Below are 115,343 nucleotides of genomic sequence, written 5' to 3'. Positions count from 1 at the left end.
GTATTAACCCCACTTTGGTGATGCCTGCTTTCTGGATACGCTCTACAGCGCCAATCCACAGTTCCAGATCAGGGTTGATGGGATTTTTGATCAATACGGTGGTATCCACGCCTTTCAGGGCGTCTGCTACTTCCTGTACGGAGAAGGGGTTTACCGTAGTACGGGCGCCTACCCACAGGATGTCTACGCCAAAATGCAGCGCATCTTCTACCTGTTTGCCGGTGGCTACTTCTATGGCTATGGGCATACCGGTCAGCTCTCTGGCTTTCTGTAACCAGGGCAGGCCCTTGGTGCCAATACCTTCAAAGGATCCGGGGCGGGTACGGGGTTTCCATATACCAGCGCGCAGTACATCTACCTTACCGGTCTTTGACAGCGCCAGTGCGGTAGCCAACACCTGTTCTTCCGTTTCTGCGCTGCAGGGCCCTGAGATGATCAGCGGCTTCTTGTCAGATGACGGATCAGCGAATTTCGTTTTTGCTAAGATCTGTTCCATGAGTACTCGTTATTTTAAGATTTTCCTGATTTTATTTGATTTCTGTATAAGCTTGTAAAAAGTATCGTAGTCTTCTTCTACCAGTAATTTCTTCATCTGCTCCAGCTGGTGTATATGCTCTTCCAGTACATCCAGCACATTATTGCGGTTATGCTTAAAGATGGGCACCCACATATCCGGGGAGCTTTTAGCCAGGCGCACAGTAGACTCAAAACCACCGCTGGCCAGCTCAAAGATACGCCCCTGCTCCTTCTCCTTCTTTAACACCGTTAAGGCCAGGGCAAAAGAGGTAATGTGGGAGATATGGGAAACATAAGCGGTGTGCAGGTCATGCTCCTCCGCGTTCATATACACCAGGCGCATCTGCAGTGCTTCCACCACAGTTTCCACCAGCTCCAGCGCGTCTTCGTCGCTGTTCTTCACATCGCATAACACCATGGTGCGGTTAGTGAAAAGGTTCGGTATGGCGGCTTCCGGCCCGGAATACTCCGTGCCGGCCATGGGATGGGCCGCTACAAAGCGTCCTCTGTTGGCATGACCGGCAACGAGTTGTAAGATTTGTTGTTTGGTAGAGCCCACATCCATGATCACATGGTGCGGTTTTGCATTATCCAGTATGGTGGGCAGCAGTTGCAACAACGCATCTACCGGTATGGCCGGCACAATGAGCGTGGCATGCTGCATGGCCTTTTCCAGGGAGGCTGCTTCATCAATGATGCCCAGCTCCAGCGCTTTCTGCAGGTTAGCCTCCCGCAGGTCTACGCCTATCACGCGGCTGGCCAGCCCTTTTTCTTTAAGGGTGATAGCCATGGATCCGCCGATGAGCCCTACGCCTATGATTGCTATGACCATTTTTATTAATTACGGATTATCAGATAATGTATGAATGCCATGTTTATGCGGTGGCTATCACTTTTGTTTTAATACGCTGGATGGCTTCTGCAAAAACGCTTTCGTCCTTACAAAGGCTTACCCGTATATAGTTATTGCCATTGCTGCCAAAGATAGCGCCGGGTGTAATGAACACATGCGCCTTTTGCAGGATCTCATCGGTAACGCTATAACCGTCTTTAGCGCCGGCCGGTATCCGGGCCCATACGAACAGGCCTACCTGCTTTTTATCAAAGGTGCAACCCAGCAGTTCCAGCAGCTCAAACACCTTTTCGCGGCGGGCACGGTAAATAACGTTCAGGTCATCATACCACTCCTGTCCCAATTCCAGGGCCTTTACGGCCGCCATCTGCACCGGCTGGAACATGCCGGAGTCCATATTGCTCTTAAAGCGCAGCACCTCATTGATCCAGGCGGCCTTGCCTACCAACATACCTACGCGCCAGCCCGCCATATTGGATGCCTTGCTCAGGGAATTGAGCTCCAGCACCACCTCCCTTGCGCCCTCTACCTGCAGCAGGCTTTCCGGCTTATCGCTCAGTATAAAGCTATAGGGGTTATCATGGCAAATAAGGATATTATGTTCTTTCGCGAATGCGATGAGTTTTTTGGCAAATGCTGTATTGGTAACCGCTCCGGTAGGCATATGCGGGTAGTTTACCCACATCAGCTTTACGCGGCTCAGGTCTGTTTTTGCCAGGGCCTCCAGGTCAGGCAGCCAGCCATTTTTTTCTTCCAGGTTATAATCCACCACGGTAGCCCCGCTCAGCTGTACGGCAGAGCGGTAAGTAGGGTATCCCGGGTTAGGCACCAGGGCTTCGTCGCCCTCCTGCAGGTAGGTCATACAGATGTGCATGATACCTTCTTTGGAACCGATCAGCGGCAGCACTTCCGTATCCGCATCCAGGCTTACCCCGTAAAAGCGGCCATACCAGTTGGCCATAGCGGCCCGCAGCGCGGGTATGCCCTTATAACCCTGGTAAGCATGGGTATTGGGTTTTTGCGCGTTCTCATTCAACGCGGCTATCACGGACGGGTGCGGGGGCAGATCCGGGCTGCCTATGCCCAGGTTAATGACATTGGCGCCGGCCTTGTTCATGTCATCAATTTCCCGCAACTTCTTTGAGAAGTAGTATTCTTCCGTATGCTGTAATCTTTTGGCTACCTGTATGTTCATAAGTTCCGGTTTGGCTAGTGCGTGTTTCCTTTTTTATAGATGCCCAGTACTTTCAGATGTTCGGTTAAAGACCCGATTGTTTCCAATCCTTTATTGAAAAGCTCCATGTCGTCAAATTCCATATCCGCATGGAAGTAGTAGGTCCACTCTTTGGCTGGTATCGGAAAAGACTGCAGTTTGGACAGGTTAATGCCTGCATCTGCGATCCTGGTGAGTACCTGGGCCAGGGCGCCCCTTTCATGGGAGGTTTGGAAATATACGGAGGCTTTATTGGCATCCGGCGCCGGCGCTATACCATTGCGGGAGATGGCCAGGAAACGGGTATAATTATTCTTGGCGGTTTGGATGCTGGGGGCAATAATATCTAACCCATACAATTCAGCAGCCAGCTTACCGGCAATAGCAGCCGTAGTTTTCAGCTTCTTCTGGGCTACGTGCTTGGCGCTAAGGGCGGTATCTTCTGTTTCCACGAGTTTAATATGCGGGTGCTTTTCCAGGAAATCCATACACTGCAGCAGGGCCATGGGGTGGGAATGTACTTCCCGGATATCTTCCAGGGTTTGGCCCGGCATCACCATCAGGTGCTGTTTGATCTCCAGGTATATTTCGCCATTTACATGCAGGCCGGAATTTTTGAGCAAGCTGTAGTTAGGCAATATGCTGCCTGCAATCGAGTTTTCTATAGCCATTATGCCGGCATCCACATCGGGTTGTTGTTTCACCTTCCGTACCAGCTCCGCAAAAGAGGCGCAGCATTCCACTTCCGTTTGTTTGCCATAGTACCCCTGAGCAGCTATCTGGTGAAAAGATCCTTCAAAACCCTGGATTGCAATCCGCATAAAATTTTTTTATTTGTTATGTATTTATATTTGGTTAGATGGTAAATAAAAAGGGCCCCGGAGGCCGGGACCCTTTTTATTTGTAACAGCTATATGTTTTTAGTTATCACAAAAAAGTCCCGGCCTTCTCCGCATAAAAGAAGAAGAAAAAGAAAAAGTAATAAAAGTAATAACCGGAACGAGGCTGTGACATATATGCTTTACTATGATATTATAATTAAAAAGGGCCCCTTTTGCAGGAGGCCCTTTTGTTAGTTTTTTTATCTTTAGTGATACTTACAAACGACCTCCTACTTCTGGAACCAGAAATAATAAAAACCATAAAAGTATCCAAAGGTCGCGGTGCGTATCATCTTGAATTATTCTTTGCGCAACAAAAATACACCGCGCTTTTTATTATGCAAGGGCTCCCTTAGAAAATTATATATTTTTTAATAAAACGGCTAAAAAGCTGTCATTCATTTAAAAAAACGGTAGGGCCTGATCGTTTTAGGAAGATACTGCAGCGGCTGGAGCGTGTAAAATTAAAAGCAAGGATGGTGGCAAAGGCCTTAGGCAGCCGGCTGCCTAAAGCCTCCTGCCGACGCCAAATGCTCGCAGATCGGGCAACGAATAAGTGGAAGCCAGGGCATCCTGATTATTTTTATTGATAATCATGTAATTAACTAAAGTTCGAACTAACAAAGCCCATCTCCCCAAAAACAAAAAAACCGTCCCGGATCAACGGAACGGTCTTTTTATAAAAACCTTTTTTGCTTGCCTTAATTAGTGCTTGGTAGTATCAGCAGCGATAGAGTCAACAGCTTGTTTAGCTGAGTCAGCTACAGCGCCTACAGTAGAATCAGCTACGTTAGCAGCAGAATCGATAGCTTCAGTTGCAGTAGTTGCAGCAGAATCAGTAGTTTCGCCGGTACCAGCGCCGGAACCGCAAGCTGCTACAAATAAACCGAAAGCCAGTGCTAAAAAGCCAATTTTCAGAGTGTTCTTCATCGTATAATGTTTTTGAAGGTTTTGGAAATATTTACTCTTTATACCGGGTTTGAAAAAAGGTAACCCATCTTTGTAAAGATTTTTTTTTTGGTACTTTGGGTTACCAAATGCACATAACTGTATTAATAAGTGAATGATCATCTAAACATAGCAAGGGATAGGGAATTACTGCAAGGACTGGCTCGTAATGAGGATAATGCACTGGAAATCATTTACCTGGAGAATTACCCGGTAATAATGAGGATGGTGACACAGAATAACGGTACGGAAGATGACGCCAAAGATCTTTTCCAGGAAGCTATTATTATATTATATGAAAAGGTACAGGCAGGCAATTTTGACCTCCACAGCAAACTAAAGACCTTTTTATATGCCGTTTGCCGCCGTTTATGGCTAAAAAAGCTACAAAACAGCAATGGCCAGGTAGCCCTCACAGAAACAATGGAAGAGATCCTGCCCCTTGAAGGCGTAGCCCTGGAGGAGCACGAGCAGAAGGATGAACAGTTCAGGACCATGGAAAAAGCCATGGGTACCCTGGGAGAGCCCTGTAAAACACTGCTGGAAGATTACTATATCCATAAACAATCAATGCAGGACATAGCCGAGAAATTTGGCTATACCAACGCAGAAAACGCCAAAAACCAGAAGTACAAATGCCTGATGCGCCTGAAGAAGCTGTTTTTTGAGCAATACAATACAAAGTGACCATTTTAAATAATTAATACACACCACAAACTATAAGGGAATAGTGATGAAAGATCAGATACAAATATTACAGGAAATAGAAAGCTACCTGGAAGGGCAGATGAACGAGGCTGAACGGGCCGCGTTTGAGGCCCGCCGCCAGGCCGATCCCGCGCTGGACCGGCAGGTACAGGAGCAGCAGCTATTCCTGACCACCTTACAGCAATACGGCCGGCGTAGCGAACTGCAGCGCAAAATGGACCGGATCCATACCAATATGGATACCGCATCTGCCACAGCGCCTGCCCGCGCGGTTGTACCTATACGCAAAACCTCTTACCCAAGCCGGCGCGCGCTTACCAACCTGGCTGCCGCTGCCTGTATAGCCCTGGTAACCTCCCTGAGCACCATTGCCATTATGCAAAGGGCTGCCAAACAGAAGACCACCGCCCAGTATGAGGATGTAAGAAGGGTGCTGAATAATATACAACGCTCCCAGAATGCGCTGATCAATGATATGAACAGCAGCAAAAAAGCGCCGCCCGCCAACCCGGGCACCTATGGCGGTACCGGTTTTGCTATCTCCGCCAATGGCTACATCATCACCAACTATCATGTAGTAGCCGGCGCAGACTCTTTATATGTACAGAATAATAAAGGCGAGGCCTATAAAGCCAGCAGCATATTTGAAGATGTATCCAGTGACCTGGCCATCCTGAAGATCGCAGACAGCACCTTTAAGAGCCAGCCCCTGCCCTACGCGCTCAAACCGCAGACCATGAACCTGGGCGAAGAGGTATTTACCCTGGGCTACCCGCGGGATGAAGTAGTATACGGCAAAGGATACATCAGCGCACAAACCGGTTTTCAGGGCGATACCGTGGCCTACCAGGTATCCATCCCGGTAAACCCCGGCAACAGTGGCGCCCCGTTGATAGATAATGAAGGGAATATAGTAGGCATCATCACCGGCAAACAAACCACCTCAGACGGTATCGCTTTTGCCGTAAAAGCAGCCCACCTGAAACGCCTGCTGGAAGAAATGCCCAAGGATAAGCTGCCCCGCCGGGAATGGACCCGTAAAAACCACCTGGAAAGCGTGCCACGCATAGACCAGATCAAGCGGATGGAAGACTTTGTGTATATGGTGAAAGTGTATAACTGATCTGCTAATGTGCTGATATGTTAATGTGCTAATGTATTAAAGCGACCTACGAACAAATTGGCCTTATAATAAACAAAAAGACTATTCTTAATAAGAATAGTCTTTTTTTATTGCATTCCATCAGCACATTAACATATCAGCACATTAGCACATTATTTCTTCCATGATTTATACTTGTCCGTGATCCAGTAGATCAGGTCTTCCGTATGCATCATGCGCATGGTATTATAATCCGGGTAGTTTTCATGCATAAAAAGCTGAAGGGAATCGCCCTTTAGGCCGGTTACACGGGCTACCAGCAACGGCGTATAACGGGAGTCTATGTACCTTTCCTGCTCTGCTTTTTCAAAGTTCTTCTTAAACTGACGCTTCTGTTTTTCTTTGCGGGAGAACCGGGTAATGGGGCTGAATGTTAACCCAAAACCCTGGGGCGTATTATCCCCGGCCAGGTGCAGATCTTTCCTGTCCAGCATAAATCCATATTGCTGCCGGCGGGTAATAGAGTCTAACTGATAAGGGGTATACTGGGCAGTTACCTCCACACCGGGCAACATTTTATTCTGCACTTCCAGCTGCACATTGCGGGTTTCCGTACCGGTGGACTGTTCTACAATGATGGTATCTGACTGGTAACCTATAAAAGTAAAGATCAGCTGATCACGCTGGCTGGCTGTAACCCTGTAAAAGCCGCCCTGGTCAGAATACGCCCTTTTACCAGTGGTCTTATTGATAATGGATGCATAGGGCAGCACCAGGTTATTATCCTTATCTGAGATCTGGCCGGTAACCGTAACCTGTGCCTGTACTTGTTGCCCCAGCAACAACATTCCTCCTAGCAATAGTGCGCTAATGTATTTCATATGATTGGGTTGCTTTATACATATACTACCGGTATATGAATCTCAAACAAAGTAATTTATAAGTTGTTAAAGAAACGAAAAAATCCTCCTGAATCAGGAGGATTTTTTTTATACGGGGACGTTAATTTTTCCATTTATCCTGCAGAGCGCAGCATGTCAATCACTTCTTCCCGGCTCTTGCCCAGTTTCTGCTGCAATTTACCTATCAGGCGGTCTTCCTGCCCTTCTTCATACAGTAGATCATCATCTGTAAGATCTGCATACTGTTGTTTCAGCTTGCCTTTAAGCTCATTCCATGTCCCTTTGATCTGTAACTTATCCATAACTTTCTTTTTTATGGTGAACAATAGGTTATACAGGAATGAAAATCCAAAGACTATGCCAGCCGGACATGTATCCTGGTATTGAAAGTTTTGGCATGGCCCGGCGCCAGCTGCTGCAAACCCATGCCATTTACAAATGCACCGGGGGCGGCAGTAAGATTCTCAATAGCAATACTGCGGCGGTGTGGCGGTATATATACCTGTAATACAGGATGGTTTTGATCCGGATAAAAGTCAATAGAGATACCCTTCTTAGGATCGTGCAGCATACAGGAAGGGCCGGACTGGCTGAAATCCAGCCAGAAAGAGTTATCCAGCTCTACACCCTTTAACAGCCGGGGCTGCACAAAATCCTTCATGGGCAGCAGGTCGCCGGTTCCCACCAGTATCTCATTAAACTCCACCTGTTGTACGGCGTCGAACTGCAGTATTAGCTCATCCACCGGCGTACCGGTAGTAAAATAAGGGTGCCAGCCATCCATAATGGGTATAGCTGTGCCTGCATGGTTTACCAGCGTAGTGCTGATCTCCAGTACATGCGCGGCCAACAGCCGGTAACTTACCCGGCAATCGTAGGCAAAGGGGTACCCCGCATCGTGTCCGGTATAAGCGTATTGCAGCTCCAGTACGGCTTCGTGCGCATTAGCCCGCTGGTCCGCTACGGTGAAAACAGCATCATATAATAACCCATGGATAGCATGGCCGGAGGCAGCCAGCCGTTGCAGCTGATAGTCCCGCTGCTGCCATTGGTATTGGCCATGGGGAATGCGGCAGGCAAAAGGGCTCAGTTTTACCCCTTTAAAAGAGGTATTGAGCTGCTGCTGATATTCCTCCAGGCTCTGATAGTTATCTATAAGGTTCAGCGGCTGCCCATCCTGGCGGATGATAAAGGCGTGCAAAGCGGCGCCGCAGGCTGGTAATACCTGCACTTCCGTTTGTGTGACCGTATCCTGTAAAGAAATGATATCGAACCCGTTACGTTGAAAAGATTGTATATTGAATGACATAGCCCGGTTTCAAAATGTAGCCTAATTTACCCAACTTGCTGCATATCTTTATACTATGTCTGAATTAAAACAGGAAGTTTGGTTACGCGGACCGGTGAATGGCATCCCCGCATTGTTGCAACCTGTGGCCCACGCATTGTTGCAGGCGCAGGAAGAGATCCATGCCCTGTTAGCGGATTTCCCCGCATCGCGCCTGTGGGAACGGCCGGCCGGACTCGCCTCCGTAGGTTTTCACCTGCAGCATCTCAGCGGTGTGCTGGACCGCCTGTTCACTTACGCCAATGGGCAAACGCTTAGCGCGCAGCAATTGCAGTACCTGGCGGCGGAAGGCGTTGCGGATGAAAACATTCAAATTACAACGCTCTTAGCTGCATTTGACGTGCAGATAGCCCAGGCCCTTACCCAGCTGAAAGATACAGATCCAGCTGCCTTAACGGATATACGTACCGTAGGCCGCAAACAGGTACCTTCTACTATGCTGGGATTATTATTCCACGCGGCAGAGCACACCATGCGGCATACCGGCCAGCTGCTGGCCACTGTAAGATTTGTGCGTTTATAAGTATACGGCCTCTCCTGGTAATGGCGTAAGGAGCGCCTGGGAAAGATGGTCATCGGCCGCTGTCTGCTTCAGCGCCTGCAGAGGTAAAGCCAAGGGCTCATCTGCAAGGTCAAAGGTGCTGTAATGCATGGGGATAAGATGCTGCGCCTGCAGGTCCCGGAAAGCGCGTATAGCGTCTGCAGGGGATTGATGATGGGGATGCATGAACCATTGCGGCTCAAATGCGCCTATACCCAGTAAAGCATAATCAAATGGGCCAAAGATCCGGGCGGTTAGCTGATAATGACCGTCATAGCCACTATCCCCGCCAAAATAAAAAAGCTGTTGCCCTCTTTTGATCACAAACCCACCCCATAATCTTTCGTTATTGTCAAATGGCCCTCTTTTAGACCAGTGCCGTGTTGGCACAAAATATACGGACAGCGGTTGTGATACATCATTATACTGCTGGTACCAACCGGCCGTACTGACCTGCACATGGCTGTTGAACTTTTTTAACAGCTCATCCATCCGCAAACCTGTAAGGACCTTTACCTGTGGATTATTGGCTATTACCTGCTGAAGACTGCTTTTATCACAATGATCCCGGTGATCGTGGGAGAGCAGGATATAATGGATACCCTTTAACAGGTTTGGATCAATTGGGAAAGCAGTAATGCGTTTAGTCAAAAGGATATTGCCAAACACGGGGTCTGTAAGGAAACAGATCTTATCCAACCGGATAAAAAAAGTACAATGCCCCAACCATACAATACAATTCTTTTCATTTTGCAGCCAGGAGGCATCTGGGCTGATGGGAAGCCTATAGGGGGCGCGTTTGGCTTCCTTAAAAGGGTTGGTCTTGAGCTTCCATTTGAGCACATCCAGCCAGCCGGGCACATAAGGATGCTCCAGGTTCATGAAATGCCCTTTACTATCCACCGGCGTACCCTGCCAGTCCGGTGAGGGTGGCAGCGTTATTAGATCCGGATTACTAGTAAAGGGCATACCTGTTATTATTTAAGTTGAAAGCCATTCAGCCAGCTGGCGTAGATCTCCTGGTACTGGGCCTGCCCGGCATCCGGTTCTACGGTGGCAATACATTCCATGCCTTTAAACGCATCGGCCTGGGAATACAGACCAGCGCCTATGCCTGCTGCACGGGCGGCGCCCTGTGCGCCATCTGTATTGTACAGCTCTATCACTACATTCAGCGTATTGGCAAATACCTGGCGGAATAGTGGGCTAAGGAACATGTTGGCATGACCAGCCCTTACGCGGTGGATATCCATATCCATCTGCGTCATAATATCCACGCCGTAACGGAGGGCAAACACAATGCCTTCCTGCGCGGCACGCAGCAGGTGCTCTTTGCCATGTATGTTAAACTGCAGGTTCCGGATAGAAGCGCCGCTGTCTTCATTGGCCAGTATACGCTCTGCGCCGTTACCAAATGGATAGATGCGGATGCCGCCGGCGCCCGCGGGCGCTTTGGCTGCCAGCTCATTCATCTCATTATAGGGCAGCGAGCCGGTAACGCTCCGTAACCAGCTGTTCAGGATGCCGGTACCGTTCAGGCACATGAGCACCCCGTTACGTATGTCTGTTTCCGTATTGTTTACGTGTACAAAAGTATTTACACGGCTTTGCTCGTCAAAAGCGATCTGGTTGTGCACGGCATATACCACGCCGGAGGTGCCTGCGGTAGTAGCGGCCTCGCCCGGGTTCAGCACATTCAGGGAAAATGCGTTGTTGGGTTGATCACCGGCGCGGTAGGTAACCGGTATACCCGGCGCCAGGCCCAGTAGCCTGGCAGCAGCTTCCGTTACTTTGCCCTGCAGGCCAAAAGTGGGCGCCACATTGGATAAGAGGGCGGCGTCTACCTTATAATAATCAAGCAGGGGCTGAGCGACACCGTTGGCATTGAAGTCCCAGAAAATACCTTCTGAAAGGCCGGAGATAGTAGTGCAAGCCTCGCCGGTGAGCCGCATGGCAATAAAATCACCGGGCAACATTACTTTGTGTATACGGGCATAGATCTCCGGCTCGTTCTCCTGCACCCAGCGCAGTTTAGAGGCGGTAAAATTACCGGGGGAGTTTAACAAATGCTCCAGGCAATACTCCTGGCCCAGCTGTGCAAAGGCCTTGTTGCCTATGTGAACAGCGCGGCTATCACACCAGATGATGGAAGGGCGTAACACGTTCTGGTCTTTATCCACACATACCAACCCGTGCATCTGGTAGGCAATGCCAATACCGGCAACTGCTTTACCATCAAAAGGATGCTGTTGCTGCAGCAGGTGGGTGGCATGCTGCACCTCCTGCCACCAACGTTCAGGGTCCTGCTCTGCCCAGCCGGCCTGCGGCGCCTGCATGGGCATTTCCTGTGCAGGGCTGGTGGCGGTGGCCAGGCATTTACCGCTGTCTACATCCAGCAAAGCGGCTTTTACAGAAGAAGAACCTATATCATATCCTATCAGGAACATTGTAATTGCGTTTGAGGGTAAAAAATATGAGGTATGAATTAAGAATGGTTGTATTCATCTTATTTCATACCTCATCATATGTTATCAGTGTTTATGTTAAACGATTACCAGAACACGGTGTAAAGAGCTGCCAGTATGCCGCACACCAGTACGGCGCCTATAGCAAAACCGCCAGAGGTCTTGAACATGGAACTGTCCACGTCCAGGCCTTTGGGATTGTTCTTGCTCTTGGGATCCAGCAGGGTCATGATCACCATAATGGCAATGATCACTACAAAGATCCAGCCCATACGATCCAGGAAAGGCATTTCCGGCATGGTGAACTTTATCAGGGTAGACAGCGGGATGGACAGCAATGCACCGGCCAGCGCTGCGTTGGAAGTAGTACGCTTCCAGAAAAAGCCCAGGATAAAGATAGCAAACACACCGGGAGAAATAAAGCCGGTATATTCCTGTATGTACTGGAAGCCCTGATCCAGATTGCTCAGCTGCGGCGCTACCAGCACGCCAATGATAACAGCTACGATAATGGCAATACGGCCCACTTTTACCAGCTGCTCTTCTGTAGCGTCTTTCTTGAAATAATGACGATAGATATCCAGTGTAAAGATGGTGCTGATACTATTGGCTTTACCAGCCAGGGAGGCCACAATTGCTGCTGTTAACGCGGCAAAGGAAAGGCCTTTCAGACCTACGGGCAAAAGGTTCAGCAGTACGGGATAAGCATGGTCCGGTTTCACGGTGCCGGCAGCGTCTACCATCTCAGACTGGAAAACGCCATTCTTATACAGCACGTAAGCAGCAATACCCGGTAACACTACGATGATAGGCATCATCAGCTTCAGGAAAGCCGCAAACAGGATACCGCCGCGGGCTGTCTTCAGATCTGCGCCCAGCGCACGTTGTGTAATGTATTGGTTACATCCCCAGTAGTTCAGGTTCACGATCCACATACCACCTATCAATACAGTTAAACCTGGCAGATCATTATAGTGAGGATTGGATTTATCAAAGATCATATGGAAATGCTCCGGCGCCATTTTACGCAACAGGCCAACGCCTTCCCACAAACCATCGCTACCAAAGTTTTTGGCCACCAGGTTCAGGGCCAGGTAGGTAGTGGCCAAACCGCCCAGGATCAGGAAGAACACCTGGATCACATCCGTATAACCGATCACCTTCATACCACCCAGGGTAATGAACACCGCAAAAATGGCCAGCCCCAGTACGCAGGTAGTAAAGCTGAAACCCGAAATGGTTTGCACCGCCAGCGCGCCCAGGTAAAGTATAGAAGTAAGATTCACAAAAATGTAGAGCAAGAGCCAGAACACCGCCATTACCGTACTTACCCGGTTATCATACCGCTGGGAAAGGAATTGCGGCATGGTAAAGATCTTATTCTTCAGGTACACCGGTATAAAGAAGATGGCTACGATCACCAGGGTAGCAGCCGCCATCCACTCATAGGTGGAAATAGCCAAACCCATAGCAAAACCGGAACCGGACATACCAATGAACTGTTCTGCAGAAATGTTAGAGGCGATCAGTGATGCACCAATGGCCCACCAGGTAAGAGAGCCCTCTGCCAGGAAAAAGTCTTTTGTATCAGTTGTGGCCTTTCTCTTCTTTCTATAGATATAATATCCATATCCGGCTACGATTAAAAAATACACCATGAACACGGCGTAATCCAGGAACTGTAAACTCTTTTGCATAACTAGTTTAACGTGGTAATAGAATAATCAAACTTATCCGTTACCGGGTTGGTGATTTGTAAAAAGCGGATGAATATAGGAAAGTATTTTGGAAAGGAAAAATTGGAAAAAACAAGCTGTTAGCTATTAGCCGTTAGCTGTTAACCGTTTACATTGGTTAACTATCCCCCGGAAAAGCGCTAAAAGCTAACAGCTGGCTACTAACAGCTCCGCTAGCTCCTGCCCTACTGCGCTGCCTATAGCTACGCCCATACCGCCCATGCGCACGCCCAGGAATATATGTTTCGTATAAGGCTGCAGCAGCGGCTGTTTGCTGTTCCCAAACGCCATGATACCGGCCCACCGGTCCGCTATGGTAAAGGCGTGGCCCGGCAGGATCACCGTCCGCAGCTTTTCTTCCAGCTCCTGTTGTATACGGGTGGTGAGGGCAAAGGTGGTGGTGGCCTCGCCGGCAAAGTCCAGGTTACGGCCGCCTCCGAATAATACGCGGCCATCCAGTTCCCGGAAATAAAAATAGCCTTCATCCATATGGAAGATGCCTTTAAAAGGCAGGCCGGGAATGGGATCCGTGATCAGCACCTGTCCGCGGCCGGGTTGCAGGTCCAGCTCCGGCAGCAGCGCCCGGGTAAAGGCATTGGTGCAGATGGCCAGCCGGCTGCACTGGAATACGATCTCTTCCTGCGGCGAGAACTGTTGGGTAATTACCTGTACGCCTGCGCCGTTTTCTTCCATACGTACGGCGGTACAACCGGTCTTTATCTCTACCTGCTTTTCCAGCGCCAGGTCTATCAGGGCGCGCATCATCCGGCCGGTATGCAGTTCGCCTTCATAATTATTGCGCACTAACGCGCGGGAATATTGTGTATTGAAACCAAAAGGGGGTATCTGTTCATTGGCCAGGGTAAAGGCCTCGCCGCCCAGCACGGGCTGCAATAACTGGTTAACGGCATGTAGCTGCTCCAGGGCCGGCAGCTCCCGTTCGCTAAGCAATTCATAGCTGCCTTGTTCTTTATAACCGATATGCGTATCGCCCAGGCGCTGCCGCAACAGCTGCAGGCCCTGCCGGCGTTTAGCCACCAGGGCGGTTACGGCGGCCGGCGGCAGTGATTGCAGATCTGCCAGGATCTCTGTAAGGCTGCCAATACAGGCAAAGCCTGCATTCTTTGTACTGGCGCCTGTGGGCAATAAAGCTCTTTCCAACACCAGTACCCGGGCCTGCGGTTGCAACGCTTTAATGCTGATAGCGGTAGACAGGCCTACGATACCGCTACCCAGCACAATATGATCATATTGAAGCAGGCTTTGTTTTTCCCAGTAGCTTAGCATAATGGTGGCAATTTACGGTATCAACACCACTTTGCCCTGTACATGATGCCCTTCCACCAACTGGTGGGCCTTGCTTACTTCGCGCAGCGGAAAACTGGCGTCTACCTTTATCTTCAGCTTACCGGCCTCCATCAGGGAGGCGATCTGCTCCATACGGTCGCCGGCAGGGCGAACACTCATCCATATCACCCGGATGCCTTTTTCCCTTGCCTTGCCGACAATCGCCGGGTCGTCTTTATACATAGAAGGTAGTGATACCAGCACGCCGCCGGGTTTGATCACATCCAGGGAGCGCAGGGTAGTTTCGCCACCCATACCGTCCAGCACAACATCCACCGGCTCCAGGATCTCCGATTCAAAACGCTGTTCCCGGTAATCAATACACTGGCTGGCGCCCAGCTCCTGCAGATAGGGATGATTTTTGGCAGAGGCGGTGCCTATCACAACAGCGCCCGCATTCCGGGCCAGCTGTACCGCAATATGACCTACGCCGCCAGTAGCGGCATGGATGAGGATCCGTTGTTTGGCTCTTAGCTGCGCATGGTCAAACAGCGCCTCCCAGGCGGTAAGCGCTGCCAGCGGCGTAGCGCCGGCCACCTCGTCTGTTATATTATCGGGCACCAGGGTAAACTCCTGCTCCTGTACTACGGCAAACTGGGCATAAGCATTGGCCGGGTTGGGGAAATTGCTCATGCCAAAGATCCGGTCTCCCGGTTTAAACTTATGTGCGCCTTGTCCCGCATCCACTATCTGGCCGGCTATATCCCAGCCCAGTATAGCAGGCAGGGTAAACAGCGAGGCCTGCCCTTTACCGCTGCGGGTCTTATAGTCCACGGGGTTCAACCCGGCGGCCTTTACCCTTACGAGTAACTGTCCGGCGGCAGGTTTGGGCATTGGAATTTCTGTTATCTGAAATGCGGTAGCATCTCCAAACTGTGGTAATGTAGCTGCTTGCATGGTAAGATCCTTTTAATGGTTTGCGCAATTATGCTGCCATTTAAAAACAGCGTGTTATACAAATCTATGGGAGCAGGGTATAAAAACCAATATGATATACGTGATTTACCCTAAAAAAGATGCCCTGTTGCCAAAAGACAACAGGGCAGTATGTAAGAATTTATATGCGGCGCCTGTCTATACCAGGTAACCAAACAGGTTATCATCCGTATTCAGCGGGGTATAATGCAGGCGGTTTTGTTCAAAATTGGCTACCAGCGTATCATAATCCTCCCGGTTCTTGAGCTCTATGCCTACCAGCGCCGGGCCGGTTTCCTTATTGTGTTTCTGGATATATTCAAAGCGGGTAATATCATCGTTGGGGCCCAGCATGGCCAGGAAATCCTTTAGCGCGCCGGGGCGTTGTGCAAACCGTACAATAAAATAGTGTTTAAGGCCCTCGTATAACAGGGAACGTTCCTTGATCTCCTGCATACGGTCTATATCGTTATTGCTGCCGCTTACGATACATACCACGCGCTTGCCCCTGATCTGCTCCCTGAAATCGTCCAGGGCGGCCATAGACAATGCGCCGGCGGGTTCTACTACGATAGCGTCTTCATTGTACAGCTGCAATATGGTGGAGCATACCTTGCCTTCCGGCACCAGGTGCATTTTGTTTAATACCTCCTTACAAATATCGAAGGTAAGCTGCCCTACCCTTTTTACGGCAGCGCCGTCCACAAAACGGTCTATCTCTGCCAGCGTAACAGGGGCGCCGTTTTCCAGCGCGCGCAGCATAGAAGGCGCGCCTTCCGGCTCTACGCCAATAATGGTGGTTTGGGGACTATATGTTTTAAAATAAGTGCCGGTACCGGCCAGCAAACCGCCGCCGCCTACGGGCACAAACAGGAAATCAACCTGTGGCTGATCTTCCAGTATCTCTACGGCTACGGTACCCTGTCCTTCAATGATCTTCACATCATCAAAAGGCGGGATAAACATCATGCCGTGTTGTTTGGTAAAAGCCTGCGCTTCCTGGGCACAGTCGTCGAATGTATCGCCTATCAGCTGTATACTGATGTTTTCGCCGCCAAACATCCTTACCTGGGTTACTTTCTGCTTGGGGGTGATAATAGGCATGAACACCACGCCCCGGATACCCAGCTTGCGGCAGGCATAGGCAAAACCCTGTGCATGGTTGCCGGCGCTGGCGCAGGTAACGCCGTTCTTTAACTGATCCTGGTGCAGGCTGCTGATGAGGTTATAAGCGCCCCGCAGTTTATAGGAGCGCACGATCTGCATATCTTCCCGTTTCAGGTATACCTGGCAATCGTAGCGCCGGGAGAGGGTGGCGCTGTAGGTGAGCGGAGTTCTGTTCACCACTGTTTTCAACTTCACGGCGGCCTCTTGTATGTGTTGTGTTGTAACCCTGGCCGCTAATATTGCTGTCATAATGATTGGCTTAAAAAATTACGGATCATCCATTACGAATCTTACTTCATAACAGATGATCCGTAACTATAAATTATGCGTTATTGGGGCGCAGCTTACGCACAGCGGCGCCTGCCTGCCACATTTCGCTTTCGCGCAGTTCTTTCAGCTCTTCGTTCAGCTTCTCGCGGTAATCCGCCTGGCTGTTGGAGGCAATGGAACGCTCTGCTTCTTTACCGGCTGCTACGCTGGCATACAGCTCTTCAAATACGGGCTGTGTAGCGGCTTTGAACTTCTTCCACCAATCCAGCGCACCGCGTTGGGCAGTAGTAGAGCAATTAGCATACATCCAGTCCATACCATTCTCTGCTACCAGCGGCATCAGGGATTGGGTCAGCTCTTCTACGGTTTCGTTGAAGGCTTCTGAAGGAGAGTGGCCATTTTTACGCAGCACTTCGTACTGGGCAGCAAAGATACCCTGGATACAACCCATTAAGGTACCACGCTCGCCGGTCAGATCGCTGAATACTTCTTTCTTGAAATCTGTCTGGAACAGGTAGCCGGAACCTACGCCAATACCCAGTGCAACTACACGATCACGGGCTTTGCCGGTAGCGTCCTGGAAGATGGCGAAGCTGGAGTTCAGACCCTGACCTGCCAGGAACAACCTGCGCAGGGAAGTACCGGAACCTTTAGGCGCCACCAGGATCACGTCTACATCAGCCGGCGGTATAATACCTGTCTGCTCTTTGTAGGTGATGCCAAAACCATGGGAAAAATACAATGCCTTACCAGGGGTAAGATGTTGCTTTAAAGTAGGCCACAGCGTGATCTGACCAGCATCAGACAGCAGGAACTGGATGATGGTGCCTTTCTGTGCGGCTTCTTCGATCTCGAACAGGGTCTGGCCCGGTACCCAGCCATCAGCAATGGCTTTGTCCCATGTTTTAGAGCCTTTACGCTGACCGATAATTACATTAAAGCCATTGTCTTTCAGGTTCAATGCCTGGCCGGGGCCTTGTACGCCGTAACCAATAATTGCAATTGTTTCGTTCTTCAGCACTTCTCTCGCCTTTTCCATGGGGAATTCTTCTCTGGTTACTACGTCTTCCAGTACCCCGCCAAAATTGATGGTTGCCATGTTTTGTAAGTGGTTTAATTAGTTTTAGTTGTCATTAAGGAAAATACCAGCCTTTAGTATCTAGCTAATGGCTAACAGCTTTAAAGTTATCTGCTTCTTTACTGGCCAGCGCTTTCAGGTGATCATGGAAACGGCGGCTCCATTTTACAATGGCTACGCGGCCGCTCTTGGAATACTCGATAAGCCCATATGGTTCCAGCTTTTTCAGCATATCTATGAGCTCCTGCTGGTGCCCTGTTTTTTCTATTACAAAATAATCTGCCGTGATGGTCAGGATGCGCGCATTATTATCCCTGATCAGCTGCTCAATGTTGCCATTCTGCAGCGAGGTAGTGGAGATCTTATACAATGCCAGCTCCTGGTATACCACTTCATCGTCTTCGTGTACAAAAGCGCGGTGGATCTCTATCAGCTTCTCTATCTGCCCTACTACCTTATCCAGCTTCTCCCGGTCGGATAATACGGTGATGATGAATTTGTATACGCCGGGTATTTCCGTTTCAGCCGTTGTAAGGCTGGTGATGTTGATGCCGCGGCGGGTAAAGATAACGGTGATACGGTTGGTGATACCGATCCGGTCTTCCGTGTATACCGTTACTGTATATTCTTTTTGCATAATTGTTACGGTTGATTGATTGACCAATTGCCTTGCTGTTCCAACTCCTACTCCAGCCGGATATTAGCGATGGGCGCGCCGGCCGGTACCATGGGAAATACGTTGTCTTCTCTTTCTACCACTACTTCCAGCAGGTAAGCGCCTTTGTGCGCCAGCATTTCATCAACAGCGGCGTCAATCTCCGCACGGTCTGTTACCTTCCTGCCCGGTACATAAAAGCCTTTGGCGATCTGTACAAAATCAGGGTTGATCATCTCCGTAGAAGAATAGCGTTTATCAAAGAACAGCTGCTGCCACTGGCGTACCATCCCCAGGAAGTTATTGTTCAGGATCACGATCTTTACGCCTATCTCTGACTGGTAGATGGTGCCCAGCTCCTGTAAGGTCATCTGGAAACAACCGTCGCCAATGATGGCCACCACTTCTTTTTCCGGAACGCCTACTTTGGCGCCCATAGCGGCGGGCAGGGCAAAGCCCATGGTGCCCATACCACCGGAGGTGATGTTGGTGTTAGGATCCTGGAAACGGTAGTAGCGGGAAGCCACCATCTGGTGCTGGCCCACATCTGTTACCAGTACGGCATGACCGCCTGTTTTTTCAGATATGCGGCGTATCACTTCGGCCATCTTTAATCCGCCTTCCTGCGGATAAAGTTCTGCCTGTGTTACTTTCTCCTTTTCCAGCTGATCAGCTACGCGGAATGATTGTAACCATTCATCATGCCGCTGCGGCTGGATCTGGGGGATCAATGCCTGCAGGGCCGCTTTCGCATCTGCATGCACTGCCACATCAGCCTTTATGATCTTGTTGATCTCTGCTGCGTCAATTTCTATATGGATCACTTTCGCCTGGCGTGCATAGGTATTTACATCACCGGTGATACGGTCATCAAAGCGCATACCTACTGCGATCAATACATCGCACTCATTGGTATTGATATTGGTGCCGTAGTTACCGTGCATACCCAGGTAACCCACATACAACGGATGATCTACCGATACGGCGGAAAGCCCCAGTAAAGTAGATGCGATGGGGATCTGCGCTTTTTCAGCAAAAGCGATCAGTTCCTTTTCTGCATTGGCAATTAACACGCCATGACCGCACAGGATATATGGGCGTTTGGCGCTGTTAATCAACGCTGCAGCAGCTTCCACGGCATCCGCCTGTACTTCCGGTACGGGTTGATAGCTGCGGATGTAATCGCATTTTTTATAGTTGAAATCTGCTTTTGCTACCTGTGCATTTTTGGTGATATCTACCAGTACCGGGCCGGGACGGCCGTTACGGGCAATATAGAAAGCTTTGGCAATAGCGCCGGGAATATCTTCCGGGCGTGTTACCTGTATATTCCATTTGGTGATAGGCATGGTAATGCCTATTACATCTGTTTCCTGGAAAGCATCTGTACCCAGTAATGCAGCAGCTACCTGGCCGGTAATGCAGACCATAGGCGTAGAGTCCATATGCGCATCTGCCAGACCGGTGACCAGGTTAGTGGCGCCGGGGCCGGAAGTGGCAAAGACCACACCCACCTTGCCGGACGTACGGGCGTATCCCTGCGCAGCATGGGTAGCGCCCTGTTCGTGCCGGACCAGTATATGATGTACCTGGTCCTGGAAATCATACAGCGCATCATAAATAGGCATGATGGCTCCTCCAGGATAACCGAAAATTGTCTCCACCCCTTCTGCAATAAGGGAGCGGATCACCGCTTCAGCACCAGTAACATTCAGTGCAGGCGCAGCAGCGGCTACCCGTTTATCGGCGGGCTCAGTCTTCATCGGTAACACATCCTTCTGTTGCATTTTTTACAAGTTTTGCGTATTTAAACAATATACCGTTAGACACCTTCAGAGCGGGCTGTTTCCACTGGGCCCGGCGGGCAGCCAGCTCCTCATCACTTACCTCTACATGGATCTTATTGTTCACGGCATCTATTTCTATTATGTCATTATCTTTTACCAGGGCGATGGTACCGCCTTCAAAGGCTTCGGGCGTAATATGCCCTACTACGAAGCCGTGGGTGCCGCCAGAGAAGCGGCCATCCGTAATAAGCGCTACGTTCTTACCCAAACCGGTGCCCATAATGGCGGAGGTGGGTTTCAGCATTTCCGGCATACCGGGCGCGCCCTTGGGGCCTACGTGGCGTATCACCACTACATCGCCGGATTGTACGCGGCCGCTCTGGATCCCGGCTATCAGCTCAAACTCGCCATCAAACACACGGGCCGGGCCACGGAAACGCTCGCCTTCCTTACCAGTGATCTTGGCTACAGAGCCTTGTTCTGCCAGGTTACCGTATAACATCTGGATATGACCGTTCTTTTTAAGCGGGTTTTCCAGCGGGAAGATGATATGCTGTTTTTCGAAGTCTATATCCGGTACAGATTCCAGGTTCTCTGCCAGGGTCTTACCGGTAACGGTCATACAATGGCCGTGCAGGCGTCCCTGTTTTAACAGGTATTTCATTACCATGGGAACACCGCCTACATTGTGCAGGTCTTCCATCATGTATTTACCACTGGGTTTCAGATCGGCTATCAGCGGCGTTTTATCGCTGATGCGCTGAAAATCCTGCAGGGTCACTTTAAGACCTACGGAACGGGCTATGGCGATGAGGTGCAGTACAGCATTGGTGCTGCCGCCCAGCGCAATGATCACCGTAATGGCATTTTCAAATGCCTCTAAGGTCATAATATCGCGGGGTTTGATATCTTTTTCCAGCAGCAGGCGTATATACTTACCCGCAGCCAGGCACTCTTCATGTTTTTCCTTGCTCAGGGCCGGGTTAGAGGAGCTGTAGGGCAGGCTCATACCCAGGGCTTCTGCCGCGCTGGACATGGTATTGGCGGTATACATACCGCCACAGGCGCCGGCGCCGGGGCAGGAATGCTGTACGATGCCTTTAAAATCTGCTTCATCCAGCTGGCCGGCTATTTTCTGGCCCAGGGCCTCAAATGCGGAGATGATGTTCAGGTCCTGGCCTTTGTATTTACCTGGGGCAATAGTGCCGCCGTACACCATAATGGCCGGACGGTTCAAACGGCCCATGGCCATCAGGGAACCGGGCATATTCTTATCACAGCCGGGCACGGTGATGAGGGCATCATAATACTGGGCCCCGCATACGGTTTCAATGGAATCTGCGATCAGATCGCGGCTTACCAGGGAGTAGCGCATGCCTTCCGTACCGTTGCTGATGCCATCGCTAACGCCAATGGTATGAAAGGTAAGCCCTACCAGGTCCTGCGCCCATACGCCCTGCTTTACTTCTTTAGCCAGATCGTTCAGGTGCATATTACAGGTATTACCGTCATAGCCCATGCTCACAATACCTACCTGCGCTTTTTTCAGGTCTTCTTCTGTTAAGCCTATCCCGTACAGCATGGCTTGTGCGGCCGGTTGGGTAGGGTCTTGTGTGATCGTTTTACTGTATTTGTTCAGTTCCATTGCCGATTGAATTATGCCGGTGAATTACCAGGTTCCTGTTTTTTGAGAAAAAAAGTTCCCTCTATCCCGCCACCAGGCAGGACTTTATGAGGCTACAAAATAGTCAGTAATAGTGGGAAGCGCCAAACCAACAATTAACGGATACACGGTTTTCAAATCCGTGCTTTTATGGCTCAAACCCTTTACTGCACTGCAAATCGTAAGGTCGAAATTCCGGATTCCAAAGAAATCCCGGAGTGCGGAATCCGTGAATTCCGCACTCCGTTATGATGGGTTTAAGCCACTTTTGCTTCGCGCTTGAATTCTTTTTCCAGCACTTTGGCTTTGTAGGCCTGTTGTAATAATTTGCCCAGGGATTCGGTCCAGGGTTTGGGGAAGGTTTGACCGTCCAGGGAGTCCCAGCCAATCACTTCAGCAGCAGTACCGCAATAGAATACGCTTTCTGCCTGTTTCAGCTCTTCAATAGTGAATAACTTCTCTTCCAGGGGAATACCCAGCTCGCGGGCCAGTTCGATCACGGTAGCGCGGGTAATACCTGGCAGGATGTTGCCGGGAGGAGGGGTGAACAATTTGCCGTTCTTTTCAAAGAAGATGTTGGCGCCGGGGCCTTCTGCTACATTACCGTTAATGTCCAGCAGCAGCGCTTCGTCATAACCATTCTGTTTTGCTTCCTGCGAAGCCAGGATGGAGTTTACGTACAATCCGGACGATTTGGATTCGATCTGGAACGCCTTCGGATTAGGACGCTGGTAAGAAGAGGTCATTACGCGCAGCAGCTTTTCGCCCAGGTACGCGCCCCACTCCCATGCACAGATCAGCAGATGTGACTCGCTGGCGGCTTTCAGGGTCATGTTGGGCGGACATATCATCAGCGGACGGATGTACGCCTCTTCCATGTTATTCAGCTCCAGCACCTTGTAACAAGCGGCTACCAGCTCTTCATTGTTGTAGTTGTAAGGGATGTGTATCAGCTCGCAGGAACGCTTGAACCGGTCGAAGTGCTCCATAGCCTTGAAAATTTTCACTTCGCCCTTTTCTGTTTTGTAGGCGCGGATGCCTTCAAAAACAGCATAACCATAATGCAGGGATTGACCATACAAATCTATTTTAGCCTCTGTGGCTTTCAGGTACTCACCGTCAAAGTAAAGAATGGTGTTCTCGTTGTAGTAGCTGTACATATGATTTAGAAATTATAAGCTTATTTAATGTTGTTTGACCGTTTACGATTTAGATGGATTACTGCTCAAAAAAAAAGCCTTCCTCTTTGCGGAGGAAGGCGATTATATCTTAGTTGTGATTTTACACGTCGACCTATCCTCCATATTGGTGGCTTATAATGACAACGACGATCACGACCAGCGTTATGGCCCAGTTGAGCTGCGGTACGATGTGATTGAGTTTATTGTTGTCTTTATTTACCCACATTGGAGGTGTGTATTTTTTAACTGTGACTACAAATGTATTAGAGTATGCACGAAAAAGCAATAAACTTTTAAAATTTTGATATTTCGCAAACAGGTTGTCATTTTTTGAAGATATTTAAAAATTTAACTCCCAACTTAGAAATTATCAACCAAAATAAAAAGATTATTATATATCATTCCTTGCTTTTCCAAGACATTTGCTGATAATGCCCCGTAAAACAGGTTCTTTTTCCTGCAAACGCTCTAATAACGTGAGCTGATTCTTAGCCCGGTTGTAGTTATGATCCGGGTATTTAATGGGATAGTAAATATCCCCGTTCAGGAAGTCTGTAAGAAAACGGATACCCTGCATATAGATCATGAACTGGCCGGCAAAGAACAGCTGCTCCCGCTCTATCTTCGTAAGCGAAGGCCCTATCTCAGACAGGTAACCATCCATCAATGCCTCATAATAGTCCTCACGGATAACGATGCGGTCACAATCCTGCTCCTCTTCAGATACAGGGCACACGTAAGTGCGCACCATATCGCCCAGGTCAGAGATGATCTTGCCCGGCATCAGCGTATCCAGATCGCATACGCAAAGCCCTTTATAGGTACCTTGCTGCAGCAGTACATTATTGATCTTGGTATCATGGTGCATGAGACGGTCGCGGAAATGCGGATCCGTTTTCAGGCGCTCATAAGTGACCGCAATGTTTGAATAGCGCAGGAATGCCTCTGTAAGCGCTTCTGCCTGGCGGCGGCGTTCTTCCCCGGCATGCCGGATGGCTTCCTGGAAGGCGGCATACCGCAGCGTAAGGTTATGGAAATTGGGAATACTGGCCCCAAAATGCTGCAGGTCTATCCCATCCAGCAGGCGCGCCAGGCGCCCAAACTGTTGGGCCGCTTCGTAGGCCTGCGCCGGTACATCTGCCTGGTCTACGGTCACAGAACCGGCTATAAAGGGGATCATACGCCAGTACTCATCTTCCAGCACAAACAGGTCCTCCCCTTCTACGGTGGGCACGGGCGTGATGAACAGGTAACCCGGGTGGTGTTTAGCCAGGTAATCCGCCGCCATACGCTGGTTGCGGGCTATAATTTCCGGCTCCCGGAACACGGCGGCATTAATACGCTGTAACACAAAACGGCTACCATCTTCCTTTTCTACCAGGAAGGTATTGTTGATATGACCACTGCCAAACTTTTTGATACCGGTGCCAGGGGCATCGATATCAAAAGCTTGCAGTATAAACGCATGTGGTCTTATTTCCATAAATTATCAGGATATTCTCCGGCGGCTACCAGGGCAGAAAGGCTGGCCTGTACGCCCGGCGCATCTTCCTTATAGGTAACGCCAAACCATTGGGAACTGGTAGGTATTACATTCACCACGCCCTTTGTCTTGATAAAATGATCTACCACGATAGGGATGAAGAATTCCGCCTTAGGATTGCTCAGGTTCTTTTCCAGGAACTCGCTGAACTGCTCTTCGCTAAAGTCGAATACGGAAGGATGGAAGCCCCAGAAGTTCATGGATACCGGGGTATCAGGCGTGAGCGGGTGTTTGGAGCCATCAGCGTCTTCATACACGATCTCGCCGCCATCTTTATAGATCTTGGTCCTTTCGTTGATGGCAGCCAGGTTACCATTAGCATCTGCAGCGCATACGCCACGGGAAACGGAACCATGCTCGCTGATAGTTTTGCCCAGCTCATAGCCTATTACGGCATACACGTCTGGTTTGCAACGGTTATTGAGGAAATCGGCCGCTTTCTCGAAAGCATCCCGGCCGTAGAAGTCATCTGCATTAATTACGGCAAAAGGCTCGTTAATAGCGTTCTTGGCGCATAATACCGCGTGGGCGGTGCCCCAGGGCTTGGAACGTTCAGCAGGTACCGGGTACTTGCCGGTAAAGGCGTCCATCTCCTGGTAAACATAATCTGTAGCTGCCCGGCCTTTCAGCTTGGGCTCAAAGATCTCTTTAAACTCCTTTTCAAAATCCTTACGGATAATGAACACGATCTTACCGAAACCAGCGCGTATGGCATCGAAAATAGAGTAATCCACGATCGTTTCGCCACTGGGACCAAACTGCTGTATCTGCTTTAAGCTACCATAACGGCTTGCCATTCCTGCGGCCAGGATCAATAACGTTGGTTTCATTTTCTACTGATTAGTTTTTAATTTTCAAATATTTAACCATAAATATCAGCGTTAAATTTAATCATTAAAAGTATTTTCACACGCACTTTTTCAAGGGATGTGGGGAAAAAGCCAGGGGCAGCACGAGGTAGAGAGGCCCGCAAAGGCAGTGGGTATAAATGCGTTGCGCCGCGTAATATGTATAACATCCACGTTACTTATTAAAGCAGCTTAAAGGCTGCCGGAACCAGAAAAACATAACCACGACTATAAACATGAGAAAATTTTTAGTGTCATCCTGGGCGTTGCTGTTATGCATTACCGCCTGGGCCCAGCAACCGTCAACGGCTATCCGTATCATCCCGCAGCCTAAGTCTGTACAGGTACTGCCCGGCAGTTTCACCGCCGGCAACAATACGCTGGTTATCTATGGAGACGATGAATCCAAAAAGGTGGCAGACTTGCTGGTTAGCTTCCTGAAGGATAAACAGGGGGTTAGCTTATCCGCCCACAAGGCCAGCACCGTGGTTTCCAACGGGCAAATTATCATTGTAAATGATAAAAAACAGCCGGCAGAAGGCTATAGCCTCTGGATCACTGATAAGATGGTCCAGATCCGCGGTAACGGCGCCGGCATGTTCTATGGCCTGCAAACCCTGGAACAGCTCATCAGTGCCCAGGGCAGCAGCGGGCTTACCGTACCCGCCGTACGTATTACAGACGCGCCCCGTTTTGCCTACCGTGGCCTGATGCTGGATTGCGGCCGCCATTTCTTCCCCGTGTCTTATGTAAAACAGTACATAGACGTAATGGCGCAGTACAAGTTCAATACCTTCCACTGGCACTTAACAGATGACCAGGGCTGGCATATAGAGATCAAGAAATACCCGCGCCTGCAGGAGCTTTCCTCCACCCGTAAAGAAACGGTGGTAGGCCATGCAGCCCGCAGCAATACTTATGACGGCATACCGCATGGCGGCACCTATACGCAGGATGAGATCCGCGAGGTGGTGAAATACGCAGCAGACCGCCATATCACCATTATCCCGGAAATCGAAATGCCCGGCCACTCAGAGGCCGTACTGGCAGCCTATCCCAACCTGGGATGCACCGGCGGCCCCTATCATGTGGCTACCAAATGGGGCGTGGATAAAGAAGTGTACTGCGCGGGCAATGACTCCGTATATACTTTTCTCCAGGATGTGCTCACAGAGGTAATAGACCTGTTTCCCGGCCAGTACATCCACATTGGCGGCGACGAATGCCCCAAGGACCGCTGGAAAGAATGCCCCAAATGCCAACGCCGCATTAAGGAACTGGGCCTCAAGGATGAACATGCCCTGCAAAGCTATTTTATACAGCGCATGGAAAAGTTCCTGAACAGCAAAGGACGCCGTATCATAGGCTGGGACGAGATCCTGGAAGGCGGTCTGGCGCCCAATGCCACCGTTATGAGCTGGCGTGGCGAAGCAGGCGGTATTGCCGCGGCCAAAGAGCACCACGATGTGATCATGACGCCCAACACCTATCTGTACCTGGATTATTACCAGGGCAACCCGGTAAGCGAACCACTGACCATTGGCGGTTACCTGCCCCTGCAGGCCGTATATAACTATGAGCCACTGCCCCCCACCCTGGACGCCAAAGAGCAATCCTATATCAAAGGCGTGCAGGCGAACATCTGGACAGAGTACATGCCTACTGCCCAGGTGGTGGACTATATGACCTGGCCCCGCGCCCTGGCCGTATCAGAGATCACCTGGTCACCGGCTAGCGCCAAGGATTACCCCGGTTTCCTGGAACGCCTGCCCGCCCAGCTGGCCCGTATGGACAAAGCCCATATTCCCTTCCGCATACCGGAGCCCGCCGGCCTGGAAAATAATGTGACCACCGCCAACCATACCACCGTTACCCTGCGCCCCATGGTAGATGGCGCAGCGATCTACTATACAACGGATGGCAGCGAGCCTACCGCCAGCAGCAGCCGTTATACGGAGCCTATTAACCTGGCCCTGCACAAAGAGCCTACCGTGCTTAAGTGCATAGTGGTAACGCCCTCCGGCCGTAAAAGCGCCGTATACAGCGCTACCTACCTGCGCCGGGATTATGTGGCGGCTGCCAACGTAAATCCTGCCAACAAAGGGGCCCGCTTTAACGCTTATTTCCATGCCTTTAAAAATGCCAGGCAGATAAAAGGTCAGGCAGACAGCAGCGGCGTACAACCAGCATTCGATATCCGCCCTTTCCTGTCTAAGAACGCTTTTAGCGTAGCCTACGAAGGATACCTGAAGGCAGATACAGAAGGTATTTACGAATTCAACCTCAAATGCGACGATGGCGCCGTACTGTACATAGACGATGAAGTGGTAATAGACAATGACGGCGAACATGCGCCCATGGAGAAAACGGGCATCCTGCCCCTCCGCCCGGGCTTCCATAAGGTGAAGCTGCAGTATTTTAACGCCGGAGGCGCTGGTGAACTGGGTGTAACCGTACGCACAAAAGGCGCTAACATTAACCTGCGCAATGCGCTGTTTAACTAGCTGTTAGCTTTTAGCAGTTAGCTATTAGCCATTGTATAGTATCTTGCAGGCCTTTACAGCTTTTGATACAGATACAATCCATACAACCAGCATGGCTGCCTCCAGGTCAGGAGGCAGCCATGCTGCGTTTAGACCTGCTGCATCCGGAAGTATCCGGCAACAAATGGTTTAAGTTGCAATACAACCTGGAAGCGGCCCGGTCAGCGGGTAAAACCCGCATCGTTACTTTTGGCGGCGCCTTCTCCAACCATATAGCCGCCACCGCCGCTGCCTGCCACATGGCCGGCCTGCAAAGCACTGGCATTATCCGCGGCGAGGCCGCCCCTCAGCTAAGCCATACCCTGCTACAGGCGCAGCAATACGGCATGGAGCTACAATTCATTAGCCGGGAAGCCTACCGCCAAAAGGATACCTACCCCTGGGGCCAACAATTCCCGGAAGGCTACCTGATCCCCGAAGGCGGCCATAATGCCGCCGGCGTACGGGGTTGCGAGGAGATCTTGTCTCAGGCGCCCACCCATCCATACACACATATTATGTGCCCGGTAGGCACAGGCACGACCTTGGCGGGCCTGATTAACAGCGCACTACCCCACCAGCAGGTAATCGGTATTGTAGTACTAAAAGGGGCTGCGTACCTGCAACAGGAAATACCCCAACTGCTGCGCCCGCATATCAGCGTCAACTGGCAATTATACCATGATTTCCATATAGGCGGTTACGCTAAAGCCACGCCCGCTTTGATTACTTTTATGAATGATTTTTATAACCAAACCCGGGTGCCGCTGGATATGATCTATACCGCCAAAATGGTATGGGCCTTCCGCGAACTGGCGGTGCAGCAACACTTTCCGGCCGGCAGCCGCATCCTGCTCCTGCATACCGGCGGCTTACAGGGCAATCTTTCCCTTCCTCCCGGCGTTTTATGCTTTTAAAAAGCTGTTCGCTATATTGGGGGCTAATTGTATTTTTGCCAACTTGATAGAAAATCCCGTTACACCATCATCAGCATCCATCCCGGTAAGGTAGCACCCATCCGGCATATGGATATACAGGTACCGGTAAGGCGGGAGGAACCACTAAAGAGGAACTTGTTTTTGACGTATGAAGCAGATCGCGCGTTTATCTTTTATTGCATTACTATTTTCCATATTCACCCTGTCGGTGAACGCACAGTCGCAGCAGTATACCCCACCGGTACTGCCCGACTTTATGGCCTTAATCAAAACCGGCAAGATCCAGCTGGAATGGTTATCGGGTTTTACCAATGTAAAACAGATCGGCATCCAGCGCTCCCTTGATAGTGTGCTCAACTTCAATACAATAGCGTACGCCTCCTACCCTACCCAAACCCGTAACGTATTCCTGGATAATAAGCCTTTACCCGGCACCAACTACTACCGCCTGTTCATCCTGTTCAACACAGGCCGTTATATGTACAGTAAGGTAGTGCTGGCCGTACCGGACAGCACCATCAGCGCCAGCACCAAATTGCAGGCAGAAGATATCACCAACGGGCCGCCTACCGCAACTGGCAAGTCACCCGAAAAAGCGCCCGAAAAGGTCATATGGCATCCTTCCAACACTATCTATACCACTGTGGACGGCAACGTGAACATCAACCTGCCGGAAGCGCCTAAAAAGAATTATTCCGTTAAGTTCTATGAAGCCACCGGCGCATTCCTCTTTGAGATCGACAAAGTAAAGGAGCCCTTCCTGATACTCGAAAAGGCTATTTTCCTGCATTCCGGATGGTTCAATTTTGAGCTGTTTGAAGATGGAAAGCTAAAGGAGAAGTGGAGCTTTTTTATTCCGCTGAATTATAGGTCGTAGATAAGTCTTAATTTGGGTCTTAGGGTCTTAGCGCCTTATAGTCTTTATAGTCTTACGATGGTAAATACGGTATCCCACATCTGATCCCGCAGCCTCCTGCCTTGCCGGCAGGATTCAAAAACGGGCCTCGGCTGGCGCGGCTCCTACAGCCAGCTTCCTAACCGAAATACCCGCGGCAGGCGCAGCCCGCTTTTTGAAACCTGTCCGGCAGGGGTAACTCCCTGAAATATGAACGATAGGAATACCAGATTAACAAGGATAAAAGAAAGTTGAACGCTTTTACCCCCAGTGTTCAACGCTTTTACCCTAGGGTGTGAACGCTTTTAATACGAGTTGCACACGAGTTTCATATGGGTTGCGCCTTAATAGTTCTGCAACATGCGTCCTTGAATAGCTATACGTTATCGGCCATCTCTCCGCCGATAGTTTTTCCGTCATAACAACTCCGCTTCAAAAACTTCTGCAAAATGTTTCCGGAGGGTGGCCTTTACTTCTTCCAGGGGTACCTGGCGGCCCAATTCCTGCTCAAGGGAAGTTACTTTCTTATCAGTAATACCGCAGGGGATGATATCATTAAAATAATTGAGGTCCGTATTTACATTCAGCGCAAACCCGTGCATGGTGATCCAGCGGCTGCAGCGCACGCCCATGGCACAGATCTTACGGGCTTCTGTGGGCTGCTCCGGCGCTATCCAAACGCCTGTTTCGCCTTTGGAGCGGCCGGCGGTAACGCCATAATCCGCTACAGTGCGGATCACCACTTCTTCCAGGGAGCGCAGGTAGCGGCCCAGGTCTGTGAAGAAATTTTCCAGGTCCAGGATGGGGTATCCTACGATCTGGCCGGGGCCATGGAAGGTGATATCCCCTCCCCGGTTGCTGGGCACGAAGGAAACGGCCTTTTCCTTCAACTGCTCTTCGTTGATGAGCAGGTTTTCCATATGACCGCTTTTACCAAGGGTATATACCGGCGGATGCTCGCAAAACAGCAGATAATGGCTGGTAGTCAGCACGTTATCCGCTGCGCGGGCGGCCGCCAGCTTGATCTGAACATTCTTTTGTAACAGGCTTTCCTGGTAATCCCAGGCTTTTTGATATTCAATCAGTCCAAGGTCGTCTACGTTGATCTGTTGTTTCATGCCACAAAGATAGGGAATCACCCGGAGCCGTCAGAAGGGGCGGCATGCGTTGAAATAAACTACCTTTGCAAAAATTATACGATCAAACATGTCGCAAGCATTACTGGAACTGGAAGATGAGCTGGACAACGGAGAAGGCAGCGAGGAGCTGTACGAACGGATAAATATGGTGGTGGATAAAGGCCAGGAACCGTTGCGTATAGACAAGTTCCTGATGAACCGGATAGTAAATGCTACCCGTAATAAAATACAGCAGGCCTGCGACGCCAGCATGGTGCTGGTGAACGATAAGCCAGTAAAATCCAATTATAAGGTAAAGCCGGCAGACCGGATCATCGTGTTCTCCAGCAAAAGCCCGGAGAGCACAGAGGTGGTACCGGAAGAGCTGGCATTGAATATAGCGTACGAGGATGAGGACCTCCTGATCATCAATAAAGAGCCCGGCATGGTGGTACACCCCGGCTGCGGTAACTATACCGGTACCCTGGTGAACGGCCTGGCCTGGTACCTGGGCGATGACCATACCCGCGCCATTACCCCGGAGATCCCCCGCTTTGGTCTGGTACACCGTATAGATAAAAATACCAGCGGACTGCTGGTAGTGGCCAAATCTGATAAGGCCATGAACGACCTGGCCAAACAGTTCTTTGACCATACCGTACAACGCCAGTACATGGCCCTGGTATGGGGCGATTTTGAGGAGGATGAAGGCACTATTGTAGCCCATGTAGGCCGGCACCAACGTTTCCGTAAGATCATGGATGCTTACCCGGATGGCGATTACGGCAAAGAAGCCATCACCCATTATAAAGTGCTGGAACGCTTCAATTATGTGACCCTTATCGCCTGCCGCCTGGAGACGGGCCGTACCCACCAGATCAGGGTACATATGCAGCATATGGGCCATCCTTTGTTCAATGATGATACCTATGGCGGCGACCGTATTGTAAAAGGTACCGTCTTCAATAAATACAAACAGTTCATAGAAAATTGCTTTGAGATCATGCCCCGCCACGCATTGCATGCCAGGACCCTGGGCTTCATACATCCACGTACCCGCCAGCCTATACAATTTGAAAGCCCCTTACCGGAAGATTTCAAAGGGGTAATTGAGAAATGGCGGCGGTATGTAGCAGCAAGACCGTTAGAAGAATAATAGCCGGTATAGCCATCGTTATCGGTAGGCCTTAGATAGAGTTAAGGAAGGAAGTAAAAGCGCATAACCTCATTGCAGGTAAACATCTTGAAACACCAGCATAGCGGTGGGCGCCGCAAACCTTTTTTAGAGCAAACTCATTAAGCTGAACCAGTTATAAAAAACCGCCTCAGACATCTATAAGGTTTTTGTGAAATATATTGCAAGTTGCTACCGGTTTAATTACCTTTCGAAAAAATACGGGCTCTACCATAAGATTTAGTGAAATGTATCGTTATAGGTCCGGACAAATTGAGCAGTGAGCACCAAAGGGAACTGGCCAAAATCAACAATACTCTTAGCATCATAAAAATAGTTCATCAACATACTGGAACAAGTATAAAAAAAGGAGCTGACCATGGTATGTTGGTCAGCCCCGATAAAGACAAAGGACATAACGCCTGTCTTTGTTGCTCTGTTCTCATAGCAAAGGTAACATACCAATAAGTTTTTTTTGCTAATCAGATGTTAATGGCAGTGAATTAGTTAGTGCATTTCGTAAAACCATTCTATGAAAAAAATTAACTATATATCCATAATTTTCTATTAATTTAGTGCCAACACCCATGTCCCATACATGAGAAGCCTCTTCCATTTCCGAATACCAGCTATCCTATTGCTTTTAGTAGCTGTTTTCTGCGTCGGCGTAGCCGGGCCGCATAATGCGTATGCCGCTCCTTCAAAGAGCCTGGTACTTACGCCTTTTACCTTTTCCCAGACTTGTGTGAACAGCCTGATCATCTTTACCATCACAGACGAGATGGGGATTGACTCCGTGAAATGGGACTTTGGCGATACGCCTTCCGGCGCCCTCAATACCACCACAGATATGGAGGGAGGCCACGTATATGCCACTATTGGTACGTATACCGTTACCCTTATTGCCTACCGGGCAGGCGTGGCGGATACCACCACGCAAACCATTACCATTGTGCAGCCTATCGTCTTTGCCTTTCCGGGTAATACGGATACCACGCTGTGCGAGGGTACCAGCCTCGTGCTGCAGGGGCCTGTAGAGCCAGGGGCTACCTATGAATGGTCGCCAAGGGCAGACTCTACCGGTTCCAGCATTGTAGCAGACACCATTGGCACTTATAAAGTGAAAGTGAACGGCTGCTGGGCCACAGACTCCGTAAACGTGTTCTATACGCCTATTCCGGAAATAGACCTGGGAACGGATCACCTGCTCTGTATCAATGAGGCCATCCGCCTGGATGCTACTTCGCAGAACGGCCGCTATCAGTGGTACCGCGACTTTACTCCCATTCCCGGAGAAAAAGCCTCTACCTATGTAGTGACCACTGACGGCACCTATATGGTAGAAGTAGACGCCGGCGGTTGCGGCATATACAAGGATACAGTTTCCCTCACTTTTGGCGGCCAGGAATATCCCTTCTCTATGGGACCGGATACCCTGCTTTGTCCCGGCGAGTCCATCGTGCTGGATCCCAAAGTAAGCGGCGCTACCCGTTTTCAATGGTATAACGGATCCCGCACGCCTACCATCACCGTAAGCCGCCCGGCAGAAGCCTGGGTGTTTGTGCAGGTGAACGGCCAGTGCGAAGTACTGGATACCGTGGTGGTGGACTATAACCGCCTCCGCGGGGTAGACCTGGGTAACGATACCACCATCTGTAAAGGCGAGTTCCTCGTGCTGACCGCCGATTTTGGCACCGGTACCTATAAATGGCAGGATAGCTCTGACCAGGCCACCTTCTATGTAAGGGAACCGGGTTGGTACTATGTACGGGCGCAGATCGGCCGCTGTATCTCCTCAGATACCATCCGCGTACTGTATGACGATACCCTGCGGGTAAACCTGGGACCAGATACCCTGCTTTGCCGGGGAGAACAGCTTAAGCTGCATCCTGCAGGCGCAGGCGGTAGCTATAAATGGCAAGACAGCACCACGGTGCCCATCTATACGGTAACAGAACAAGGCTATTATGCCGTGGTGGCCACCAATACCTGCGGGCAGGCCGTAGATTCCATTAACGTGCTATTTAAGGATTGCGACTGCCAGGTATACCTGCCTACGGCATTCAGTCCCAATAATGACGGCAGAAACGACTATTTCCGGCCTATATACCGGTGTGCGCTGGCAGACTTTAAGCTAAGCGTGTATGATCGATGGGGCGCCCGTATCTACTACACCACAGATCCACAGGTGGGCTGGACCGGCCGGCAGAATAATACGCCGCTGAATGTGGGCACCTATGTGTGGATAATGGAATATACAAATGCCAGTACCAACGAGGTAGTGAAAAAGAATGGTACGGTAACTGTAGTGTACTAACAAATACTGACTACCAGATACAAAAAGAGCAAGTGATATCACTTGCTCTTTTTTTTGCTAATTCAACTGAAACTTAGCAATAAATGCCGCTGTCTCCCGCTTTTTGAAAGGCACATCCCAGGTGCCATCATAAGTAACCAGGGAGGGTATCAGCAGGTCGTCCTTTTTGGCCATCTGTACATTCATCCGCACATTAAAATCAAACAGCATGGTCTTATAGGAGAGCGAATATTTACGGCCCACGATCTCAAAATTGTCTTTATTGAACCAGGTAACCAGCTCGTTGATCACCACATCCGCCCGGTCTATCCTGCCCAGGTCTTTTTTGGCGCCCGCGGTAAATACATAACAGGAAACGCCCAGGTATTCTTCTGCTGTGATGGAAAAATCGTAAAAGCGCATCACCTCCGGGTTAAAGATAGCCACTTTAGGCCCTACTATCGGCACGCCTCTTACCGGTTTGCCGGGGTTAAAGATCAGCTGTTTCAGCTGGGCCTTGTGCCGTTCCATGCTGCCGCCCGCCTTTTCCAGCGGCTCTCCGCTTTCATCCACACAGGCCGTGCCTTTTGTAAAGAAAAGATTGGCATACAGTTCTGCCGTATAGTAATTATAATCGCCTTTGGAAGTATAAAAATCGCCGGTACTTTTTTCATCCAGCACCTGCATAGTGCGGCAGCGGCCATTCATATGCTGTACGGTCTCGCTTTTCAGAGAGGCTTTTACCTTGCCTTCCTTATCATATACCCGGATATCGTTATAGCCGGTATAACCCAGCAGGCGCAGGTTCTTAAACGCACGGTAAAAAGTGGTATCATCCTCCACCCTTTTAATAAAACTATTCACGTCAAAACCTATACGTTTTGCATTCACCACCACTTCGTCAAGGTTAACGGTCATTCCCTTGTATTGAGCAGTATCCTGGGCATAGGCATTGTTCAGGTGCAACAGCACGGCGATAACAGCGCCGGCCACAGCTATCAGACGATTTCGCATTCGTGCAAATTAATGAATAATGCGCAGATATGGGTATGGGTATAGGCATCCATGGCCGCCCCTGCCCGGTAATAAAGGGAAGAATTGATGAGGGATGGAAAAGAGCTGTTGCTGGTTGGTCGCGCTACACAATAAACAAAACAGGAATAAACACCAGGCTGCGGCGCATTATTCAATCAGTTTTGTTTCGTCAGATACCATGCGGAGCAAATGCTCCTTAATGGCCGGCGGCGGCGCTACGGCCTGCAGGCGTATGTACTGCTCCATATCCCGCCGGCAGGCCTCTACTTCAGCCGCCAGTTCGGGAAATTGCGCCGTGGCTGCCTCCAGCTCCCGGGCTTCCTGCTCGGTAGCCATGCCAGCTACATATAATTCGATAATACCGGAAGTTATGAAACGCTGTTCACTCACGTTGTATAACGGTTTTATATCGTTTTTAAAAGGTTCCTCAATCTGATCATTGCCAGGCGTGTCCTGGTCTTTACAGTACCTAAAGGAATATTCAGTATAGTTGCTATCTCTTCCTGTGTACAGCCTTTATAGTACGATAAATCAATAATGATACGTTGTTCCTTATTCAGTTTTTCTAAAACTTTTGAAAGTCCTAGGTGATCAGTAGATTGGTAAACGGTTAGATGACCTGTATATAAATGTACGTCGTCGCCAACATCTTGGATTTTTTTATCCAATCTATGTGCTTTGGAACGAAGCATATCAATAGATGTGTTACGCGTAATATTCAACATCCAGGTGAATAGGCGGCCTTTTTCCTCGTTGTAACGGTCAATATTACGCCATATCTTCAAAAAAACCTCCTGCAGGGTGTCCCCCGCCGCAGTTTCATCATTCAGTATTTTTAATGCCACCCCGTACAGCGCCGGGGAATAATGGTCATATAAATAGCTGAATATCCGTTGGTTCCTGGCCTTCAGGCCTTGCACCAGCTCTGCTTCCGTATATGTATAATCGGATTCCACAATACCTCCTGGGTTAGTTTATTTAGTTCAGGCAAAAGAGCGCTTGCCAAAAAAGATGGCATAGGCGTTTATCGTATCTAAGGGAGGCAGTGGTTATGAATGGGGGTAATGAGAGCGAAAATTAGCAATTAAAACTGAATTATGGATATATCCATATGGTTAATTGTTCGTTATGTGCACGTATAACGAAAGTCCTTAATTATTAGTTATCTGTAATTAGTTGAGATTGACCTTAGCGGCAACGAAGATCTGGTCCAGCGATGCGGTGGGGCTACCGCCTTTTTTCTCCAGGGTGATGGCAAATACCTGGGCGGCAGTTACCTGTTTCATTTTTTGCAGTTTTGAATCGCCTGTTGTAAATACACCGGCGTCCACAGGTTTGCCGTTTACAATGGCCCACAATTGATATTGCTGATCAGCGGCGGGCGCAGGTAAGGATTGCGCCAGCAGGAATACGTCTTTGGATTGTGGATTCCAGCCAATGGTAACCAGCTGGCCGGTGTGTTTGCCCATACCGGCAAGACGGGTCCATTTAACAGCGGGGTCTTTCAGCAGCTTTAATTCTGTTATAGCATCGTCAAGCGCCCCATTAGCTGCCTGGTATTCCTGGTTCAGCTGTTCATGGGCTGCTTTCTCTTCGTCGTATTTTTGTTGATATTCCTTAGCGCTGCTGGCATTATTGGAACTCATGACCACGAAAATGATCAATGCGACCAACGTCAGTAAAAATGCAAATTGCCATATGCGCTGCGGCGGCATGGGTTTTCTTTCCCTGGCGCCGTTGGCCGAGGGCGATGGCATTTCAGGTGCGCGCAGCTCTTCCGGTAACAGCGTTTCGCCTTCCGGCAGCTCCTCCTGGTCAATTGCTTCCAGCAGGCGTTTGCGGATGGCTTTGGGCGGTGTAACAGCGTAGAGCTGTACATAACGTTCCATATCCAGGCGGCAGGCGTCTACCGCAGCCTGTATTTCGGGGTGCTGGGCAATAGCTTGCTCCACTTCCCTGGCCTCTTGTTCAGTAATGATCCCTACTACGTAGCTTTCTATGATACCGGACGATATGTAGCGTTGTACATCCACCTTTATTCAACCTGTTTTAAGATATTCCGCAATTGTATTATGGCATTCCGCATCCTGGTCTTTACTGTACCCAATGGCATATCCAGTATTTTGGCTATTTCTTCCTGGGTGCATCCCCGGTAATACGCCAGATCAATGATCACCCGCTGATCCTTATTCAGCTGGTCCAGCACTTTAGATAACCCGAGATGATCAATTGATTGCTGCACCGTGAATTGCTCCAGTGGGAAATTGCCGTTCCCGATCTCCTGCATCTTCTGTCCCAGCTTATGCGCGCGGGACCGCAGGGCGTCAATAGCCGTGTTGCGCGCTATGTTCAGCATCCAGGTGAACAGGCGGCCTTTGTCGGCGTCATACCGCTCCACGCCGCGCCAGATCTTCAGGAAGATCTCCTGCAGCACATCCACTGCGGCATTCTCATCGTTCAGCACTTTGAGCGCTACGCCATATAATGCGGGGGAATAGTGATCATATATATAGCTGAATACTTTTTCGTCCCGGGCCTTTAATCCCTGAACCAATTCAGCTTCTGTATATGTTAGAGTGGGTCTCAAATCAGACACTAGGATAGTTATGTATTGTCGGGGGCTAAAATAGAATGCTTTTTTTACATTACAAAATTTTATTCTATTTTATTTATGGAAAATCATTTTATAATCAGTGTTTATCTTCCCTTTTGAGATGTCTTCTAACTTGCCTTTCAGCATGCGGCGTTTGAGAGGTTTGAGGTAATCAATGAATAATTTACCCTCGGTATGATCATATTCATGGAAGATCACCCGGGCGGTGATGCCATGGAAAGTACGTTCGTGCGGCTGGAAGTTCTCATCTACATACCGCAGGCGGATCACCTCCGGACGGTAAACATCTTCCCGGATCTTTGGAATGCTCAGGCATCCTTCGCTGTAAGGCCATTCGTCCCCTTCTGTTTCTACTATATGAGCATTGATAAATACCTGTTTAACGCCGTTATCACCCGGATAGTCTGCTTTTTCATCCTCTTCCAGGTTGTTGATGATCTGCTCACTGTCCACCACAAATAAACGGATGGGCTTATTTACCTGGGGAGCAGCCAGGCCTACCCCACTGGAACCATACATAGTTTCCCACATATTTGCGATCAACTGCTGCAACTGCGGATAGTCAGGCGTAATATCTTCAGCTACTTTTCTCAATACAGGATGACCGTAGGCTACGATGGGTAATATCATGATAAATTAAAGTTTAAAGGATGCAAAGGTAAGAAAATAGCGGTTAGATTTTAGCAGTTAGCTGTTAGTCAGCGCCTACAGCTAATAGCTTACCGTTAAATACTAATAGCTTACCGGTACTGGAGGTACTCCTGTAGTAATACTGTGGCGCTGATCTCGTCTACCAGGCCTTTATTCTGACGGTCCTTTTTTTTGAGGCCGCTATCGATCATAGAGCGGAAGGCTATTTTGGAGGTGAAGCGTTCGTCTATCTTTTTAACGGGGATATCCGGGAAATGTTTGTGCAGGATGCGCACGCATTCCTCTACCAGCGCAGTGGCGTCTGTAGCGCCGCCATCCAGGCCTTTGGGCTCGCCTATGATGATCTGGGTGACCGGCTCCTGCGCCATATATTTTTTCAGGTACGGGATCAGCTCGTGGGTGAGCACCGTGGTCAAACCGCTGGCAATAAGCTGTAACGGGTCCGTGACGGCCAGCCCCGTCCTTTTCTTTCCGTAATCAATGGCTAAGATCCTCCCCATGTAGCGTTTATCGTGTTACCAGCATGTCTGCGATTACAAATACGGCATATACCACGCTGGCAATACCGTTGGTGGTCATAAAAGCCAGATTTACCCGGCTAAGGTCATTGGGTTTTACCAGCAGGTGCTGGGATATGAGCATGATGATGAACACGCCGGCCCCTATCCAGTACAGCCAGCTAAAATGGCCCACAAGGCCTATACTGATCACCATGGCGGCGGCAATGGCATGCAGCAGCTCGGATACCCTTAAGCCGTTGGCCTGTCCCAGCCAGGCGGGTATGGAGTTCAGCGCCTGCGAGCGGTCAAAATCCACATCCTGCAGGGCGTATATAATATCGAAACCGGATACCCAGCACAGCACCAGTACGGATACCAGCACCGGCAGCACGGCAAAATAACCAGTTACGGATAAAAAGGCCCCTATAGGCGCCAGGGAGAGGCCCAGGCCCAGCACCAGGTGACACAGGGCGGTAAAACGTTTGGTATAGCTATAGCCCAGCACTACGGCCAGCGCTACGGGCGACAGGAAAAAGCAAATACGGTTGATGAACCAGGTGCAGAGCATAAACAGCGCCGCGTTGGCAATTACAAAGAACAGGGCATTGCCGGGCGCAATAATGCCGGCGGGTATTTCCCGTTGTGCGGTACGGGGGTTACGTTTGTCAATATCCGCATCCAGCCAGCGGTTAAATGCCATGGCGGCACTCCGGGCAAACACCATACAAAGCACTACCAGTACAAACGGCTGCCAGGAAAAGGGATGCCCCGCTTTTACCGTAGCCAGGAAAAAGCCTGTCATGGCAAAGGGCATGGCAAAAATGGTATGGGCAAATTTTACAAGCGAAAGATACTTATTGACGGTGCTGATCATATTTAAAGCTTTTGGCTTTTTGCTGTTAGCTTTTAGCTCCAGGCCATCATCGGTGTAATGGCCAACGGCTGCTAAGGCTATTTTTTCATTTTTACAAAGATATCCCAAACCACAATACCGGCGCTCACAGAAATATTAAGGGAATGTTTCATACCGCTTTGGGGGATCTCGATACAGCCGTTCACGTGCTGCATCACAGCGGCGTCTACCCCGGTTACTTCGTTGCCAAACACCAGGGCCAGCGGCTGGTTGGCCGGGGGAATAAAAGCATCCAGCATCACGCTCTGTGCGGCCTGTTCCACCGCCATCACCGCATACCCTTCGGCTTGCAGCTGTTGTACTGCTTCGAGGGTCGTGGGCAGGTATTGCCAATCCACCGTTTCTGTAGCGCCGAGGGCCGTTTTATTGATATCCCGGTGCGGAGGCGTGGGGGTATACCCGCATAAAACCAGGCCCTGTACCAGGAAAGCGTCGGCCGTGCGGAAAACGGAGCCCACGTTATGCATGCTCCTGATATTATCCAGCACCAGCACTAAGGGGGTTTTATCGGCCTCCTTAAACTGGTGGATGGTTTTACGGCCCAACTCGGCCATACTTAGTTTACGCATAAGGACAAAGATAATTTAATGTGCTGATGTGCAAATATGCTAATGTGCTAATGGGAGAATAGAGGCATATAAATAACATGTATTATATCAGTTTTATATTATAAAATCACCGCTTTACATCAGCACATTAGCATATTTGCACATCAGCACATTTACTATATTTGCGCCTATGGCTAAAAGCAAATCGGAAGAAACCCCACTAATGCAGCAGCACAACGCCATCAAGACAAAGTATCCGGATGCTGTGCTGCTGTTCCGGGTAGGCGATTTTTATGAAACATTCAATGAGGATGCAGTGATTGCTTCCCGGGTATTGGGTATTGTGTTAACCAAAAGGGCCAACGGCTCGGCCTCTTATGTAGACCTGGCGGGTTTTCCCCACCATGCGCTGGATACTTATCTGCATAAACTGGTAAAAGCCGGGCACCGCGTGGCCGTATGCGACCAGCTGGAGGATCCCAAGACGGTAAAAGGCATCGTAAAACGCGGCGTTACAGAGATGGTCACCCCCGGCGTGGCCGTGAATGATAAACTGCTGGAGAACTCCAGCAACAACTTCCTGGCCGCCGTACACTTTGGCGCTACCGCCACGGGCGTGGCATTCCTGGATATCTCCACCGGCGAGTTCGTAGTGGCCCAGGGCAACGAGGAATATATTGAAAAACTACTGCAAAGCTTTAAACCGGCAGAAGTAGTTTTTGCCCGGCCGCAGCAAAAACATTTCAAACAGGTATTTGGCAGCCGCTTTTATACCTATACGCTGGAGGAGTGGATCTTTACCACCCAGTATGCACAGGAAACGCTGCTTAAACATTTTGGCACCCACTCCCTCAAAGGGTTTGGGGTAGATGATATGCAGGAGGCACATATTGCCGCGGGCGCTACCCTGCACTACCTGCGGGATACAGAGCATCCGCACCTGCAGCATATTACCGGCATGCAGCGTCTGGAACAGGATGATTTCCTGTGGATGGACCGCTTTACCGTACGTAACCTGGAACTGCTGAACAGCAGCGTGGAGAACGGACATACCCTGTTACAGGTGCTGGACAATACTGTAAGCCCCATGGGCGCCCGCCTGCTAAAACGCTGGCTGGTATTCCCATTGCGCGATATACAGCAGATCAACGAGCGCCTGGATGTGGTCGAATACTTTATCCGCGAAACAGACCTGGCCAAAGGCCTGCAACAACATCTTAAACAAGCCGGCGACCTGGAAAGACTGGTATCCAAAATACCGCTCAAAAAGATTAATCCCCGCGAAGTGATGCAGCTGGCCAAATCCCTGCAACAGGTAGCCGCCATCCAGGAGCTGCTGGCCACTACAGACAATGCCTATCTGCAACGCCTGCACGCCCAGCTGGACCCCTGCCCTGCTATTCTGGAACGCATCCTGGAACAGGTAACGGAAACGCCGCCGGTACAAGCCATTAAAGGCGGCGTAATACGGGAAGGCATACACCCTGAGCTGGATAAACTGCGGCTGATAGCCAGCTCAGGTAAAGAATACCTGCTGCGTATACAACAACAGGAATCTGAGGCCACCGGCATCCCCTCCCTGAAAGTAGCCTTTAACAACGTGTTTGGCTATTACCTGGAGGTGACCAACGCCCACCGTAATAAAGTACCCACCAACTGGATCCGCAAACAAACGCTGGCCAATGCAGAGCGTTACATTACCCCGGAGCTCAAGGAATATGAAGAGAAGATCACCGGTGCGGAGGAAAAGATCCTGACCCTGGAGATACAGTTATTTGACGACCTGTTACTGGCCCTGCAGGAGTACATTGTGCCCGTGCAGCAGAACGCACAGGCCATGGCCCGTATGGACTGCCTGCTGTGTTTTGCGGCCAATGCATTACAATACAAATACCGCCGTCCGCTGCTTACGGAAGATCATACCCTGGATATCCGTGATGGACGGCACCCGGTGATAGAACGCGGACTGCCTGCCGGTGAAGCCTATGTAGCCAATGATATACTGCTGGACCAGGAGACACAGCAGATCATCATCCTTACCGGTCCTAACATGAGCGGTAAATCTGCCCTGCTGCGGCAAACAGCTCTTATCACCCTGATGGCGCATATGGGCAGTTTTGTGCCGGCCAGCGCAGCCACTATTGGTCTTACGGATAAGATCTTTACCCGTGTGGGCGCTTCGGATAACCTGAGCGGCGGCGAGTCTACCTTTATGGTGGAGATGAATGAAACCGCCAGCATCATCAACAACATCACACCCCGCAGCCTGGTAATACTGGATGAGATAGGGCGCGGCACCAGCACTTACGACGGCATCTCCATTGCCTGGAGCATTGTGGAATACCTGCACGATATGACGGAGCACCGGCCCAAAACACTGTTTGCCACGCACTATCATGAGCTGAATGAACTGGAGAATAAACATGGCCGCGTTAAGAACTTCCATATCACCAATATGGAATCCGGCAATAAAGTGATCTTCCTCCGTAAGCTGGCGCCCGGTGGCAGCCGCCACAGCTTTGGTATACATGTGGCCCGTATGGCCGGTATGCCACCTGCGCTGGTAGAGCGCGCCAACGAAGTACTAGGCACGCTGGAAGAAAAACATATTGAAGCGCCGCTGCAGAAGAATGTTAAACAGATCGCGCCTTCTGCCGCTAAAGTACAACTGAGTATTTTTGATGCGCATAGTGATACGTTTAAAGAGATCAGGGACATGCTCGAGCATGTGGACATAAACCGGCTAACGCCTGTAGAAGCGCTGCTAAAGCTGAGCGAGATAAAACAGCTGCTGAAATAATCAAATCGATATTTAAATTATAATCATAAAAGTCAGTGTGAAAAACGCACTGACTTTTTTATTATTCATTCTTAACAACATAAGTATTCAACGATCTGCGTTAACAAAAAATAATGTTTTTCGTGTCAAAAAAACACCTACATTCGATACGATAATTTTTTAGTGAACCCTCAGTTAACCATTAGCTATGAAAAAAGTTTTCTCTCTGTTATGCGCTTGCTGTGCGCGATGTTTCCCGTATCTGGTTTTGCCATCAGCGACTTTTTAAATAAACGTTCAGACATCATATTTACGAGCATTTTTTAACCCACAACAATAATTACCATTTATGAAAAAGTTGTTAGCTATTGCACTGCTATTGTGCACTGTATTCTCATTGTCCAGTTTTGAAAATGTACCTAAGCCAAATCACAAGTCCGTGATTAAGAAAAGCGCCTTTACGCTGCCATTCCCTATAACCGGTACTACATGGGGCACCCCCACTGCAGGAGGCCCTGCCGGCAACTACATTGATTATGAAATTCACGGGAGCGGCGATGTGCCTACTTCCGTTACCTTGTACGATAATCGTGTAAGCCCGCACACGCAGATTGCCAGCTACATGTTTACGACATCATCTCCGAACGTGTATACAGCCACCGGCATGAAATCTGTTACTACCATCACCGCAATACAATTACATGTTAACTCTGCCTACTCAAATGGGTACCTGGTAGAGGTTATTGGTCTTTAAAAGCATCTGCTAATGCAGCATTATTAAACGAAAGCACCCGGCATATTAATTATATGTCTGGGTGCTTTCGTTCTATTTGTGATCTTGCTGCTATTCTACCACTCATCCGTCCTGAAAGACGAAGCCGGCAATCCTTCCGTATTAAACAAACTCCCCACCAGCCAATCTTTAAATCCATACCGCACTGCCACTGGTGTTTTCACTTCTTCGCTCTTCACTGCTATCCCATAAAGTGTGATCCAGGCCTTAGCCGGATGGAATACTTTATCCTCGCCTGCCACTTCAAAATCAGACAAGGGTTTGCCAAAAGAAGTTAAACCATTCACCGCATTGTTAAATAGCAGCTTTACCGTATCTGTAGCCACCTGCATGGATTTAAGCTCCGGCCCTGCATAAGGCACGCCTTTGTACCCATACGTTTTAGCCAGGGCATTATACAACAGCCGCTTGCTGATGATGGTCTTATCTGTGGGATGTATATTCTTCTCGTCACCTACATCCATACTTACCGCCATACCTGCATTGGGAATCTGCGGTAATGCCTTTAACTGCGCCTCGCGCAGCAAAAACGTTTCCCCTTTATCGCCGCCATAAACAAACGGGGCTATCTGCACATAATAGAAAGCCCATTCCCCGCTATTCCAGATAGTGCGCCATTCCTTTATCATAGCGGGCATCAGCTTTTGATACTGTGCTGCACGCAGACGGTTGCTTTCACCCTGGTACCAGAGCGCGCCCTTAATAGTGTAGCCTACCAGCGGGGCTACCATTCCGTTATACAGGTTGGTGGGATCATTCGGGTTTAACTTTACGGTATCTGTTACAGCGGGCACTTTTATCTCGCCGGCAAATGGCTGCAGGCTCTGTTCATCCATCCAGGCCTCTATTACAGTGCCGCCCCAGGTGGCCTCCATAATACCTACCGGCACCCTTAATTTTTCCTGCAGCATCTTTGCAAACTGATACCCTACAGCGCTAAAATTGCCAGCTGTTTCCGCATTGGATACTTCCCAGGCAGCATTACAGGTACCAAGCGGCGTGCGGGATATCTTTTTGGGTACTTTAAACAGGCGGATCAGCGGGTTATCAGCCTCCATCATGATATCCGCGGCATGTAATACCGGCTGGTTCTTAAAACCCTTCACCGGCATTTCCATATTGGACTGGCCGGAGCAGAACCATACCTCGCCAATAAGTACATTTTTCAGCGTTACCGCAGTACCATCAGAGATAGTGATCTCATAAGGGCCTCCGGCAGCGGGCGTTTGCACCTTTATCTTCCAGGCCCCGTTAGCGCTAGCTTTGATGGCATACTGTTTTTTGTTCCAGGAGGTGGTAACGGTGACCCTGGCATTATTGGCCGCATTACCCCATAAAGCCGCTTCAGATTGCTGTTGCAGCACCATATTGCTGCCTATTACAGCCGGTAAGGTAATATTAGCGGAAGCCGCCAGGGAAAACAAGAGGAAGCAGGCGATGATGAGTTTCTGCATGAGTGGAATTTTATGGTTACAAATAATGATAACGCACAAAATACATCATCGAAGGGGTAAAAAAAAGCGCTCCGGACTTTTACCGGAGCGCCTTATATCTGTTGCTATATGACAGCAATATCGTTTATCTCATCCAGAATACCTTAGAGAAAGGTTTGTCCTTATCAGCCACGGCAGCATAATTTTTTGCGTTCATAGCTACCTCTTTGGTAGGATACAGCAAGCGGTATGCCGGTGATGGCACTTGCGTAGTACCCGGATCTGTCGCAAACGTCAGCTTGGGGAAGCCGGTCCTTCTCATTTCTGCCCAGGCTTGTGTGTTCTGGAACAAGCCAAAATCTGCCCATTTCTGGGTGGCGATCTTGTTCAAATTATCAGTGCCATATGCCACTTTAGCATTGGTGAGCAGCAGGGCAATTTCCGCACCGGTGATCGGTGTTTCCCGGGTGCCCGGATCTGAACTGTTAGTATGTATCGAATAATAGAGTTCGATGGATTGTTTGATCCCGTTTTCGTAGAACGATTTGGCGGTTCCACCGGTGAAGCCCCATCTTTCAGCAGCTTCCGCTTTCAGGAAGTTTACTTCTGCGGCCGCCATAATGATTCCCGGCACTCTCTGATTTTTAACAAAAGTAACCGTATCAAGCGTAGATACCAGCTGGTTGCTGATCATCGCCTGCTGCTGCGCGAAAGGTAAAGACACAGGAAGACCCTGGTACTGGCCATTTTTGTTCAGGGCATATACAATCCTTAAGCGGGGATCTCCGGAAGGCTTCCACAGTGAATCCACCAGGTAACCAGGCGCCACATTATGGCCGTTTACAAAAGCGCCTTGTGAACCATCCAGTATGGTAAGCAGGTCTGTAGAGCCTGTAGTAACCAACGCATTGTCCGCATTACCGTCTATCACCGGGTAACGGGTAGGATCACCCATTATTTCCTGTATATAAGATTTAGCCTTCGGTTCATCCACGTAAGAGATGCGCATAGCCAGGCGTAAGATCAGGGAATTGGTATACCTGCGCCATTTCTGCAGATCGCCCTTGTACACGATATCCTGTTTGGCCAGTTTACTAAGATAGAATTGCTGCGGCTGTACGGTAGCCAGCCAGTTGCTGATGCGTTTTAAATTTACCAGGGCGGTGTCATAAACATCTGCGCCATTGTCATAGCTAGGCAAATCCACGGTTCCGTTGGTGTTCAGAGAACCTGCCTTGCTGAAAGGTATATCTCCGTAAAAGTCTACCATCTGTGTAGCCTGGTCAAGCAAAAATACTTTTCCGGTCTCCATCAGTAACAGGTAGCCGTCTTTTTCAACATCGGAAAGGTCTTTATACAGCTTTTCCATTTCGCGGTAGCTGGAGATAGGCGCTGTCCAGTTACCGTCCGGAGAAGCGTAGAAATCATCCCAGCGTTGTTCAGCGAAAGCAACCGCCTGTTCGTACATCTTGTTGGTAGTGGGAACGCCTACTGTTTGCGTGTATATACCCATCTGTCCGGTCATGAACGTAAATACATTCCAGTAATCCGGCACAATACGCCTATTGCGGAACAGACCGGTGTACAGCCCGTCAATAGTACCGTTGGTAGTCTTTTCGGGGTTCAGGTACCTGTCTTCGAACGACGACTTTTTGCATGAGGCAATGAAGCCTAATACCGGTACCAGCATTAATATGATCAATATATTCTTCTTCATTTTTTTCAGTTTTAAGCTGGTTCAATTAAAAGCTCAGTCTCAGATTTGCTCCTAAAGTGCGGGTAGGCGCCATGGTGCCGCTTTCTACACCCTGTGTCACGAAACTGCTACCAATACCAGCTTCAGGATCCAGGTTAGGCAGTGTCTTGTAGAAGTAGAAAAGGTTGCGGCCAAAAATGCCCACTGTCAACTTTTGTATTTTCAGTTTGCTAAGCATCCCTACCGGCAGTGTGTAGTTCAAGGAGAACTCACGGAATTTAATGAAGTTGTTGTCGTATACAGCATTGGAATACGAGTTCATGGTTGCGTTACTGGCGTAGTTACCCCATTGGAAGGTATACACGTAATATTGCGCCGCAGTCAGGATCTTCTCATTCTTTTTGCCATTTTCGTCTACACCATCCAGCACCACACCGTCATGGAATACAGTGGCACCTGCGGGTGCGGAAGCGCCTTTGTCCATACGGGTTCTGTTACCGGTTGCATCTTCATAGTAGGTGATACCGCCATTGGCTTCATCACGGTACTTCATAGTGCTCTTGAACATACCGGCGCCTGTGTTGTAGAAGTTACTGAGAGAAAGCATCTGACCACCCCAACGGAAATCTACCAGGAAGTCCAGGCTCCAGTTCTTGTAACGGATAGTATTAGCAATACCGCCAGTCATTTTGGGCTGAATGTTGCCAGCTTTCTCATACCTGGTAAAGTCTGTTATATAAAAACCTTGCGCATCAGTGATGAACTGACCTTGTGCATCTTTTTTGAATGGACGAACCATGATGTCGCCAGCTGCCTGTCCCACATTCGCAACAATATCAAATGAACCACCATCAGGAAGATCACCGGTAGTGAGGCGCATTTGGTCAACACCGGAACGGAGGCTCTTCAGCTTGTTTTGGTTAAAGCCCAGATTGCCGCGCACGCTCCAATCAAAATTCTTCTTGGCAATGGGCGTACCATAAATAGCCAGCTCAAGGCCTTGGTTACCCAGATCACCTACGTTCTGCCAGATAGAGCGAGCGCCTACGGTGGTAGGTACAGTCAAGTTAACGATCTGTCCTTTGATTACGCTGTTATAGAAAGAGAAGTCAAACCCGAAACGGTTTTCAAACATTTTGGTTTCCCAACCCACTTCAAACTCGTGCTTAAACTCAGGCTCCAGATCATTGTTGCCATATTGAGAAGGCGGATACAGCATAGCTACACCATTAACCGGGGTACCGCTATACACGATATTTGCCTTATACAGATCAGGAGGCGTTGCAGCCACACCATAAGACAGGCGTAATTTGCTGTAGTCAACCATCCGCGGCATGTGTAAAGCCTTACTTAATTCAAAGGAAAGGCTTACGCTGGGATAGAAATAAGCATTATGCCCGGGCGCCAGGGTAGAGATCCTTTCGTAGCGCTCTGTGGCTTCCAGGAACAGGAAGTTGCGATAGCTTAAACCCAGGATACCAAAGATACCGTCCTGCAGGTAAGAAGTCCTGGAAGTCCCAAAGAAGTCGTTATTAGGATTAATGGGACTCTTAGAAGCGTTAATAGTGAACCAGTTCTCTTCAATCAGACCATCCCTTGTACTGGCATAGTTATATCTTTTGTCTTCACGGCGTGCCTGATAACCCGCACTGAAGCTTAAGCCAAACTTAGGAGAAAACTCCTTATTATAAGTGGCTAACAGGTCCGCATAAGAAATATTATACTGGTTGTTGGCCACCGCATATGCGCCGGAAGCGCCGAAGGCCAGCGGGTATTCCGCGTAGTTCTTCTGCTCAGATCCGTAACCGGTAAAGTCGTTACCAAAACGGCCACGCACCTTTATATTCTTGTTTATTTCATAGCTAACGGTAGCGCTGGACACTACACGGTTTGTTCTTTCATCATAGCTGTTCTGCAGTTGGTTCCACATCCAGCTCAGCAGATCTGTCCTTGATCTGTATTTAAGCGCTTCTTCGGGATCGAGCGCTGTATTATCATATGGCGCAAATTTATATCCCTTGCTGGTTTTATACTTATTGAAGAACACATCCATATCATCAGCCGGGCTCACAAAACCGCCGTAGCTACCAGTCATTGAGTGTATCTGGTCTGGCCGGTTATGTACAAACTCGTTCACGTAGTTAACAACGAAATCTGTAGTTAATTTAGGTGTTATTTTATAAGAGGTGTTCAGGTTGAATGTATTTTTTTCCTGCTTGCTATTCAGCTGTATACCCTTATAATCGTTACGGGTATAGGAGAAACGGATACTTCCTCTCTCATTTGCGCTGTTAATAGCCACATTGGCGATAGAGCTGCCGCCTGTACGATAGAATTTTTTCCAGTTGTCAGGATGCGCCTGGTATTTACGCGTTGTTCCGTCCCAATAGTAAAAATCGCGACCGTCAAACTTAGGACCAAACTGAGAATATGCACCAAAGAATGGCGTAAGATCGGGCTTACCGTCTCCGTTTACATCCGCATTGGACCAACCGTCTTTGTCATAACCGGCGGGGTTATCATTACGGCCGTAGCCAGGACCATAGCTAGTCTGGTATTCCGGCAGGAAGGCTACTTTTTCCATGCCATATGAATAGTTAAAGTCAACGCCAATGCCCTGCCTTCTTGTACCTTGTTTGGTAGTGATCAGTACCACGCCGTTGGAACCGTTGGAACCATACAGGGCGGTTGCAGCAGCGCCTTTCAGGATGCTCACGTCCTGGATATTTTCAGGGTTGATATCCAGCAAGCTGTTGCCACGAATACGGTCGTACTGGCTGTTTAGAGTAGTGCTGTTAAAGTTGGCATCGTTCCTGATGGGCACACCGTCCACTACGATCAGCGGCTGGTTATCACCGTTCAGGGTGTTCACGCCCCTGATCTTCAGGATCACCGCACTGGTAGCACCACCGGGAGCGCTTTGTACGCTAACACCGGCGGCCCGGCCATACAGTGCGGAACCAAAGTTGGTAGGGGACGCCTTGATCATATCCTCACCGGATACGTTGGCAATCGCATACCCCAGTTTACGGCGTTCGCGTTTGATACCCAAAGCCGTTACCACGATCTCATTCAGACCTTTGCTATCCGGCATCATTTTCATAGCCAGGGAAACACGGCCATTCAGCGGAACTTCCTGGCGCATGTAACCTACATAAGTAAAAAGGAGCGTAGCATCTGTGCTCACACTTAATTTAAAGGTACCATTGGCGTCCGTGAGGGTACCGTTGGTATTGCTACCCTTTTCCTGGATACTCACGCCCACCAGCGGGAGGCCTTTTTCATCCTGCACGATACCGGCTACCGTTTTCTTTTCCTGTGCTAAAACAAAGTTCGCACACAACAGAAAAAGTACCGCGCATACGAGGAGCGATCTTTTCATTTTACTGTTTTTTAGTTAGATTAATTACTATAGTGTTAAAGCGATTAATTGAATGAGAAACTGGCATAGTTATAACTATCCCACGGCGGGGGATAACGGTTTTCATACAATATTTATTCAATAACGATATAGGCGCCGTAACCGGATGGTTCGCGATACAAGGTATAAGGAATAATTACTGCTCACTGATCACTCAGTGATGTCTTTAAGGCGTTGTGTCAAATTGTTCCATAGGTTTCAAAATAGGTTTTCAAAAGGTTTCATAAAGGGATATCCCGCTGTCACGCTGCTTTTTACAGTCCCTCAACGGCTATCCACGGTATAGAATTTTTTATAAAAAAAGCTTTGTAATCTTAGATGTAATATAGTAATTTATTGAATAATAGTAAAAAACATCGTAATATTTCTACCATTGTCCCTTTGGGTTTAATCTTGTGTCCCATCCAAAACATCTACATTTCCAGAACCTGCCCAAGTGGCAGTTTTTTCCCGCCTCCACGGCAGGTACTAATATAAGGACAATACAAGTAGTTACATAAACTTATATTGAAATAGTTTTATCTATTGATCACTGGTTATTACACAGTCACTTATTAATCTCAAACATAGATAAAATTTTTATATTTCACAACACTAAGCTGTCATTTTCAATAAAATAGTCAAAACGGGGGATTTTTTTGCTAAAATAAAAGACCGGTTTTAGCTCATAAAAAATCCATAGCCTGCAAATACGCGCACACCAATATAACATAAGTATATGCGTTTTGGTTACATGTGCAAGCTATGGATGTGTTGTTAATTATTATATAAAATTTAAGATCGCGCTATTTATCCCACCATACCCGCGAAGTCAGCAGGTCAGCAGCAGGCGTTAACGTACTTACTCCCGCACGGTAATGATCTCCATTATTCAATTGCTCAGACGCCAGGTAGATCATACGCCGTGGAATAACGCCACCCGTTATATTACCCGGGTAGTTTACCGGCGTAAGCCGGGGGTACCCGGAACGCCGCCAGTTGCTCCATGTTTCAACAAAATTGAAAATGGTTGCGGCCCAATACTGGGTGTTGATCATTTCCAGCGATGCCTCCAAAGAAGACATATCTAACGTATGCGTACCTACGTATCTTTGTATCGCATCAGCAGATATGGCGGCGGCAGCATCAAACTGCGCCATTTGTTGCATAGCGCCCCCTACTCCATTGGCATAATGTTGTGCGGCAGCGCCGGGCACATCCCAATTTCTTGCTTTGGCTTCTGCCAGCAGCAACTCAGACTCTGCATAAGTAAGCACAAAATCCGTCCCGTTCCGTTTCATGAACACATTTACCCGTGGGCGGGAATATTTACCTAAGGGTGCTACATCCGTGCCGGTACCTGTACCACCGGGATAATCTGCCCGGTCGCGTATATCTGTGTCGCCGCCCAGCAGATCGTACCCATTTGGCAAACCTAACTGCGCGGCTGCGGAGGTATCGCCGGTAAGTCCCTGATTGCCATTATTAGCCAGGCCGGGTAAAGACACTTCCCCTACAACGCCCAGCCGCGGGTCATTGGTACTGCGTAAGAAATCTATAAAGGTCTTGCTCCAGCGCAGCTCCCGGAAATCATTGCCGGTAAGCATTGCATTTGAGGTATTATCCTGAGCCTTGCTTACATCACAGATCACAAAAGCATTGTCACCCACGCCGGAAAGGGTGCCGCCTGCAGCGGCTTTTTCTGCCCAGGTGCGCGCAGTAACCGCATCTATTTTAGTAAGCCGCATAGCTATCCGCAACATCAGGGAATAGCCAAAGCGTTTCCATTTGGTAAGATCCCCTTTATAGAAAAGATCATTGGTAGGCCTGGGTTGTGCAGGGTCCAGCGCCTGAATGGCGGTATCCAGCTGTTGCAGCATCAGGTGGTAGATATCCTCCTGCCTGTCATACTTAGGTTTGGTAATGCCTTCTTTAGCGCGGTTGGCCTCTGTGTAAGGCACATCGCCATAAGCATCTGTGCAGCGCTGCAGGATCAGCACATACATGATCTTGCCAATGTTATAGAGGTTTATGTTTTTATCCTTTGTAAGGCGCATCATCTCATAGATCCTGCTGGAGTTGGCGTAACATTCTGTAAAGATCAGGCCCTGGTAACCAATGGTGCCACCTGTATTCACATACTTATCGCCATTGCCATAATAGTTAAAGGTAGAGGCCAATACCTGCATGCTGGTACTTGGATACAGCAGCTGCGAATACCCCGGGCTGGCAAAGCTGTATTGGGCAAAACTCAGCAGCGAGTTGGGATCAAAATTCTCTTCCGTGCCCTGGGTAGGGTCTGTATTGATCTCATCAAATTTCTTTGTGCAGGCTGTTTGCAGCATGAGCAACAACAAGCCGGTATATAAGAGTAGTTGTTTCATATTCATTTCTACTTTTTAAATTTAAAGTTCACGTTCACGCCATATGTACGCAATGCGGGCAGATTACCGCCTTCCAGGCCAGCGGCCTTAATGTCTGAGGAGAAACCTGCTTCCGGGTCAATATTGGGTGTACGCTTCATCAGCGTCCATAGGTTCCTGCCCACCAGCGAAATACTGATAGACTGGAACGGCGTATGGCTAAACCATGCTTCCGGGAAGCTATACCCCAGCGTTACCTGCCGCAGCTTAATAAAGCTGCCGTCGAATACAGACAGGGCCGAAATGTTCTGCGCCAGCAGCGGATAGTAATTATAGGCGGCAACATTCTTGTTATTCTTAGCGCCGTTCTCCGTTACACCGGCTGCTACTATGCCCTCTTCACGGCCTTCCAGCGTTAACTTGTTTAAACCGTCTGCAATGGAATAATAGTTGGTGGCGGAGAGTACCTTATTGTTGTATTTGAAATCGATAAGGAAAGAGAGGTTAAAGTTCTTGTACGTGAAATCATTGCTTAAGCCGCCAAACACATTGGGTATGGCAGAGCCCATAGGTTGCAGCGGCCCTCTTTCCGGTATGCCGTTATCGCCTATTACTACATTACCCTGGGCATCCCGTTTGTAATCATATGCCATGATCTGGGCCATAGGCAACCCTTTCACAATAGCTACGTTGGCATTACCGGGGCGGTAAGCGGTGAGGGTAACCGGCGCCGGGTTATCCGTGCCGTCAATATCCACTACCAGGTTTGTTACCTTGGTAATGTTAAAGGAAACGTTCCAGGCAAAAGCGTGCGTTTGTACCGGCGTGCCGGTCAGCATCACCTCTACCCCACTGTTACGGGTGGCGCCCAGGTTCAGCGTTTGCGTGGTAAAACCGGATGCGTTAGAGATGGAAGCGGAGATGATCTCCCCATCTGTTTGCCGGCGGAAATAGGATACATCCAATCCCAGGCGGTTGGTGAAGAACTTCAGCTCCGTACCTATCTCAAATTCCTTTAAACGGTAGGGTCTTATATCCGGGTTATACTTATTATCGTCAAATGTGCCTAATGGTACGCCATTAATGGTATTAGAGATCTTATAATATTGCTGTGTTTTATAAGGCTCCGCTTCGCCGCTTGTTTGTGCATAAGAGGCGCGCAGTTTACCGTAGCTCAGTGCCGGTAAATGCGTTAACTCAGAAAAGATAAAGCTACCGGTTACAGAAGGCGTAAAGATCCCCCGGTTGCTGCTGGGCAAAGTGGAGAATACATCATACCGGCCGGTGGTACCTATATTCAGGAAGCCTTTATAGGTAAAGTCTGCCGTGTAGTAAGCGGAATGTGTTTCTAGTTCTTTATAAAGATAATTGGAGGCCAGATTGGTAAGGTTAGCCGGCACATACAGGTAAGGGATGATGAACTGGCTGCCGTTCATACCCACGGTCTGGTCTACCCATTTGCGGTCATTAGCGCCTACGGATACGTCCAGTTCCAGGTCCTGGGTGATGGATCTGCGGGCGCCCACCAGCACATCCGTGTTCAGTTCGGAGATCTGCCTTTTGGAAAGATCGTTCAAACGGCCGGTGCCGCCGCTGCTGTAGGCGGTGCCCCAGGGCTCTACGGTAAGATAGTTCTCATTGGCCAGATCATAACCTACGCGGGCCTGCGCATATAACCAGTCTGTAAAATCGTACCTGGCGGCAATGGCGCTGATGAGGCGTTTGCGGTTTACCTTATTTACAAACTGGTTTACAACAAACCAGGGATTGGTAGTGTATATATTATTCGTGAACAGGACCTCTGCGCCGTTCTTGCTGGGGTCATATCCCGGTTGCAGGGCAGCCTGGTTTACGTTAGGCGCCAGCAGGCTAATGCCGTAGTTAGGGTTCATGGGCGAATCGCTTAACCAGGGGCGGTTTTTAATGGCTTCATCTACATAGTTGGCCATAACGGTTATCTTCAGCTTATCCGTTACCTGCTGGTTAAGGTTTAGGTTTACGGACTTGCGGTTTAGACCGCTGTTGCGCAGAACGGACTGGTTGTTCATGCTGGAGAGCGAGAGGCGGAAAGCGCCGGTTTCCCAGCCGCCACTGGTGGCGATGGTATTGGTAAAGGTGGGCGCTACGCGGTAGAACTGCTGGAGGTTGTCCTTTACCGGCGAGTAAGGATATTCCTTTCCATCCAGCTGTATCGTGGGCCGGCCATCCAATTTTTCGCCCCAGGCGCTGATGCCGGTGGCAGCGGCTGCGGCCGCATCTGCCGGCCGGTGGTTCTGTGCACCCTGCCCGTATACATCCTGGAATTCCAGGTTATTCACCACCTGGTCAAACTGCAGGTTGGTATTATACTCCACTGAGAGTTTGCTGCCTTTTTTACCGCTCTTGGTGGTGATGAGGATCACACCGTTTGATGCGCGGGTGCCGTATAAAGCTGCTGCGGTGGCGCCTTTCAGCACGGTCATGTTCTCAATATCATCCGGGTTAATACTGGAGATACCGTCTCCTTTGTCTGCGCCGCCATACTGTCCGGCAGTACCGCGGTTAGTATTATCCATGGGTACGCCATCAATTACAAACAACGGGGAACCGCCGTTAAAACTGGTAATGCCCCGCAGGTTAATACGGGCAGAGGAGCCGGGGCCACCGCTTACGCCGCTTACGTTCAAACCGGCTACGCGGCCTTCCAGGGAGTAAGCTACGTTGGTTTCGCGGGCCTTGTTCATCAATTCGCCGCCCACCTTGCTAACGGCGTAGCCCAGCTTACCGGATTCTTTTTGTATGCCCAGGGCCGTTACTACCACTTCTCCCAATCCTTTGGTATCGGGCGATAGCTGAACGGTAAGGGAATTTTGCCCGCCTATCGCTACTTCCTGGCGGGCAAAGCCAATGTAAGAAAATACAAGTGTGGCCATTGGCGGGGCCTGGAGGGTAAAACTGCCTTTTGCATCTGTAACAGTACCATTACCGGTACCTTTTTCCTGTACAGTAACTCCCTGAAGGGGCGCGCCGGCCGGGTCCTGCACGGCGCCTTTAATGGTCCTTTTCTCCTGTGCTACAGTAAAATGGTAGCCCAGCAATAAAAGAAACGCACATAGCAATAGCGATCTTTTCATCGTCGTGGTTTTAAAGGGTTTTATAATGGTGTCAAAAACTGATTAAGTGCATAGCGGGGCGGTATGCCAGCAACGGCATACAAACAATAGAGCTTCCGTCAGTAATAGTTAATGGTTTACAGTAAAATCACACGGGTTTTCTTGTACATACATTTCGGTTATTAATGAGTATGCGGGCTCTCCTCAATTGCTTAAGCGATCCGGCATAGGGAAACAAATATCGACGATGATAAACTTAGGTAAACTAATCTATTTATGCAAGGTTTAGTGTAACATTAATCAGGTTGCGCGTTCAGTTCAGGCTTGCTGTGGTACGTTGCTGGTTTCTTTTATGGTTGATTGCCGCAGTTCCAGCGTAGGTTTCAATACCAGCTGTTGCGAGGTTGCAGAAGCATGATTGAGCTCTTTCATCAACACATTCACGATCTGCCGGCCTATCTCTTCTATAGGTTGTGATACGCAGGTGATAGAAGGGCTGTGCAGGCGGAAGAGGTCATGGTCATCAAAGCTTACCACGCCTACATCTGCGCCAATACGTAAACCCAGGGAGCGGATACTTTCTATACCATAGATACCCAGGTAGTTGGTGGCAAAAAATACGGCGTCTGCCTTAGTTGTTTTCAGGAATTTAACGATCTCCTGGGTGTGGGCTGCCCGGTCCATTTCAAAAGGCAGGCGTTTGGTAAGGGTTTTATTAAAAGGTATACCATGTTTCTTTAATGCGGCGGCAAAACCATCCATACGTTGTTTCATCTGCACCTGGTCTGACATGGTGGTGATAATGCCTATCTTTTTATAACCCTGTGTTACCAGGTGGGAGGTGGCTTCAAATGCGCCCTGGTAGTTATCTACCACCACATAGTGGGAGTCTACATTAGGTAAGTAACGGTCCATCAGCACCACGGGTTTGCGCACCATCTTCAGCAGCTCGATCTCCTTCTCCATGTTCTTGGTGGGGGTGATGATATAGCCATCTACCTGGCGGTACTTCAGCACTTCCAGCAGGCCGCGGGCTTTATCACTATTATCTTCTGTGCTGCCGTACAGTACCTTATAGCCATGCTTATCCGCCTCGTCTTCCACCACTTTGGCAACGTTGGCAAAGAAGTTGTTGGCGATGTCTTCCACGATCAGCCCCAAAGTTTTGGTTTTGCCGGTGCGCAGGCCCCGGGCCAGCTGATTGGGTTTGTACTTGAGTTTATTGGCTATTTTGAGTATCTTCTTGCTCACCTGGTCACTGATCCGTTTCTCCTTTGCCTTACCATTGAGTACAAAGGAAACTGTGGTTGGCGACACTCCCGCCTGTTTGGCGATGTCCTTGATAGAAATTCCTTTCATCCGTGTAAATTAGTTTGTGCTGTGTAATCCGTGCGTGCCGGGACTTCCCATAGTTAAGCGCAGGTATAAAAAACGCTCAATCGATTTAGCCCTGTGTAAAATACAAAATTACTTGTCAAAAAAACAATACTCCCTCTAACAGCTAAATTACAGTAAATGATAGTTTTTTAACCAAAAATTAATAAATTGGCATCATTCATAGGAAAAGATTCCCGCGGGGGGCGGGAAAGTGTGACGAATTAAACTAACCTTGCATGAAACGACCATCCTGCCACCGTCATTCAGCCCACCATGCTGCTGAATAGAGTTAAGCATCTGGAAGTTCCATTGGACAACATGAGAAAAAAAGACCAGCATTCAATTAAAACAAGGCAGCGTTTTGCTACAACCAAGGTTCACCGGACCAATGCAAATATTGTAACAAGTTCATTGCTTGAGGGGTATAAAAGATAAATCTATAAAATATTAACGGATGAAACCCATCCTCATTAAAGTTGCGGCTTTTGCGGATAACCAGATCACCATTATAGAACGTTGTGATCCTTATTTTAACACACCTTTCCATTTTCACCCGGAATGCGAGCTCGTATACGTAACGGAAAGCCACGGAAAAAGGATCGTTGGCGATACCATTGAAAGCTTTGACGTAGGCGATATGGTATTCCTGGGGCCCAACATCCCACACGTGTGGTATAATGATGAAGCCTATTATAAGGGTATTGAGCAGTTAAAGGCCCGTTCCGTGGTCATCTATTTCCCTAAAGACATTTTTGGCGACAAGTTTTACGGGTTGCCGGAAACCAAGGCCCTTACGGACTTGTTTCACCGCGCCCAGCGAGGCATGAAGATCGTGGGCGACACACATGACCGGCTTAAGGACGATATCCTTTCCCTGCCCAAGAAGGAAGGGCTGGAGCGGATCATTTCCCTGCTGAATATCCTAAAATCGTTATCAGAGACCAAAGACTTCTATTACCTGGCCAGCACCGGTTACTCCCATGCCTTTAATGCCAAGGATAACCATAAAATAGACGAGGTGTTCAAGTATGTGATGAACAATTTTTCCAAGGAAATGTCCCTCCAGGATGTAGCCAGCATTACCAACCTCTCCCCCCAGTCTTTTTGCCGGTTCTTTAAGAACCGCACCAAAAAATCGTTTGTTCAGTTCCTGAACGAAGTACGGATAGGGCATGCCTGCAAACGGTTAACGGAAGAGGACTGGTCCATTGCGGAAATTGCCTATTCCTGCGGTTTTAAGAACCTCTCTAATTTTAACCGCTTCTTTAAGGAAATAGTGGGTAAGACCCCAAAAGAGTATAAGAATGAGCTGCGTTTAAAAGAAGCCTGAAATAACTAAAAAGTAAAAAGGCAAAAAGAAAAAGGATTAGGGCGGATAAGTATTTCGTATTGACCGCTTTAGGCTTTTCCTTTTTGCCTTTTTACTTTTTGCTTTCTTTAGCCACGCTAAATATTTTTCTATAATTCGAAACATTATCCTAATTTTCAATCTAACGGTAGGTAGAAGACACGCTGTTCACATTTCACAACCAATATCTTTGTACCTGGAATCCTGATGTACAGCAACTATTCAGATCAACAGTTACTTAACTTGCTAAGGGCCGACAATGTAGAGGCTTTTAATGCGATCTACGATCGCTACAGCAAGCCATTGTACCTTTACATACTCAGTAAGCTGGAAACCGGGGAGATCAGCAAGGATGTGCTGCAGGACCTTTTTGTGTCCCTGTGGGAGAAACGTAAACAGCTCTTTATCAGCGAGTCGCTGAAGTCTTACCTGTACCAGAGCGCCCGTCATAAGGTGATTGATATTTACCGGAAGAACACCTCCTACCGGAAATACCTGCAGCAGCTGATAGAACATTTTGACGCGCAACCGGAAAATATTACCGAAACCGTTGATTATAAAGCAAAAAACCAGGAGATATTAGAAGCCATCAACCACCTGCCGGACCGTATGAAGGAGATCTTCATGCTCAGCCGGCTTGAGCATCAATCCATTGAGCAGATAGCGCAGCGCCTGGGCCTGTCCCAGCAAACGGTGAAGAACCAGATCACCAAGGCGTTGAAGATCTTACGCTCACAGCATACGGATCTGCGATCGTGACACCGCGATCCTGTTCCGGGGTACGGGAATAGTACCAATGCGCCGGTTGTACGACTACTGATAGCAACTAAAATACGAAACGGTGGACACAGAACATATAAAACAGATACTGGAACGCTATACGCAAGGGCAATGCACGGCGGAGGAGTCAAAGATCGTTGAACAGTGGTTTGAAGGCGTTAACAGACATCATTCCACCCCTGTCAATGACGATGATCTGCCCCTGCAGCTGGAGGCCGTGAAGCAAAGTATCCACGAAAGGATACAGGCGCCCCGCCGCGCCTACCTACGTCCCTGGTATTATATAGCGGCTGCCGCCAGCGTATTGCTGCTGGCCGGCGCCTGGCTGTTCACCTACCTGAAACAGTCCGGTACGGCCGCGCCGGAAGCTGCCTCCTCTATGGCAAATGCCGCGCCCGCAAAAAGCAACCGCATTATAAAGAACGGCTTTATGGAACTGACCACCACCAAAGGCGCTACTGAGCGTGTGGTGCTGGCAGATGGCAGCACTATTGTAGTGAATGCCTCCAGCCGTATCCGTTACCCCCTGCAGTTTGCGGCAGACCACCGCGATGTATACCTGGAAGAAGGGGAAGCCTTCTTTACCGTGGCGCCCAACCCAAAAAGCTCCTTTACCGTACATACCGGCGATATACAGACCACTGCCCTGGGCACCTCTTTCAATATCCGGGACTATCCCCACGAAAGCAGGATCACCGTGGCCCTGCTGACCGGCAAAGTGAAGATAGACCGTGTGCAGGATGGCCACCCGCAGGGAAATGCCGTTATATTGCTGCCTAATGAACAGGTACATTACAACCTGCAATCCCTTGAACTGGTAAAATCCACCTTTGCCAAGGCAGAGGAGATCACCGGCTGGAGACAGGGCTACCTGGTATTTAAAGACGCCTCTTATAACGAAGTAATAACCGAAATAGAGAACCGATATGGAGTAACCATTATCAACCAAAGTGATAAGAAAGAGTGGAAGTATACAGGCTTTTTCAAGGAAGAAAGCCTGCGGGAAGTGATCGAAACCATTTGTCTGGCCAAATCCATTTCCTATACTATCAGCAATGATACCATAGTATTGAAAAACAGCTACTAGCATTTGGCTCTTGGCTTTTAGCGCGTGTAAGTGGCTAAACGCTAATAGCAAAAGGCTAATAGCTGAACACCGCCAACTAATATGAACCACGCATGACCGTAAAATCATACTGCTACCTGGTAAGTATGACTGCCGGCCTGTTGTTGCTTACGCTATTACCCGCAACAGGCACGGGCTTGCCTATTGTTGTGAGTATTGAGGCCAGGAATAAGCAGCTGGAAGCGGTGATGACGCAGATAGCCGCCCAGACCGGGCTAAGTTTCCATTATGATAAAACTGAGCTAAGCCAGCGCCTCAAGACCAAAGTAACCTTACGTTGCCATAAAACGCCCATTGAAGACGTGCTACACTTGCTGGCAACACAAACGGGGCTTAAATTCCTCCTGAAAGAAGATAAGATCATCGTAGGCCCGGAGCCTCCTGCCGTGGCAGACAGCGTAGCGCTGCTCAAAGGCGGCCCCCTGCCGGAAAAAGAAATCCATGGCCGGGTATTGAACCCCAAAGGCCAGCCCCTTGGCGGCGCCACCATCCTGGTAAGGAACAGCACCCGGGGCACCCAGACTGATACAGACGGCGCTTTCTCTATTAAAGGCCATCCGGTGGATGTGCTGGTATTCCGGTCCATAGGCCACCTGCAAAAGGAAGTGATGATCGGCGATCAGGATGAGCTGAACATTACCCTGCAGGAAAGCATAAAAGGCCTGAACGAGTTTGTTGTGGCGGCGCTGGGTATTTCCCGCAAATCAAAGGAGCTTACCTACGCTACCCAGCAGCTTAGCAATGAGGACCTTACCCGCGTAAAGGACGCCAATGTGATCAACAGCCTCTCCGGCCGTATAGCGGGCGTAAATATTTACCGCAGCGCCTCTGGTATAGGCGGTTCTGCAAGGGTGATATTAAGGGGCAACAAATCCACCCGGGAAAACCAGCCGTTATATGTGATAGATGGGGTGCCCATGGCCAACTATACCCCCTCCCAGCCTTCCAATATCTGGGGCGAATCGTCCAGCATAGTGGGTAATAGCGGGCGGGATGGCGGAGACGGTATCTCTAACCTGAATCCTGATGATATTGAAAGCATCAATGTGCTCAAAGGCGCATCCGCCGCTGCTCTGTATGGCAGCCAGGCCGCCAATGGCGTGATCATCATCACCACCAAACGGGGAAGACCTGGCAAATGGAGGGTGAACGTATCTTCTGACCTGACTGTTGAAACGCCGCTGATCCTTCCCAAACTGCAATACCGCTACGGGCAAACCACCCGGCCTTATACGGATGATGACAGCCATCCCCAACCCGGCTCCGCCGACAGCTGGGGTACGCCGCTTTCCGCAACAGACCATGTAAGGCATTTTTTTAACACCGGCCTTACCTCCGCTAATTCCATCTCCTTTAGCGGCGGTAAAGAAAATGCCCCCTCCTATTTCTCCTACTCCAATACCATGAACGGCGGTATAACGCCCCGCAACAATTTTTACCGGCATACTTTTTACTACCGGGGCTCCCTGCGGCTGCTGGATAACCGCCTGCAGATAGACGGTAATTTCACTTTTGTGGCGCAAAAAGCGCTGAACCGGCCCTCCAGCGGTCTGTACTCCAACCCGCTTACGGGGTTATACAATTTCCCACGCGGGCTTAACTTTAATACCTACAAACAATACGAATATTTTGACGCCACCCGCCAACTGCCCCTGCAGAACTGGTGGAACATACATAACGACCTTGCATGGACCGGGCAGGACGACCAGCAGAACCCTTACTGGCTGCTGTACAGATGCCTGCGGGAAGAACACCGTAACCGGGGTTTAGGCTCCCTGTCCGTGAAATACGTGTTCAACGACTGGCTGTCTATACAGGCGCGGGGCAGCATGGACCGCTCCCGTGACCGGTTTGAAATAAAAGCCTTTGCCGGCACACAGAATATCCTGTCGCCCCCCAACGGGCGCTATACTTTGGAGCAGGAAACCAGCACCCAACTGTATGCAGACCTGCTGCTGAGCGCTGTAAAAAAGCTACCCGGACGGCTGCAGCTATCCGCCTCCCTGGGCACCAGCATTACGGATGTGCGCGCGCATGACAGAACGCTAATCAGCACCAATACCAATGCAGACCCCGGCTTGACAATACCCAATATTTTCACTGCTGACAATATTGCCAATGACGCGCTGGATTCACAACGATACGTAGAACGCAAACAGCTGCAGGCCGTATTTGCCAATGCGCAATTAGGTTACCGGGACTACCTGTTCCTGGACCTTACGGGGCGTAACGACTGGTCCAGCACCTTTGCCTATACGCCTATTGCCGGCAGGGGCTATTTTTATTATTCCTCCGGGCTTACCGCGCTGCTGAGCGAGATGGTAAAACTGCCGGCCGCTGTGAACTTTGCCAAGCTGCGCGTATCCTACGCCAGGGTGGGCAACGATATTGCGCCGTATGTATCCCGCCCATCCAGCTTTAAGCTGCAAACCCTGGCCGGCACGCCCATGGTAGCCATCAACAACCGCTCCCCCTACCCCCGCCCCGGCATTTACCTGAAACCGGAAGATAACCGCTCGCTGGAAGCCGGCGCAGAGATACGGATGCTGGATAACCGCGTAAGCCTGGACTTTACCTGGTACCGTAACAATAATTACCGTCAATATATGGAGGTGCAGGCCCCCAGCGGCAGCGGCTCCCTTTTTTATTACCTGAACCTGGGCAATATCCAGAACAAAGGCGTAGAGGCCACCCTTACGCTGGTGCCTGTACGCAGTAAAGAGTTCCGCTGGCAGTCCAGCTTTAACTACAGCTTTAACAAGAACCGCGTAGTGCAGCTGAGCGACCCGGACATACCCGGCGCCGGACCGGAGAATTCCTTTGTCTTAACAGACTTCCTTACCAATATGTACGGCTCTTTTATTAAGGAGGGCGGTTCCTGGGGGGATATCTACACAAATGAAGAGCTGTATAAGAATGGGAAAGGACAATACGTTATTGACAATGACGGCTATCTGAAAACCAATAAGGAAGTAAAGAATATTGGCAATCCTAACCCGCGGTTTACGCTGGGATGGAATAATACGCTGGATTACAAGGGCTTTACCCTTAGCTTCCTGGTAGATGGTAAGTTTGGCGGTAAGGTAATGAGCATTACCCAGGCCATACTGGATGAATATGGGGTAAGCGAAACCAGCGCCAGGGCGCGTGATAACGGCGGCGTGACCCTTAATGCGGTGTATGAGGATGGCACGCCTTTTACCGGTAAATACGACGCGCAGAAATACTATACGACGATTGGGGGAAGGGCCGGCATTGGGGAAATGTATATGTATGACGCTACGAATATACGCCTGCGGGAAATGTCCCTTACCTGGCAGCTGCCTATCCGCTCTAAATGGATAAAGAATCTGCAAGTGGGCCTAACCGGCAGGAATTTATGCTTCTTTACCCTGCGGGCGCCTTTTGACCCGGAGGTATCCATGAGCTCTGGCAACGGGCTGCAGGGAATAGACGTATACGGACAGCCGGCTGTACGCAGCATGGGGGTGAATTTGCGGGTGGGATTTTAGAACAATGAACAGTGAACATCGAAAGTGACAGGTGAAAGGTGAATAATGAAAAGTGTGCCTTTTATTAAATCATTTTGTGAGATGTGGTATGTTCCAAACATGATGAAACGTGTGACAACAGCATCCGTATTATGCGGGGTGCTCTTTAGCGCGTGCACCAAAAACTTTGAGGATATCAACCGGAATCCCTATGACTTCAATGAGAATGAGCTGATGCCGGACATGAAGCTGCTGGGAGAACCGCTGATACAGACCATGCTGAATATTATGGTCAGCGGCGACCCCGCCACGGCGCAGGTGCAGCAGAACCTTATAGGCGATATTTTTTCCGGTTATATGATGACGCCCACGCCGTTTGAATCCAACCGGAATAACAGTACCTATGACCTGCTGGATAACTGGAATAACCATGCGTGGACGGTGGCCTATGGCAACGTGATGCCCAACTGCAAGTTTGTACAGGAAAAATCCAAAGGGCGCTACTCCGATTTCTACGCCTGGGCGCAACTGCTGCGCGTAGCCGCCATGCACCGGGTAAGCGATGTATACGGCCCTATCATATATACCAAATACACCACCATCAACAAAGATGGCAGTATTGATTATGATACCCAGCAGGAGGCCTATAATGCTTTCTTTAACGACCTGGACGCCGCTATTGATACGCTTACGGTATATGCCCAAACCAATGTGCCCAGTAATTTTGCCGCTTTTGATCTGGCTTATAAGGGCGATTACAGACAATGGGTAAAATTTGCCAATACGCTGCGCCTGCGGTTGGCCATCCGGATCTCCAAAGCAGATCCGGTAAAGGCCAGGAAAGAAGGGGAAGCTTCCCTCCAGCACCCTTTGGGCCTGTTAACCACCGCACAGGATAATTTCAACATCAATATAGGAGCGGTAGCGCACCCCTTGTACGTGATCTGTTATAAATGGAACGATATCCGCATGGGCGCGCCCATGGAGTCTATCATGACCGGCTACCATGATCCGCGCCTGCCCTGCTATTTTGCCAGCTCCAGCAGCCGGGATTCCTCTTATGACGGTATCCGCAACGGCGTAAGCATTACCAGCCGGGATACCTATACCGGCTTTTCCAAACTATCCATGGCGCAACTGGGCAATAAGATCCAGCTGATGACCGCTGCGGAAGCCTGGTTCCTGAAAGCGGAAGCCGCCCTTTATGGCTGGAAGGGCGCTGGCGATGCGTACACAGATTATGAGAACGGCATCCGTACCTCTTTTTCGCAGTACAAACTGGATGACAAGGTAAACGCCTATCTTAAGAACCACGGCTATAAGCCCAAACCTTATACGGACCCGCGGAATGCGGCCAACAATGTGCCCGACAGCAGCCCTTACCTGAGCACCATCACAATCCAGTGGGAACATGGCGTGTCTACAGAAAAGAAGCTGGAGCGCATCATTACCCAGAAATGGATTGCCATGTTCCCCGAGGGAGAAGAGGCCTGGGCAGAGTTCCGTCGTACCGGCTACCCCCGCTTATTTCCGGTGGTGGTGAACTACAGCGGCGGCAGCATTCCCACGGAGCGGTTTATCCGGCGTATTAACTTTCCCCAGCTGGAATATGCTACCAACCCCCAGGGCGTAAAAAGGGCCGTAGCAGCCCTGGGAGGCCCCGATAATGGCGGCACCGCCCTCTGGTGGGATAAACAGTAGCCAATAATCAGTTCGGTCAGAAATGCGTACCTTTAGTATGATGACCGCATCTGTTGCGTTATGATGTACCAGGAATTCCACGACGGTAATATGCCTCATATTGCTGCATTCAGAAAGGGTAATACTACCGCTTTCAGCCACTATTATCATCTTTTTTACGTACCCCTCCGGTATTTTGCCGAACAGCTGATAAAAGACAAAGCTGCTTCGGATGACATTGTTACCAATGTTTTTATTAAGCTATGGCAGAAACATGCGAACTTCAGCTCAGAAGAGCGGATCAAATCCTTCCTGTATATCTGTACCCGTAACGCCTGCCTGGACTTTATCAAACACCAGCGCATTGCCAGAAGATCTGAACAGGAGATCGCAGACAATACCGTACTGCAAGAGGATTTTGCCCTGAACCAGATCATCCGTACGGAACTGTACTGGCATCTTTATAATGCTATAGAGCAGCTGCCTGTAGAATGCCGCCGTATTTTTAAGATGAGTTTCCTGGAAGAAATGAAGAACCAGGAGATAGCGGATAAATTATCGCTTTCCATTAAAACCGTTAAGAACCAAAAAGCCAGGGCCATTGTATTGATCCGCAAAAGGTTACTGGGCGAGCACCTGGCTGCCTGGGCGCTCTGGTGCGCCTGGTTTATCATTCCCTAAATATTTTTTCTCCGTCTTTAGGCCTATCCCGTTTTCCGGTCGTTTCTATTTAAGAGGGGACAGGTAACAGTAAAAATCCATGTATGAAGAAACGGGCCTTACATGCATCCTACCAGATCGTTGAGCTGATACGCAAACATCTTGACGAAAGCATTACGCCGGCAGAGAATAGCCGCCTGGAGCACTGGTTGCAGGCAAAGGAAGCTAACCGTATACTGTTCCGGCAGCTGGCGGAAAAAGAGCATGCAGGCGAGGCTATTAGCCGGTTTAAAGAGATAGCCGCGGAAAGGGCCGCCACGTTTGAGCGCATCAGCAGCCAGCTAACGACTCTACCTTCTTCCCGCACACGTTTTTTCCTTTTTCGTCACTGGTCTTATGCCGCGGCAGCAACCGTGCTGTTATGCCTTGGCGCTGCCTCGCTGTTTTATTTTAACAATAGCAGCGGCCCCACCGCCCGCCCCAAGCCAGCTGTAACGGTGGTTACAGATATACCGCCGGGCGGCAATAAGGCCACGCTTACATTAGCCAATGGCAGCGTAATTACGCTGGATAGCCTGCAAAGCGGTACACTGGTCCGGCAGGGCAACGCCGCCGTTATTCAGCTGGGCAACGGGCAGCTGGCCTATAAAAAAGATGCTGCAGCGCGGGATGCGCCGGTAGTGTATAATATCATTGCCACGCCGCGCGGCGGGCAGTATCAACTATTGTTGCCGGATGGCAGCAAGGCCTGGCTCAATGCCGCCAGCTCGCTGCGTTTCCCCACTGCCTTTACCGGCGGGAAAAGGAAGGTGCAGTTAACCGGCGAGGGATATTTTGAAGTAGCGCCTTTGTATACCGGCAAAAAGAAAACGCCTTTTATCGTGGAGATAGGCCCCGGCGGCGGGCAGGTAGAAGTACTGGGCACCCATTTTAATGTGATGGCCTATGACGATGAAAGCGCCGTAAAGGTAACGCTGCTTACCGGCGCGGTAAAAGTAAGCAAAGGCCTGGCCGGCGCGCGGTTAACGCCAGGCCAACAGGCACAGCTGGACAAAGCAGGACAATTAAAAGTACAACCACAGGCAGATGTAGCCGCTGCCATGGCATGGAAGAACGGCATGTTCCAGTTTCACAGCGCAGATCTGCCCGCTGTATTACGGCAGTTATCCCGCTGGTATGATGTAGATGTTATTTATAAAGGCCCTGTGCCTTCCAGGGAATTTGAAGGCGAAATAGAGCGCAACCTTACCTTATCGCAGGTGCTGCGCATACTGGAAAAGAACCAGGTACACATAAAGATAGAGGGGACACAAATGGTAGTGATGCCTTAGCCTAAACAACAGAACTATACCATCCACCTAAACACCACCTTCGTATATGAAACTTGTAATTCTACTTGTAGTTACATGCCTGCTGGCAGGCATGGGCAGCTATGCGCAGAACGTAACCTTTACGGGCAAAAACGTTCCGCTGACAACCGTGTTTGCTGCTATCAAAAGCCAGGCTGGTCATGTGTTTTTCTTTGACGCGAGGCTGTTGCGGGATACCAAACCCGTATCACTCGATGTGCATGACGCTCCGGTGGCCATGGTCCTTAAAGAAAGCCTGAAAGACCAGCCGCTGGATTACTCCATCGAAAACAAAACTGTTACCATTGTAAAGAAATCACACACCGCGTTACCCGCAGCACCGCTTCCGCTGGAAGACCCGCCACCTGTACTGGTACAGGTTTCCGGCACAGTGCGCGATAGTGCCGGCGATCCAATGGCTGGCGTTTCCATCCGCGTAAAGGGCGGTACTACCGGCACGATCACGGATCAAAGCGGCCGTTTTAATATCAATGCGGAACCCGGCCAGGTATTGGTAATATCTGCCGTAGGTTTTATACCACAGGAAATTACCATAGGCAGCGAGCTTACATATACCATTACATTACTCCGCGCCAATGAAAAGCTGGATGAGGTAGTGGTAGTAGGTTATGGTACCCAGACCCGGCGGCAGCTTACCGGCGCCATCTCTTCTGTAAGGGGCGATCAGATCCGGAAACAGCCGGTGCTTACTCCGGTACAGGGCTTGCAAGGCCTGGCCCCAGGCATTCAGATCACCGCCTCCGGTCAGCCGGGCGTACAGCCAAGGGTCACTATCCGCGGGCTGAACACCATCCTGACCAATGAAAACCCCCTGTATGTGGTGGATGGCGTGCTAACGGATGATATCACCAATGTGAGCAATGCGGACGTATTATCTGTAGAGATACTGAAAGACGGTGCAGCCGCTATCTACGGTAGCCGTGCCGCTAATGGCGTAGTGCTGATCACCACCAAAAGAGGCCGTACCGGCAAACTAAGCGTAAGCCTGGACGCCTCTGCAGGATTCAGGAAGATGATCAATAAAGTAAAAATGGCTGATAGCCGCCTGTATGCAGCATACACCAATGAAGCCAGGGCCTATAACAGCGAGCCGCCTTTTATTAACCCGGATACGTTGCAGTATAATACAGACTGGTACGATGCCATGACACGCAAAGGTCTTTTTCAGCAATATAACGTGACGATGAGCGGCGGTACGGAAAACGTTTCCTACCTGTTCAGCGCAGGTTATATGGGAGATGAAGGCGTGTTAAAAGGCGCTGATTTTTCGAGGATCTCCCTGCGTTCTAACAATGAATACCGGATCACGCCTTTCCTTAAGTTTGGCCATGTGCTGAATGTGGCTATCAGCAGCCGCAATAATAAACCGGTGACCACTTTCTCAGAAGCTTACCGGCAGGCGCCCAGCGTACCGGTCAAGAACCCCGACGGCTCCTATGGTTATATCAGCGGGCTAAGTGTAGCCAATCCCGTAGCCACGCTGGAGCTGGCCAATGAACTGGCGAATAACCAGCGTTACCAGGGCAACCTGTATATGGAGATAAGATTGCTTAAAGGCCTTACGTTCCGCTCTGCATGGGGTTTTGACAAAAACTACGGGGACAGTATTGAGTACAAACCTGTGTACAACTACAACATCTTTAACCATACTACCTCCGAATTATTTGTGCTGGATAAAAACCGCTTTTATTGGGTATGGGATAATATACTTACCTACTCCCTGCAGTTTGGCGACCACGATGTATCATTGATGGCAGGCCATACCGCAGAGAAAGACAAAGGTAAGATCTCCCAGGTAAGGGCTACCAATGTGCCGCCGGATAGGAACCTGTGGTATATTAACCAGGGCGATCCTACCATTACGTTTGTAGCTACCGGTACCGCGGGTTTTGTGCTGCAGCGCAGAAGCTACTTCTCCCGCCTTACCTATAGTTTCCGCAATAAATATAACCTGAACGGTGTGTTGCGGCGCGATGGCTCCAGCGCCTTTCCTGATAACCGGCAATGGGGTACTTTTTATTCCTTAGCAGGTTCATGGATGCTGTCTGAAGAGGGCTTTATGAAAAACGTGACCGGCGTGGACTACCTGAAGCTGCGGGTAGGATACGCGCACCTGGGTAACGATGGTATTTCCAGACTGGTAAATAACGAGCTCTCACAGCTGTTATCCATTACGCAAACCAATCCCTACGCCTTCCCCGGCGGTCTGGTACCGGGCATCACCTTTGACCAGGTCAAGGACGCTACCGCCAGTTGGGAAGCTACCAAGGGTGTGGATGCAGGCATTGAATTTGGTTTGCTGGATAACCGCCTGACGGGTGAAGTATCTTATTACAATAAACTCACCAATGCGTACATACGGGTACCGGCGCCGCCTTTTATGGATAATAACGGCATCCTCTCCCCTTCTGCAGACGTAAGGAATAAAGGCGTAGAAGCCGCGCTGGGTTGGAGTGATAACCGTAATAAGAATTTCACTTACCGCATTAGCGCCAATGCCACCATTAACCGCAACAACGTGGATAAGATAAGGGGTGGCATTGATCTGGCAGAAGGCAGCCTGGGTAATGGCGAAGTAACTACATATACGGTAGAAGGCCGGCCCATTGGCAGTTTCTGGGTATATGACGTGGAAGGTATTTACCAGAACCAGGCAGATATTGAACGGTCTGCCCATTTTGTAGGCACGCTGCCGGGTGATTTCAAGTACAGGGACATTAACGGCGACGGCTCGCTGGATACCAGGGACCGCATCTTTGTAGGCTCGTATCAACCCCGGTTCTACTATGGCATCAGCGCGGGCGTTACCTGGAGGCAACTGGACTTTTCTGTGGATTGTTACGGCAATTCCGGCAACAAGGTGTACAACGGTAAAAAGGCGGTACGTTTTGGTAATGATAATATAGAAGTATCCCGCGGCGCGCGCTGGACTTCCACGAATCCCAGCAATACAGAGCCCAGGGCCTCCAACAACATACCACCGCCTTCTACCTATTTTGTAGAATCCGGCTCCTTCTTCCGCATTAACAACATCACGCTGGGATATACCTTACCGGAATCATTCATCAGCCGCGCGTTCATGAGCAGCGCCCGTTTTTATATCACGGCGCAGAACCCGCTGATCAGTAAAAAATTCAGCGGCTTTAGCCCGGAACTGCCCGGCTCCAATGCGCTGAACAGTGGTATTGAGCTAAGCATATATCCAACGCTGGCCACCTACCTGGTAGGTTTTAACATCAATTTTAAATAACCGCTAAACGGTTTGAGTTATGAAAAATTTATTTGCTATATTATCCATCATAGCGTTCATGATCGTACTCTCCATTTCCTGCAAAAAAAGCTGGCTGGACCCGCCGCCGGAGAATACACGCATACAGGATGACTCCACCTTTGCACGGCCGGAGAATGCTACCCGTTTTGTAAATGCCTGTTATGCCCAGCTGAATGACTGGAATGAGCATGTATTTTCCTGGATAGGGATAAGCAGCATCACCAGCGATGACGCTGATAAGGGTAGCTTCCCCGGCGATGTAGGCGCGGACAAAGACCAAATGGACAATTTTACCTACACGGCTACCAGCTTATCCCCTTCTGAGGTATGGAGCGGCAATTTTGTAGGCGTGGGCCGCTGTAACCAGGCCATTGATAATCTACCCAGGTTCACCAACGTACCGCAGGCCCTCAGGGACCGGCTGGTAGCAGAAGCAAAGTTCCTGCGTGCTTATTACTACTTTAACCTGGTACGGTGCTATGGAGACGTGCCTTTGGTAGATAGCGTTTATAGCTCAGATAATATTGAGCAGATCGTGGGCCTTTATACCCGCTCACCCAAAAGCGAGATCTATGCCCTGATCATACGGGACCTTACTGACGCCGCCGGCGCACTGCCGGTGAAAAGCGCTTACGGTGCTGCAGACGTGGGCCGTGCTACACAAGGCGCCGCACTGGGATTACTGGCCAAGGTGCAGTTATACCAAAAAAACTGGGCAGCCGCAATAGCCGCTTCTGATCAGGTCATAACCTCCGGCGAATATTCCCTGGAGCCGGATTATGCCCTGCTATGGCGCCAAACCACGGAGAATGGCCGTGAATCACTATTTGAAGTGCAGGCTCAGAATGGTCAGGAAGGCTGGGCCACCGGTGGCTATTCAGAAACGCAACGTGCCCGCGCCACCGTGATCAACGGGTTTAACGGCTGGGGCTTTAACTCGCCCAGCGCCAGCCTGGAGGCCGCCTATGAACCGGGCGATGTTCGCAAGGCAGGCACCATGTACTTTGCCGGCCAAACCCTGTGGGATGGGGCTATAATAGACATCGATGCCGCCAACCCGCGTTATAATTACAAATCCTACTCCAGCATGACCCAGGAAACCAATTACGACGGCTGGTTTACGGGGAAGAATATACGCATATTGCGCTATGGGGAAATACTGCTTATTAATGCGGAAGCCGCCAATGAGGCCGGGCAACCTGGCAAGGCGCTGGCTGCATTGAACCAGGTAAGGGCAAGGGCCCGTGGCGGCGTAGCCGGCGTACTGCCGGATGTGACCGTAACCGCACAGGCAGCCCTGCGGGACGCCATCTGGCGGGAAAGAAGGGTGGAACTGGCCATGGAGCATGACCGTTTCTTTGACCTGGTAAGGCAAGGCAGGGCAGGCACTGTGTTACGCGCACAGGGCAAAAACTTTGTGGATGGGAAACATGAGGTATTCCCCATTCCATTGAACCAGATCATCGTAAGCCAGGGAAGGCTTACGCAAAACCCGGGATACTAATGTGCCGATGTGCACATTTATAAATTAAGACCATGGTAACACTATCAAGACAGGAGTTCCTGCAACGTACTGCTATCGCAGGTGTAAGCCTGCTGCTTTCTTCGCTGGAAGGTTTTGCCTTTACCCAACCGGAAAAGAATATAAAGGTAGCAGTAATAGGTTGCGGCAGCGTATCCAACCAATACCTGCCCCATTTATCCAAATGCCCCTATGTGGAGCTGGTAAGCACTTGTGATATTATTCACGAGCGGGCCATTAAACAGGCAAAGGACTATAAAGTGCCCAACCATTTCCCGCATATTGACCAGCTGCTGGCCGGCCCTGCGTTTGACCTGATGGTAACGCTTACAGATATGCAGGAGCATGGGCGGTTAAATAAACAGGCCTTGGAAAGCGGTAAACATGTATGGAGCGAAAAGCCCATGGCCAATACCTACAAAGAAGGCAAGGCCCTGCTTGACCTTGCCAACAGCAAAGGGCTGCATATCTGGGGTGCGCCGGCGGTGGTAAACAGCCCGCAATTTGCCTTTATGTCAAAGACCATACAGGATGGCACACTAGGCAAAGTAGCCTGCGCCCACGCCCAATACGGTCATTTAGGGCCTACCTGGTCTGCTTTTTTCTATGAGCAGGGCGGCGGCAGCCTGCCTGACCTGGGCGTGTATAACCTGGCCACACTTACCGGCCTGCTGGGGCCTGCGAAAGCTGTAATAGCGATGACCAGCATTGTAACGCCGGAACGCACGGTGGATAACAAGGGTCATATTAAAGTAGCGGCGGAGGATAACGCTATGGTGATCATGGATCATGGGAATGGTACCCTTTCCCATGTGCAATGCGGGTTCAATTATTTTGATCCCTATGGGCATGAAGGCAAGGGGCAGCAACAGCATACCGTCAGCATCTGGGGCACTAAAGGCAATATGGGGCTGGTAGGCTATGACTGGGCGCCTTTTGGGGTAGACCTGGCCACTTCTTTTACGGAACCGCCGGTAAGGCATGTAACAGATACCGGCGCCTATGTATGGCAACAGGGCGCCAGCGTAATATCCGAAACACTGGCCACCGGCAAACCGGCGCTTATTACCGTGGAGCATGCCCTGCATGTGCTGGAGATCATTGAAGCGGCCAGGGCATCGGGGCAGGATGGCAAGCGGGTAGAACTGGTATCTACCTTTAAATGGCCGGTTGTATGATTTATGATACTATTTTAACAATAACCGCTAGTGCAAGCTTATTCGAACCTTAAGCGAACCTAAACCGAACCTTAAGCGAACCTGAGACGGCCCTGCCGGGAGACAATATTGTATCAGTATTTAAAAGAAAGACAATGCTTAAACGGTTCCTTTCTCCTTCCTATACACCCTGGCAGGGTGGTTTAGCCCTTATGCGCATTATTACCGGCCTGCTGATGGTATACCATGGCTGGGAAGTATTTGATAAGGCCAAAATGGACGAATACGCCAAATGGCTCACAGATCTGCATTTTCCCGCGCCTGCGTTTATGGCCTACCTAGGGAAGAGCACGGAATGGGTAAGCGGTATTTTACTTACATTGGGCCTGCTGACACGCCTGGCGGTGATCCCCCTGGCCATTGCCATGACGGTTGTCTGTTTTGGCATGGGAAATGGGAGGATATTAACGCAGGACCAGCATCCCTTTTTATTTGTATTGCTGGCAGGCGTTTTCTTTTTTACCGGGCCCGGTAAATGGAGCCTGGACCAGGTATTCTTTAAGCGGGGGCCATAAAATAATAGGTACCGGACATATGCGCATCAATATCTTTTGGTTCCGCCGCGATCTGCGGCTGGATGACAATGCAGGATTATACCATGCTTTACAACAGGAGAACCAGGTATTACCCATCTTTATATTTGACACCAACATACTGGATCAGCTGGATGAAAAAGCAGACCGGCGGGTGACCTTTATATTTGAGGCGCTGGAGCAGATACAGGCCACGCTGGAGAAAAAAGGCAGTACCCTGAGGGTATATTATGATACACCGGTCAATGCATTTAAAAAGCTACTGGATACCTATACCATCGACAAAGTATTCACCAATCATGATTATGAACCGTACGCCCGTGAAAGGGACCAGGCGGTAAAGGAGTTATTACAACAGCACAGTATTTCCTTTCATACGTATAAAGACCAGGTGATCTTTGATAAAGCGGAGGTGATGAAAGATGATGGCACGCCCTATACCGTATTTACCCCTTACAGCAGAAAATGGCAGGCTACGCTGAATGATTTCTATCTAAAAAGCTACCCCACGCATAAGTATATACGTAATTTCCTGAAAGAAGCCCCGCATCGCATTCCGTCTTTAGCTACCATGGGTTTTAAGGAGGCAAACGGCCATTTTCCGCCAGGCGCCGTAAAGGAGGAACTCATCCGCCAGTATGAGCAGCAGCGGGATATACCCGGTATTACAGGCACCTCCCATATGGGCGTGCACCTGCGCTTTGGCACCGTGAGCATCCGCAAGCTGGCGCAAAAAGCACAGGAGTGGAGCACCGTATATTTAAATGAGCTGGTATGGCGGGAGTTTTACCAGATGATACTCTGGCATTTTCCGGAAGTGGGTAAAGGCAAGTCATTTAAACCTGCCTACGATCATGTACGCTGGCGTTATAATGAAGCTGATTTTGAACGCTGGTGTAAGGGCCAGACCGGTTACCCTATTGTGGATGCCGGTATGCGGGAGCTGAATGCCACGGGTTTTATGCATAACCGGGTACGGATGATCACGGCCTCTTTCCTGGCCAAACACCTGCTGATAGACTGGCGCTGGGGCGAAGCCTATTTTGCGGAAAAGCTGCTGGATTATGACCTGGCGGCCAATAATGGCAACTGGCAATGGGCAGCAGGTTGCGGGTGTGACGCCGTCCCCTATTTCCGGATCTTTAACCCCACCTTACAAACAAAAAAGTTCGACCCCCAGTTAATATATATAAAGAAATGGGTACCGGAACTGGAAACCCTGGACTACCCCGCCCCCATCATACAACATGAAATAGCCCGCAAACGCTGCCTGGAAGCTTACAAGAGAGCTTTACAGCAGCAAGGTTAATTTATTTTTAAAAATTTTGTCTGATACGATAGTACCATGGTATTTTTCGCACGACTCCCTATCTGCAGCCTTTAAAGGAACCAAGATCGTGCACCAACTTTAATACAGTTAAACAACAGTAATGACAACAAAAAAACACAGCGTTTAAGCTGAGGGGGATATTTATTGCCTGGCGAAAACCATGAACATTTCAACCAAACTAGCATATGAACAGAAAATTCCATCTTTCATGGGCATGCAGACCCACAAGCGTTTTACTCTGCCTTGCATTGGCAGGAGGCGCACACATGCAGGCCATTGCAGCCATTCCAACATTTGCTCATACCACGGTTGAGCAGGATATAACGGGCACCGTGCGCGATGCCCAGGGAACACCATTGCCGGGTGTGACCGTACAGGTAAAAGGCATCAACAAGGGTACCCAAACAGACGCCAATGGCGTATTCAAGATCAGCGCTAACCCTGGCGATGTACTGGTATTCAGCTCACTGGGCTTTACCGCTACTGAGGTAACCCTTGGCAACAACCCCACTATTAATGTAACCCTGGAAGGAAATGTTAAGGGATTGAACGAGCTGGTAGTAACTGCATTAGGCGTAAAGAAAACACCCAAAGCGCTTACTTACGCCACACAGCGTATTGACGCCGCAGAGATCACCACCGCTAAAGATCCTAACCTGATGAATGCCCTGAACGGTAAAGTATCAGGCATCAACATTAGCCGCAGCAGCTCCGGCGCAGGCGGTTCTGTAAAAGTGATCATGCGTGGTAATAAATCTGCCGCCAGCACTAACCAACCCTTGTATGTAATTGATGGTATTCCTATGATCAGCTATGCCACCCAGCAGCCCAACAGTACCTGGGGCGGTAATGGCGTGATCACTTATGCACCCGGCCGCGATGGTGGAGACGTGATCTCTAACCTGAACCCGGATGATGTTGAAAGTATCTCTGTGCTGAAAGGCGCCTCCGCATCTGCCCTGTATGGCAGTCAGGCCGCCAACGGCGTGATCCTGATCACCAGCAAAAAAGGTAAACCGGGCCAAACAAATGTGAGCCTTTCCAGCAGCTTTACCATGGACCAGGTAGCTATCAAACCTGAGTTCCAGAACAGCTACGGACAAGATCCCAAAGCCGCTACCCAGAGCTGGGGGCCTTCACTTACCGGCGGCGCTGCTGATAACCTGAAGGACTTTTTCCGCACTGGTAATACCTGGATCAACTCCATAGGTCTTTCCGGCGGCACAGAAAAGATGCAGACATATTTTTCGTATGCCAATACCCGTGGCGCAGGCACTATGCCGGGTAATGACTTTAACCGTCATAACATCACCTTCCGCGAAACCGGCCACTTCCTGGATAATAAGCTCACCATTGATGGCGGCGCCCAGATAGTGGTACAAAAAATAAAGAATGCCCCGGTAACAGGTCTTTACTTCAACCCCTTATCAGGTTTGTACCTGTTTCCCCGGGGTTTAGCCCTGCAACCGTACAGGGATAAATACACTGCATTTAACGAATTGCGGCAGATAGACCTGCAGAACTGGCCTTTTAACGAAGACATCCAGCAGAATCCCTGGTGGATCGTAAACAGGAATACCAGCTCAACAGACCGTAACCGTACGCTGTTTAATGCCTCTGCCAAATATGATATCACCGATTGGTTGAATATACAAGCCCGTGGTAGCATGGACCGTATCAACGATACGTATGATGCGCAGATCTATGCCGGTACGCAGGGCGTACTTTCCGGCCCCAATGGCCGTTATATAGCGTTGAACTCTACTACCACCCAATTCTACGGTGATCTGTTGCTGAGCCTTAACAGGGACTTTGGCGATTTTCGCCTGAATGCTGTACTGGGTAGCAGCATTGTAGATATGCAAACCAAAGGCTTCAGCGCAGACTCCTACAACGGTAGCCTGTATGTAGCCAATGTATTTACATTGCAGAATATGTCGCAGGGCAGCCAGTACAATACGCTGCCTAATAACCATGTGCAGATACAGGCGGTGTTTGGTAACGCTACCCTGTCCTGGAAAGACCTGGTGTTCCTGGATCTGACCTCCCGCAGCGACTGGCCTTCCACGCTGAGCTTTACGCCTACCAAATCCTATTTCTATCCTTCTGTGGGGCTGTCCTTTATCATGAGCGATATCCTGCACCTGCCGGAGCCTATCAGTTATGCTAAGCTCAGAGGCTCCTACTCTTCTGTAGGTAACTCCGTACCAGCTTATGTAACTAATCCGCTGAGCAGGCTGGGCACCGTAGGCGGCACCTTTGACTTTAACACAGTAGAGCCTAACCCGGACCTGAAACCGGAAAGGACCAAATCCTTTGAGCTGGGTACTGAGCTGCGTTTTCTGCAGAACCGCCTGAGCGTGGATGTGACTTACTATAAGACCAATACCGTTAACCAGTATTTCCAGATCGCTATCCCTCCCGGCACCGGTTACAGCCTGCGTAACATCAACGCCGGCGAGATCCAGAACTCCGGTGTGGAAGCGTTGGTGAACTATAATGTGATCAAATCCGGGAACTTCCAATGGAATACGGGTGTGAATTACTCTTATAACAAAAACACTGTTAAATCGCTGGCGCCAGATATGGACCAGTTCATCTTAACAGACGCTAACTCCAACTCTTACTCCTCAGTGATCAAAGTTGGCGGCTCTTACGGCGATATTTACGGCACGGTGCTGCAGCGTGATGAACAAAACCGCGTGATCATTGGCGCGGATGGTACGCCTAAGGTAGATCCCGTATTACAGTTCATTGGCAACCCTAACCCTAAATGGCAGCTGGGTTGGAGCAACGGTTTCTCCTTTAAGAACTTTAACCTGAATGTATTGGTGGATGGTAAGTTTGGCGGCAAGGTACTGTCTATCACACAGGCCATGATGGATCAATACGGCGTATCTAAAGAGAGCGGTGACGCCCGCGCTAATGGCGGCGTAAACATCAACGGCGTACAGGATGACGCTGCTAAAACCCCAGTAACCTCTGTAGACGCCAAGAAATGGTATACCACCATAGGCGGCCGTGCAGGCGTAGCCGGCGAGTATGTTTACAGCGGCGATGTGATCCGTATGCGCGAAGTATCCCTGGGTTATGCCTTACCGTCTTCTTTACTGGAACACAGCTTTGTAAAAGGGCTGAAGCTATCATTGATCGGCAGGAACCTGTTCTACTTCTCCAAGAAAGCGCCTTATGATCCGGAAGTGACCATGTCTACCGGTAACGGCCTTTCCGGTGTAGATGTATTCAGCCTGCCTGCTACGCGCAGCCTGGGTGTGAACCTGAATGTGAACTTTTAAGTAATTCACCAAAAAAACAAGGAAGATGAACAAGATCAGCTTTAAATATAAAACCCTGGCGCTTGTAGCGATGGCAGCCCTGCTGGGCGCCAGCTCCTGCACCAAGAACTATGAGGATTATAATACAGACCCTACCGGCCTGACAGAAGATCAGCTTAAACCGGACTTTAACTATATAGGCGGTTTCTTTCCACAGATCCAGTCCTCCATATACTTCAACTTCAATAACACTACCGCGGATTACCAGCTGCAGCAGAACCTGAATGCCGATGTGTACTCCGGTTATATGATGTCGCCCAACCCTTTCCGCAGCAATATCAGCAACCTTACCTATGCGCTGGTAGACGGCTGGAACGGCTCCGCATTTGCACTGGCTTATAACCGTGTAATGTCGCCCATACAGGAAGTAAAACGCCGCGGCGCGGATAAGGTAGCGCCTGATTTCTGGGGCGTAGCTTTGATCCTGAAGGTAGAAGCCATGCACCGCGTAACGGACATTTACGGGCCTATCCCCTATACCCAATATGGCCAGGGCGGTTCCTCTTCCGTATACGATAGCCAGGAAACTATCTATAAAGCATTCTTCCAGGAGCTGGATGTTGCGATAGCTAACCTGAAGGCATATATAGCTGCAAAACCCGGCGCTACGCCGTTTGCCAAGTTTGATATGCTGTATGGCGGCGATTACAAACAATGGATAAAGTTTGCCAACTCCCTGCGCCTGCGCTTAGCTACCCGCGTTAACAAAATTGCCCCCGCACTGGCAAAAACAGAGGGCGAGAAAGCGCTGGCAGATAATGGCGGCCTGCTGGAAAACAATAATGACAATGCACTGGTATCCGGCTTTGGCATTAAACACCCGCTGTTCACCATTACCAATAAAGACGCCTGGAGCGATATAAGCATGGGCGCTTCTATGGATGTTTACCTGAACGGCTTCCATGATCCGCGCATTGGCAAATACTTTGATCCGGCTTCTGATTTTGCCGGACAGTACAAAGGCATCCGCATTGGTTCCGATGTACCTGCCAAACCTGGCTACGCGGGCTTTTCTACACTGGCCTATGCTACTACCAAAACCTTCCGGGATAATACCCCGCTGCAGCTGATGACTGCCGCTGAAGTGTTTTTCCTGCGGGCAGAGGCTGCGCTGAATAACTGGGCTAACCCCGGCGGTACTGCACAGGACCTGTATGAAAGAGGTATTACCACTTCCCTTACGCAATGGGGCGTGGCAGACCAGGCTGCAGAATATATCAATGATGCTGTTAGTAAACCCATTCCTTATGTAGATCCGAAGACTGCGGCTAACAACGCGCCGGCGCCTTCTGCCATCACTATCAAATGGGACGAAGCAGCTACGCCTGCTGTGAAGCTGGAGCGTATCATCACGCAGAAATGGATCGCTATATTCCCGGAAGGAGAAGAGGCATGGGCAGAGTTCCGCCGTACAGGTTATCCTAAATTACTGACGGTGGTTAACAACAGGAGCAATAACACCATTGATACCGATAAACAGATCAGAAGACTTGCATTCCCACAGGCAGAGTACCTGGCTAACCAGGCAGAGGTACAGAAAGCCATACAGTTGCTGGGCGGCCCTGATAACGGCGGCACCAGGCTGTGGTGGGATACAAGACCATAACAATATTATACTCTCTATCTACATTTCACACGTTTGAGAAAAGCCGCTGGTGTTCCCGCCGGCGGCATTTTTAAAAAGCAGATAGACAAACATATTGCCCTTTATTATCCATTAATCTATATCGTTGACACAGTAACATAGAAAAGTCCCGCCGTTGAGCGGGACTTTTTCTTTTATTAATTTTTGGCTGTTTCCTGTTTGTCAAAGAAGCGATGGAAATACAGCAGCTGGTATAACACGGAATTTGACCAGTAATCCCAGTTATGCTCTCCTGGCCTTTCAATATAATCATGCGTAACGCCCTGTTGTAATAATTGCTGGTGCAGGTTGCGGTTTACGTTAGAGAAAAAATCCTTTACGCCGCAGTCAATGATAAGAGCCAGCACGCTATCTTTTAGCTGGTAGGCTATATTGATCACAGAGTAATTGTTCCAGTTTTCCCGGTGGTCTTCGATGGTACCGAGGCGTTTGGCCAGGTCCCAGTTCCTGGGGAAAGGGCGCAGGTCAACCCCGCCGCTCATGCTACCGGCGGCGCCAAAAACATCCGGGTGGCGGATGGCCAGGAACAGGGCGCCATGGCCGCCCATGCTCAGGCCAGTAATAGCGCGGTACTGTTTCTGTGCCCGGGTGCGGTAATGACTGTCTATATAAGCGGGTATTTCTTTGCCTACATAGGTCTCAAACTTCCAGCTGCTATCCACGGGGCTATCCAGGTACCAGCTGCCTACGTTGCCATCCGGGCAAACGATCATCATCTGATAGGCATCTGCCAGCCCGCTAATGGCGGGCACGTTCCTGATCCAGTTGGCATAGTTGCCGCCATGACCATGCAGCAGGTATACCACCGGGAAACGCTGTGTTTTGTCTTTATCATAGGCCGCCGGCGTGATCACCACGCATTTGAAGCTGCGGTACATAGCTGGGCTGAGTATCTCCAAAGTATCCACCTTAGCGGCGTGCAGGCTGGTAGAGAGGAGCAGCAGGCAAAGGCAGCTGAGCAAAAATCCTTTCATCGTTTTTCCTTTTAACGTGTTCATGGTAATTCCCTTTTATGAAACAAGCCATCCCGGAAGATACCAGGATGGCTTGTTCAAGATATAAAAAACTAATGACTTACTGTCCGGCAGTGGTCTTTGCCTGCGTTTGCTGCTGCATAGGGTTAGGACCTGCGGTAGCGCCCCTGGGCCGCTCCTGCTGACGGAACAATTCAAACCTGGAAGGCAGGGATACCCTGGGCCAGTTATTATTGCCTTCGTCAATATCAGCGGTCTCGCGCTGGGGGTCCAGCTTAATGCCCACTACTTCTTTATCCTTGGCAAATACCTTGGTCACATGGTACTCATCTTTACGCCAAATATAGGCAGAAATGCGGTCTGTTTCCTTAGTGCCATCCCTGTATGTCCATTCAATGATGATGGGCATTACCAGGCCGCCTACGTTGGAGAAAGAGATCTCGTAAAAGTTCTTCTTGCTCTCATACAGGCGTTTTTCTTCAGGAGAAAGGCCGGCATACAGTTGGTTGTATTTGGCTTTATCGTCGCTGCTAACGGCAAAGCGGTCCCATTTGCTATAGAAATCCTGCAGGGCGGTATCCTGCTCTACGGCAAACTTTACGCCTGCGGCGCGGTTACGGTCGCGGGCAATATGGTCTGCTTTGCGGTCGTATGCCGCTTTATCCAGGCTGCTTACTTCTGTAGGCTCGCCGGAGTTAAGGCGGTACCATTTAACGCTGTCTATGGCAATATCCACGGGCTCAATGCCAAAGAACCATCCGCGCCAGAACCAATCCAGGTCCACCGCGCTGGCGTCTTCCATGGTGCGGAAGAAGTCTGCCGGGGTAGGATGTTTAAAGGCCCAGCGGCGTGCGTACTCCTTAAAGGCAAAGTCAAACAGCTCGCGGCCCATTACGGTCTCGCGGAGGATATTGAGGGCAGTGGCCGGTTTTGCGTAGGCATTAGGTCCAAACTGCACAATGTTCTCTGAGTTGGTCATGATAGGCTCCAACAGGTCCTTGGGCATTTTCATGTAGTCCACGATCTTGTGGGCCGGGCCACGGCTGGAGGGGAAGTTGAAATCCCACTCCTGCTCTGCCATGAACTGGCAGAAGGTATTGAGACCTTCGTCCATCCAGGTCCACTGGCGCTCATCTGAGTTCACGATCATGGGGAAGAAGTTGTGCCCTACTTCATGCGTGATCACGCCTATCATCCCGTTCTTGGTAGCTTCTGAATAGGTACCGTCTTTTTCTGCACGGCCGTAGTTGAAGCAGATCATCGGGTATTCCATACCATTGGCCGCTTCTACGGAGATGGCCACTGGATAAGGATAAGGGATGGTATGTGCGGAGTAGGATCTGAGCGTATGGGCTACCACTTTGGTGGAATAACGGCGGTACAGCGGATAGGCTTCCGGTCCGTAATAGGACATAGCCATTACCTTTTTACCTTCTACATTGGTAGCCATGGCGTCCCATACCAGGCGGCGGGAGCTTACCCAGGCAAAGTCCCTTACGTTCTGGGCGTCAAATACCCAGGTTTTGGTAGCGGTAGCTTTGCCCTGCAGGCTTTTCTTTGCCTCATCCAGGTTTACTACTTCTACAGGCTCTTTGCTGTTCTGGGCCTGCTGCCAGCGCTGGAACTGGGCGCCGCTCAGCACATCCTTATAGTTCTGGCACTGGCCGGTGGCGCCTACCACATGGTCTGCGGGTACGGTCATCTGCACATGGAAGTTGCCAAAGGTGAGGGCAAACTCGCCACGGCCGGTGAACTGCTTGTTCTGCCAGCCCTGGAAATCAGAGTATACCGCCATACGGGGGTACCACTGCGCCATGGTATAGAGGTAATTCTTATCTTCTGCGAAGTATTCATAACCGCCGCGGCCGCCTTCGGACATACGGTCGGAAATATTGTACCACCAGTCTATCTTCAGGCGGATCTGCTCTCCCGGCATCAGCGTTTTAGCCAGGTCTACCCGCATCATGGTCTGGTTGATGGTATAATGCATAGTATTACCGGCAGCATCTGTCAGCTTCACGATCTTTACGCCCAGGTCCTTATCGTTGCCCAGGATGCCGTTTACGGCACGCATAGACATCTTATCGGACATCTTGCTGCCATCAAAGCTTTGGTTATCGCTTTTGGCGTTATGCTCGTTCTCATCCAGCTGCAGCCAAAGGTAGGTAAGCGGGTCCGGGGAGTTGTTGTAATAGGTGATGGTCTCTGAGCCTGTCAGCTTTTGCTTTTCATCATCCAAAGTAGCGGATATCTCATAATCCGCGCGTTGCTGCCAGTACTTTGGGCCCGGTACGCCCGATGCGGAGCGGTACATGTTGGGATCCTGTATCATGGTGCCCAGCTGCTCAAAACGGGTACCATGGTTAGACCCGTTAGGATTGCGGTCCTGCGCCATTAACAGGTTGGCATAGCTGCAAAATAGCAGGGGCAGCCATAAGTGCTTCTTTTTCATTTGATACTGTTTCTGTTTTCGTACGCCCGGGTCCATCCGGACGCGGTAAGTATTAGCGGTTTAGATTGTGGTCGGTAATACAAACAGGTCTTTAAACCGTTCGATCGCCATTACAAAAGCGATCCCAAAGATAGCAGAAGAGAGGAACATGATCCAGTCCCTGCGTTTTACGCCGGTTATATTTACAATGATGCCAGCCATCAGCAGTACAGTGATCACCACCAATACCTGCCCAAATTCCAGTCCCAGGTTAAACGACAGGAGCGGTACAGCTACATTGGCGCCCAGCAGGCTTTTGAGATAGGTGGAGAATCCCATACCATGTATGAGGCCAAAAAACAGGGCAAAATAGTAATTGAGTTGTACGGCCCGCGGCTGTGATAGATCCGGTTGGCGGATGATATTAAATAAAGCGGTAATAAAGATGGTTACCGGTATCAGGAACTCGACCAGTGGCCTATTCATCCGCACTATGTTCAATACGCTCAAAGCCAGGGTGATAGAGTGCCCTATTGTAAATGCCGTAACCAATATCAACACCTTTTTCCAGTCTTTCAGCAGGTAAACAGCGCTCAATGCCACTATAAATAAAATATGATCATACCCATCCCATGCTATTATGTGTTGCCACCCTAACTGGAAATACAAGGCGAATTCACTCATTGCCTAGATTTTGTCTAATTTTGGTAATTATATAAACTCTCCGTTTAAAAATAAAATTTTTTAGTCAAGTGGGCTTAATATTATGTAAATGGTTAGTAGCGGCGTGGTATACCCTGCACCCCTTCTATGTGAGCGTAACGGAAATCAGGCATGATGCTGCCCAGCGGGAGCTGGAAATAAGCTGCCGCATCTTCTCAGACGACCTGGAGCGCGCCCTGAAGGCGCAGTATAAAACTAATTTTGACATTATTCACCCGGCAGACCGTAAAGCGGTGGACGCCATGATCACGGATTATCTTAATAAGCACCTGCATATCACCGTAGACGGCAAACCTGTGACCCTGCATTACCTGGGCTACCAGATAGAAGAGGAGGCAGCCTGGTGTTTCCTGGATGTAAAGGGCATCAATACGGTAAAAAAAGTGCATGTAAGCACGGATATCCTGTATGCGCAACATCCGGAGCAGATCAATATGCTGCATGTGATCGTAAAGGATGAGCGCAAAAGCGATAAGCTGGATAACCCGGAAAGGGAGGCGGATTTTCAGTTCTAAGGAATAACCAGACGTTTAGATATCGCAGTTTTCCGGCCGTACATCACGCAATTCAATATTGCTATCCCTGGGTATATTACCTGTTTCTACGCCGGCCAGTATGCTCAGGCCATCCTCCTGCCAGCAGATATGTTTTTCTATTGCAGGTAACATATAACCCGCTACCAACCTTTGACTGATGACCCGTGAGACGGCGTCCCCGGAGACCTGGCTTTCATCCATCTGCGCCATCTCCGCCAGGATACTATCGGCCGCTAGCATATTATGCTGCGCAGTAATAAGCTCCATATCCAGCAATAATAAATAAGCGTATTCATTAGCCACCGTACAGGTTATACAGCCCGGAATATTTTTATGGCCTTTAGCTGAATGCAGGCAGGTATACGCATTGGTATAGGCGGTGCTTTTCACCACCAGGTCTGCAGTGGCGCTGTTCATTGCATCATCCATATCCTCCAATGTATTGGCGCCCGCGGCTGCCAGCACATCCGGTACATAACTTGTTTTTGATAACTGGAATAACTTCTCCGCGGCCTTCATATGTTTTATGGCTATTTTCTTGTCTGCATTGTTTTTCAGCGCGGAATCAATGAGCGCGCGCATAACAGAAGATGATACCCCCTGGGCAATAGTAAGGTGGTGGAATAGTGTAACACCCATAGTAAGCAACATAAATAGTCTCTTGTTCATGCTATTATTGGATTTTAGTAGGCACGCGTTGGTCTGTTGGCGCATGTGCTTAAAACATGTCCATTACAATAAATATCACACCTCATTGTTAAATGTGGAGGAAGTTCAATAAGGATTGGTTACAGTAATTGCCGGAGGTTCGCACTCCGGAAATTGCAGAGGAGGTTTGTTATCAGTTTCACCGTCACGACGTCAGCATCCTGTTGATGAAAAATGTGTCGCATTTTCGTCAAGCAAAGATCAGGTTAATAAACGTTAAGCATATGATGATATTATATAAAGATTCGTTAAAAGCGCAGATTTTTTTTTGACGTTAACGAATGCGTAAGTCTATAATAAACAGACAGAACGATCGTTATTACTGCCGGTTGTCTACAAACTTTACGGCTTTCCTTCCGCCTTCGGGGAACTGCATTTTCATGATCTCTGCCTGGCCGCAATAGCGCACCTGTGGTATAACGCGCAGCTTGGCCTGCAGATAGGAGCGTATTTTGCGGTCTGTATCTTCGGATTCAGATATGGGCCACAGGTGCAGCAATATCTCATCCGTACCTATTTCATTGGAGAATACTTCTACTACAAATTCCTTTACTTCTTCCATTTCATTCAACAGGTCAAACAAGGCAGGTGGGTATAGGGTAGTGCCTTTGTATTTGATCATTTGTTTCTTGCGGCCAATTACCGGGGAGAGACGAATGGTCTGTCTACCGCAGCTGCAGGCGTCTGTTTCATAACGGCATATATCGCCGGTCTTATAACGCAGCAGGGGCATGCCTTCAACGCCCAGGGTGGTAATGGTCACTTCCCCCTCCTGGCCGGGCGCTACAGACTGATCGTTATCATCCAGCAGCTCTACATACAACAGCTCCGGATGATGATGGCCACCACGGCCCGCCCTGCATTCCGTAAAGGCGGTCTGCATTTCTGTAGAGGCATATGTGGAGTATAGCTGTATATTCCATTGCTCCGTGATCTTCTTACCCAGCACACTTAATGAAAAGTCTACCTGCCGGATATTTTCGCCAATACACACCGCCTTTTTTACAGAAGAGGCATTGATATCAATATTATGCTCTTTGGCAAAGGCGATCAGCTTAAGGATAAAAGAAGGTACTGCTACGATGGTAGTGGGTTGTATACGTTGTATGTTCTCCCATTGCAGGGAAGGTACGCCAGGGCCTACACGCAGCACACCGGCGCCCAGCCGGCGTATGCCGGTGTAGTAGGCCATACCTGCCATAAACTGGCGGTCCAGTGTGAGCATGAGCTGGTATATATCATCGGCGGCGCCATCTGCACAGCAGAAGGAGATGTATTCGTTATAACTTAAACGGTTCAGGTCATTGGCGGTAAGCGGTATGATCACCGGTTTACCCAGCGTACCGGAAGTAGTGGTGTATTCCGCTATCTTATTTCTATCCACACACAGGAAATCCCAGTTGCGCTGCTGCAGGTCTTCCTTGGTCACCGGCGGTATCTTTGCCAGCTCCTCCAATCCTGTAACGGTACCAGCCTGGATGTTATGTTTGGCAAACCATTCCTTATAGAAAGGCGAGAACTGCCGCAGGTAGCCTATAAGGTGCAGCACTTCTTTTTCCTGGAACTGCCGGATGGCGGCAGCAGATTGCAGTTCTATGTCTGGTATATACATAAATTATACTTCAATGACCACCATAGCAATGGCGGTGGTTTTCACATGCGATAGCGATAGTAATACCTGTTTAATGGACAGCTCCGTATAACGGCTGGCGGCATTTCCCAGCAGGTGCAGCTCCGGCTTACCCGCGGTATTGTTGCGCACCTCTATTTCGTTAAAGTTTACGCCTCCGTGGCCCCAGCCGGTGCCCAGCGCTTTCAGGAAAGCCTCTTTGGCGGCAAAGCGGGCCGCATAATGCTCATAGGGAGCCGCCTGCTGCTCACAGTATGCGACCTCCAACGGGGTGAATACTAGTTCCCGGAAACCTTTTCCTTTCCGGATCTTTTCTTCTACCCGCTGCACTTCAACAATATCTGTACCTATGCCGTAGATCATGATGGCTTGTTACATTTCTCCAGCTGTTCGCGTATATGCTTTTCTTCTGCCTTGGTGGCTATCACTTTGGTAAGGGCGGTCTGGTAGTATTGTTTGGCCTCCCGGTAGCGTTTACGCTTAAACGAATAATCACCGGCCAGCACATAGGCGTGATAGAATTCCGGGTTGGAGGCTATCAGTTCCTGCAGGTTCACATCCTTACCGTCCATAATGTCCGCTTTGATACGTTTATAGGTAAGGAAGTTACGATAATCCTTTGTGAGCAGGAAGGGATCCGCCGGAATGGTGAGGGCGCTGTCATACAGCTCCTGGTTATGCTGCAGGCCATGCATGGCAAAGATCTTATTCAGGTCATAGGCTACAAACTTGCCTAGCTGCCAGGGGGCCGTAGATACCCATACCAGCCGTTTTTTAGGCTCAAACACAACGGCGTGATGGGCCAGCAGCTGGTTCATGGCTTTTTCATTGCCCATACCTATGTTCTCATTATGCAAGCCGTAGCGGTCGCGCAGGATACTTACCGTATTGGCCACAGTATTAGGCCCGTGCTGCGCCAGCAATTCTGACAAACGCTCGTAGCGGTATACGCTGGCGCTTTCCTTTTCCTGTTGCAGGTTAGAGGCCAGTTTGCCTAAGGTATCGCCCTGGAAATGGTTGGTACAGGTGATAAAATCACTCTTAGGATCATACATATCCATACCATGGGGCGTTTTTTCTATGATGGCCGCGCGGTTATCTGCCGCGGAGCCAATGAGAAAGGATTCAGATACAAACATCTTACGCCGCTGTGCAATAGCCCAGGCCTCCTGTATATTACCGGCGTACTGAAGTATTTCGCGGGCTACCAGGGATACCGGTGTGGCGGAACCGGTGGGTATCTCGCTCTTATCCGCATTGATCGTCACCGTTAACCCGTTTTCGTTCATGCCGGAGGTTACGCCGGTAAAACCTGCCCAGGTCACCATCATAAAACGGTAGCCGCTATCCGGTCGGTAAAAGGCCACTATCTTATCATCTGCAAAGCGGTCACCCACATAAAAATCAAAATTGCGGCCTATGATCAGGTTACTGTCCGCGGAGCGGCCGTTCCAGGTGGCAAAGGAGCTGCAGCCCACCAGCATCATGTTCTGCAGGGCATGCCCAATATCATGCGCGGCGTGGTAGTTCAGGATACGCTCATAATTGCTGCCAATAAAATCATAGTTGGGCGATGCGGAGAAGGAAATGCCGTAGATCTCTTCTTTATTCTCTTCTGCAATATTATCTGCTAAGTGGCGGTTAAACCATCCTACGAAGTATTTGAGGAAGTGGAGGTAGGATTGGGAGGGGATCATCTTTTTGATCTGGTCAACAAAAATATCTTCCTGCCGTTTTACCAGCTCTGCGCTAAGCTTACCGTAGATCACGCCCCTTTCAAAGGGTTTACCCTCTACATACAGCTCATACAGGCCGCTGTTGCTTTTACGGAACCAGTTATTGCCAATGGTGTAACAGCTGGTATCTATTTGTGTGCGCTGCAATTGCAGGGCGCTTTTATCCGCGATCTGTGGCGGGTTGATGTGCGATACGCTTACCACATAGATCACCAGTCCCAGTATCAGCAGCAGGAAACCGCCTATGATGAATAATAATACCCGTCCTAATTTTCGCCAAACGCTTCTCTTTTTTTTCATTGTTACCTATTATTAGCTATTCGCCATTAATTTGCCCGAGCAACCAATCCAAACCCAGTATTTCCCCGCTGGTCATTACCGCACTGATGGTGACGCCCAAAATACCGTGCAAGTTCAGATTTTGGCCGGTAAGATACAAATTGGTGAGTTTGGTGCGCGGATTTATCATTGTTTTTAACGTATCGTTATAATCTTTCTGTATGCCGTACAGGCTGCCGTCACCCGTGCCCAGGTAGTCCCGGAATGAGAGTGGCGTGGCTGTATAGTAAGTGTCAATACTGCTGCGGAGGCCGGGGAAACGCCGTTCTATCACATCCAGCAGGCGTTCTGCCTTCTGTTTTTTGAATGCGTCGTAGTCCGCTCCACGGGGTTGCTCCCGGGAGGTGGTGTTAAAGGTATGCTGCCAGGGCGCCACCTCCTCATACCGCATATAGGTGAGCACGGAAAGGCCGTCTGCACAAGGCATATGGCGGGAGCTGGCCGTGGCGTACAGGCCATAAGTAAGTGGCCAGTTATCCGGCGTATAGTCTATACCGTCCCAGGCATTGGGCGTTTCGTGGTAATAATAGTTATAGTTCAGATAGGGGAAAACGCCGGGTTTGAGCACAATATTCAGCACAAAGGGGGCTATGGCGTTTTCCAGGGTGTTGATGCGGGAGCGGTAGGCCCCGCGTATCAGCTCACTTTCCGTTATGGCCATGGTTTGGGCGGGGTGCAGGTTGGAGATGTAATGGTCTGCCTTTACCTGCTGCCCGTTATCCAACAGTATATACCCTACGCGGTTGCCCTCCCCAACTATCTGCTGTACGGCCGTGCTACGGTAGATCGTGCCTCCTTTTTCCATAATGGCGCGGGCCAGCCATTTGCCCATCTGGGAGCCGCCGTCCACACATTTCCAGGAATCCTGGATATAGCTGTTCAGCACCAGGGCATGTACGTAAAACGGCGTTTTATCCGGCACGCCGGCATACAGCAGGTTATTACCGGCCAGCACGTTCCGCAGGCGTTCGTTGCTGGTAAGCTGCTGCAGGAAACCGTTGGCGGATATATTCATCACTTCCTGCTTTTCCGTGAGGGCGCCGGTGCGCAGGTTATACAGGGGAAAACGGCGGCATATGTCCTGCATGGTATGGCAATAATCCTCCAGCGCCTTCCGCTCGCCCGGGAAATCCTTTAAGAGCTGCTGTATAAAATTATCATAGCCTTGCGCCATGCGGTAAGTATGGGGATCACCGGCAAAGCCTATATGATCAAACCCATCCATATCCATGCGCTGCAGCTTGAGCTTGCTCATGATACCCAGGTAGTCGAAGATCTTATACAGGTTACGCCCCTCTCCCAGCCCGCCTATATAGTGCACGCCGGAGTCTATGATCACCTTATTACGCGCATAGGTTTGCAGGCAGCCACCTATCTGCTTGTTCTTTTCAAATATAGCTACACGGTAGCCGTTACGGGCCAGTAATGCGCCGCAAACCAATCCTCCCAGACCGCTACCAATTATGGCTATATCATAGTTCATCAGAAAAAGGTTTTTGAAGTAACAAATAATCAACAATGAATATCCCCTGGTCCTGCTACTGTTGTCTAATCACAAATATTACATTCGATGTGTACTTTGTATTGTCTATCTGTTCAATACTGGCGCCCATCCGGGCTGCCAGCTGTCTTAAATGCCCTCCGGAAAAGAAGGACAGCTGTTGTTTAGTTTTATTGAATCCCAGCAGGCGGGTACTAAATAACTCTGTGAGGCGGGTACCTTCATGTCTTTTGACCAGGTCCGCATCGCCATCCCGTACTATGATCACGCCACCCGGTTCCAGCTGCTGCAGGCATTGCAGGAGCAGTTGTTCCTGCTCCTGCGGTTGCAGGTAATGCAATACATCGCTGATGATGAAAGCATTGTGCCGGTCAAATGTGTATTGGGTAACGTCTGCATACACAAAGTCCAGCTGGTCATTCCTCAAATAAGCATGTTTGGCGGTAGCGATCTTATCCTCATCATAATCCACCCCGGTGATAGTGCGTTCCGGGGAAAGGAAGTGCAGCATATATGACATAAAGCCGTATCCGCAGCCAATATCCATAATACGCCCCTTTTCCGGTATCAGCTGATGGAACAATGCGTAGTTGTTTTCCATACGGGTTTTGATACGCATATACCATTCCAGCACCGGGCCTTTGTAAATATAATTATAGGTAAGCAGCTGGCGGAAATAGGCCGGGGTTTCCGTTTCCCGGCGCAGCACTTCATATTGCTGTTTGAAGTAACGGCTGATCTGTTTGGTGCGGGCGGCATATCCTTCGCCCCACTCCTTATCGTCCTGGCGGATACGCGGCAGGTATTGGGCAGTGATGACCCCATTCTTGAGCAGAAAATCGCCTTTACTCATGGTATAAGCAGTGCCATGCAACACTACCGGCAACACATCCAGGCCCAGCTGTTCTGCCAGGTAAAAAGCGCCTTTATGAAAACGTTTCATTACCGCATCGGGGGAGCGGGTACCCTCCGGGTATACTACGATGGAGTATCCTTTTTCTACCAGCAGGCGCAGCTTGTCTACGCTGGCCTCTGCTCCTTCTGCCACGGGATAATAATCCGCGAGCCTTACCACGCCGCCAAACACCGGCGAGCGCCATACCCATTCATTGGTGAGTAATATCACCCTGGGGTTCAGGGATACGGAGATAAGGATATCCAGGAAAGACTGATGGTTGCTGATGATCACCGCCGGTCGCTGCAACTGTTCATTGAGCGGGTTTATGACCCGCTTTTTCACGTTGCCCATGATATGCAGCTGCGACCAGCTGAACCAAGACAGGATCACATGATACAGGTATTTGCCTTTTTCTTTATTGAAAGGATTAAGGCGTATCAGGATCCAGCCTATGCCCGTAATGATAAAACTACCCAGCGTAAAATAGGTGAAAGCAATTACAGACAAGAGCCAGCCGCTAAACGTCCAGGGCGCATAGCCCTTGCGTACCCGGGCCGTAATAAGCCAGTTAAATAATAAGGGGATCATTACCTGCGAGATCAGCACCACGCAGCCAATGCCGATGATAGAGATGAGCGCAATGGAGCGCAGGGAAGGATGTTGCGCAAAGATCAATACACCCAGACCTAGTATGGTAGTGATAGCGGATAAGAAGATGGAGGAGCGGAAAGAGGATAACTGCTCTTTCCCGGTACGGTATTGCTGCAGCAACCCATCCATGGTGAAGATGCTGTAATCATCGCCCAGGCCAAAGATAAAGGTGCTGAGGATGATGTTCACAATATTGAACTTAATACCAAACATGCCCATGATCCCCAGGATCCATACCCAGCTGATGAGCATGGGAATAAAGGTGATAAGCGCCAGTTCAATACGCCCATAAGAGATCAGCAGCGCAAAGAATACCAGCAGGGAGGTCATCCAGGCAATGCTGTTAAACTCATTGCGGATCACTTCTACCAGGCGGTTAGCGGCGTATTGTTTATCCAGTACGGTGGTATGGGCATATGGTTCCAGCGCTTTGTATACTGCCTGCTTGTGGGCAGGGTCTACTTTCAGCAGGGTAACCAGTGATATACGGTTGTTCTTTTCTGTGATATAATCGCCCAGGGAGGTGCTGCGGAGCAGGTGCTGTTCTTCATCTGTCATGACCTTAAAATCCTGCTGCAGCCATTGTGCAAACGGCGTGAAACCGGCTGCTTTAAAACCCAGCGCCGGCCCCTGCTGCTGCAGGTAAGTGACGAGCTGCTGTTGTTTCTCTGTCGTCCAGTAGCGGTTCCAGCGTTGTATGCGTGCCTGCTGCTCCTGCTGGGACAAAAGCAGGCCGCCGGTACCGGCATATTTTTTTACAATGCCCTGTTGTTGCAGCTGCTGTACCACAGGCAACATGCGCTCGTTTTCCTGCAGCGCCTCTTCCAGCGTACGGCCTTCTGTTACCACGTATACGGATTGCGCTGTATAGGCGTTGATCTTATTCAGTTTTGCCTCCGCCGCCTTTAGCTCCGGCCGCATGAAATTCATACGCATCATATCACTCTCAAAGCCTACCCGGCCAGCGGTGAAGAAGAACAGCACGGTGAGCAGCACGATACCGATAACGAGGTATTTATTTTTTTCCGGGCGGTAAGCAGCCAGTTTATCCAGCCAGGTATGCTGATGGGCATGTTGCGCGTGAGCGGCTTCTTTGCCTATCACTATCCAATGCGGTAAAAAGATAAGGGAGAACAAGGCCGCGCCTACCAGGCTTAAGGCCGCAAACACGCCTACATCTTTGAGCATGGGCGACTCTACAAACTGCAGGCACAGGAAACCGCCAATGGTAGTAAAGCTGCCTATGGTCATGGGGCTGGCCAGGTCGCGGATGGTTTCCCGTATATCGTTTAAATGACGATAGTGGTTAAATACGTGCAGGGAGTAGTTCACGGCAATGCCCAATACTACAGCGCCGGCGCCCAGGGCGATCACGGAGATCTTACCGTATAGCAGATAGATACAAGCCAGTGAGAACAATGCGCCAAATACTACTGGCAGCATTACCAATACGGGCGCCCTTTTTTTACGGAAAAAGAGCGCAATAAGCACTACCAGCAATACTACGGCAATGCCTTGTGTGTACAGCGTATCCTGCCGCAATTGTTGTGCATTGCCTACGGATACGGCGGTAGCGCCAAAATAAGAGATGTTAACAGACGGACGATCGTGCCGTATGGAATCCAGGGTTCCTTGCAACACCCGCAGAAAATCCGCATTGTGGCGGGTATCACTGGGCGGATATTTGGGTGTAATGAAAACCATCAGATGATAGTGATCTTTTGTCACCACCATGCCATCATAGAGCTCAAATTGTTCATCAAATTGCAGTTGTTGCAATTTCTTTATCCCTATCCAAGAAATTCCAACCGGATCCTGCTGTATCATTTGCTTAAGCACCAGGCCTGCCGGTGATATCAGCGTACGGTAATTATTTCCCAGCGTTAGCTGTAAACGTTGCGGGGTAATAAGTGAGTCAATGGTATGATAGTCCTTTTCTTCCAGGAATATCGGCAAATGCGCCCGTATCTGCTGCATCAGGTCCATGATGGAGCTGTCGTTAGCCCCGGACTCCATCTTTTCTATATAATTTTTCAGCGGGTACCCATCCACAAAGCCCGTCCAAAGTGCAAGGTCTTTTGCCGCTTCTACCAGGCTATCCGGCTGTGCGGCTGCGGTAGTATCTTTTTGGGAGATGGTCAGCACCAGTTTGTCTGCAAAACGGGAGTCGTTAAATACCTGCTGCAGCTTATTCAATGTTTTATCCTGCGGGAGGATGCGGGTAATATCCTCCTCCAGCCGTATACGGGAAGCCAGGTAACCGGTAATGGCAAAACTGACCACCACACAGATCCAGAGGGCGGCTTTACGGGCTGCAAAAAAGTTATAGATATGTACAAAAAAACTACCCATTCGGCTGTTTTCTGAAAATGGTTAACAACAAAAACGACAACAGGGTGGCAGTCAATCCCACTACGATTGCCAGGGAGATACTGCCATACAGGTACTGTTGCAGGTTTTGCCACATATCGTTAACTGTAAGCTGTTTGCTGAAGATAACAAAAGTAGCGTCTTCCTTTACCCAAAAGCGCCCCATTATAAAGCTCAGGTATACGATAAACGGTATCAAGGGCGGAATGCTGATGTTAGCGGCTACCAGCACCAGGGCCTTGTTAAGCTTAAATACGGCGGAGAGCAATAGGGCTACCAGCATCTGGAAGCCCCATATAGGCACAATGCCCATAAACATGCCAAAGCCTATGGATAAAGCCTTGCGGCCATTGGATTCATTGGGATTGAGCAGCACATCGCGCCACAACCATACCCAGCTGTCTTTCCTGAACAAGAAGCGGATAAAGTCACGCGGCTTGATGTAGAGGAAGGTGATCAGCACCAGTACGGTATTCAACACACTGATGCGGGAAAAATCCTGGAAAGGCCGGAAATGGGACACCCTTTCTTCTGCCGGCGGGTAATACACCTTTATGGGCGCCCAACGGACAGGAATGCCCTTCCACGCGCTGCGTACCAGCACTTCCAGCTCAAACTCATAACGGGTGCACCAGAAACGGATGGGCGCGATACGGTGCAGCGGGTACAGGCGGTAGCCGGACTGCGTATCGGGGGCCTTCAGGCCTGTTTCCACATAGAACCAGAAATTAGAGAATTTATTGGCAAAGGAATTTTTGCCCGGCATATTTTCCTGTTGCAGGTTGCGTGCCCCAATGATGATGGCCTCGCCTTCTGCCTGCAATTTTTGTTGTAGTACGGCCAGGTCAGCAGCAAAATGCTGCCCGTCTGCATCCATGGTGATCACATAATCATATCCCTGCTCCAGGGCGTATTTAAAGCCGCGGCGCAGGGCTATGCCTTTACCACGGTTAGGAGCATACGTTACCCGCTGCACGGCGGGGTACTGGTCCAGCACCTGCATGGTACTGTCTGTACTGCCATCATTGACAACAATTACGTGTTGGGTATAGGATAGCACGTCCTCCAACACCTGCCCCAGGGAGGCGGCGTTGTTATAAGTGGGTATCAGGACGGCAATGTTTGAAAAGTTGTCAGTCATAAAATGGTTAACCTCTAGCTTTTAGCCCTTAGCTTTTAGCTGTTAGTGATCTAAGCGGGTATCAGCTAATAGCTAAAAGCTAATTGCTTATTTTAAATGTTCCCTGGAACTTCATGAACACGGTGCCTTCATGTTTAATGGCGGCGGTCACTTTTACTGTATTTTCCGGTTGCAGGGCATATTTCAATTCTACATTTACCTGCGGCTGTACAACCGGGTCTATCAGTACCAGGAACTTCATGATATTTGCTTTTTGCAGCTGCACTTTACATTGCAGACAGCGTTCCAGCGATTCCTGTATGGTTTGCATCATGCACACGCCAGGTACTACCGGCTGACCGGGAAAGTGCCCTTCAAAAACAGGATGTGCGGCATTCAGCGAGAGCAGGGCAGCATAATTTTCTGCTGCTGCCTGCGATTGTAAAACAGTATAAAAACTTCCTTCCAGCATTATTTTTGAACCTGTTGTAACGAAATATTAAACTTAAAATTTTGATGTTGAATCAATATCGTATCAGGTACGCCCTGCTGGTAATCACGCAACCATACTTTTACTACGGGTTTGCGTTTGGATGATTTCTCTATCCGCTCCAGCCGGGTGCAACCCGTGTCTGTGATGTAATAGTTATTGCCTTTAGGCGTTGGTATGGCCACATACCGGTACATGCTATCCTGCAGCACCTTAGCGTTGTCCAGCGCCGCGCGTTGCAACACCAGCTCAAAATCGTTGCGCAGTGTAGTAACGATCACCTGTTTATCCATCTTTGGCATCATGTAATGTTTTACAAAACCGCCATCGGGGGTAAACGCAAAATCAAAGAATTTGAGCCCCATCTCACTGGCAAATACTACCCGCAGGCTACTGTCAGGCATCTGTTTAAAGAACAGCAGGCCGCTGAGGTGATGCTTCAGTATATCTACCTGCGTACTGTACAGCGTATTCACATACTGCGGCTTAAACTGCCGGATGCAGGCCGCATCGCCGGTGGCGGGTTGCAGCCCTTTGTATACTGATCTGCAGCCTGTCATCAGACAGCCGCTGATCAATACAACCATCAGCAGGGCGATCCGTCCTTTATTTTGCAGTGAATACCTCATCCGGGATGTTTACATTCATTTGTTTGTGCACAAAACGGATAATGGTATTGTCGCCACCGGCCTCCTCCATTTCTATGGAAGATACCGTATAATCTTTCCGGTCCACCAACAGGTTGATGGTCTTAAAATACTGCTGCAGGGCTTTGGATACAGGCGTCATCTCCAGGCGGTAGTACTGCGCGTTCTCCAATATTTTGGTAGTAAAGTCCTGGTTATTCAGCACATTGCCCTGTACACAATCCACCGTGATCCTGTTGATCTGTTCAAACAGCTTATTGCCCCTGGTGGATACCTTATTCTGCCGCTGCCCGTCCTTTGTAACAATGTTATTGCCATTCATCACCATCAGGTAATAAGAGGGCTGCTGGTATTCCATGCGCACCTTATCCTGCTTCCTGAACCAGAATTTGCCTTTGGAAACGATCTTATCAGACAGCATGCTCAGGTTCTTTTCCTGGATAAAATCCGCCTGTATTGACTGCGTGCTTTGCGATGCCTTTGCAAACTGTGCCTTAAAAGCATTGGCATCCGCCACTGGTTTAAAACCGCCGGTTTGTGCATAGGTGTGCAGCACTCCCAAGCAACACCACAATAACAACCATCTACGCATAAGCAGGTATATTTAAAAGTTGATCAATCCGTTTTATCGTGTATCCATGTTCATGGATCTGTTTAATCAGCACCGGCAGTATCTCCACGGTAATGGCCGGACTATCATGCAGCAGGATGATACTACCTGGCTGCAGCCGGCCTGTGATACGGCGCAACAGCGGTTCCGCTTCCTTGGCCACCGTATCCAGCGAGCGGATGTTCCAGCCCAGCGGGTAGTAGCCGCCCCGGCGTACGGCGTTGCGCAGGTTGGGGTTAGTAACCCCATAGGGCGGGCGGAAAAACCGCGGTCTTTTCCCGATCGCCCGCTCTACCGCCGCATCTGCCTGGCGCAGCTCATCCAGCATACGGCGCATCCCAAACAGGTCAAACCAGAAGTGATGGGAATAGCTATGGTTGCCGATGAGATGCCCTTCTTCATGTATACGTTGCAGCAATGCCCCCTGCCCGGCTATATTTTTACCAATGCAGAAAAAGGCGGCCGGCACTTGCTGTGCTTTTAGGATATCCAGCAGTTGCGGCGTATATGCTGTTAGCGGACCATCATCAAATGTAAGGGCCACTACTTTTTCTGTAGTGTTTACCTTACAGGTGACCGGCATATAAAAATTGGCGGCAATGCTGATGGAGCCCCATGCCAGTACACCGGTATATGCGATCAATAGCGCTACAAATACCCACCACGACAAAGGCTGCCGCGCATTGTGCACATACAGCAGCACAGCCAGCAGTACAAAGGTGATGATATTTGTGAGGCGGTATAACATACAATGGCTATCAGGGTTTTGATAATAAGATCAGTGAATGATGTGTGCCCTGGTAGCAGTTGTAGATCAGTATCCGATCCAGCTTTTCCGGTGCGCTGCCGCTGAGTATTATATCCTGCGGCGCCTGTTGTTGTTTTAATATTTCTGCAGCCATCCATGCGGCAAAGGCAGTAGCAGTGGGATACTCCCCACAAAGGTGTTTAAAACCTGCCACCGTTGTTTGCGGGAACAGGGTTTGCGCTACCTGCGCGTAGGTATCGTTTTCCTCCACATTCCCATTGTGGCCGCAGATCAGCAGGTCAATGTCTGCACTCCTTAACCCATGCGTGGCCAGGAAGCCCTGTATAGCCGCATCCCTTTCCTCTGTGGACACGGGTTTGTAAATAGTGGTCAATCCTGCCAGCTGCGCGATGGATTGCGGGCTTTTAGCGGCCCCCAATACAAAAAAAGCAGCGCCTTCCCCGGCTATGGTGCCGTGGGTGGCGCTTTGCAGTAAGGAGGTATTGCGCACCGGCTCCTGTTTATACAGCCCAAAGCGGGAGAGGATAGTATGGCTGTGATCTGTGATCTCATCCACGCCACCGGCCAGCACCTGTTGTACAGCGCCCTCCTGCAGGATCATCATACTATCCAGCAGGGCGCTTTCAAAGGAAAAACCCTTGTGCACGAATGTATTGTTATAAGCGTGACAGGAGAGCAGCAGCCCAATCTGTCCGCTTACCGTGTTATGGGTAGATTGTATAAAGGCCGTGGGCGATAAGGCTTTCTCCTGCCCGGTGACCATTTTGGAAAGGAACACGCCGGTATCCTGCAGGCAGCCATAAGCGGTGCCGGTAATGATAGCATCCGGCAGGGTAATGCCGGCCTGTTGCAGGCTAAGCCTGGCCGCGGCCACGCCCATCTTTACGGCACGCCCCATGCGGCGCAGCATATTGGGCTCTACCCACTGTTTGTAATCCGGCTCCACCGCTGCCAGGCGGTTGCCTTCATACTCCTGTATACTGGCCAGGAACGGGCCTGCGCCCGCAGTTTGCTGCGGCGACACACACCCTGTACCCTGGATATAGATCTTCATGCGTTAACCCTTTGAAAAAATAAGACTTGAACAATTGCCGGCAAATCCAAATGAGTTGGACATCACATGATCCAGCCGGTTTCCTCCGGAAAAAACGGTGGCCGGCGCTACCGGCCATTCCTTCATAGGCGTAGTAAAACGCGCATTAGGATAGATGATGCCCTGCTGCACGGCCAGGGCGGAAAACACCGCCTCTATACCGCCGCTGGCGCCCAGCGTATGTCCTGTAAAGGATTTGGTGGAGCTTACCGGCGGATAGTCCGGCGCAAACAACCGCTCGATGGCCTTGCCCTCTGAGGAGTCGTTATTCTGCGTACCGGTGCCATGCACATTGATATAGCCAATATCCTGCGGTTGCAGGCCGCTCATGGTGAGCGCCCCTTTCATGGCCAGGTAATTACCTGTGCCTTCCGGCGAGGAGGCTGTCTGGTGGTAGGCATCGTTGGCATTGGCATAACCGCTTAAGCGGCACCAGGGGCCATTGGGCAACCTGGCGGCCAGGGCGTCGCTCACCAATACTACATAACCAGCGCCTTCGCCCAGGTTTAACCCCGTACGGGTATCATCCAGGGGACGGCAAGGCTGCTGGTCCAATATCATGAGGGTATTAAAACCATTAAGGGTAAAACGCGTAAGCGCATCTGTACCGCCGGCTATCACCACATCCACCATGTTATTGCGGATCAGGCGCGCGCCATACATCAGCGCATTGGCGCCGGAAGAACAGGCGGTACTGATGGTGGATACATGGTGCCGGATGCCCATGGCGTCTGCCACCAGCTCCGTAACGCTGCCACACTCGTGGTGCATCACCTGGCGCAGATGGCCGCCCTGCTGAGGGTTTTGCAGGTAGTCCGTAAAAAAATCCTCTGTTTTATCCATACCGCCTACAGTGTTGGCGGATACAAAACCTACGCGGTACTGGCTTATATCGCCCAGCCCTGCGGCTTCCCAGGCTTCCTGTGCAGCTATGCGGCTTAACAGGGCTGTTCTGCTAAGGTGTGCGGGCATACCTGCCTGTGCGGCTAATGCAGTATTATCCGCTTTTACTTCCGCCACGGGAAAAATGCCGCGATGGGTAGTTTGCAGATATTGGATCTCCTGCATGCCGGTACCCATTTGCCGGAATGCTTCCAGGCACTGTTGCAGGTTGGCGCCTATGCCGCAGATAACGCCGCCGCCGGCTATCCACGCCTGACTACTCATCCCGGCTGTTTTTGCTGTGCGGTGATGTATGTGGCCATGGTGCGCACAGAGTAAAAGATCTCCGGCCCCTGATCCGGGTTGGCCAGGCGTATGCTGTAGTGCTGCTGTAACAGTACGATCAGTTCCAACGCATCAATAGAATCCAGGCCTAATCCGTCCTTGAACAAAGGCTGATCATCTCCTATGTCCTCCGGTTTTACTTCCTGCAGGTTCAGCTGCTCAATGATCTGCGATTTCAGATCGGCCATCAATTTTTCCATATTTTCTAAAAGCGATTTTAAGTTTTGCTATAACGGCATTGGGCTGCTGTCAACTACCTGATTGCTGCGCATACAGTTTTTTCACCTCTGCTGCCGTAAATGCCACGGCTCCTTCGCGTTGCTGACGCTCAGCCAGGAACAGCGCCACTTCATATTGCTGGTCCATTACCTCTACCCAGCCACAGAGGCAGGCGGTAGCTACCCCGCTATCCAGCAATAGCTGCGCATAGGATACTACCTGCTCCGCATCAAAACTATCCATGGTAAAAAAGGCATGCTCTCCTTTAAAACCATGGCGGATGCAGATCTCCCCTATCACAATATTGGGCAGGGTGTATACGAACAGCGCCGGGCTGGGTATATCCTTTACGGTATTATAATACCGCAGGTCTGTATCCAGGCTGGCACTGCGGTTGCTTAACACAATGGCTACCTGTTCCGGCAAATGATCCTCTATGGGCGCTTCGCGCAGCAGCACTTCTGCCGCCAGCCATCCCAGCTTACTAAGCGGGTCCATTTTATGGAACTTGGGATATTGCCCGGAGAAACGGTCATAGGCCTTGCGCAGGAACTCCTGCAGCTCCAGCGACGGCGCCTCCTGCCATAACAGTGCGCCATTACGGTATACCTGGTGTTTCCTTACCACGCAGCTGCCGGTGATATATGCTGTTTGTTTGCTCAACCTTTTTCCAGTTCGTCCAGTTTCTGTTTTACGGTAATGGCGCGCGCCAGCCGTTTCAGTTCCGTATCATGGTGGGCCACAAAAGGATTGCTCATATCCCATACATAGCCGGCCAGCACAGAGCAGATCTGCTGTTTGATGGCCGGATCCGGGTCCTTTTTAAAAAAGATGGTATCCAGGGTACCCTCATACCAGGCCATTACATAAGAGCGGAACGTATTTACGCCCTGCATGGTAGGTTCCATGTATTCCTTTTCCCAGTCCACCGCTTCGCCTTTCAGTTTGCGGATCACCAGTTTGGCGGCTGTTTGGCTGGATACGCAGGCCAAAGTTACGCCAGATGAGAAAATGGGGTCCAGGAATTCCGTTACGTTACCCGTCAACACAAAACCGTCACCATAGAACTTATCTGTAGTGGCGGACCAGGATTCCAGTATACGCGGTTCAAACAGGAACGATACATCCCGGAAACGATCGGCTGTAAAGGGCTCTGCTTCCAGCAATGCGCGGTATTGCTGCTCCGGTGTGCCAGGGTACTGCGCAAAAAACTCCGGCTCCCCCACAAACCCTACGGAAGTAACGCCGGTGGAGAAGGGGATGATCCAGATCCATACGCCTTTTTTATGCACCACCGCTGTAATACGGTTAGGCTCATCGGCCATGGAGCGGCGTATATCGTTTGTATGCGCAAACAGCGCCTTGCGGGGCTGCAGCACAGATTGTTTCTCCAGGTTAAACAGGCGGGGTATTACCCTGCCATAACCGCTACCGTCTACTATAAAACGGGCGTGGATCTCCAGCTCATTCCCCCGTACGTCTACGGCGGTGGTCACGCTGTCAGATCCATTAAAACGTATGCCGGTTACCGTAGTTTCGTAAGCGATGGGAATGCCCATGCTTTCGCAGGTATCCGCCAGGGTCTTATCAAAGTCTGCGCGGGTCACCTGCCAGGTCCACTCCCAGCCTTTTGTATATTGTTCTTTAAATGTAAAATCACAAACAGCGTCGCCTTTTACGAACTTGGCGCCGGATTTCTGCTGAAAGCCTTTCTGCTGGATAGCGTCAATAAAACCTGCTTCTTCAAGGGCCTCCATGCTGCGGGGCAGCAGGCTTTCGCCGATCACGAAACGGGGAAATTTCTGCTTTTCCACGATCATTACCTTATAACCTGCCTGATGAATAATGGATGCGGCTACAGTGCCTGCGGGGCCTGCGCCTATCACCAGTACGTCCACCTGTTGCGTTTTCATCACGTTCTAATTTATCGTTTTATGCTTTTACACATTTTAGTAAAGTATAGCTCAAACCCATCTGGTTATTCTCGTCCACTACTTTTAAGCCGGCATTCTGAATGCACTGGAAGAACTCATCCGTATGGTACATCTGGCTATTGCCATTAGCCATGGCGGTAAAGTAGAGGGAGGTTTGCTGCAGGCAGAAGGCCGCTGATTTAAACATCTGGCGATTCCAGAAGGGCTCCAGTATGTAAATGGCGCCGTTAGGCGTAAGGGCTTCGCGACAGCGTTTGAGGATGGATTCTATTTCGGATTCTGAGAAACAATCCAGGAACTGGCTCATCCAGATCACGTCAAAACCGTGCGGGAAAGGCAGGCTCTCGTCGAGGATATTGGCCTCATGAAAGGATACGCGGTCTGCCACGCCGGCTTCTGTTACCCTCCGCTGCGCCAGCGCTATTTCACCGGGCAGGTCAAACATAGTTACCTGTACGTCTTTATCATATTGTGTGCAGGCCAGGGTCCATTTGCCGGTATTGCCGCCTATATCCAGCAGGCGGCGGGGCTTGCTGTCGAACACGATGGGCAGCGCCTGCGGAAAGGCCAGGTCTGAATAGTAGTGATCAAAATCGAACCAGCTTTTGCCTATCTCCTGCGGCAGCAGGGGCAGGCCGGGGTAGATGGTATCCCAGGGGCCCAGTTCCTTAAGACCGGCGGGGCGGCCCTCTTCCAGGCTGTCTTTGAGATGGTACATACCTTTGTAACAGATATCCTGTACAAAGTCCATGTTAATGCGGGTGAGCTTATCATGCTCTATAAAGTACCCTGTTTTTGTAAGGGAATACCTTTTATTGTTCACTATCAGCAATTCCATACCCAGGCCGGCTTCCAGCAGCACGCGGATAGCGTAGCGGGAAAGTTTTACCTCCTGCATGATCTCCTCTATGGTAAGGCCGTTTGCGCCGGCTTTGCTGACTACCTGTAGAATGCCGAAATCCCGCAGTGCGCGGCTGGCCTGGAAGGCCACGGGTGCAAATGCCAGTTGTAAAGCGGCTTCTTTTGCCTGTAACGCTGTTTTAGTTTCCTTGCTGAAAAATTCCATGTATAGTAAAATAATATTTGGTCGTTATGCTTTTGAAAGCACCAGTGCCGCATTACATCCCCCAAAACCGGATACGGTCTTGAGATAATGCTGCGCGGGTTGTTCTGTTAAGATACGGTTCACCTTTACCGGCATGCTTACGCCCAGCTCCTCAAAACCTTTTGTAGGTATGATCAGCCCTGCCTGTAAGGCATGGTTGCCAATGATGGCTTCTATCAACCCGGCAGCGCCCAGGGTATGCCCGTAATAGCCTTTAAAACTATTTACCGGCGCCTCCTGTAAGCCGGCCAGGTGCACGGCTTTAGCCTCCATTTCATCATTATACAGGGTGGCGGTGCCATGGGCAGCTACAAAACCGATATCGTCCGGCGTAAGATTGCTGTTAAGCATGGCCTGCCGCATGGCCATTCCCAGCTCTGCCCCGGTACGCGAGGGCCCGGAGATATGATTAGCATCATTGCTGATGGAACCTGCTTTTACCAATACCGCGCCTGCGGGCGCAAGGGCCTGTTCCCGGCTCAGTATTACGGTAGCTGCGCCTTCGCCCAGGGTAACGCCTTTACGGGCGGCGTCGAACGGGCGGCATGGCTCATTGCTTACTGCCTGGAATGACTGGAAGCCAGACAGTACAAACTGCGTTATTACATCTGCGCCGGCCACCACAGCGTGATCATACGCTCCGGATGCGATAAGGCGTTTACCCATCAGGATAGCCATCAGCCCGGATATACAAGCATTGCTCACCACCAATGGCGTAGCGGTAAAATTAAAAAAGCCCGCAACTTTCCGGGCAGTGGCAAATAATTCCATCTGCGGTAGCGGCGGGTGATCCGGCTGTTGCTCGAGCAGCTCAATATTGCCCTTGGTGGTGGACACGATGAACGCGGTGCGGCCGGCGGTAAGATCTATATAAGTTTGCGCCAATGCATCTTTTACAGATAGTATCAGCAGCTGTTCAAACTTTGTGTAGCCTTGCAGACCGGCTGCTGCGCTCCAGCCTTCCAACTGGCCGGGCGCCATAAGCGCGGCATAAAAAGGCGATGGTGAGAGGGCGGTATTATCATGTAAACGGATAGCGCTATGCCCCTGGCGCACCGCAGCAAAATTCTCCGCTGCTGTACTACCCAAAGGCGATACAATGTTGTCTGCTATCACATATACATTCTCCATTCCGGTATATCAGTATTATGCCGCCAGGTCCTGAAGGCCTGGCGGCATTGTTTAAAGTAATCCTAGCTGTTTTTTCCACGCCTCGAAAAAAGGCGGAATAGTAAGCTGCAGCGAGGATGTTTCCGTATCCAGGAACACCTGTACGGAGCTGCCATCCGCCACCAGCTCTCCGGTTGCGGCATTGTACAGGGTGTATACGAATTTGATCTTTGCGGCCGGCGTATCCACGTATTTCACATGTACGATCACGCGATCGCCATAACGGAGCGAACGTTTGTAATTACATTCCACTTTTACAATAGGAACGGTGTACCCGTAATTAAAGATATCCAGGTAACGGAGGCCGTACTTTTCGCCAAAGGCTTCGCGCCCATCCTCAAAATACCGCACGTAATGGCCGTGCCATACAATGCCCAACGGATCCGCCTCATTGAATTTTACCAGGATATTTGCCCGCTCTATTAGCTCCATGCTTTACACTTTACCGGCATTGCGTTCCCATTTTCTGTTACGCAGCGCCTTTATTAATTCTTTTCTTTCCACTCTTTATACTTGTGCTTCTTCACATCATCCAGCGTCTTATATATCGTATAGGCCCAGTAGTTACGGAAACCAAAACCCTGTGCCTTTGCTTCTACTTTTTCTGTTACCAGCACTTTGCCGCTGTTCATATCTACCAAGGTCACAAATACGTTGGCCCCTTTCTGGGCTTTGCTCATGCCATCCATTACAAACAGCAGGCCCACGCCTTTTTTGCCAAAGTGATACCCTTTCATCAGCTTTTCGATATCAGCGGGTTGCAACCGGCTGTAATCCCCTTCCTTATCTGAGATCAGGTGTGCCGTATTGATGCCCTCGTTATGTTTTTTCACCTGGTCAAGATCATTGGTTACCTGCTTATGGAATGCGCCTGCAATATCATATTTTTTGGGCTCATTAAGGATAACGGTGTTGATAGCGGGAAAAAGGCGGTCGCGCATTTCAGTGGCATCCGCGGTCTCGCCTATTACCCTGGCCTGGGTAAAGTCTATGCCCAGGTAGGTAAGCGGCTCCTCAGAGGCAAAAAAGTCCTTCAGGGTCTGTGCCTGGCTACCGGCAGTTAATAACAGCATGGCGGCCACCAGCGAAAACAAATGTTTCATGAGTCTGTACGATTTTAGGGGGTTATGAATATCTTCATTTCGCATTGGGCCATGAGCTTACCATTCCAGGTAACCTTACCGGTGACCATAGTGGCATTAAATACTTCGTGCCCCACTTCGGTAGTTGTTTCGATGAAGGCGCCGGCGGGGGGCAATTCAAAGATCTCCAGGTCCTTTACTGCACCAATATATCCCATAGGCACGGCGGTATTTTCCTGTAACGCCTGGTAACCGGCGCGGGCCGCGGCGGTTTGGGCGATATTCTCCATCAGGCCCGGCGGGGTTAATACGCCATCCTGCACAAATATATTATCCGGGCTGATCTGCAAACCGGTACGGGTGAGCTTGCCTTCTGCAAACAGGATACCACTGATCATTACAACGGGCGCCCGTTGTGGAATGTAGTGGATGATATTATCTGAATGAATGAACATCGTGATTAGCTTTTGGCCGTTAGCTTTTAGCTGTTAGCGATTGAAGCGGAGCGGCCGGCGCCCAGAAATCATAGTAATTAAACCATTGTTCCGGGTATAACCGCACTTTTTCTTCCAGCACTGTTACAAAATCCTGCAATGCCGCCTGTACGCCCTGGTTCCTGCGCCCATGGTACTGGCTGGGCGGGGTGGCATACAGGTGGTAATGGGTAGCGGTTTCCTTAAACGCAAATACCAGCGATACTGGTACACGGAAAGTAGCCGCCAGGAGAAAAGGCCCTGCCGGGAACCTTGCGGGCGCTCCCATGAACAGTGCCGTTTCTGTTTTATTGCCTTCCATGAACCGGTCTGCATGCATACATACCAGTTCATTGTTGCCAAGGGCTTCATTAATGGCGTAAATGTGCGATAAATCGTCCTTAATAACAATAACATTTACATTGCGCTCGCCGGTAATGGAGGATAGGTATTGCTTAATACGCTCATGCTCACCGTCGAACATCACGATATTGATACGGGTCTCGAGCCGTTTGAAAAGGTGCCCTGCCACTTCCCAGTTACCCAGGTGGGCGCTTAATAAAATGCCTCCGCGGCCCGTTGCTACCAACTGCCGCAGATGAGACTCGCCCTCGAACTGGAACGTAAATTTATTGGATATGCCGGCCATGACCACGACCTTATCGATCAGCGTTTGCCCGAACACGTAATAATTACGGTATACACTGCACAAAGAGCGCCACCAGCCATACCCTATTTTTGTATGAAAATAGCTGAAGATGGGCTTTGAGGAACTGTAGGAAAACAAAAAATAATACGCCGCTACGCATCTCAGCAACAAATAAGCCGGCCATACTCCCCCGTAACGTAAGATTTCAATGAAAATACGGTAACCCAGCTTATTTCCCTTCGATTTCCCCTGCCACGATGGCATTATACCAACTCTTTTTGTTTAAGACGAAGGGCCACGTAATCGTAAAAGTCCTGGAAGGTAACAATGCTCTGAAAATCCTCCGGGTTCACTTTGAAACCGAAGTTGTTTTCAATCACTACAACCAGGTCAATATAATCCAGGCTATCCAGCTCCAGGGTTGACTTGAGGTTAGCTTCAGGCGCAATGGCAGCGGGGTCCGCTTCAAACTCCTCAATCAGAAACGCATTTGTTGTTTGTATGATCTCTTTAATGTCCATATTAGTGTAACTCAATTCAGTATAGGTTGATTAAAAATCAAAGTGTGAACGGTTTTAGTCTAATCGAACCCAATTACAATGGTAAATCGACTCCAAAGTTAGTAATATATTATAAGTTATCACACAGGCCTTTAAGCTACGGGGTTAAGATATTAACCGTACTACGCGATATTGTACTCCAAACTATTGAAACCCAGTTACTTCCCTTCCCACCTGCGCACAATGAGGGAAGAATTAGTGCCCCCAAAGCCAAAGGAGTTTGACAAAAATATATTAAAATCTTTATTGATAGTAGTGTTAACAATATTTAACCTGGCGGCATCGTCGTCCGGGTTCTCCAGGTTTACGTTGGGGGCAATAAAACCGTTCTGCATCATGAGCATGGAATACACCACCTCGCTGGCGCCGGCCATCCAGCACTCATGGCCTGTCATGGACTTGGTGGAGCTGATGTAGGGGTTAGAGCCGCCAAATACCTCGTAAAGGGCTTTGGCCTCGCTGGTATCGCCCGCGGGGGTAGAGGTAGCGTGGGCGTTGATATAGGCGACATCCCGGGGCTGCATACCGGCATCCTTGAGGGCTATCTGTAAGGACCTTACCGGTCCTTCCACCGTAGGGTTAGAGATGTGCGCGCCGTTGGAAGAAAAACCGTATCCCAGCACTTCGCCCAGGATAGTAGCGCCCCTGCGTTGGGCGGCCTCCAGGCTTTCCAGTATAATGGTGGCGGCGCCGCCACTGGGCACCAGCCCGTCGCGATCACGGTCAAAGGGGCGGGAAGCCTTTGTTGGCTCCGCCTCGCGGGTAGAGAAGGTAGCGATGCCGTCAAAATTGCCCATGGCGTATACATTCACCTCCTGTGCCCCGCCGCAGATCACACAATCCTGCATGCCGTTCTTGATGAACATATAACCCATGCCAATGGCGTGGGAGCCGCTGGCGCAGGCCGCGCTTACGCTAAAATTCACGCCACGCAGCTTAAAGATGGTGGCCAGGTTCATATTTACGGTAGAGTTCATGGTCTGGAATACAGACCCGGAGCCTACCAGCATGGTATCTTTCTTTTCCCGGATAACATCCATGGATTCTACTACGGCGCGGGCTGTGCTGTCATTACCAAACAGCAAGCCTACTTCCGTACGCTCTATATAATCCGGGTCTATGCCGGCCTGGGCCAGCGCTTCCCGGGTGCTCATATATGCAAATTCTGCCTGCTCCGGCATAGTTAACCGCGCGCGGCGGTCCAGCAGGCCTTTGAGATTGGGTCTTTCTACGAAGCCGGTAAGGGCAGAGCGGTAACCGAACTCCTTTCTTTCAGGGTCAAACACGATACCGGATTTTCCCTGGTACAGCGAGTCCTTTACTTCGTTCAGGTCCTTGCCGATGCAGGAATAGATCCCCATGCCCGTAATCACTACTCTGTTCATGTTATTAAAGCTATTAGCTGTTAGCTTTCAGCTTTTAGCTAATGGCCTGTGGCTAAAAGCTAACGGCTAACAGCTAGCAGCTGTTTATTACGTATATAGTCCACCGTTAATTGACAATACTTCGCCGGTAATGTACGCAGATGCCTTTGATGCAAAGAAACCAACGGCTTCGGCCACTTCTTCAGGGGTGCCAAAGCGGTTCATGGGCACCTGGGCGGCCAGCTCTTTCTCATTCAGGTCTGCTGTCATATCCGTTCTGATAAAACCGGGCGCTACAGCATTCACCGTTACGCCCCGTTTGGCTACTTCCTGGGCCAGGGCCTTGGTGGCGCCTATTACGCCGGCCTTGGCAGCGGAGTAATTGGTTTGGCCCGGCATGCCCTTCAGGCCTGAAAGGGACACTATGTTAATGATACGCCCGTAGCGTTTCATCAGCATACCGTTCAACACCTGTTTGGTCACATAAAAAAAGCCATCCAGGCTGCTGCCCAGCACGTTACGCCACTGGGCGCTGTTCATCCAGAACAGCAGGTTATCTTCGCGGATACCGGCATTGTTTACCAGTACCTGCACCTGTTTATCTTTATTAGCCTCTACCCATGCGCCCAGCACCTGCTGCACCTCCTGCTCATTGCTTACGTCAAATTGCAGCACTTCACCGTCACTGCCTTTGGCCCGTACGGCCTCCAGCGTTTCCTGCGCCGCAGCGGCATTGCCTTTGAAGTTTATGATCACATGATAGCCCATTTCGGCCATCTTGATACATATTGCCCTGCCTATCCCTCTTGATCCGCCGGTTACTAAAGCACAATCCATTTAATTACGAATTACTAATTACGAATTACTCATTACTGTATTTGCACATTAGACGCTTACCGGCACTTGTTGCACCAGGTATTCCTTGATCTTGCGGATATCAGTATACCGGGGGCTGTCTTCAATAAATTTAGGAAAAATAGCCCTTACTTCCTGGTAAATACGTTTGGAGAAGGTAGATAAGCGGTCTTCACAGCCCAGATAATCTACTGCCTGCAGCATGGTCATTACCTGTATGGCCAGCACCTCAAACGTATTCTCTATCACCTTGTTAGCCATCAGGGCGGCATTGCAGCCCATGCTTACTATATCCTGGTTATCATTATTATTGGGAATGCTGTGCACGTACATGGGGAAAGACAAGGTCTGATTTTCCGCTACGGTAGAGGTAGCGGTGAACTGCACGCCCTGCATACCAAAATTAAAGCCCAGTTTGCCCAGGTTCATAAATGGCGGGAACTTGTGGTTCAGCTTGTCGTTCATCAGGTAATTGAGCTGTCTTTCAGAGAGCATGCTCAGTTTAGTGATGGCGATCTTGAGCTTGTCCATTTCCAGGGAGATGTAATCGCCGTGGAAATTACCGCCATGGTATACGTTCTGGTTGTGGTGGTCTACCACGGGGTTATCGCTTACAGAGTTCAGCTCCGCCAGCACTACTTTTTCCGCGTGGGCCAGCGTGTCATGCACAGGGCCCAGAATCTGCGGCACGCAGCGCAGGGAGTAGTATTCCTGTACTTTATCCTTAAAGATCTCTTCCTCCAGCTCTTTATACAGATGGTCTGGCCGGTGACGGATCATTTTGCTATCTTTTAAGATGCCGCGCATTACAGCGGCTACATGGTTCTGGCCGGTATGGTGTTTTACGATATTGAGCTCGTAAGACAGGTGGTCGTCAAACGCCTCCACGATCTCATTGATCATGGCGGAGACGATGCAGCTCCAGCCCAACAGCTTACGGGCCTCTATCAGGTTCACCAGGCCTACGCCGGTCATGGCAGAGGTGCCATTGATCACGGCCAGCCCTTCGCGGATATGCACTTTTATGGGTTGTAATCCCAGTTTGGCGAAAACCTCCGCGGTAGGATGCAGCTGGTCTTTATAATATACTTCCCCCTCGCCTATCAGCACCAGGGCCAAATGGGCCAGCTGTACGAGATCGCCGCTGGCGCCTACGCCGCCGTGCTCGTAAATGCAAGGGTATACGTCTTTATTGATCAGGTCCCTCAGCAACGCCACTACTTCCGGATGCACCCCGGAATGCGCCTGCATAAAGCTGCTCAGGCGGGCAATCATTAACCCTTTGGTCAGCAGCGGAGACATACATTTACCTGCGCCGGAGCTATGGCTGCGGATCAGGTTGTATTGCAATTGCAGGGTGTCCGCCTCTGGTATCCGGTATTGCGCCATGGGGCCAAAACCGGTATTGATACCATAAATGAGCTTTTTGGCGGAGAACTGTTGCAGGAATTGGAAATTCTTCTCTACTTCCTGTAAAGCGGTCTCTTCCAACTCCAACTTTTCCTGCCCGAACATCACCCGGTATACTTCATCCAGGGAAAGCGCCTTACGTCCTACTAGGATCATTATCTTAAATTAAATTATTTATTATATGTAAAAGTGCACAAAAGTATAAAAAAAAGTCGTTAGTTGATAGACCTCAGTCATTAGTGATTGACGCATACGGTTTTCTTACTAATGACTGGTGACTATTTACTAACGGCTGCCAGTTGTTTACTCTTCTTCCCGTTCCCGCGGTACCGGCGTGTGTACCAATACTTTATCAATGCGGTGCACATCCATATCGACAATCTCAAAGGTGAAGCCCCTCCATTCGAATTTCTCACCGGTTTGGGGAATATGTTCCAGGTGGTGTAGTATAAATCCTGCGAGGGTATCAAATTCCTGCTCAAACTCCGCCATCCAGTCTTCTTTATCAAACTCGCTCAGAAAATCGTAAAAGGGTATCTGGGCGTCTATCAGGTAGGAGCCGTCGTCCCTTTTCACCATTTCATAATCGTCGAGCTGGCCGGTTTCCGGCATGTCCCCTACGATGGCCTCCAGGATATCGTTCAGGGTGATCATACCCAGGAATGTGCCATATTCATCTACGATAAAGGCGGCATGCACCTGTGTTTCCTTAAACTTTTCCAGCACCTGGTAGGCGCTGTTGTTTTCCGGCACGAACAATGGCTTACGGATAATGGGTTTCAGCGCGTAATTATTGCCGGCGGCAGCGGCATACAGGTCCTTGATGGAGATGATGCCTTTAATGCTATCGATCTGCCCTTCGCATACGGGGTATACGGAGTGCAAACTGTTGTTGATCTTACGTTTAAAGCTTTCTACAGACTCGTTGATGTCCAGCCACACGATATCCGTGCGGTGGGTCATCAGGGAGGTGATATTACGATCGCCCAGGTGGAATACCCTTTCAATGATCTCCTGCTCTGTTTCTTCGATGGCGCCGGAAGTAGTGCCTTCATTAATGATGGCTTTGATCTCTTCTTCGGTAACATGCGATTCAGCCCCTTTTAATTTAAAGATCTTTACGATGACGTTGGACGAGACGGTCAGCAGCGCTATAAAAGGAAACGTAACGCGGGAGAGGATGGTCATAGGCCGGGCTACGGCCTTGGCGATGGTTTCCGGCCGGGCAAGGCCCAGGCGTTTAGGCACCAGCTCACCCAATACCAATGAGAAATAGGTGATGGTGACCACGATGATAGCGGTAGCGATGCCGCTGGCATACGGACGCAGCAGTTCCATTTGCCCAACAAATGCCACCAGGTCCGACTTCAGCTTTTCGCCGGAGTAGATACCTGTTAAGATGCCTATCAGGGTAATGCCTATCTGGACGGTGGAAAGGAATTTATCCGGGTTGTTGGCCAGCTTTAAAGCGGCCTTTGCTTGTTCATCGCCTTTATTGGCCTGGTGCTCCAGCCGGACTTTACGTGCAGAAACCATGGCTATCTCAGACATTGAGAACACACCATTCAGTAAAATCAGGATGAGGATTATGACGACTTCCATGATATAAAGGCTAAAAATAAAAAATTATTCAAATATTAAGGTAAGAAATGCCAAAACAATACCAGCAGCAAATGCCAGTATTTTACGTTTGCTCAATTCGTGATGCCGGGTGCCACTTTCGTAGAATATGGTAGTGGAAATATGCACAAACGCGCCAATGACCAGCGCGGTGAGATATACGAGCGATGCGGTAACGGTTTCCGAATAATGGCCTAATTGTCCTGCCAGCACCGCCGCCAGCGGCGTTACCAGGGAAAAAAGGCCCAGGATCCGCCATAACCTGGCTTTAGGCTGGTGCGCATGCATCATCACGGTCATAAGTGTAAGCGCCTCCGGCACTTTATGGGCAGCAACGCCAAAAGCCAGGGAAGGCAGCGCGGAGCGGTCGCCAAAGTTCAGCCCCAGCGGAATACCTTCCATAAACGCGTGTATGGACAAGCCTGCCAGCAGGGGGGTAATGGAAATATGGTGGTGGTGGCCATCTGCCGGCGGCAAATGGGTATGGCCGTGCTCCATGCCATGTGACAGCTGCTGCAGGAACACCTGCAGGAAAAAACCCAGCAGGATGTATACGCCCGCGGTATGCCCCAGTTCATGATATACTTCCGGCAGCAGGTGCATAATAGTGATCCCGAAAAGGAAAGCCCCTGTGAATGCCAGCAGATATATAGGTAAATTAGGATGCAGCCGCTTTACGGTCATGGGGATCAGCCCGCCGCCAAAGGTGGCTGCCAGTATTAATATCAAAAAGCTCCAGTTCATGTTGTTAGTTCTGCTTCCAGCCTGATGCGACGTTGAAAAAGCTGCCGCTCAATAATCCTATCATAATGCCCAGCAACGCGCCACCGGCTACATCCAGCGGGTAATGGAGCCCTACATAGATCTGCGCAAACCCGATAGCGGCCGCCCATATGTAGAACAGCCATACATAGCGTTGAAAAGCTGTTTTTAAAGTTAAGAAACAAAAAGTTCCCAATGCAAAGTGATTGGCAGCGTGGTTAGAGGTAAAACTGCCGCTCATGGGGCAATAAGGCACCAGCACGCGGACAAAATGCTGCAACAGGGGATCACGGCAGGGTCTTAAACGGCCTACTGTATCTTTGAGGAAGCTGCTGGTCTGGTCTGCTATCCCAAATGCCACAATAAACAGTACTATCCAGAAAAAACCCCGCCATTTATAATTGATGGTGACGAATAGGCCCAGGAACAGGTACAGGGGCGCCCAGATAAAAGGCTCCCTTACCCAGGGCATCAGCGCATCGAGCCAGCCTGCCTGCCATTGGTTGTTGATACGGAAGAATAACCTTACATCCTGGCGTAGTAACCATTCCAGCATAATTGTTCCTGTTTAAATT

93 protein-coding genes and 1 pseudogene (1 of these 94 cut by a window edge) are annotated in these 115,343 nt (G+C 49.9%); 25 read left to right on the top strand and 69 right to left on the bottom strand.

The window, feature by feature from the left end:
* From F0L74_RS18655 to F0L74_RS33655, 5 genes are all read right to left on the bottom strand, one after another.
* Positions 1–496 carry the 5' portion of a chorismate mutase gene (locus tag F0L74_RS18655; RefSeq protein WP_149839388.1) on the bottom strand. The gene continues 602 nt to the left of window position 1, outside the view, so the window shows 496 of its 1,098 coding nt (coding positions 1–496); the start codon lies at positions 494–496; its stop codon lies beyond the left edge, outside the window.
* A 9-nt stretch (positions 497–505) separates the two neighbouring features.
* A complete protein-coding gene (locus F0L74_RS18650) occupies positions 506–1,348 on the bottom strand; it encodes a prephenate dehydrogenase (protein WP_149839387.1) in 843 nt (280 codons plus the stop codon).
* A gap of 43 nt (positions 1,349–1,391) precedes the next feature.
* Entirely contained in the window at positions 1,392–2,564 is a 1,173-nt protein-coding gene (locus F0L74_RS18645; protein ID WP_149839386.1) for a pyridoxal phosphate-dependent aminotransferase, read from the bottom strand.
* A gap of 14 nt (positions 2,565–2,578) precedes the next feature.
* Positions 2,579–3,403, bottom strand: coding sequence for a prephenate dehydratase (locus F0L74_RS18640; protein WP_149839385.1), 825 nt, complete (start codon positions 3,401–3,403; stop codon positions 2,579–2,581).
* A gap of 765 nt (positions 3,404–4,168) precedes the next feature.
* Positions 4,169–4,534 carry a hypothetical protein gene (locus F0L74_RS33655; RefSeq protein ID WP_213087013.1) on the bottom strand — a complete coding sequence of 122 codons (366 nt, stop codon included), beginning with the start codon at positions 4,532–4,534 and terminating at the stop codon, positions 4,169–4,171.
* Between F0L74_RS33655 and F0L74_RS18630 the strand changes: the two genes are divergently transcribed.
* A complete protein-coding gene (locus tag F0L74_RS18630) occupies positions 4,523–5,098 on the top strand; it encodes an RNA polymerase sigma factor (protein WP_149839384.1) in 576 nt (191 codons plus the stop codon). The genes F0L74_RS33655 and F0L74_RS18630 overlap by 12 nt on opposite strands.
* Positions 5,099–5,144: 46 nt before the next feature.
* Positions 5,145–6,242 (top strand): S1 family peptidase, encoded by a 1,098-nt coding sequence (locus F0L74_RS18625; protein ID WP_149839383.1) that lies wholly within the window; start codon positions 5,145–5,147, stop codon positions 6,240–6,242.
* Between the two features lie 152 nt (positions 6,243–6,394).
* On the opposite strand, the gene F0L74_RS18620 is transcribed toward F0L74_RS18625, so the two are convergent.
* From F0L74_RS18620 to F0L74_RS18610, 3 genes are all read right to left on the bottom strand, one after another.
* Positions 6,395–7,102, bottom strand: a complete 708-nt coding sequence (locus F0L74_RS18620) for a carboxypeptidase-like regulatory domain-containing protein (protein WP_149839382.1) — start codon at positions 7,100–7,102, stop codon at positions 6,395–6,397.
* Between the two features lie 134 nt (positions 7,103–7,236).
* Positions 7,237–7,425 (bottom strand): CsbD family protein, encoded by a 189-nt coding sequence (locus F0L74_RS18615; RefSeq protein ID WP_149839381.1) that lies wholly within the window; start codon positions 7,423–7,425, stop codon positions 7,237–7,239.
* Positions 7,426–7,478: 53 nt separating this feature from the next.
* A complete protein-coding gene (locus F0L74_RS18610) occupies positions 7,479–8,432 on the bottom strand; it encodes an aldose 1-epimerase (RefSeq protein ID WP_149839380.1) in 954 nt (317 codons plus the stop codon).
* A gap of 55 nt (positions 8,433–8,487) precedes the next feature.
* Here F0L74_RS18610 and F0L74_RS18605 point away from each other — a divergent pair, with 55 nt between their 5' ends.
* The gene (locus F0L74_RS18605; protein ID WP_149839379.1) at positions 8,488–8,994 is read left to right on the top strand and encodes a DinB family protein; all 507 of its coding nucleotides are present in this window, start codon (positions 8,488–8,490) and stop codon (positions 8,992–8,994) included.
* Here F0L74_RS18605 and F0L74_RS18600 read toward each other — a convergent pair.
* From F0L74_RS18600 to F0L74_RS18540, 13 genes are all read right to left on the bottom strand, one after another.
* On the bottom strand, positions 8,989–9,981 hold the full coding sequence (locus F0L74_RS18600) for an MBL fold metallo-hydrolase (RefSeq protein WP_149839378.1): 993 nt from the start codon (positions 9,979–9,981) through the stop codon (positions 8,989–8,991). The two genes, F0L74_RS18605 and F0L74_RS18600, sit on opposite strands and share 6 nt — an antisense overlap.
* An 8-nt stretch (positions 9,982–9,989) precedes the next feature.
* Entirely contained in the window at positions 9,990–11,459 is a 1,470-nt protein-coding gene (locus F0L74_RS18595) for a xylulokinase (RefSeq protein ID WP_149839377.1), read from the bottom strand.
* A gap of 104 nt (positions 11,460–11,563) precedes the next feature.
* Entirely contained in the window at positions 11,564–13,174 is a 1,611-nt protein-coding gene (locus F0L74_RS18590; protein ID WP_149839376.1) for a sodium/sugar symporter, read from the bottom strand.
* A gap of 186 nt (positions 13,175–13,360) precedes the next feature.
* On the bottom strand, positions 13,361–14,500 hold the full coding sequence (locus tag F0L74_RS18585) for an NAD(P)/FAD-dependent oxidoreductase (RefSeq protein WP_149839375.1): 1,140 nt from the start codon (positions 14,498–14,500) through the stop codon (positions 13,361–13,363).
* Positions 14,501–14,512: 12 nt separating this feature from the next.
* The gene (locus F0L74_RS18580) at positions 14,513–15,457 is read right to left on the bottom strand and encodes an NADP-dependent oxidoreductase (protein WP_149839374.1); all 945 of its coding nucleotides are present in this window, start codon (positions 15,455–15,457) and stop codon (positions 14,513–14,515) included.
* Positions 15,458–15,634: 177 nt separating this feature from the next.
* Complete coding sequence (gene ilvA, locus F0L74_RS18575; protein ID WP_149839373.1) at positions 15,635–16,891, bottom strand: threonine ammonia-lyase IlvA; 1,257 nt, start codon at positions 16,889–16,891, stop codon at positions 15,635–15,637.
* A gap of 73 nt (positions 16,892–16,964) precedes the next feature.
* Positions 16,965–18,011 carry a ketol-acid reductoisomerase gene (gene ilvC / locus F0L74_RS18570; RefSeq protein ID WP_149839372.1) on the bottom strand — a complete coding sequence of 349 codons (1,047 nt, stop codon included), beginning with the start codon at positions 18,009–18,011 and terminating at the stop codon, positions 16,965–16,967.
* A 64-nt stretch (positions 18,012–18,075) separates the two neighbouring features.
* Complete coding sequence (gene ilvN, locus F0L74_RS18565) at positions 18,076–18,627, bottom strand: acetolactate synthase small subunit (RefSeq protein WP_149839371.1); 552 nt, start codon at positions 18,625–18,627, stop codon at positions 18,076–18,078.
* Between the two features lie 47 nt (positions 18,628–18,674).
* Complete coding sequence (ilvB, locus tag F0L74_RS18560; RefSeq protein WP_188316060.1) at positions 18,675–20,432, bottom strand: biosynthetic-type acetolactate synthase large subunit; 1,758 nt, start codon at positions 20,430–20,432, stop codon at positions 18,675–18,677.
* Entirely contained in the window at positions 20,398–22,077 is a 1,680-nt protein-coding gene (ilvD, locus tag F0L74_RS18555) for a dihydroxy-acid dehydratase (protein WP_149839370.1), read from the bottom strand. The genes ilvB and ilvD overlap by 35 nt, the downstream gene beginning before the upstream one ends.
* Positions 22,078–22,352: 275 nt before the next feature.
* Positions 22,353–23,255: a branched-chain amino acid transaminase gene (locus F0L74_RS18550; RefSeq protein ID WP_149839369.1), complete on the bottom strand. Its 903-nt coding sequence runs from the start codon at positions 23,253–23,255 to the stop codon at positions 22,353–22,355.
* 412 nt (positions 23,256–23,667) lie between these two features.
* On the bottom strand, positions 23,668–24,759 hold the full coding sequence (locus tag F0L74_RS18545; protein ID WP_149839368.1) for a phosphotransferase enzyme family protein: 1,092 nt from the start codon (positions 24,757–24,759) through the stop codon (positions 23,668–23,670).
* Positions 24,750–25,649 (bottom strand): sugar phosphate nucleotidyltransferase, encoded by a 900-nt coding sequence (locus F0L74_RS18540; RefSeq protein WP_149839367.1) that lies wholly within the window; start codon positions 25,647–25,649, stop codon positions 24,750–24,752. The genes F0L74_RS18545 and F0L74_RS18540 overlap by 10 nt, the downstream gene beginning before the upstream one ends.
* Positions 25,650–25,903: 254 nt before the next feature.
* Between F0L74_RS18540 and F0L74_RS18535 the strand changes: the two genes are divergently transcribed.
* From F0L74_RS18535 to F0L74_RS18525, 3 genes are all read left to right on the top strand, one after another.
* Positions 25,904–28,171: a family 20 glycosylhydrolase gene (locus tag F0L74_RS18535; protein ID WP_149839366.1), complete on the top strand. Its 2,268-nt coding sequence runs from the start codon at positions 25,904–25,906 to the stop codon at positions 28,169–28,171.
* Positions 28,172–28,233: 62 nt separating this feature from the next.
* A complete protein-coding gene (locus F0L74_RS18530) occupies positions 28,234–29,106 on the top strand; it encodes a 1-aminocyclopropane-1-carboxylate deaminase/D-cysteine desulfhydrase (protein WP_213087012.1) in 873 nt (290 codons plus the stop codon).
* 169 nt (positions 29,107–29,275) lie between these two features.
* Complete coding sequence (locus F0L74_RS18525; protein ID WP_149839365.1) at positions 29,276–30,004, top strand: hypothetical protein; 729 nt, start codon at positions 29,276–29,278, stop codon at positions 30,002–30,004.
* 434 nt (positions 30,005–30,438) lie between these two features.
* Here the strand turns inward: F0L74_RS18525 and lipB are convergent, their stop codons facing one another.
* On the bottom strand, positions 30,439–31,140 hold the full coding sequence (gene lipB / locus F0L74_RS18520) for a lipoyl(octanoyl) transferase LipB (protein ID WP_149839364.1): 702 nt from the start codon (positions 31,138–31,140) through the stop codon (positions 30,439–30,441).
* Positions 31,141–31,228: 88 nt separating this feature from the next.
* Between lipB and F0L74_RS18515 the strand changes: the two genes are divergently transcribed.
* Positions 31,229–32,296, top strand: coding sequence for an RluA family pseudouridine synthase (locus tag F0L74_RS18515; protein WP_149839363.1), 1,068 nt, complete (start codon positions 31,229–31,231; stop codon positions 32,294–32,296).
* A 616-nt stretch (positions 32,297–32,912) separates the two neighbouring features.
* Positions 32,913–34,631: a T9SS type B sorting domain-containing protein gene (locus tag F0L74_RS18510; protein WP_149839362.1), complete on the top strand. Its 1,719-nt coding sequence runs from the start codon at positions 32,913–32,915 to the stop codon at positions 34,629–34,631.
* A 57-nt stretch (positions 34,632–34,688) separates the two neighbouring features.
* Here the strand turns inward: F0L74_RS18510 and F0L74_RS18505 are convergent, their stop codons facing one another.
* The 9 genes from F0L74_RS18505 to F0L74_RS18465 all read right to left on the bottom strand — a co-directional run bounded on the left by F0L74_RS18505 (position 34,689) and on the right by F0L74_RS18465 (position 40,892).
* Entirely contained in the window at positions 34,689–35,624 is a 936-nt protein-coding gene (locus F0L74_RS18505) for a hypothetical protein (protein ID WP_149839361.1), read from the bottom strand.
* Positions 35,625–35,792: 168 nt separating this feature from the next.
* Positions 35,793–36,035, bottom strand: coding sequence for a hypothetical protein (locus tag F0L74_RS18500; RefSeq protein WP_149839360.1), 243 nt, complete (start codon positions 36,033–36,035; stop codon positions 35,793–35,795).
* A gap of 14 nt (positions 36,036–36,049) precedes the next feature.
* A complete protein-coding gene (locus F0L74_RS18495) occupies positions 36,050–36,601 on the bottom strand; it encodes an RNA polymerase sigma factor (RefSeq protein WP_149839359.1) in 552 nt (183 codons plus the stop codon).
* A gap of 216 nt (positions 36,602–36,817) precedes the next feature.
* A complete protein-coding gene (locus F0L74_RS18490) occupies positions 36,818–37,678 on the bottom strand; it encodes an anti-sigma factor (RefSeq protein ID WP_149839358.1) in 861 nt (286 codons plus the stop codon).
* A 2-nt stretch (positions 37,679–37,680) separates the two neighbouring features.
* Positions 37,681–38,199: a sigma-70 family RNA polymerase sigma factor gene (locus F0L74_RS18485; RefSeq protein WP_246197765.1), complete on the bottom strand. Its 519-nt coding sequence runs from the start codon at positions 38,197–38,199 to the stop codon at positions 37,681–37,683.
* Between the two features lie 111 nt (positions 38,200–38,310).
* A complete protein-coding gene (gene def / locus F0L74_RS18480) occupies positions 38,311–38,889 on the bottom strand; it encodes a peptide deformylase (protein ID WP_149839356.1) in 579 nt (192 codons plus the stop codon).
* 110 nt (positions 38,890–38,999) lie between these two features.
* Complete coding sequence (gene ruvX, locus F0L74_RS18475) at positions 39,000–39,410, bottom strand: Holliday junction resolvase RuvX (protein ID WP_149839355.1); 411 nt, start codon at positions 39,408–39,410, stop codon at positions 39,000–39,002.
* A 7-nt stretch (positions 39,411–39,417) separates the two neighbouring features.
* The gene (locus F0L74_RS18470; RefSeq protein WP_149839354.1) at positions 39,418–40,284 is read right to left on the bottom strand and encodes a UbiA-like polyprenyltransferase; all 867 of its coding nucleotides are present in this window, start codon (positions 40,282–40,284) and stop codon (positions 39,418–39,420) included.
* Between the two features lie 77 nt (positions 40,285–40,361).
* Complete coding sequence (locus tag F0L74_RS18465; protein WP_246197764.1) at positions 40,362–40,892, bottom strand: RNA methyltransferase; 531 nt, start codon at positions 40,890–40,892, stop codon at positions 40,362–40,364.
* Between the two features lie 169 nt (positions 40,893–41,061).
* Between F0L74_RS18465 and mutS the strand changes: the two genes are divergently transcribed.
* Together mutS and F0L74_RS18455 are read left to right on the top strand one after the other, a co-directional pair.
* Entirely contained in the window at positions 41,062–43,671 is a 2,610-nt protein-coding gene (mutS, locus tag F0L74_RS18460) for a DNA mismatch repair protein MutS (RefSeq protein WP_149839353.1), read from the top strand.
* Positions 43,672–44,089: 418 nt separating this feature from the next.
* The gene (locus F0L74_RS18455) at positions 44,090–44,404 is read left to right on the top strand and encodes a hypothetical protein (protein ID WP_149839352.1); all 315 of its coding nucleotides are present in this window, start codon (positions 44,090–44,092) and stop codon (positions 44,402–44,404) included.
* Between the two features lie 95 nt (positions 44,405–44,499).
* Here F0L74_RS18455 and F0L74_RS18450 read toward each other — a convergent pair whose 3' ends face one another.
* The 6 genes from F0L74_RS18450 to F0L74_RS18425 all read right to left on the bottom strand — a co-directional run bounded on the left by F0L74_RS18450 (position 44,500) and on the right by F0L74_RS18425 (position 57,786).
* On the bottom strand, positions 44,500–45,897 hold the full coding sequence (locus F0L74_RS18450) for a sialate O-acetylesterase (protein WP_149839351.1): 1,398 nt from the start codon (positions 45,895–45,897) through the stop codon (positions 44,500–44,502).
* Positions 45,898–46,021: 124 nt separating this feature from the next.
* The gene (locus F0L74_RS18445) at positions 46,022–47,593 is read right to left on the bottom strand and encodes a SusD/RagB family nutrient-binding outer membrane lipoprotein (protein WP_149839350.1); all 1,572 of its coding nucleotides are present in this window, start codon (positions 47,591–47,593) and stop codon (positions 46,022–46,024) included.
* A gap of 25 nt (positions 47,594–47,618) precedes the next feature.
* Entirely contained in the window at positions 47,619–50,954 is a 3,336-nt protein-coding gene (locus tag F0L74_RS18440) for a SusC/RagA family TonB-linked outer membrane protein (RefSeq protein WP_149839349.1), read from the bottom strand.
* Positions 50,955–51,778: 824 nt separating this feature from the next.
* Complete coding sequence (locus F0L74_RS18435; protein ID WP_149839348.1) at positions 51,779–53,356, bottom strand: SusD/RagB family nutrient-binding outer membrane lipoprotein; 1,578 nt, start codon at positions 53,354–53,356, stop codon at positions 51,779–51,781.
* Between the two features lie 8 nt (positions 53,357–53,364).
* Positions 53,365–56,448 carry a SusC/RagA family TonB-linked outer membrane protein gene (locus F0L74_RS18430; RefSeq protein WP_149839347.1) on the bottom strand — a complete coding sequence of 1,028 codons (3,084 nt, stop codon included), beginning with the start codon at positions 56,446–56,448 and terminating at the stop codon, positions 53,365–53,367.
* 297 nt (positions 56,449–56,745) lie between these two features.
* Positions 56,746–57,786 (bottom strand): LacI family DNA-binding transcriptional regulator, encoded by a 1,041-nt coding sequence (locus F0L74_RS18425; protein WP_149839346.1) that lies wholly within the window; start codon positions 57,784–57,786, stop codon positions 56,746–56,748.
* A gap of 472 nt (positions 57,787–58,258) precedes the next feature.
* On the opposite strand from F0L74_RS18425, the gene F0L74_RS18420 reads away from it, so the two are divergent.
* The 14 genes from F0L74_RS18420 to F0L74_RS18355 all read left to right on the top strand — a co-directional run bounded on the left by F0L74_RS18420 (position 58,259) and on the right by F0L74_RS18355 (position 81,073).
* The gene (locus F0L74_RS18420) at positions 58,259–59,134 is read left to right on the top strand and encodes an AraC family transcriptional regulator (protein ID WP_149839345.1); all 876 of its coding nucleotides are present in this window, start codon (positions 58,259–58,261) and stop codon (positions 59,132–59,134) included.
* Positions 59,135–59,395: 261 nt separating this feature from the next.
* Positions 59,396–59,911: an RNA polymerase sigma factor gene (locus F0L74_RS18415; protein ID WP_188316058.1), complete on the top strand. Its 516-nt coding sequence runs from the start codon at positions 59,396–59,398 to the stop codon at positions 59,909–59,911.
* A gap of 82 nt (positions 59,912–59,993) precedes the next feature.
* Positions 59,994–61,019 (top strand): FecR family protein, encoded by a 1,026-nt coding sequence (locus F0L74_RS18410; RefSeq protein WP_149839343.1) that lies wholly within the window; start codon positions 59,994–59,996, stop codon positions 61,017–61,019.
* A 92-nt stretch (positions 61,020–61,111) separates the two neighbouring features.
* Complete coding sequence (locus F0L74_RS18405) at positions 61,112–64,570, top strand: SusC/RagA family TonB-linked outer membrane protein (protein WP_149839342.1); 3,459 nt, start codon at positions 61,112–61,114, stop codon at positions 64,568–64,570.
* A 111-nt stretch (positions 64,571–64,681) separates the two neighbouring features.
* Positions 64,682–66,250 (top strand): SusD/RagB family nutrient-binding outer membrane lipoprotein, encoded by a 1,569-nt coding sequence (locus F0L74_RS18400; RefSeq protein WP_246197763.1) that lies wholly within the window; start codon positions 64,682–64,684, stop codon positions 66,248–66,250.
* Between the two features lie 60 nt (positions 66,251–66,310).
* Positions 66,311–66,910 (top strand): RNA polymerase sigma-70 factor, encoded by a 600-nt coding sequence (locus F0L74_RS18395; RefSeq protein WP_149839340.1) that lies wholly within the window; start codon positions 66,311–66,313, stop codon positions 66,908–66,910.
* Between the two features lie 83 nt (positions 66,911–66,993).
* Complete coding sequence (locus tag F0L74_RS18390; RefSeq protein ID WP_149839339.1) at positions 66,994–68,220, top strand: FecR family protein; 1,227 nt, start codon at positions 66,994–66,996, stop codon at positions 68,218–68,220.
* A gap of 46 nt (positions 68,221–68,266) precedes the next feature.
* A complete protein-coding gene (locus tag F0L74_RS18385; RefSeq protein WP_149839338.1) occupies positions 68,267–71,509 on the top strand; it encodes a TonB-dependent receptor in 3,243 nt (1,080 codons plus the stop codon).
* 19 nt (positions 71,510–71,528) lie between these two features.
* On the top strand, positions 71,529–73,034 hold the full coding sequence (locus F0L74_RS18380) for a RagB/SusD family nutrient uptake outer membrane protein (protein WP_149839337.1): 1,506 nt from the start codon (positions 71,529–71,531) through the stop codon (positions 73,032–73,034).
* A gap of 32 nt (positions 73,035–73,066) precedes the next feature.
* Positions 73,067–74,230, top strand: a complete 1,164-nt coding sequence (locus F0L74_RS18375) for a Gfo/Idh/MocA family protein (protein WP_149839336.1) — start codon at positions 73,067–73,069, stop codon at positions 74,228–74,230.
* 134 nt (positions 74,231–74,364) lie between these two features.
* A complete protein-coding gene (locus F0L74_RS18370) occupies positions 74,365–74,784 on the top strand; it encodes a DoxX family protein (RefSeq protein WP_149839335.1) in 420 nt (139 codons plus the stop codon).
* A 19-nt stretch (positions 74,785–74,803) separates the two neighbouring features.
* Positions 74,804–76,111: a cryptochrome/photolyase family protein gene (locus F0L74_RS18365; protein WP_149839334.1), complete on the top strand. Its 1,308-nt coding sequence runs from the start codon at positions 74,804–74,806 to the stop codon at positions 76,109–76,111.
* Positions 76,112–76,317: 206 nt separating this feature from the next.
* Positions 76,318–79,428, top strand: a complete 3,111-nt coding sequence (locus tag F0L74_RS18360; protein ID WP_149839333.1) for a SusC/RagA family TonB-linked outer membrane protein — start codon at positions 76,318–76,320, stop codon at positions 79,426–79,428.
* Between the two features lie 25 nt (positions 79,429–79,453).
* On the top strand, positions 79,454–81,073 hold the full coding sequence (locus F0L74_RS18355; protein ID WP_149839332.1) for a RagB/SusD family nutrient uptake outer membrane protein: 1,620 nt from the start codon (positions 79,454–79,456) through the stop codon (positions 81,071–81,073).
* 176 nt (positions 81,074–81,249) lie between these two features.
* On the opposite strand, the gene F0L74_RS18350 is transcribed toward F0L74_RS18355, so the two are convergent.
* The 3 genes from F0L74_RS18350 to F0L74_RS18340 form a co-directional block, all read right to left on the bottom strand.
* Positions 81,250–82,110, bottom strand: a complete 861-nt coding sequence (locus F0L74_RS18350) for an alpha/beta hydrolase (RefSeq protein WP_246197762.1) — start codon at positions 82,108–82,110, stop codon at positions 81,250–81,252.
* Between the two features lie 76 nt (positions 82,111–82,186).
* Entirely contained in the window at positions 82,187–84,538 is a 2,352-nt protein-coding gene (locus F0L74_RS18345) for a M1 family metallopeptidase (RefSeq protein ID WP_149839331.1), read from the bottom strand.
* A 60-nt stretch (positions 84,539–84,598) separates the two neighbouring features.
* Positions 84,599–85,201, bottom strand: coding sequence for a HupE/UreJ family protein (locus F0L74_RS18340; RefSeq protein ID WP_149839330.1), 603 nt, complete (start codon positions 85,199–85,201; stop codon positions 84,599–84,601).
* A 68-nt stretch (positions 85,202–85,269) separates the two neighbouring features.
* On the opposite strand from F0L74_RS18340, the gene F0L74_RS18335 reads away from it, so the two are divergent.
* Entirely contained in the window at positions 85,270–85,755 is a 486-nt protein-coding gene (locus F0L74_RS18335) for a DUF6702 family protein (protein WP_149839329.1), read from the top strand.
* A gap of 15 nt (positions 85,756–85,770) precedes the next feature.
* Here the strand turns inward: F0L74_RS18335 and F0L74_RS18330 are convergent, their stop codons facing one another.
* The 29 genes and pseudogenes from F0L74_RS18330 to F0L74_RS18190 all read right to left on the bottom strand — a co-directional run bounded on the left by F0L74_RS18330 (position 85,771) and on the right by F0L74_RS18190 (position 115,324).
* Complete coding sequence (locus F0L74_RS18330) at positions 85,771–86,445, bottom strand: hypothetical protein (RefSeq protein ID WP_149839328.1); 675 nt, start codon at positions 86,443–86,445, stop codon at positions 85,771–85,773.
* A gap of 358 nt (positions 86,446–86,803) precedes the next feature.
* Positions 86,804–88,096, bottom strand: a complete 1,293-nt coding sequence (gene flxY / locus F0L74_RS18325; RefSeq protein ID WP_149839327.1) for a flexirubin biosynthesis putative acyl-CoA ligase FlxY — start codon at positions 88,094–88,096, stop codon at positions 86,804–86,806.
* A gap of 3 nt (positions 88,097–88,099) precedes the next feature.
* Positions 88,100–88,477, bottom strand: a complete 378-nt coding sequence (gene acpS / locus F0L74_RS18320; protein WP_149839326.1) for a holo-ACP synthase — start codon at positions 88,475–88,477, stop codon at positions 88,100–88,102.
* The gene (locus F0L74_RS18315) at positions 88,474–90,150 is read right to left on the bottom strand and encodes a C45 family peptidase (RefSeq protein WP_149839325.1); all 1,677 of its coding nucleotides are present in this window, start codon (positions 90,148–90,150) and stop codon (positions 88,474–88,476) included. Before F0L74_RS18315 ends, acpS begins: the two co-directional genes overlap by 4 nt.
* 16 nt (positions 90,151–90,166) lie before the next feature.
* On the bottom strand, positions 90,167–91,672 hold the full coding sequence (locus F0L74_RS18310) for a phytoene desaturase family protein (RefSeq protein WP_149839324.1): 1,506 nt from the start codon (positions 91,670–91,672) through the stop codon (positions 90,167–90,169).
* Positions 91,673–91,727: 55 nt separating this feature from the next.
* Entirely contained in the window at positions 91,728–95,591 is a 3,864-nt protein-coding gene (locus F0L74_RS18305) for a 1-acyl-sn-glycerol-3-phosphate acyltransferase (protein ID WP_149839323.1), read from the bottom strand.
* The gene (locus F0L74_RS18300; RefSeq protein ID WP_149839322.1) at positions 95,584–96,750 is read right to left on the bottom strand and encodes a DUF2062 domain-containing protein; all 1,167 of its coding nucleotides are present in this window, start codon (positions 96,748–96,750) and stop codon (positions 95,584–95,586) included. The genes F0L74_RS18305 and F0L74_RS18300 overlap by 8 nt, the downstream gene beginning before the upstream one ends.
* Positions 96,751–96,829: 79 nt before the next feature.
* Positions 96,830–97,201 (bottom strand): ApeI family dehydratase, encoded by a 372-nt coding sequence (locus tag F0L74_RS18295; RefSeq protein WP_149839321.1) that lies wholly within the window; start codon positions 97,199–97,201, stop codon positions 96,830–96,832.
* On the bottom strand, positions 97,201–97,848 hold the full coding sequence (gene lolB2 / locus F0L74_RS18290; RefSeq protein WP_149839320.1) for a flexirubin biosynthesis protein LolB2: 648 nt from the start codon (positions 97,846–97,848) through the stop codon (positions 97,201–97,203). The genes F0L74_RS18295 and lolB2 overlap by 1 nt, the downstream gene beginning before the upstream one ends.
* Positions 97,826–98,458 (bottom strand): flexirubin biosynthesis/transport protein LolA2, encoded by a 633-nt coding sequence (lolA2, locus tag F0L74_RS18285; RefSeq protein ID WP_149839319.1) that lies wholly within the window; start codon positions 98,456–98,458, stop codon positions 97,826–97,828. Before lolA2 ends, lolB2 begins: the two co-directional genes overlap by 23 nt.
* The gene (locus tag F0L74_RS18280) at positions 98,451–99,224 is read right to left on the bottom strand and encodes a polysaccharide deacetylase family protein (protein WP_149839318.1); all 774 of its coding nucleotides are present in this window, start codon (positions 99,222–99,224) and stop codon (positions 98,451–98,453) included. Before F0L74_RS18280 ends, lolA2 begins: the two co-directional genes overlap by 8 nt.
* A 10-nt stretch (positions 99,225–99,234) precedes the next feature.
* Positions 99,235–100,299 carry a beta-ketoacyl synthase N-terminal-like domain-containing protein gene (locus tag F0L74_RS18275; protein ID WP_246197761.1) on the bottom strand — a complete coding sequence of 355 codons (1,065 nt, stop codon included), beginning with the start codon at positions 100,297–100,299 and terminating at the stop codon, positions 99,235–99,237.
* Between the two features lie 3 nt (positions 100,300–100,302).
* Positions 100,303–101,505 (bottom strand): beta-ketoacyl-[acyl-carrier-protein] synthase family protein, encoded by a 1,203-nt coding sequence (locus F0L74_RS18270; RefSeq protein WP_149839317.1) that lies wholly within the window; start codon positions 101,503–101,505, stop codon positions 100,303–100,305.
* Positions 101,502–101,771 (bottom strand): annotated as a pseudogene (locus F0L74_RS18265) (phosphopantetheine-binding protein); the annotation flags it as partial. The gene F0L74_RS18270 and the pseudogene F0L74_RS18265, both read right to left, overlap by 4 nt.
* A gap of 43 nt (positions 101,772–101,814) precedes the next feature.
* Positions 101,815–102,447 (bottom strand): beta-ketoacyl-[acyl-carrier-protein] synthase family protein, encoded by a 633-nt coding sequence (locus F0L74_RS18260; protein WP_149839315.1) that lies wholly within the window; start codon positions 102,445–102,447, stop codon positions 101,815–101,817.
* Entirely contained in the window at positions 102,444–103,697 is a 1,254-nt protein-coding gene (locus F0L74_RS18255; protein ID WP_149839314.1) for an NAD(P)/FAD-dependent oxidoreductase, read from the bottom strand. The genes F0L74_RS18260 and F0L74_RS18255 overlap by 4 nt, the downstream gene beginning before the upstream one ends.
* 19 nt (positions 103,698–103,716) lie before the next feature.
* The gene (locus tag F0L74_RS18250; RefSeq protein WP_149839313.1) at positions 103,717–104,784 is read right to left on the bottom strand and encodes a class I SAM-dependent methyltransferase; all 1,068 of its coding nucleotides are present in this window, start codon (positions 104,782–104,784) and stop codon (positions 103,717–103,719) included.
* Between the two features lie 24 nt (positions 104,785–104,808).
* Complete coding sequence (locus F0L74_RS18245; RefSeq protein WP_149839312.1) at positions 104,809–105,954, bottom strand: beta-ketoacyl-[acyl-carrier-protein] synthase family protein; 1,146 nt, start codon at positions 105,952–105,954, stop codon at positions 104,809–104,811.
* 51 nt (positions 105,955–106,005) lie between these two features.
* Positions 106,006–106,425, bottom strand: coding sequence for an acyl-CoA thioesterase (locus tag F0L74_RS18240; RefSeq protein WP_149839311.1), 420 nt, complete (start codon positions 106,423–106,425; stop codon positions 106,006–106,008).
* A gap of 53 nt (positions 106,426–106,478) precedes the next feature.
* A complete protein-coding gene (locus F0L74_RS18235; protein ID WP_149839310.1) occupies positions 106,479–107,096 on the bottom strand; it encodes a hypothetical protein in 618 nt (205 codons plus the stop codon).
* Between the two features lie 14 nt (positions 107,097–107,110).
* Positions 107,111–107,530, bottom strand: coding sequence for a hotdog family protein (locus F0L74_RS18230; protein WP_213087011.1), 420 nt, complete (start codon positions 107,528–107,530; stop codon positions 107,111–107,113).
* 19 nt (positions 107,531–107,549) lie between these two features.
* On the bottom strand, positions 107,550–108,233 hold the full coding sequence (locus tag F0L74_RS18225; RefSeq protein WP_246197760.1) for a lysophospholipid acyltransferase family protein: 684 nt from the start codon (positions 108,231–108,233) through the stop codon (positions 107,550–107,552).
* Positions 108,234–108,460: 227 nt separating this feature from the next.
* Positions 108,461–108,733, bottom strand: a complete 273-nt coding sequence (locus F0L74_RS18220) for an acyl carrier protein (protein ID WP_246197759.1) — start codon at positions 108,731–108,733, stop codon at positions 108,461–108,463.
* 182 nt (positions 108,734–108,915) lie between these two features.
* Positions 108,916–110,142, bottom strand: a complete 1,227-nt coding sequence (locus F0L74_RS18215) for a beta-ketoacyl-[acyl-carrier-protein] synthase family protein (RefSeq protein ID WP_149839308.1) — start codon at positions 110,140–110,142, stop codon at positions 108,916–108,918.
* Positions 110,143–110,229: 87 nt separating this feature from the next.
* The gene (gene flxB / locus F0L74_RS18210; protein ID WP_149839307.1) at positions 110,230–110,958 is read right to left on the bottom strand and encodes a flexirubin biosynthesis SDR family reductase FlxB; all 729 of its coding nucleotides are present in this window, start codon (positions 110,956–110,958) and stop codon (positions 110,230–110,232) included.
* Between the two features lie 48 nt (positions 110,959–111,006).
* Positions 111,007–112,542: a flexirubin biosynthesis tyrosine ammonia-lyase FlxA gene (flxA, locus tag F0L74_RS18205; protein ID WP_149839306.1), complete on the bottom strand. Its 1,536-nt coding sequence runs from the start codon at positions 112,540–112,542 to the stop codon at positions 111,007–111,009.
* A gap of 147 nt (positions 112,543–112,689) precedes the next feature.
* The gene (locus tag F0L74_RS18200; protein WP_149839305.1) at positions 112,690–113,988 is read right to left on the bottom strand and encodes a hemolysin family protein; all 1,299 of its coding nucleotides are present in this window, start codon (positions 113,986–113,988) and stop codon (positions 112,690–112,692) included.
* A 24-nt stretch (positions 113,989–114,012) separates the two neighbouring features.
* Complete coding sequence (locus tag F0L74_RS18195; protein ID WP_149839304.1) at positions 114,013–114,750, bottom strand: ZIP family metal transporter; 738 nt, start codon at positions 114,748–114,750, stop codon at positions 114,013–114,015.
* A 4-nt stretch (positions 114,751–114,754) separates the two neighbouring features.
* Positions 114,755–115,324 carry a phosphatase PAP2 family protein gene (locus F0L74_RS18190; protein WP_149839303.1) on the bottom strand — a complete coding sequence of 190 codons (570 nt, stop codon included), beginning with the start codon at positions 115,322–115,324 and terminating at the stop codon, positions 114,755–114,757.
* Positions 115,325–115,343: the final 19 nt, after the last annotated feature.

Origin of the sequence: Chitinophaga agrisoli (genome assembly GCF_008386695.1) — a bacterium.
GTDB lineage: Bacteria > Bacteroidota > Bacteroidia > Chitinophagales > Chitinophagaceae > Chitinophaga > Chitinophaga agrisoli.
Note: the sequence above shows the minus strand (reverse complement) of the source record. Positions and strands in the feature narration are given on the sequence as shown.

Excerpts from the sequence above, each read along its gene's own strand:
- F0L74_RS18420 (WP_149839345.1), top strand. The coding sequence starts at position 58,259 with ATGAAACCCATCCTCATTAAAGTTGCGGCTTTTGCGGATAACCAGATC.
- F0L74_RS18545 (WP_149839368.1), bottom strand. The coding sequence starts at position 24,759 with ATGGAAATAAGACCACATGCGTTTATACTGCAAGCTTTTGATATCGAT.
- F0L74_RS18430 (WP_149839347.1), bottom strand. The coding sequence starts at position 56,448 with ATGAAAAGATCGCTATTGCTATGTGCGTTTCTTTTATTGCTGGGCTAC.
- F0L74_RS18425 (WP_149839346.1), bottom strand. The coding sequence starts at position 57,786 with ATGAAAGGAATTTCTATCAAGGACATCGCCAAACAGGCGGGAGTGTCG.
- F0L74_RS18200 (WP_149839305.1), bottom strand. The coding sequence starts at position 113,988 with ATGGAAGTCGTCATAATCCTCATCCTGATTTTACTGAATGGTGTGTTC.
- F0L74_RS18305 (WP_149839323.1), bottom strand. The coding sequence starts at position 95,591 with ATGGGTAGTTTTTTTGTACATATCTATAACTTTTTTGCAGCCCGTAAA.
- F0L74_RS18215 (WP_149839308.1), bottom strand. The coding sequence starts at position 110,142 with ATGAACAGAGTAGTGATTACGGGCATGGGGATCTATTCCTGCATCGGC.
- F0L74_RS18515 (WP_149839363.1), top strand. The coding sequence starts at position 31,229 with ATGTCGCAAGCATTACTGGAACTGGAAGATGAGCTGGACAACGGAGAA.
- F0L74_RS18405 (WP_149839342.1), top strand. The coding sequence starts at position 61,112 with ATGACCGTAAAATCATACTGCTACCTGGTAAGTATGACTGCCGGCCTG.
- F0L74_RS18390 (WP_149839339.1), top strand. The coding sequence starts at position 66,994 with ATGAAGAAACGGGCCTTACATGCATCCTACCAGATCGTTGAGCTGATA.
- F0L74_RS18365 (WP_149839334.1), top strand. The coding sequence starts at position 74,804 with ATGCGCATCAATATCTTTTGGTTCCGCCGCGATCTGCGGCTGGATGAC.
- F0L74_RS18375 (WP_149839336.1), top strand. The coding sequence starts at position 73,067 with ATGGTAACACTATCAAGACAGGAGTTCCTGCAACGTACTGCTATCGCA.
- F0L74_RS18360 (WP_149839333.1), top strand. The coding sequence starts at position 76,318 with ATGAACAGAAAATTCCATCTTTCATGGGCATGCAGACCCACAAGCGTT.
- F0L74_RS18275 (WP_246197761.1), bottom strand. The coding sequence starts at position 100,299 with ATGAAGATCTATATCCAGGGTACAGGGTGTGTGTCGCCGCAGCAAACT.
- F0L74_RS18270 (WP_149839317.1), bottom strand. The coding sequence starts at position 101,505 with ATGAGTAGTCAGGCGTGGATAGCCGGCGGCGGCGTTATCTGCGGCATA.
- F0L74_RS18595 (WP_149839377.1), bottom strand. The coding sequence starts at position 11,459 with ATGTTCCTGATAGGATATGATATAGGTTCTTCTTCTGTAAAAGCCGCT.
- F0L74_RS18525 (WP_149839365.1), top strand. The coding sequence starts at position 29,276 with ATGAAGCAGATCGCGCGTTTATCTTTTATTGCATTACTATTTTCCATA.
- F0L74_RS18610 (WP_149839380.1), bottom strand. The coding sequence starts at position 8,432 with ATGTCATTCAATATACAATCTTTTCAACGTAACGGGTTCGATATCATT.
- ilvN (WP_149839371.1), bottom strand. The coding sequence starts at position 18,627 with ATGCAAAAAGAATATACAGTAACGGTATACACGGAAGACCGGATCGGT.
- ilvC (WP_149839372.1), bottom strand. The coding sequence starts at position 18,011 with ATGGCAACCATCAATTTTGGCGGGGTACTGGAAGACGTAGTAACCAGA.
- F0L74_RS18295 (WP_149839321.1), bottom strand. The coding sequence starts at position 97,201 with ATGCTGGAAGGAAGTTTTTATACTGTTTTACAATCGCAGGCAGCAGCA.
- flxA (WP_149839306.1), bottom strand. The coding sequence starts at position 112,542 with ATGATCCTAGTAGGACGTAAGGCGCTTTCCCTGGATGAAGTATACCGG.
- F0L74_RS18395 (WP_149839340.1), top strand. The coding sequence starts at position 66,311 with ATGATGTACCAGGAATTCCACGACGGTAATATGCCTCATATTGCTGCA.
- ruvX (WP_149839355.1), bottom strand. The coding sequence starts at position 39,410 with ATGGGGAGGATCTTAGCCATTGATTACGGAAAGAAAAGGACGGGGCTG.
- flxB (WP_149839307.1), bottom strand. The coding sequence starts at position 110,958 with ATGGATTGTGCTTTAGTAACCGGCGGATCAAGAGGGATAGGCAGGGCA.
- flxY (WP_149839327.1), bottom strand. The coding sequence starts at position 88,096 with ATGTATATACCAGACATAGAACTGCAATCTGCTGCCGCCATCCGGCAG.
- F0L74_RS18195 (WP_149839304.1), bottom strand. The coding sequence starts at position 114,750 with ATGAACTGGAGCTTTTTGATATTAATACTGGCAGCCACCTTTGGCGGC.
- F0L74_RS18315 (WP_149839325.1), bottom strand. The coding sequence starts at position 90,150 with ATGAAAAAAAAGAGAAGCGTTTGGCGAAAATTAGGACGGGTATTATTA.
- F0L74_RS18380 (WP_149839337.1), top strand. The coding sequence starts at position 71,529 with ATGAAAAATTTATTTGCTATATTATCCATCATAGCGTTCATGATCGTA.
- ilvB (WP_188316060.1), bottom strand. The coding sequence starts at position 20,432 with ATGCAACAGAAGGATGTGTTACCGATGAAGACTGAGCCCGCCGATAAA.
- ilvD (WP_149839370.1), bottom strand. The coding sequence starts at position 22,077 with ATGGAACTGAACAAATACAGTAAAACGATCACACAAGACCCTACCCAA.
- F0L74_RS18385 (WP_149839338.1), top strand. The coding sequence starts at position 68,267 with ATGAAACTTGTAATTCTACTTGTAGTTACATGCCTGCTGGCAGGCATG.
- F0L74_RS18620 (WP_149839382.1), bottom strand. The coding sequence starts at position 7,102 with ATGAAATACATTAGCGCACTATTGCTAGGAGGAATGTTGTTGCTGGGG.
- F0L74_RS18550 (WP_149839369.1), bottom strand. The coding sequence starts at position 23,255 with ATGTACAGCTACTACAACGAGAACACCATTCTTTACTTTGACGGTGAG.
- mutS (WP_149839353.1), top strand. The coding sequence starts at position 41,062 with ATGGCTAAAAGCAAATCGGAAGAAACCCCACTAATGCAGCAGCACAAC.
- F0L74_RS18585 (WP_149839375.1), bottom strand. The coding sequence starts at position 14,500 with ATGCTAAGCTACTGGGAAAAACAAAGCCTGCTTCAATATGATCATATT.
- F0L74_RS18350 (WP_246197762.1), bottom strand. The coding sequence starts at position 82,110 with ATGAACACGTTAAAAGGAAAAACGATGAAAGGATTTTTGCTCAGCTGC.
- F0L74_RS18535 (WP_149839366.1), top strand. The coding sequence starts at position 25,904 with ATGAGAAAATTTTTAGTGTCATCCTGGGCGTTGCTGTTATGCATTACC.
- F0L74_RS18435 (WP_149839348.1), bottom strand. The coding sequence starts at position 53,356 with ATGAAACAACTACTCTTATATACCGGCTTGTTGTTGCTCATGCTGCAA.
- F0L74_RS18235 (WP_149839310.1), bottom strand. The coding sequence starts at position 107,096 with ATGAAACATTTGTTTTCGCTGGTGGCCGCCATGCTGTTATTAACTGCC.
- F0L74_RS18650 (WP_149839387.1), bottom strand. The coding sequence starts at position 1,348 with ATGGTCATAGCAATCATAGGCGTAGGGCTCATCGGCGGATCCATGGCT.
- def (WP_149839356.1), bottom strand. The coding sequence starts at position 38,889 with ATGATATTACCCATCGTAGCCTACGGTCATCCTGTATTGAGAAAAGTA.
- F0L74_RS18240 (WP_149839311.1), bottom strand. The coding sequence starts at position 106,425 with ATGGAGCTAATAGAGCGGGCAAATATCCTGGTAAAATTCAATGAGGCG.
- F0L74_RS18255 (WP_149839314.1), bottom strand. The coding sequence starts at position 103,697 with ATGAAAACGCAACAGGTGGACGTACTGGTGATAGGCGCAGGCCCCGCA.
- F0L74_RS18230 (WP_213087011.1), bottom strand. The coding sequence starts at position 107,530 with ATGTTCATTCATTCAGATAATATCATCCACTACATTCCACAACGGGCG.
- F0L74_RS18370 (WP_149839335.1), top strand. The coding sequence starts at position 74,365 with ATGCTTAAACGGTTCCTTTCTCCTTCCTATACACCCTGGCAGGGTGGT.
- ilvA (WP_149839373.1), bottom strand. The coding sequence starts at position 16,891 with ATGACAGCAATATTAGCGGCCAGGGTTACAACACAACACATACAAGAG.
- F0L74_RS18250 (WP_149839313.1), bottom strand. The coding sequence starts at position 104,784 with ATGGAATTTTTCAGCAAGGAAACTAAAACAGCGTTACAGGCAAAAGAA.
- F0L74_RS18540 (WP_149839367.1), bottom strand. The coding sequence starts at position 25,649 with ATGAAACCAACGTTATTGATCCTGGCCGCAGGAATGGCAAGCCGTTAT.
- F0L74_RS18450 (WP_149839351.1), bottom strand. The coding sequence starts at position 45,897 with ATGCAGAAACTCATCATCGCCTGCTTCCTCTTGTTTTCCCTGGCGGCT.
- lolB2 (WP_149839320.1), bottom strand. The coding sequence starts at position 97,848 with ATGAGGTATTCACTGCAAAATAAAGGACGGATCGCCCTGCTGATGGTT.
- F0L74_RS18445 (WP_149839350.1), bottom strand. The coding sequence starts at position 47,593 with ATGAAGAAGAATATATTGATCATATTAATGCTGGTACCGGTATTAGGC.
- F0L74_RS18355 (WP_149839332.1), top strand. The coding sequence starts at position 79,454 with ATGAACAAGATCAGCTTTAAATATAAAACCCTGGCGCTTGTAGCGATG.
- F0L74_RS18645 (WP_149839386.1), bottom strand. The coding sequence starts at position 2,564 with ATGAACATACAGGTAGCCAAAAGATTACAGCATACGGAAGAATACTAC.
- F0L74_RS18590 (WP_149839376.1), bottom strand. The coding sequence starts at position 13,174 with ATGCAAAAGAGTTTACAGTTCCTGGATTACGCCGTGTTCATGGTGTAT.
- F0L74_RS18300 (WP_149839322.1), bottom strand. The coding sequence starts at position 96,750 with ATGACTGACAACTTTTCAAACATTGCCGTCCTGATACCCACTTATAAC.
- F0L74_RS18580 (WP_149839374.1), bottom strand. The coding sequence starts at position 15,457 with ATGCAAGCAGCTACATTACCACAGTTTGGAGATGCTACCGCATTTCAG.
- acpS (WP_149839326.1), bottom strand. The coding sequence starts at position 88,477 with ATGATCTACGGCATAGGTACAGATATTGTTGAAGTGCAGCGGGTAGAA.
- F0L74_RS18465 (WP_246197764.1), bottom strand. The coding sequence starts at position 40,892 with ATGCGTAAACTAAGTATGGCCGAGTTGGGCCGTAAAACCATCCACCAG.
- F0L74_RS18600 (WP_149839378.1), bottom strand. The coding sequence starts at position 9,981 with ATGCCCTTTACTAGTAATCCGGATCTAATAACGCTGCCACCCTCACCG.
- F0L74_RS18505 (WP_149839361.1), bottom strand. The coding sequence starts at position 35,624 with ATGCGAAATCGTCTGATAGCTGTGGCCGGCGCTGTTATCGCCGTGCTG.
- F0L74_RS18310 (WP_149839324.1), bottom strand. The coding sequence starts at position 91,672 with ATGAACTATGATATAGCCATAATTGGTAGCGGTCTGGGAGGATTGGTT.
- F0L74_RS18605 (WP_149839379.1), top strand. The coding sequence starts at position 8,488 with ATGTCTGAATTAAAACAGGAAGTTTGGTTACGCGGACCGGTGAATGGC.
- F0L74_RS18640 (WP_149839385.1), bottom strand. The coding sequence starts at position 3,403 with ATGCGGATTGCAATCCAGGGTTTTGAAGGATCTTTTCACCAGATAGCT.
- lolA2 (WP_149839319.1), bottom strand. The coding sequence starts at position 98,458 with ATGCGTAGATGGTTGTTATTGTGGTGTTGCTTGGGAGTGCTGCACACC.
- F0L74_RS18615 (WP_149839381.1), bottom strand. The coding sequence starts at position 7,425 with ATGGATAAGTTACAGATCAAAGGGACATGGAATGAGCTTAAAGGCAAG.
- F0L74_RS18330 (WP_149839328.1), bottom strand. The coding sequence starts at position 86,445 with ATGAACAAGAGACTATTTATGTTGCTTACTATGGGTGTTACACTATTC.
- F0L74_RS18625 (WP_149839383.1), top strand. The coding sequence starts at position 5,145 with ATGAAAGATCAGATACAAATATTACAGGAAATAGAAAGCTACCTGGAA.
- F0L74_RS18245 (WP_149839312.1), bottom strand. The coding sequence starts at position 105,954 with ATGGAGAATGTATATGTGATAGCAGACAACATTGTATCGCCTTTGGGT.
- F0L74_RS18340 (WP_149839330.1), bottom strand. The coding sequence starts at position 85,201 with ATGAGTGAATTCGCCTTGTATTTCCAGTTAGGGTGGCAACACATAATA.
- F0L74_RS18440 (WP_149839349.1), bottom strand. The coding sequence starts at position 50,954 with ATGAAAAGATCGCTCCTCGTATGCGCGGTACTTTTTCTGTTGTGTGCG.
- F0L74_RS18510 (WP_149839362.1), top strand. The coding sequence starts at position 32,913 with ATGAGAAGCCTCTTCCATTTCCGAATACCAGCTATCCTATTGCTTTTA.
- F0L74_RS33655 (WP_213087013.1), bottom strand. The coding sequence starts at position 4,534 with ATGATCATTCACTTATTAATACAGTTATGTGCATTTGGTAACCCAAAG.
- F0L74_RS18470 (WP_149839354.1), bottom strand. The coding sequence starts at position 40,284 with ATGATCAGCACCGTCAATAAGTATCTTTCGCTTGTAAAATTTGCCCAT.
- F0L74_RS18280 (WP_149839318.1), bottom strand. The coding sequence starts at position 99,224 with ATGTTATACCGCCTCACAAATATCATCACCTTTGTACTGCTGGCTGTG.
- F0L74_RS18190 (WP_149839303.1), bottom strand. The coding sequence starts at position 115,324 with ATGCTGGAATGGTTACTACGCCAGGATGTAAGGTTATTCTTCCGTATC.
- F0L74_RS18345 (WP_149839331.1), bottom strand. The coding sequence starts at position 84,538 with ATGAAAAAGAAGCACTTATGGCTGCCCCTGCTATTTTGCAGCTATGCC.
- lipB (WP_149839364.1), bottom strand. The coding sequence starts at position 31,140 with ATGAAACAACAGATCAACGTAGACGACCTTGGACTGATTGAATATCAA.